At 33.9% G+C, this 87,048-nt stretch carries 95 protein-coding genes and 2 pseudogenes; 20 read left to right on the top strand and 77 right to left on the bottom strand.

Annotation, left to right across the window (positions count from 1 at the left end):
* Positions 1-123: 123 nt before the first annotated feature.
* The 24 genes from KA909_RS02145 to KA909_RS02260 form a co-directional block, all read right to left on the bottom strand.
* A complete protein-coding gene (locus KA909_RS02145; protein ID WP_210129913.1) occupies positions 124-1,491 on the bottom strand; it encodes an SNF2-related protein in 1,368 nt (455 codons plus the stop codon).
* Positions 1,484-1,762: a VRR-NUC domain-containing protein gene (locus tag KA909_RS02150; RefSeq protein WP_210129914.1), complete on the bottom strand. Its 279-nt coding sequence runs from the start codon at positions 1,760-1,762 to the stop codon at positions 1,484-1,486. Before KA909_RS02150 ends, KA909_RS02145 begins: the two co-directional genes overlap by 8 nt.
* A 357-nt stretch (positions 1,763-2,119) precedes the next feature.
* Positions 2,120-4,567: a virulence-associated E family protein gene (locus tag KA909_RS02155; RefSeq protein WP_210129915.1), complete on the bottom strand. Its 2,448-nt coding sequence runs from the start codon at positions 4,565-4,567 to the stop codon at positions 2,120-2,122.
* A gap of 14 nt (positions 4,568-4,581) precedes the next feature.
* Positions 4,582-4,719: a DUF1514 family protein gene (locus tag KA909_RS02160; RefSeq protein WP_011276060.1), complete on the bottom strand. Its 138-nt coding sequence runs from the start codon at positions 4,717-4,719 to the stop codon at positions 4,582-4,584.
* On the bottom strand, positions 4,719-4,970 hold the full coding sequence (locus tag KA909_RS02165) for a hypothetical protein (RefSeq protein ID WP_210129916.1): 252 nt from the start codon (positions 4,968-4,970) through the stop codon (positions 4,719-4,721). The genes KA909_RS02160 and KA909_RS02165 overlap by 1 nt, the downstream gene beginning before the upstream one ends.
* Before the next feature lie 16 nt (positions 4,971-4,986).
* Positions 4,987-5,403, bottom strand: a complete 417-nt coding sequence (locus tag KA909_RS02170) for a hypothetical protein (RefSeq protein WP_210129917.1) — start codon at positions 5,401-5,403, stop codon at positions 4,987-4,989.
* Positions 5,403-5,585: a transcriptional activator RinB gene (gene rinB, locus KA909_RS02175; protein ID WP_210129918.1), complete on the bottom strand. Its 183-nt coding sequence runs from the start codon at positions 5,583-5,585 to the stop codon at positions 5,403-5,405. Before rinB ends, KA909_RS02170 begins: the two co-directional genes overlap by 1 nt.
* Before the next feature lie 51 nt (positions 5,586-5,636).
* Complete coding sequence (locus tag KA909_RS02180) at positions 5,637-6,152, bottom strand: dUTP diphosphatase (protein WP_210129919.1); 516 nt, start codon at positions 6,150-6,152, stop codon at positions 5,637-5,639.
* The gene (locus KA909_RS02185) at positions 6,145-6,336 is read right to left on the bottom strand and encodes a hypothetical protein (protein WP_210129920.1); all 192 of its coding nucleotides are present in this window, start codon (positions 6,334-6,336) and stop codon (positions 6,145-6,147) included. The genes KA909_RS02180 and KA909_RS02185 overlap by 8 nt, the downstream gene beginning before the upstream one ends.
* Positions 6,337-6,543, bottom strand: coding sequence for a hypothetical protein (locus tag KA909_RS02190; protein ID WP_210129921.1), 207 nt, complete (start codon positions 6,541-6,543; stop codon positions 6,337-6,339).
* Positions 6,536-6,823, bottom strand: a complete 288-nt coding sequence (locus tag KA909_RS02195) for a hypothetical protein (protein ID WP_210129922.1) — start codon at positions 6,821-6,823, stop codon at positions 6,536-6,538. The genes KA909_RS02190 and KA909_RS02195 overlap by 8 nt, the downstream gene beginning before the upstream one ends.
* Positions 6,824-7,243: a YopX family protein gene (locus tag KA909_RS02200; RefSeq protein WP_210129923.1), complete on the bottom strand. Its 420-nt coding sequence runs from the start codon at positions 7,241-7,243 to the stop codon at positions 6,824-6,826.
* A 163-nt stretch (positions 7,244-7,406) separates the two neighbouring features.
* Entirely contained in the window at positions 7,407-8,051 is a 645-nt protein-coding gene (locus KA909_RS02205) for an N-6 DNA methylase (protein ID WP_210129924.1), read from the bottom strand.
* Complete coding sequence (locus KA909_RS02210) at positions 8,048-8,515, bottom strand: nucleoside 2-deoxyribosyltransferase (RefSeq protein WP_245339329.1); 468 nt, start codon at positions 8,513-8,515, stop codon at positions 8,048-8,050. The genes KA909_RS02205 and KA909_RS02210 overlap by 4 nt, the downstream gene beginning before the upstream one ends.
* 2 nt (positions 8,516-8,517) lie before the next feature.
* Positions 8,518-8,901: a DUF3310 domain-containing protein gene (locus KA909_RS02215; protein ID WP_245339332.1), complete on the bottom strand. Its 384-nt coding sequence runs from the start codon at positions 8,899-8,901 to the stop codon at positions 8,518-8,520.
* A gap of 82 nt (positions 8,902-8,983) precedes the next feature.
* A complete protein-coding gene (locus KA909_RS02220; protein ID WP_210129926.1) occupies positions 8,984-9,235 on the bottom strand; it encodes a hypothetical protein in 252 nt (83 codons plus the stop codon).
* Positions 9,210-9,539 (bottom strand): hypothetical protein, encoded by a 330-nt coding sequence (locus KA909_RS02225; protein WP_210129927.1) that lies wholly within the window; start codon positions 9,537-9,539, stop codon positions 9,210-9,212. Before KA909_RS02225 ends, KA909_RS02220 begins: the two co-directional genes overlap by 26 nt.
* A gap of 11 nt (positions 9,540-9,550) precedes the next feature.
* Positions 9,551-11,503: a DNA polymerase gene (locus tag KA909_RS02230; RefSeq protein WP_210129940.1), complete on the bottom strand. Its 1,953-nt coding sequence runs from the start codon at positions 11,501-11,503 to the stop codon at positions 9,551-9,553.
* Between the two features lie 63 nt (positions 11,504-11,566).
* The gene (locus KA909_RS02235; RefSeq protein WP_048668011.1) at positions 11,567-12,121 is read right to left on the bottom strand and encodes a DUF2815 family protein; all 555 of its coding nucleotides are present in this window, start codon (positions 12,119-12,121) and stop codon (positions 11,567-11,569) included.
* A 21-nt stretch (positions 12,122-12,142) separates the two neighbouring features.
* Positions 12,143-13,309 carry a DUF2800 domain-containing protein gene (locus tag KA909_RS02240; protein ID WP_048668010.1) on the bottom strand — a complete coding sequence of 389 codons (1,167 nt, stop codon included), beginning with the start codon at positions 13,307-13,309 and terminating at the stop codon, positions 12,143-12,145.
* Positions 13,306-13,668 (bottom strand): hypothetical protein, encoded by a 363-nt coding sequence (locus tag KA909_RS02245; RefSeq protein WP_210129928.1) that lies wholly within the window; start codon positions 13,666-13,668, stop codon positions 13,306-13,308. The genes KA909_RS02240 and KA909_RS02245 overlap by 4 nt, the downstream gene beginning before the upstream one ends.
* A gap of 85 nt (positions 13,669-13,753) precedes the next feature.
* Positions 13,754-13,927, bottom strand: coding sequence for a hypothetical protein (locus KA909_RS02250; RefSeq protein WP_154393570.1), 174 nt, complete (start codon positions 13,925-13,927; stop codon positions 13,754-13,756).
* A gap of 4 nt (positions 13,928-13,931) precedes the next feature.
* On the bottom strand, positions 13,932-14,246 hold the full coding sequence (locus KA909_RS02255) for a DUF771 domain-containing protein (RefSeq protein WP_053021418.1): 315 nt from the start codon (positions 14,244-14,246) through the stop codon (positions 13,932-13,934).
* Positions 14,247-14,262: 16 nt separating this feature from the next.
* Positions 14,263-14,505 (bottom strand): helix-turn-helix domain-containing protein, encoded by a 243-nt coding sequence (locus tag KA909_RS02260; protein WP_210129929.1) that lies wholly within the window; start codon positions 14,503-14,505, stop codon positions 14,263-14,265.
* A gap of 177 nt (positions 14,506-14,682) precedes the next feature.
* Between KA909_RS02260 and KA909_RS02265 the strand changes: the two genes are divergently transcribed.
* The 5 genes from KA909_RS02265 to KA909_RS02285 are packed head-to-tail and all read left to right on the top strand — an operon-like array spanning position 14,683 to position 17,500.
* Entirely contained in the window at positions 14,683-15,018 is a 336-nt protein-coding gene (locus tag KA909_RS02265) for a helix-turn-helix domain-containing protein (RefSeq protein ID WP_048668006.1), read from the top strand.
* A gap of 12 nt (positions 15,019-15,030) precedes the next feature.
* A complete protein-coding gene (locus KA909_RS02270) occupies positions 15,031-15,495 on the top strand; it encodes an ImmA/IrrE family metallo-endopeptidase (RefSeq protein ID WP_210129930.1) in 465 nt (154 codons plus the stop codon).
* Positions 15,496-15,509: 14 nt separating this feature from the next.
* On the top strand, positions 15,510-16,031 hold the full coding sequence (locus KA909_RS02275) for a hypothetical protein (RefSeq protein WP_136714887.1): 522 nt from the start codon (positions 15,510-15,512) through the stop codon (positions 16,029-16,031).
* A complete protein-coding gene (locus tag KA909_RS13445) occupies positions 16,024-16,416 on the top strand; it encodes a hypothetical protein (protein ID WP_245339330.1) in 393 nt (130 codons plus the stop codon). Before KA909_RS02275 ends, KA909_RS13445 begins: the two co-directional genes overlap by 8 nt.
* Before the next feature lie 58 nt (positions 16,417-16,474).
* A complete protein-coding gene (locus KA909_RS02285) occupies positions 16,475-17,500 on the top strand; it encodes a tyrosine-type recombinase/integrase (RefSeq protein WP_210129931.1) in 1,026 nt (341 codons plus the stop codon).
* Positions 17,501-17,913: 413 nt separating this feature from the next.
* On the opposite strand, the gene KA909_RS02290 is transcribed toward KA909_RS02285, so the two are convergent.
* The 12 genes from KA909_RS02290 to zapA form a co-directional block, all read right to left on the bottom strand.
* Complete coding sequence (locus tag KA909_RS02290) at positions 17,914-18,423, bottom strand: YfcE family phosphodiesterase (protein ID WP_193839508.1); 510 nt, start codon at positions 18,421-18,423, stop codon at positions 17,914-17,916.
* The gene (locus tag KA909_RS02295) at positions 18,420-19,004 is read right to left on the bottom strand and encodes an XTP/dITP diphosphatase (protein WP_075109224.1); all 585 of its coding nucleotides are present in this window, start codon (positions 19,002-19,004) and stop codon (positions 18,420-18,422) included. The genes KA909_RS02290 and KA909_RS02295 overlap by 4 nt, the downstream gene beginning before the upstream one ends.
* 15 nt (positions 19,005-19,019) lie before the next feature.
* A complete protein-coding gene (gene racE / locus KA909_RS02300; protein ID WP_193839509.1) occupies positions 19,020-19,820 on the bottom strand; it encodes a glutamate racemase in 801 nt (266 codons plus the stop codon).
* A 277-nt stretch (positions 19,821-20,097) separates the two neighbouring features.
* The gene (gene sdhB / locus KA909_RS02305) at positions 20,098-20,946 is read right to left on the bottom strand and encodes a succinate dehydrogenase iron-sulfur subunit (protein WP_210129932.1); all 849 of its coding nucleotides are present in this window, start codon (positions 20,944-20,946) and stop codon (positions 20,098-20,100) included.
* A complete protein-coding gene (gene sdhA, locus KA909_RS02310) occupies positions 20,946-22,712 on the bottom strand; it encodes a succinate dehydrogenase flavoprotein subunit (protein WP_075109223.1) in 1,767 nt (588 codons plus the stop codon). The genes sdhB and sdhA overlap by 1 nt, the downstream gene beginning before the upstream one ends.
* Positions 22,713-22,836: 124 nt before the next feature.
* Positions 22,837-23,451 (bottom strand): succinate dehydrogenase cytochrome b558 subunit, encoded by a 615-nt coding sequence (locus KA909_RS02315; protein ID WP_053029174.1) that lies wholly within the window; start codon positions 23,449-23,451, stop codon positions 22,837-22,839.
* A gap of 384 nt (positions 23,452-23,835) precedes the next feature.
* Positions 23,836-25,623, bottom strand: a complete 1,788-nt coding sequence (gene uvrC, locus KA909_RS02320; RefSeq protein ID WP_075109222.1) for an excinuclease ABC subunit UvrC — start codon at positions 25,621-25,623, stop codon at positions 23,836-23,838.
* A 96-nt stretch (positions 25,624-25,719) separates the two neighbouring features.
* Positions 25,720-26,034: a thioredoxin gene (gene trxA, locus KA909_RS02325; RefSeq protein WP_011276093.1), complete on the bottom strand. Its 315-nt coding sequence runs from the start codon at positions 26,032-26,034 to the stop codon at positions 25,720-25,722.
* A gap of 195 nt (positions 26,035-26,229) precedes the next feature.
* The gene (locus tag KA909_RS02330) at positions 26,230-28,581 is read right to left on the bottom strand and encodes an endonuclease MutS2 (RefSeq protein WP_210125258.1); all 2,352 of its coding nucleotides are present in this window, start codon (positions 28,579-28,581) and stop codon (positions 26,230-26,232) included.
* Between the two features lie 9 nt (positions 28,582-28,590).
* On the bottom strand, positions 28,591-30,303 hold the full coding sequence (gene polX / locus KA909_RS02335) for a DNA polymerase/3'-5' exonuclease PolX (RefSeq protein ID WP_075109220.1): 1,713 nt from the start codon (positions 30,301-30,303) through the stop codon (positions 28,591-28,593).
* Positions 30,304-30,377: 74 nt separating this feature from the next.
* The gene (locus KA909_RS02340) at positions 30,378-30,899 is read right to left on the bottom strand and encodes a CvpA family protein (protein ID WP_075109219.1); all 522 of its coding nucleotides are present in this window, start codon (positions 30,897-30,899) and stop codon (positions 30,378-30,380) included.
* Complete coding sequence (gene zapA, locus KA909_RS02345; RefSeq protein WP_016930711.1) at positions 30,900-31,166, bottom strand: cell division protein ZapA; 267 nt, start codon at positions 31,164-31,166, stop codon at positions 30,900-30,902.
* A 277-nt stretch (positions 31,167-31,443) separates the two neighbouring features.
* Here zapA and rnhC point away from each other — a divergent pair, with 277 nt between their 5' ends.
* A complete protein-coding gene (gene rnhC, locus KA909_RS02350; protein WP_210129933.1) occupies positions 31,444-32,376 on the top strand; it encodes a ribonuclease HIII in 933 nt (310 codons plus the stop codon).
* Between the two features lie 218 nt (positions 32,377-32,594).
* Here the strand turns inward: rnhC and pheT are convergent, their stop codons facing one another.
* The 5 genes from pheT to KA909_RS02375 all read right to left on the bottom strand — a co-directional run bounded on the left by pheT (position 32,595) and on the right by KA909_RS02375 (position 38,175).
* The gene (gene pheT, locus KA909_RS02355; protein WP_210129934.1) at positions 32,595-34,997 is read right to left on the bottom strand and encodes a phenylalanine--tRNA ligase subunit beta; all 2,403 of its coding nucleotides are present in this window, start codon (positions 34,995-34,997) and stop codon (positions 32,595-32,597) included.
* Positions 34,997-36,055 (bottom strand): phenylalanine--tRNA ligase subunit alpha, encoded by a 1,059-nt coding sequence (pheS, locus tag KA909_RS02360; protein ID WP_016930714.1) that lies wholly within the window; start codon positions 36,053-36,055, stop codon positions 34,997-34,999. Before pheS ends, pheT begins: the two co-directional genes overlap by 1 nt.
* 364 nt (positions 36,056-36,419) lie before the next feature.
* Positions 36,420-37,160 (bottom strand): TrmH family RNA methyltransferase, encoded by a 741-nt coding sequence (locus KA909_RS02365; protein ID WP_193839515.1) that lies wholly within the window; start codon positions 37,158-37,160, stop codon positions 36,420-36,422.
* A 204-nt stretch (positions 37,161-37,364) separates the two neighbouring features.
* On the bottom strand, positions 37,365-37,538 hold the full coding sequence (gene rpmF / locus KA909_RS02370) for a 50S ribosomal protein L32 (protein WP_001830121.1): 174 nt from the start codon (positions 37,536-37,538) through the stop codon (positions 37,365-37,367).
* Between the two features lie 82 nt (positions 37,539-37,620).
* Positions 37,621-38,175: a YceD family protein gene (locus KA909_RS02375; RefSeq protein WP_053029167.1), complete on the bottom strand. Its 555-nt coding sequence runs from the start codon at positions 38,173-38,175 to the stop codon at positions 37,621-37,623.
* A gap of 126 nt (positions 38,176-38,301) precedes the next feature.
* Between KA909_RS02375 and KA909_RS02380 the strand changes: the two genes are divergently transcribed.
* Entirely contained in the window at positions 38,302-39,447 is a 1,146-nt protein-coding gene (locus tag KA909_RS02380) for a nucleotidyltransferase (RefSeq protein WP_193839516.1), read from the top strand.
* 371 nt (positions 39,448-39,818) lie between these two features.
* On the opposite strand, the gene coaD is transcribed toward KA909_RS02380, so the two are convergent.
* Positions 39,819-40,304 carry a pantetheine-phosphate adenylyltransferase gene (gene coaD / locus KA909_RS02385; RefSeq protein ID WP_016930718.1) on the bottom strand — a complete coding sequence of 162 codons (486 nt, stop codon included), beginning with the start codon at positions 40,302-40,304 and terminating at the stop codon, positions 39,819-39,821.
* The gene (gene rsmD, locus KA909_RS02390; protein ID WP_193839517.1) at positions 40,297-40,848 is read right to left on the bottom strand and encodes a 16S rRNA (guanine(966)-N(2))-methyltransferase RsmD; all 552 of its coding nucleotides are present in this window, start codon (positions 40,846-40,848) and stop codon (positions 40,297-40,299) included. Before rsmD ends, coaD begins: the two co-directional genes overlap by 8 nt.
* 70 nt (positions 40,849-40,918) lie before the next feature.
* Between rsmD and KA909_RS02395 the strand changes: the two genes are divergently transcribed.
* Entirely contained in the window at positions 40,919-41,308 is a 390-nt protein-coding gene (locus tag KA909_RS02395; protein WP_193839518.1) for a DUF7147 family protein, read from the top strand.
* A 98-nt stretch (positions 41,309-41,406) separates the two neighbouring features.
* On the opposite strand, the gene KA909_RS02400 is transcribed toward KA909_RS02395, so the two are convergent.
* The gene (locus tag KA909_RS02400) at positions 41,407-41,658 is read right to left on the bottom strand and encodes a DUF2129 domain-containing protein (protein WP_193839519.1); all 252 of its coding nucleotides are present in this window, start codon (positions 41,656-41,658) and stop codon (positions 41,407-41,409) included.
* A gap of 166 nt (positions 41,659-41,824) precedes the next feature.
* Between KA909_RS02400 and KA909_RS02405 the strand changes: the two genes are divergently transcribed.
* Positions 41,825-42,754 carry a glycerophosphodiester phosphodiesterase family protein gene (locus KA909_RS02405; RefSeq protein WP_075108498.1) on the top strand — a complete coding sequence of 310 codons (930 nt, stop codon included), beginning with the start codon at positions 41,825-41,827 and terminating at the stop codon, positions 42,752-42,754.
* Positions 42,755-43,048: 294 nt separating this feature from the next.
* On the opposite strand, the gene KA909_RS02410 is transcribed toward KA909_RS02405, so the two are convergent.
* From KA909_RS02410 to cyoE, 4 genes are all read right to left on the bottom strand, one after another.
* The gene (locus tag KA909_RS02410; RefSeq protein ID WP_075108499.1) at positions 43,049-43,483 is read right to left on the bottom strand and encodes a YlbF/YmcA family competence regulator; all 435 of its coding nucleotides are present in this window, start codon (positions 43,481-43,483) and stop codon (positions 43,049-43,051) included.
* Between the two features lie 25 nt (positions 43,484-43,508).
* A complete protein-coding gene (locus tag KA909_RS02415; RefSeq protein WP_193839520.1) occupies positions 43,509-44,567 on the bottom strand; it encodes a CAP-associated domain-containing protein in 1,059 nt (352 codons plus the stop codon).
* Positions 44,568-44,861: 294 nt separating this feature from the next.
* Positions 44,862-45,323, bottom strand: a complete 462-nt coding sequence (locus KA909_RS02420) for a DUF420 domain-containing protein (RefSeq protein ID WP_075108501.1) — start codon at positions 45,321-45,323, stop codon at positions 44,862-44,864.
* A gap of 29 nt (positions 45,324-45,352) precedes the next feature.
* Positions 45,353-46,264: a heme o synthase gene (gene cyoE / locus KA909_RS02425; RefSeq protein ID WP_075108502.1), complete on the bottom strand. Its 912-nt coding sequence runs from the start codon at positions 46,262-46,264 to the stop codon at positions 45,353-45,355.
* 235 nt (positions 46,265-46,499) lie between these two features.
* Here cyoE and KA909_RS02430 point away from each other — a divergent pair, with 235 nt between their 5' ends.
* Entirely contained in the window at positions 46,500-47,414 is a 915-nt protein-coding gene (locus tag KA909_RS02430) for a COX15/CtaA family protein (RefSeq protein ID WP_053029156.1), read from the top strand.
* Positions 47,415-47,523: 109 nt separating this feature from the next.
* On the opposite strand, the gene KA909_RS02435 is transcribed toward KA909_RS02430, so the two are convergent.
* The 3 genes from KA909_RS02435 to KA909_RS02445 all read right to left on the bottom strand — a co-directional run bounded on the left by KA909_RS02435 (position 47,524) and on the right by KA909_RS02445 (position 53,063).
* Positions 47,524-50,973 (bottom strand): pyruvate carboxylase, encoded by a 3,450-nt coding sequence (locus KA909_RS02435; protein WP_210129935.1) that lies wholly within the window; start codon positions 50,971-50,973, stop codon positions 47,524-47,526.
* 346 nt (positions 50,974-51,319) lie between these two features.
* Positions 51,320-52,546, bottom strand: coding sequence for a cell division peptidoglycan polymerase FtsW (gene ftsW, locus KA909_RS02440; RefSeq protein WP_075108504.1), 1,227 nt, complete (start codon positions 52,544-52,546; stop codon positions 51,320-51,322).
* Between the two features lie 238 nt (positions 52,547-52,784).
* Positions 52,785-53,063: an Fpa/YlaN family protein gene (locus tag KA909_RS02445; protein ID WP_016930721.1), complete on the bottom strand. Its 279-nt coding sequence runs from the start codon at positions 53,061-53,063 to the stop codon at positions 52,785-52,787.
* A gap of 140 nt (positions 53,064-53,203) precedes the next feature.
* Between KA909_RS02445 and KA909_RS02450 the strand changes: the two genes are divergently transcribed.
* Together KA909_RS02450 and KA909_RS02455 are read left to right on the top strand one after the other, a co-directional pair.
* A complete protein-coding gene (locus KA909_RS02450) occupies positions 53,204-53,689 on the top strand; it encodes a hypothetical protein (protein WP_016930722.1) in 486 nt (161 codons plus the stop codon).
* Position 53,690: 1 nt separating this feature from the next.
* The gene (locus KA909_RS02455) at positions 53,691-53,882 is read left to right on the top strand and encodes a YlaI family protein (RefSeq protein WP_016930723.1); all 192 of its coding nucleotides are present in this window, start codon (positions 53,691-53,693) and stop codon (positions 53,880-53,882) included.
* 211 nt (positions 53,883-54,093) lie between these two features.
* Here KA909_RS02455 and typA read toward each other — a convergent pair whose 3' ends face one another.
* Positions 54,094-55,938, bottom strand: a complete 1,845-nt coding sequence (typA, locus tag KA909_RS02460) for a translational GTPase TypA (protein ID WP_016930724.1) — start codon at positions 55,936-55,938, stop codon at positions 54,094-54,096.
* A gap of 97 nt (positions 55,939-56,035) precedes the next feature.
* Here typA and KA909_RS02465 point away from each other — a divergent pair, with 97 nt between their 5' ends.
* On the top strand, positions 56,036-56,227 hold the full coding sequence (locus tag KA909_RS02465; RefSeq protein WP_053029152.1) for a DUF5325 family protein: 192 nt from the start codon (positions 56,036-56,038) through the stop codon (positions 56,225-56,227).
* Positions 56,228-56,299: 72 nt separating this feature from the next.
* Here the strand turns inward: KA909_RS02465 and KA909_RS02470 are convergent, their stop codons facing one another.
* Positions 56,300-57,115, bottom strand: a complete 816-nt coding sequence (locus tag KA909_RS02470) for an inositol monophosphatase family protein (RefSeq protein ID WP_193839521.1) — start codon at positions 57,113-57,115, stop codon at positions 56,300-56,302.
* A 177-nt stretch (positions 57,116-57,292) separates the two neighbouring features.
* Between KA909_RS02470 and KA909_RS02475 the strand changes: the two genes are divergently transcribed.
* Positions 57,293-57,904, top strand: coding sequence for a YktB family protein (locus KA909_RS02475; protein ID WP_210129936.1), 612 nt, complete (start codon positions 57,293-57,295; stop codon positions 57,902-57,904).
* A gap of 322 nt (positions 57,905-58,226) precedes the next feature.
* Complete coding sequence (locus KA909_RS02480) at positions 58,227-59,567, top strand: Nramp family divalent metal transporter (protein ID WP_193839522.1); 1,341 nt, start codon at positions 58,227-58,229, stop codon at positions 59,565-59,567.
* Positions 59,568-59,908: 341 nt separating this feature from the next.
* Here the strand turns inward: KA909_RS02480 and KA909_RS02485 are convergent, their stop codons facing one another.
* From KA909_RS02485 to KA909_RS02545, 13 genes are all read right to left on the bottom strand, one after another.
* Complete coding sequence (locus tag KA909_RS02485; RefSeq protein ID WP_075108507.1) at positions 59,909-60,394, bottom strand: DUF4064 domain-containing protein; 486 nt, start codon at positions 60,392-60,394, stop codon at positions 59,909-59,911.
* A gap of 139 nt (positions 60,395-60,533) precedes the next feature.
* The gene (gene auxB / locus KA909_RS02490) at positions 60,534-61,742 is read right to left on the bottom strand and encodes a lipoteichoic acid stability factor AuxB (RefSeq protein ID WP_193839523.1); all 1,209 of its coding nucleotides are present in this window, start codon (positions 61,740-61,742) and stop codon (positions 60,534-60,536) included.
* A gap of 72 nt (positions 61,743-61,814) precedes the next feature.
* Positions 61,815-62,888 (bottom strand): ABC transporter substrate-binding protein, encoded by a 1,074-nt coding sequence (locus KA909_RS02495; protein ID WP_210129937.1) that lies wholly within the window; start codon positions 62,886-62,888, stop codon positions 61,815-61,817.
* A complete protein-coding gene (locus tag KA909_RS02500; protein WP_210129938.1) occupies positions 62,885-63,697 on the bottom strand; it encodes an ABC transporter permease in 813 nt (270 codons plus the stop codon). Before KA909_RS02500 ends, KA909_RS02495 begins: the two co-directional genes overlap by 4 nt.
* A gap of 5 nt (positions 63,698-63,702) precedes the next feature.
* Positions 63,703-64,506 carry an ABC transporter permease gene (locus KA909_RS02505; protein ID WP_016930732.1) on the bottom strand — a complete coding sequence of 268 codons (804 nt, stop codon included), beginning with the start codon at positions 64,504-64,506 and terminating at the stop codon, positions 63,703-63,705.
* Positions 64,499-65,593, bottom strand: coding sequence for an ABC transporter ATP-binding protein (locus KA909_RS02510; protein ID WP_193839525.1), 1,095 nt, complete (start codon positions 65,591-65,593; stop codon positions 64,499-64,501). The genes KA909_RS02505 and KA909_RS02510 overlap by 8 nt, the downstream gene beginning before the upstream one ends.
* Before the next feature lie 15 nt (positions 65,594-65,608).
* A complete protein-coding gene (locus KA909_RS02515; protein ID WP_016930734.1) occupies positions 65,609-66,148 on the bottom strand; it encodes a helix-turn-helix domain-containing protein in 540 nt (179 codons plus the stop codon).
* Positions 66,149-66,320: 172 nt separating this feature from the next.
* Complete coding sequence (locus KA909_RS02520; RefSeq protein WP_075108510.1) at positions 66,321-66,593, bottom strand: UPF0223 family protein; 273 nt, start codon at positions 66,591-66,593, stop codon at positions 66,321-66,323.
* 185 nt (positions 66,594-66,778) lie between these two features.
* The gene (lpdA, locus tag KA909_RS02525; protein WP_016930736.1) at positions 66,779-68,185 is read right to left on the bottom strand and encodes a dihydrolipoyl dehydrogenase; all 1,407 of its coding nucleotides are present in this window, start codon (positions 68,183-68,185) and stop codon (positions 66,779-66,781) included.
* Between the two features lie 3 nt (positions 68,186-68,188).
* Entirely contained in the window at positions 68,189-69,490 is a 1,302-nt protein-coding gene (locus KA909_RS02530) for a dihydrolipoamide acetyltransferase family protein (protein ID WP_016930737.1), read from the bottom strand.
* 206 nt (positions 69,491-69,696) lie between these two features.
* The gene (locus KA909_RS02535; RefSeq protein WP_053022629.1) at positions 69,697-70,674 is read right to left on the bottom strand and encodes an alpha-ketoacid dehydrogenase subunit beta; all 978 of its coding nucleotides are present in this window, start codon (positions 70,672-70,674) and stop codon (positions 69,697-69,699) included.
* Between the two features lie 3 nt (positions 70,675-70,677).
* Positions 70,678-71,790, bottom strand: coding sequence for a pyruvate dehydrogenase (acetyl-transferring) E1 component subunit alpha (gene pdhA, locus KA909_RS02540; protein WP_053022628.1), 1,113 nt, complete (start codon positions 71,788-71,790; stop codon positions 70,678-70,680).
* 171 nt (positions 71,791-71,961) lie between these two features.
* Positions 71,962-72,585, bottom strand: a complete 624-nt coding sequence (locus tag KA909_RS02545) for a YkyA family protein (protein WP_075108511.1) — start codon at positions 72,583-72,585, stop codon at positions 71,962-71,964.
* 130 nt (positions 72,586-72,715) lie between these two features.
* On the opposite strand from KA909_RS02545, the gene def reads away from it, so the two are divergent.
* The 3 genes from def to rnjA all read left to right on the top strand — a co-directional run bounded on the left by def (position 72,716) and on the right by rnjA (position 75,654).
* Positions 72,716-73,267 (top strand): peptide deformylase, encoded by a 552-nt coding sequence (gene def, locus KA909_RS02550; protein ID WP_075108512.1) that lies wholly within the window; start codon positions 72,716-72,718, stop codon positions 73,265-73,267.
* Positions 73,268-73,756: 489 nt separating this feature from the next.
* On the top strand, positions 73,757-73,975 hold the full coding sequence (locus KA909_RS02555) for a DNA-dependent RNA polymerase subunit epsilon (protein WP_053022625.1): 219 nt from the start codon (positions 73,757-73,759) through the stop codon (positions 73,973-73,975).
* Positions 73,975-75,654: a ribonuclease J1 gene (gene rnjA / locus KA909_RS02560; RefSeq protein WP_075108513.1), complete on the top strand. Its 1,680-nt coding sequence runs from the start codon at positions 73,975-73,977 to the stop codon at positions 75,652-75,654. The genes KA909_RS02555 and rnjA overlap by 1 nt, the downstream gene beginning before the upstream one ends.
* Here the strand turns inward: rnjA and KA909_RS02565 are convergent.
* From KA909_RS02565 to KA909_RS02585, 5 genes and pseudogenes are all read right to left on the bottom strand, one after another.
* Positions 75,651-76,045 (bottom strand): annotated as a pseudogene (locus tag KA909_RS02565) (IS5/IS1182 family transposase); the annotation flags it as partial. The gene rnjA and the pseudogene KA909_RS02565 overlap by 4 nt on opposite strands.
* Positions 76,046-76,468: 423 nt before the next feature.
* Positions 76,469-76,858, bottom strand: coding sequence for a YbaN family protein (locus tag KA909_RS02570; RefSeq protein WP_075108514.1), 390 nt, complete (start codon positions 76,856-76,858; stop codon positions 76,469-76,471).
* Positions 76,859-77,018: 160 nt separating this feature from the next.
* Positions 77,019-77,678 (bottom strand): potassium channel family protein, encoded by a 660-nt coding sequence (locus tag KA909_RS02575; RefSeq protein ID WP_011276142.1) that lies wholly within the window; start codon positions 77,676-77,678, stop codon positions 77,019-77,021.
* A 125-nt stretch (positions 77,679-77,803) separates the two neighbouring features.
* A complete protein-coding gene (locus KA909_RS02580) occupies positions 77,804-78,820 on the bottom strand; it encodes a cytochrome d ubiquinol oxidase subunit II (RefSeq protein WP_053017747.1) in 1,017 nt (338 codons plus the stop codon).
* On the bottom strand, positions 78,820-80,172 hold the full coding sequence (locus tag KA909_RS02585; protein ID WP_053029143.1) for a cytochrome ubiquinol oxidase subunit I: 1,353 nt from the start codon (positions 80,170-80,172) through the stop codon (positions 78,820-78,822). The genes KA909_RS02580 and KA909_RS02585 overlap by 1 nt, the downstream gene beginning before the upstream one ends.
* A 201-nt stretch (positions 80,173-80,373) precedes the next feature.
* On the opposite strand from KA909_RS02585, the gene KA909_RS02590 reads away from it, so the two are divergent.
* Positions 80,374-80,607 (top strand): glutaredoxin family protein, encoded by a 234-nt coding sequence (locus tag KA909_RS02590; RefSeq protein ID WP_053029142.1) that lies wholly within the window; start codon positions 80,374-80,376, stop codon positions 80,605-80,607.
* Between the two features lie 112 nt (positions 80,608-80,719).
* On the opposite strand, the gene ptsP is transcribed toward KA909_RS02590, so the two are convergent.
* The 5 genes from ptsP to auxA form a co-directional block, all read right to left on the bottom strand.
* Complete coding sequence (gene ptsP, locus KA909_RS02595; protein WP_053029141.1) at positions 80,720-82,435, bottom strand: phosphoenolpyruvate--protein phosphotransferase; 1,716 nt, start codon at positions 82,433-82,435, stop codon at positions 80,720-80,722.
* Between the two features lie 2 nt (positions 82,436-82,437).
* The gene (locus tag KA909_RS02600; protein WP_011276148.1) at positions 82,438-82,704 is read right to left on the bottom strand and encodes a phosphocarrier protein HPr; all 267 of its coding nucleotides are present in this window, start codon (positions 82,702-82,704) and stop codon (positions 82,438-82,440) included.
* Between the two features lie 334 nt (positions 82,705-83,038).
* Entirely contained in the window at positions 83,039-83,581 is a 543-nt protein-coding gene (locus KA909_RS02605) for a hypothetical protein (RefSeq protein ID WP_053022619.1), read from the bottom strand.
* 57 nt (positions 83,582-83,638) lie between these two features.
* Entirely contained in the window at positions 83,639-84,811 is a 1,173-nt protein-coding gene (locus KA909_RS02610; RefSeq protein ID WP_210129939.1) for a class I SAM-dependent rRNA methyltransferase, read from the bottom strand.
* A 187-nt stretch (positions 84,812-84,998) separates the two neighbouring features.
* Complete coding sequence (gene auxA, locus KA909_RS02615) at positions 84,999-86,294, bottom strand: lipoteichoic acid stability factor AuxA (protein WP_053019386.1); 1,296 nt, start codon at positions 86,292-86,294, stop codon at positions 84,999-85,001.
* Between the two features lie 149 nt (positions 86,295-86,443).
* Here auxA and graF point away from each other — a divergent pair, with 149 nt between their 5' ends.
* Positions 86,444-86,563, top strand: coding sequence for a glycopeptide resistance-associated protein GraF (gene graF, locus KA909_RS02620; RefSeq protein ID WP_011276152.1), 120 nt, complete (start codon positions 86,444-86,446; stop codon positions 86,561-86,563).
* A 419-nt stretch (positions 86,564-86,982) separates the two neighbouring features.
* On the opposite strand, the pseudogene KA909_RS02625 reads toward graF, so the two are convergent.
* Positions 86,983-87,048, bottom strand: a pseudogene (locus KA909_RS02625) (6,7-dimethyl-8-ribityllumazine synthase); the annotation flags it as partial.

Below are 87,048 nucleotides of genomic sequence, written 5' to 3' on the forward strand. Positions count from 1 at the left end.
CCATACTGTGCTGTTGATGTACTGTCTGCGTCATACACTTGCGCTTCTATAATATTATGCATCCACTTATAATTGTCTATCATGTTTCTCACTTCATCACGTGTGTACAAATGATTACCTCCATTACTTATATTGTTCTATTCTTGCTTTAATAGCTTTCATTAATTCTTCTTGTGTTAGCTCTTTATTCTGTAAGGCTTCATAGACTCTCTGGTCTATTGTATTCTCTGTCATAATATGATGTATGATTGTTGTATGTTTTTGGCCTTGTCTATAAAGTCTAGCATTTGCTTGTTGGTATAATTCTAACGACCAAGTTAAACCAAACCATACAATGATATGACCACCTTGTTGTAAGTTCAATCCATGCCCTGCACTTGCAGGATGTGCAAGTAATATCTTCACTTTCCCACTATTCCATTTATCCTTATAGCCTTCAGTATCTAAAGTGATGGCTTCTTTAAACCGTTCTAGTATTCTATCCTTATCATGCTTAAAGTTATAGAAGACTAATATAGGTTGGCCTTGTGCTTCTTCAATAATCTCTTCTAACTTATCTAGCTTTCTATCATGGATATGTCTCACGTCTTCATCATCTGTGTATACTGCACCATTAGATAATTGAAGTAATTTCTGACTAAGTGAAGCTCCACTTTGTGCTACGATAGTTCCATCTGTTTCATCTTCTAAGATGTAGTACTTCTCAAGCTCGTCATATAGCTTACGTTCTTTATTAGATAAAGTAACAACTTGTTTCGTATCAATCCGTTCAGGCATATCTAAGTAATCACTCGCTTTCATACTTAAGGCGATATCTTCTATCTGTTTATAAATTAAATCTTCTGATCCTTCTCTGAGTTCCCAGTTGTAAACATGATCGCTTACTTGATGTGTCGCTTTAAAATACTTTTCTCGATATCGACTGAATGCCGTTTCTAGTCTTTCGCCTCTATCGATCAAATAAACTTGTGCCCATAAATCAAGTAAGCTATTTGGACTTGGTGTTCCTGTTAATCCAACAAACCTTTTAACTAACGGTAGTTTCTTCTTTATTGCTTTAAATCTTTGACTAGATGGATTCTTAAATGTTGATAGCTCATCAATCACAACCATATCAAATGGCCATTCCTTTTTATATTGATCACATAACCATTTCGTATTTTCTTTATTAGTTATATAGATGTCTGCATCTTTATTAAGTGCTGCTAATCTTTGCTTAGGTGTTCCCAGTATTTTAGATACACGCAAATGCTTTAAATGGTCCCACTTGCTAATCTCATCTGCCCAAGTATCTTTAGCAACATTCAAAGGTGCAATGACTAACATCTTTTCAGTATCTAACAATTGTAATTCACTAAACGCTGTTAAGGTTGATACCGTCTTGCCTAAACCCATATCAAGAAAAAGTCCATACTTTTCATTTTCGATTACTTTGTCAATTGCGTGCTTTTGATAGCTATGAGGTTGGAAGGTAATTGCCAATTTAACCACCTATCCTTTTTATAAATTCATTCACTTGTTCTTTAGTCCATAACGTAAAAACTTGATGATCTCTATTAGTTAATTGCTTATGCATGTATTGCTGCAAGGGATCAACTCGTCCATTCGGTTGTTTCATTTCAACGTAATACGTTTTGCCTTTAGGCATAATGACTATCCTATCAGGCACACCTCTTGTTCCAGGCGACACCCACTTAAGACATAAGCCATTTAACTTTTTAACTTCTCTGACTAAATAACTTTCGATTTTCGATTCTCTCATTTTCTCACCTGCATAATGAATACATAATTTATATAGGTGTTGCATTTGTTGCATTTAAAAAGTGTTTTCTATACTTATAAGCTGTTAGGGAGATACTATACTGCTACTTACTCCCTAACATTAATTATTAATCTATTTAGTAGATTTAATGCAACAGTTGCAACAATTAAGGCTCGTCCTTACTGCCTCAATAGTTTGAGGTGTTGCATCTAAGTGTTGCATCTTGTTGCATCTAGGTTCGTTGCTGCAACACTTTAGGTGGAGTTTTACTCGTAAGGTGTTGCAGCAGTTTTATAAATGCAACACCTTAAATACTTAGATGCAACACCATTAAACCTTATATTTATACACATATTCTTATATTAAATCATCAACATCTTCATCCCTAACATATGCTGTTTGTATACCATACTCTTTACCAAATCTAATCTTTCCTGTTTTATTACCTTCATATACTTGCCAATTACCTAACTGTCTTAAGGTGTTTGAAATCTTCTTAACTTCTAACATTTGTCGGCTATCACCTTTATCTTTTCCAAAGCATTCAACAAATATTTCTAAAGCACACACTTTGTCTCTTTGAACTAATTCGCTGCTCTGCTCACTAATCGACTCATCACCAAACTTATAAAAGTCTCTACGCTCACTAATACTCATGCTATTCCAGTTTTTAGGAATAGGTGTATTAAGAAACTCTTCTATAATACCTACATAAGGTGATTCTTCGGTATGCTTACTTTGAATTGAACGCATCTCTTCTTCAAGTTCAGGATCAAGATATAGTTCTTCGCCTTTATCATAATAATGTTTAGCTTCTGCCCAGATTTGGTCGATTTCATCTTTAGTGAGTTTCGACCATTTCACTTCTACTTTTTCAGGATTAACAGTCATAGGCCAAAAACGTCGACCACCAGTTTCATCTCTTAAGAAATCAACTTTATTCGTTGTACCAATGAAAATACATTGACGTGGAAAGTCTTCTATATAATGGCCATATGCTACACGGAATCGGTCTATTTGTTTTGAGATGAAGTGTTTAATTGCTTCAACTTCTGCTTTACGAGTTGCTGCAAGTTCGGCTATTTCCATTACCCACACGCCTTGCAGTGCTTCATAAGCTTCCTTGCCTGTCACAGAAACTAAACTGTCTGAGAACCAAGCACCGCCAAGCTTTTTAAGTATTGCCGATTTACCAACACCTTGTGGTCCGTAAAGCGTAAGCATATAGTCGAATTTACATCCAGGTTCCATGACTCTTGCGACACCTGCAGTTAAAGCTTTACGTGTTGTCGTGCGATTCACTTCTGTGTCTTCAACGCCTAAATACTTAATAAATAGACGTTCAAGTCTAGGCTCACCGTCCCATGTTAGTCCATTAAGGTAATTTCTAACTGGATGATAAGCGTTTTGTATTGCAACACTGATGATTGCATCTTTTGTCTTACCTGAATGATGTATTTCATACACTTTTTCAATGTAACTACGTAATGCACTATCATCTCCGTCTTGCCATTGTCTATGTCGACTTTCTTTGTTCCACGGTGTTTTGCCTAAGCATTCAATCTGTTTCGTAAATTCATTAAATGCGATTTTACCTTTTAAGTTAGGATCATTACGTAAGATAATCTCGATATTAGGAATACTTGCTTTGAAGTTACCTTTTGATGTGATTTCTAATGTTTCATCCCATTCATCATTAGCAGTTTCAATAACGTCAAAGTCATCCATAGCATTAGACATTTTGTCCGTGATAAGCTGCTTTTTAACCTGTTCATCATTTTGTGCTTTCGTCTGCATAGCTTTATAACTAGGTAAGCGGTTGATTGGCGTATCGGCTTTCATGTCTTCATCTTGAGCACCGTACAAGTGAATACGTATTAAGTCGAAACTGTTAACAAGTTGACCACTGATTGGGTCTGTGTTGTGATGAGAATAAGCGAATTTGCCGTCCTCATATAAAACTAAACCGCCTGCAGTTGACCCTTCATGATACGTGTATCGGTCTGTGCTATGTTGGTCGTAAAGTTCAGGTATAAAGGTTTCAATCGCTTCTTCAATAGTATAGGCTCTACAAAATGCACCAACGATACCTGGTTTCTCTTCTGGGTTACCTTGCTTGTCTGCTAAATGTTTGGTCTTGCTTTGCTCTCGATTAGATGTTGGCCATTCTAATGTGTCAGTCCAATCAACATAATCATTTAAAATCTCATCAGGATCTAATAGTGGTAAATCTTCATAAGTGAAAAAGAACTCAGCATCATTACTTGTTGATGGCCAATACATTAAACGGTGTGGTTGATAGGTTGTATCATCAAAGTATTCCATTCCAACCATATCTGCGACTTTACGACCAACCGCTTCATACTCATCTGCGTTGACGTTACGTTTAAGTGGAATGACTAAGCGTAATCTTGGGCTAATTTCTCTGTGCTTATGTGTTGAATAGACACAATAAGCAAAATCATAGAACATAGAAAGTATGTCGGTCATATCTTGTGCTGCAAAGTCCAAGTCAAGCGTTAACATTGAGCGGTTCATCACTTGACCGGCTTTACGTTTGCCTTCTTTTAGGTAACCACCAACAAAGCCACCAACGTCTTTAACATCTGCTTGTTCAGATTTAGACATTTTGTTGTAGTCGGCTAAGTCTTCTTTTGTTCTAACCGTTTGAGCAAGCTTTTGCATGAAGTCGGACCAAGCCATGTTGTGATTGTTCCAATGCTTTGATAAACGACTTGCTGCATAAGCATAAGACACATCACGGTCATATTTGAGTTGTTTGATTTGTGTGACTTTGTCCTGCATAATAAGCTCCTTTCTTATAGCTTTTCACGTAGTGCATTTCTAAGCATGTCGTTAATAGTTTCTAGCGTTTCGATTTCTTTCTTTTGTTCGTGTTGTACCATGATTGATATTAGGTATAGTAGCGCTAATAGAATTGTTAATATTGGCCACATTAGTTATCCTCCTTTTCACTTGAGTTGAATGCATCTTCAAATGCTTTAGCAATGTCATTCCTTTCCTCGTTAAATCCTATAGCTAAATTTTCAATTGCGAACACTAAGATAGTACGCCACTGTTCAGAGGTTAAGTTGGTATGTCTATTATTAATTCGAGTTAAATAATTTATTAAGTCGTTAGGATTATCATACGTTACACCATCAATGGTAATTCCTAAACCAGATATACAATTAGAATCTATTCTCATTATCTTCTCACCCCATTTAAATATATTTATCTTTAAGTTTTAATAATTCATTATAATTAGCTTTAAGTTTTGCTTCTGATACTTCAGCGTCAGTTGAATACTCATCTATGATTACTTCGGAACTGTGATAGTATTCTTTTAGTAAATAATCAACCAAACTTTCTTTACTGTTTATACGTTTAATATCTTCATTTATATTTGGATTTTTAATTTCTTTTTCCCTTGCTGCTTGTACTTCTTGTTCAGCTTTCTCCATTTCTATTTCTAAGCTTTTATAAAAATCGTCATAAGGTTTATAGTAAATTTCCCAATCACCATTATTGTTCGAATACTTTTCTTCAAATAACTTTCTGTTTTCAGGTTCATCTAAAACTACGACCCATTTTTCTTTTTGTTTAGCAAACACTGTAGGTTCTTTTATTCTTTCGAACACTACTCGCTCACCTCAGCTTTAATTCTGTTAATATCGTATTGATCACTCTCACTAGCAAAGTCTTTAGGTGCAGTATCAATATCGTCTTCGGATTGTAAATAGATAATAAGTTCGTTAGTTAGGTATTTACTAAGTTCATACATTCCGATGATGAACCATATTTTTAGTATGCGTTTAAGCATTCCGTTCACTCCTTGCCAAGTATTCTTTTAATCTCTGCTACTATATCCTTCTTAGTATCCTGTACTTCCAAACCCGTCTGTCCCTCTCTCTGACACATAACTAAACTCCTCTACTTCTTTTAACTCTGGCGTCCAAATAGGTACGATAACGAGTTGTGCGAGTTTGTCGCCTTTGTTGATTTTGTAAGTACCAAGTCTATATGTCTCTTTTCCGTTTGTTTCAATATAGTTATTCTCTAAGTCTTTATACTTAGCCTGACGTAAATTAGGTATTCTCGGTAAATCATCATTCTTAATATTAATCCCCATATTACCCTGAAACCCTGCGTCTATCTTGCCAGTTTCAATCACTAAATGCGTTTTACTACTTACACCACTTCTTGATGTTAATAAACCGACATAACCTTCTGGAATGTTTACGGCTATATCTGTTTTGATCACTGCTTTTTCTTGTGGCTCGAGTATCATTGTTTCTGCTGCAAAGATGTCGAAACCAGCATCTAATCGGTCACGTGTTGGCATTGTTGCGTTTTCTGATAATAACTTGATTTCTAATTGATTAGTCATTTTTCATTCTCCCTTTTTCAACATCTAACATAGTTTGTCTTAACATTAATCCAGTACGTCTTATTCTTTCGTTTGGTATTTTCGGGTTGTAGGCATGCCAGTTTGGTTCCAAATCTCTACGTTTTTCAAGCAGTCTTGTGTATTCTTTGCTTAACGCTATTAAAGTGTCTAATTGGTTAGTCATTTATTGTTCCTCCTGTTTATCAAGTAATATAATTTCAGCGTTAGTGCAAAATCTAATGTACATATCATCTTGTTCATGTACATAGCCTTCAACTTCTAAATGTTTAATAGCTTTGTTTTTGTCAGTAAAATAGAATTCTGCTACCCAAGAACTATCTCCATCAATGTAATTTCGATGTGTATATAAAATGATATAAATATTACTCATCACTACCACGCTCCAAATTATTTATGCAATATCCCATTTTCATGAAAATTTCATCACTTGGTAAATCGTTCTTTTGATTGTAAATCTTAACCATCTCATCAAACGCCTCTGCCTTCCTTTTAACTTCTGCCATATCATTGATGAGTTCATCACGTTGCTTTCGTAAACTGTCACGTTCATCTCTGAATTTCCACCAGTCACTACGTGGATAGCTTTCATCCGAATCTAAATTATTGTTTCTAATGAATTCCAACACTTGTTCTTTAGTTACTTCTGCCATTTACTCGTCCTCCAATAACTCTGGGTGCTGGTATTTATTACCTAATATTTCAAACATACAATTAACATCCGTCATATACATTTGAGGTATGATTCCTAGATATGTGTCTTTAGGTATTTTTATATCGAACATTCCTAGGTTATAAACTACAACACCAATATATGTTTTATCTTTCATGATTTTAGGTTCCTCATCTTTTATTAATACTTTGACAATATCTCCCTCATAAATCTCCACACCATTTTTATCTTTAAGTCCAGTTGACAATACAATATTTTCTTTATTAGTTATCAATACAACCATATGGTCGTGAACTTTAACTTCATTATTATAATCATTAAAAATAAAAACCCATCTATCATTGTCAATTTTTAAATAGCGGTCTCCATTTTTAACATAGGCTCTAAATTTAGGTATCATCTCAAACACTCCCTGTTCCTTTTTATGTCACACTCACTAACTTTTCCTGCTACCTTAACCACAAAGCCGTTGACACCTAGCTTGCGTAATTCATGTTGTATCTGTGTAGGTGTCTTGCCTTATGTAGTATAGCGATAGCGTTGGTTGATTGTGTTGGATAATATCATTCCACTAGCCACGCTGGGACACCTTCCGTCTGTTTAATATCTGGATATTTATGTTCTACAAATTTCACATTCAACTCTTTCTCAATATCTTCTGTATAAGGTAATCGATTTAAACTACTGAAACCTAAATGATCGTTTCTATCATTCTGTATAAACCATGCGCCATATGCTTCTCTAGTTAATACATCACATTGAACGACAAGCCCGTTCATGCCACGAATAAGCATGTTGAATAATAAGAATGGAATAGTTCGGTCACTTAACTCCTCTGCTGTGTAGAAGTACATTCTAGGCTCATAATCAAACGGTGAGTATTTCATCCTATCCTTATTCCATTTCTCAATCACAATGCCACCTGTTCCTGCTGCTGGCTCGTAGTAGTCTCCTTTACTGTCTGCTACCATTTCCACAAGTAGCTTACTAATAGATTGTGGTGTGAAATCTTGTTTATGTTTCTTACGATTAGCATGTTCATCTTGAAAGTATTCATGGAACCAGTCGTAGTTGACATCTTTATTAAACGCTTCGAGAAACTTCATAAATATCTTGTTACGTTCTTCTATATCTCCATACAGAATATCCATAATGCGTTGCGGTGCTTTGTAGCTATCGTTTATTTTTAATATGTTATTAATAATCATGCATTCACCAAATCCTTACATATCTCATCAAACGTTTGAATACCTCTACCATCAGTGATATCCATAATTACGCCATACACATATTGATTAATACTGAACTCTGCTCGGTCCTGTTCTTCTGAAATATGTCCTGTACCTTGTCTGATGTCAGTACATTGGACGTAAATCTTAATATCTTTCTCGCTTGCTCTTTTAAGGTGCTGTGCGTACCCCATTTCGCAAATTGTCCCTTGTGCATGTGGTAAGTAGTCAAATATCATTACATCGCTTGTTTCCATACCTAATGTGTCATTAAACACAATACGTTCTGCTAACTTATCTTGCTTAGCATTTGCTTTATCATTGATGTCCTTATCGTCATGTGGTGCGTACACTTTAAAACCTAATCGTTGTAACTCTTGTTTTTCCCACTCACGACGCATCTGTTGCCCAATACTTAGCATGTCGCCACCTAAATAGATCATTGTTAGCCCTCCCACTTTTCAAATGCACGATTTAAATACCAACGCGCTTTATCTAAATCTTCTTTACCGTTCTTATGATTAGCACGACTGATATATTTGATTGCATTACCAATCGCAAATGCTAATTCTGGTTTGTAGTCTTTCGTTACTTGCTCAATATAATCAATGACTTCGATATCTCCGTAAGTATAATGTTTCGGTTTATTTACTACATCTTGTTCTTCCTGCATATCCACCTTACGTGTGAATGGCACATTCACTCTCATAAAGTCGTCATTGTCGGTAAGTGTGAATTTATAGCCACCTTGATTTTCCACTTCTGCTTTCCATACCGTTTTTAACAGTATTTCTTTTGCATACACACGATTGACTATGGCCGTTTGCATAGCAGTAATACCTTTAAATGGTGCTTGGAACTGAACAATATTATCTACTTTCAAATCAATTATCCTTACATTTTCCATTCCGCTACCCCCTCTGCGCGTTGCCGTATTGATCCGTTTTGACTTTAACCATAAGATTATTCTGTACTAGATTTTTAAAGTATTTAGTGTTTACTCTGTGCTTAGCAACTTCACGCTCTGCACGTTTAGCCCTAGCAATACGTTCTTCTCTACGTTTACGTTTCAATGCTCTTTCATGTCTAATTTCAGCCTGCTGTATCTCATACAACTGCTTAGCTGTTAGTTGCTTTTCATTTCTTTCGTACGTCTGCACCATATTGATATACTCCTTTGCCATGTATTAACTCTGGTCCACGTAGGCCTTCTGCATAACGTTTCCTAACTGTGCTATCTGATACATCAAAATATTTGTATACATCACATAATCTGTAACGTTTACCGTTTAAATTCACTTTCGGCATTTCTTTTTTAACTTCTATAACGGCAGTAGCTCCAGGTTGGTATTTAAAAATATGTTTTAACTCGACATCTTGCCCGTCTTCAGTTTTAATATCGAAATTGCCATAATCTTCCATCGCTTCAACTAAATCAGTAATTAATTCAACTGCTGTTGTTGCCATATCAATCACTCCTAATCTTTCATATAGAACGGGCTTGTAAATCCATCACTATTAAGGTTTAAACCTTTAGCCCATTCCACTGGTTTGCTCATTAATTTTTCTATTTTTTCAAGTCCATTAGATCCTACTGGTACTTCAACGATAATCTCATCATGTACATGACCTACGATTTGAAAGCCTGCATGTTCTATTCGATACATTGAGATAGCTAATAAATCTCTTGCCGTTGCTTGTACAATGTTCTCCACAAGTTTCCCACCGTATGTTGATAACTTTGTCCATTTGCGATTTAGGTCTAATCCCATGAAGTTAACAACTGGTGCGCCCCAATCGTTCTCACCTAGTCGCGCTTTCGGATAAGCTAATGCTCTGCCACTTGGTAGCTCTATCATTAAAAAGCCTTTATTCATATAGAACGTTAAGCCGTGCGTCTTATGGCGTTGGCGGGTTTCTACCGTTTTAATTGCAGCATCTTGGCACGCTTTCCAAAAGTTAACAATGTTAGGGTTAGCTTTACGCCAACTATCAACCAAGCCTTGTAACTCACTCTCATCAATGCCCATATCCAGTGCGCCCATAGCTTTTAAAGCACCAGGCCCACCTTGATAACCTAATGCAAGTTCTGACACTTTACCTTTTTGTCTGAGCGGGTCGCTTTTTTTAATTGATTCAACAGGGACGCCAAACATTTGAGATGCAGACGCTTCATAAATCTTGCCGTGTGTGTTAAACACATCTAAGCGCCATTGTTCTTTGGCATACCAAGCAATAACTCGAGCCTCGATGGCTGAGAAGTCACTAACTGCTAACTCATGACCGTTTTCTGCGGTAAACGTTGTTCTAACTAACTGACTTAATAAGTCTTGTGGGTGTACATCTAATAGCAGTTCTAAGTCATCAAACTTTTGTTCTTTGATAAGTTCTCTAGCTATATCAAGTTCTGTATCAGAGATGTAGTGCTTGGTTAAGTTTTGCAGTTGTACGCCCCGGCCTGCCCATCTGCCAGTGCCTGCACCATAGAACTGGAATAAGCCACGTACTCTTTCATCACGACACATCATGTCATGCATTTTGTTGTATTTTTTAACGCTTGTTTTAGCCATTTGTAGCCTAATCTCTAGCATTTGTTTTGCTTTGCCTGTGGCTTTCTTTAGATACTCTTGAACGGTTTTCTTTTGTAAGTTTGGAATGTCTAAGCCTTGTTCATTATTGAGCCATTCAAGTAATTGACTTGGACTGTTTGGATTGTCTAATCCAGTTATCTGCGTTGCTTGTTTAAGTAATTCATCTTTACTTAACTTATCTAGCTCATTAGCACCTTCCATTAAAGTCTTTGATAACTTAATGCCTCTATCATTAATACGTTGATCTAAAGACCAGTATTTTTGTTCTGTCTCAGTTACTTCAAAATCACTTATCTTTTTAGCAATATTCATTTCTACTTCAACATCTCGAATACAGTAATCAATAAATTGTTGCCACTTTTCAGGATCATGTTCAGGTAAGTTACGAGTACGACCGCCATTCACTTTTGTTGGTTTACATGGAATTGAGAAATATCGAATTAAATTCTTGCCTGTTTTATCTTTTTGTTCCTGTAAATGGAGAACGGATCCAACCTTATCAAGTGATGCAGGTAAACCAATGCGTGTTGCGTTAACCATAGTGCATATCCATTCTTCAGGTGGCATAGGTTCATTAAAATGTTTTGCTAAACACGTTCTTTCGAAATTTGCGTTAAAGGCATATTTTTTTACGTTAGAGTCAAACAAAGCAATTTTGAATGTTTCAAAGTCTGCATGATAGGGTTCGTTATCAACTTTCTTCATATCAATAGCACTAACAGGTCCACCATCAATTGAGTAAGCAATGATTAAAATTTCAAAGTCTTCCGCTTCTGTATATTTATAGGCACCACACTTTGAGATGTCGTTACTACTATAGGACTCGATATCAATGTTCATGTACTCCATGTGCGTTCACCTCTTAAGTTTTAAAATTAAAGCGGGGAAAACCCCGCTAGTGTGCTAAATTAAATCGTCTTCATCTGTGTCTAATTCGTCGAAGTCATCTTCTGCAGCACTTGCACCGCCTAAAGGTTCTCCTTTTTCAACCAATTGAATGTTATTAAGCCCTACTGCAATTCCTTTATTACCATTGGTATTAAAAGGATATAAGTTTAGTGATGCTCTAATGTAATCTCCACTTACAACCGTACTAGCGTCTGTAAGTCGGATTTTATTTTGGTCAACAATACCAGGTGCGCTTTTGCTTGATGCGTTTAAAAAGTATGCATCTTGATAGTTAGGATCATCTTCACGTTCAATGTCTCCATCTCTTAAAGGGGTTTTTAAGTTTCCGGGTACCTTACCGCCAAACTTAGACGCTTTACCATTTTCAATTGCTTCATCAACTGCTTTTTCAATTGCATTGATTGTGCTTGTTTCTGACTTTGGAATGATTAAACTTACTGAGTATTTAGCGTCTTGCCCTTCTTGCATACTATGAGGTTCAAAGATATGTGCGTATGATGCTCTCACTTTACCTGTAATCACTTTTGTTCCATTTTGTTTTGCTTTCATAATTAAGATTCTCCTTTTGTTTTATATTTGGTCAAAATCATCTTCGGCACTTTGCTTAATTGCTGGTCGTCTATCAGACGCTTTGGCAAGTGTGAGCTTACCTTGTGGCTTAACAATGTAGTCACTGGCTAAAGTGTTAAATGATTTTTTACCGACTAATTTTTCTAATTTCGTTAGGCTAAGTAACTTTGTTTCTGTAACGTTTTCAGGCTTATAGCCCTCTTTAATTAATAAATCTTTAATTGCTTTTTCATCTGTCATCTTACGTTGTGAACGGCCTTCAACGAGTTTCCAACCGTCATATGATTTATCGTGCTCAGACATCTGCTCAAGCGCATAGCTTTCAACTTCATCTGCCCATTTCTTAATATCAGGTAGCTTATAAAGCAGCTCGGCTATTTCATCATCACTTAATAAGTGAGCCGGTTTATTTGGTACATCTTGCATGTATCGAGCACGTTCTCTACATGAATGTTTAATCTTACAGAACCTGCAATGCTCACCTGCTTTAAATTCACCCTCACCATTAAAAGCAAGTTCTGCTCTAGGCCTTACATACTCTAAGCCCCAATCAACGAGTGTATTGATTTGAAGTTCTTCAGTTGAAAAGTTGTCGAGTCTAGGTTGAATAATCGTCATTTTTACTGTGTGGATGTCATATAGCATGCTTAAAAGTTCATAAGCACCTAAGCCGTAAAGTCTAAGTTGTGGGTTATCGATTGCTGATACTTCAACACCTTTACCATATTTCAAGTCAATGATTTCTAGCACACCGCCTGAATAGATGATGACGTCACCTGTGCCGAACGATTCAGGAACGTATCGACCTAAATCCAATCTTGTTTCGAACATGGTAATGACATCACTATCTCTTGCTAAAGCTTCGTTGTATTTTTCTTCAACTTGATCAACATATTCTTCAACATATTCTCGTAATTCTTCTGAATAATATTGATTGTGTTGATAGTTGTTGAAAGCTTTATTAAACTCAAAGTCTGTTAAATCTTCATATTGATGTTTGAAATACAACTCACTTAATTCATGTGCAAAGGTTCCTTCTTCTGCAAAGACTGAAGTCTTATCACCTATACCTTCACTTGCTTTAATACTAGGTGGGCAGTTAAGCCATTGTTTAGCACCGCTTGCACTCAATTTGGCATGAGCACGATTTGTGTGGTCTAACTTCATGCGCTTAATCTCGCTTTCATGAAATCAACTATCTCAGGGAAATCTTTTTCGGCAACAGTTGATAGCTTGTTAGCGCCTAATTCTGATAGCTTTTCTTTAAATGCAGCTTTATCTGATTGGTCGCCTGATTTCAGGAATTCTTTTCCGAGATTTAGAACGTAATCTTTTGAGAATGATGCGTCATTTTCTTGTTCAGGTTCTTCTTTAGGTGTTTCTTCCTTTTGTGGTTTTTCTGATGGTGCTTCTTTAACTACGTTTTGCACTGTACTTGTATCTACAGTTGACATTTCTACTCGAATTGCACTTAAGTTTTTATTTAGTAGTTTTATTTCTTTTAGTAATTCTTCTAATACGCCCATTGCGCATACCTCCTAAAAAATGTAATATTAGGGTATATATGAATTTGAAACCCTTTAATTTGACTAATGCGTTCTGCCAAACGTGTTAGTCTTTTTTTACGTAGTAACAAGTGTCAAAAAACAAATATGTTAGCATTGATGTTAATAGCGCATATGCAGCTGCATTAGTGATAAACACATTTAATGCGATTAATAATAGAAAGAACACTGCAATAAACATAAAGCCTGTTAGTACAAACGTTTTATCGTCATTCGTCATTTCTTCACCCCTTTCCATGTATTTCTTCGAAATGTTCGTCGATGAATTTACTCATCTTTCTAGCGTTAAACCTCCAACGGTTCAAACTTTCATCTGGATAATGTGCGATGCCTTGCTTTTTAAGTAATTTTTCAAACTTCGGATTGAACAACAATCTATCTTTGATAGTGTCGTCAGATGACATTTTCAATTTGCGTTTCAATTCTTTTAAGTCCCAAACTGGATCTAGTGAGTAACTTAATAACTCATCGTATTCATCTTTAGAGACCAGTACGTGTGTATCTGGTATTGGGACGGTTACGTTTAAAGTTTGCGTCATGTCTTACACCTCCTTATTAAGTTGTTTGCACTTCTCGTTTCATTTTTGAGACGTTTTGATTAAAAAAATAATCATCCATACTAATATCTAAAACGTCACAAATAGCACTAGCTTCATCAATCGTGAAATTACTTTTATTTTTATTGATCTTCTGGCTAAATCTTGTAGGCGTCATTCCAATCATATACGCTACTTCCTTGTGCGTATATTTACTTTCATCAATAAAGTTTCTGAGTTTTTGATAGCGCTTAGTATTCATTTTTTTCTCACCTCTTTCGTCTCATTTATGAGATTACACTAAGAACTATACACGCTTATAATTTCAGTGTCAACAAATAAATTTCATTTTTGAGAAATAAATTTGTAAAATGCGTTGCATTTTTGAGAACAAACTTATATAATAAGTTTGTAAATTACAAATCAAGGAGAAAAAACAATGACAAAATTTTCGGATAACCTTTCTAACCTTAGAAAAGCTAATAATTACTCTCTAAAAGAATTAAGTGACAGATTAAATTCAAAGTACAACGTTAAGTTCTCTAAAGCATCAATTGATAGATGGGAAAAGGGAACAACAAGTCCTTCTATGGAACACGCTAGTGCCTTATCTGATTTCTTTGGAGTGTCTTTAGACGAATTAAGTGGCCGTGAGGAATTAGTGGTTGAAGAAAAACCCAATCATTTAGCAGCACATCTTGATGGTGATTTAACTGACGGAGAATGGCAAGAAATTCTAGATTACGCTGAATACATAAGAAGTAAAAGAAAATAAAGGGTGTTTTATGTGGGGAAATATGAGGATATGTTAATTGAACACGACTATATTGAAGTCATTGAATGTGATAACTTACCTAAAAGGTTATCTGGCTTGTGGCTTGGAGATATGATTTTAATTAATCGTAACTTGCCTATTACTTCCAAACTTGAAACACTTGCAGAGGAACTTGCTCATAACGAACTTACATACGGAAATATAGTTGATCAAAGTAATTTTAATCATAAAAAATTTGAAGGTTATGCACGTAGGTTAGCCTATGAAAAGTTAGTTCCTCTCAAAGATATTGTAAAAGCATTTTTGCAAGGTATTCATAACTTATATGAACTTGCTAATTTTTTTGAAGTTACAGAAAGTTTTGTCCTACAAAGTATTGAACATTATAAACAGAAATATGGTTATTCCACTCGGTATGGTAAATACGTTATTCAGTTTGAACCGTTACGAGTGTTTGAATATAAAAATATTAGATAAAAGAGGAATTTAGAATGGGTGTTAGGAATAGTAATTTAGAAATAAGACCTACATTAAGTAATTTGCAATTTTATATTGGTCAAACTGGTAAACCTGAGCATGATCCATTATTGGATTTCTCGCTACTTTACGAACATGCAGAATTGGGTGTTAAATTTACACTGAGCGGGTTGGATAGAATTAACAACCCTTATTCTAATAACAATGAAATCTATCTAGTAATTTTGCTTTATGATAAAACTGGAGACATTGGTTTTGAGTTAAGAAACTTTTGGTCACTTTATCTTGATGAAAAAATTATGCAAAAGAAGCATGAAACTATCCAATTCACACTTTATAAGTTTGAACCTAATAGTAAAGCATATGATTTCACTAATATTTATCAAGAATTAAAGGTAATAGCACTACCAGAAGAAATCAAAGAAAATGATATTGACAAAAATATTATGCTAAATTGGATGTCTAACAAACATTTAAACGAAGTATTCGCCACTAAAATTCCTATTTACCATAGCAAGGAGTTTAATGATGACTAAAACAGAAAATAATGATACTTTGAAGCCAACACTTCACGAAGATTTTCTTAAGTTAAGATTTCCAGACGGTAAATTTCCTGTACATCTTAACCATAACAAAGACACCTCTGTGCATGGTACAATGAAAGCAAATACCAACAGTCTCGGAGGTGTACAGATGGATAATAAATATATTACTAAAGAAGTATTCGAACAGTTTGAGAAACGTATTGATGATAAATTAGATGCTTTACCGGATAGAATGGCCGATAAAATTGATGCTAAAATTAGTGGTTTAGAAGCTAAACAAACTAAGTGGTTTGTAGGTATAGCTATTAGTACTGCTATTGGTGGTTTAAGTTTAATGATTGGTGCTATTAGTTTAATTATTAATATATTTATTTAAATAAAGGGTACGTGGGAGTACCCTTATTATTTTTTTACCTTTTTTGAGGAGGGATAGCATGCAAACACGATGTTATGACGGTAAAAAATGGCAATATGAGTTTAAATACGAGGGTAAGAGATATCGAAAGAAAGGTTTTAGAACAAAGAGAGAGGCTAATTCTGCAGGGTTAGATAAGTTAAATGAATTAAAGCAAGGTATTGAATACGAACCTAATTTAACGTTATATGACTATTTCAAAACATGGTGCGAAACGTTTAAAAAATCAACAGTGACACCTAAAACATATAAGTCCTATACCTCTGCAATTGAACATATCAATAACCACCCTATTGGCAAGAAAAAGCTGAAAGATTTATCTAGGTACCACTATCAAGATTTTATTAATGAATTTTCAAAAAATCATTCTAAAGAATCTATTAGAAAGCTAAACGGCTATATTAGAACATCTTTAGACGATGCAGTATACGAGGGACTTATATCTAAGAACCCTACTTTTAAAGTGAATTATAGAGCTAGTAACCCTAATAAAAGTGAAGATAGTAAATATATCAATCTAAAAGACTATGAATTATTAAAACAGCATTTGATGACTAAAGACAATGCGTCATCACTTGTATTATTCATCATGATATGTACTGGTTGTCGCATAAGTGGTGCTTTAAATCTAAAACGAGATTATATCAATCAAGTTAAAAGCGAAATTTATATTGATGAGCATAAAACAGATTCGTCACCACGTTACGTGTCTATTAGTCAAAAAGATATGAACCATATCATTAAGTCTATTGATCAATTACCTAGAACTATCGACGGTACTGTATTTGGAGAATTAACAAACAATGCAGTTAATAAACGTTTAAAAGTATATTGTAAAAATCTAGGTATCAAAGAAATCACTTCACATGCTTTACGTCACACTCACTGTTCATATTTATTAGCCAAAGGCATTTCTATATATTACATTTCGAAAAGACTAGGACACAAAAATATATCAGTAACCACAGAAGTTTATTCACATTTACTTGAAGAAACTTACAAAGAAGAAGATGAAAAAGCAACGCAAATAATAAGCGCAATGTGATTTTTAGGGACCCATTAGGGACCCAAAACCCCATGAAACCCGTCGTTATAAGGTTTATAGTATCTCTCCCAGGACGTTATATAACTTTTGAACAAAGTCGAAAAGCCCGTTATTATAGGCTTTCGGCTTTTTTGTTTTCGAACAAAACAGAAGAAAACTGAACTATTTTGACACGTGCTTAACACTTTTATATCTGCTTTTTCTAATTTATCAAGCCTCAATATGATTTAAACCGTAAGTACTAAATTAATAATTGAAAGCAACCATGCGCTTATTGCTAAGTAAAGTGCCGAAGTGGTTCGTTTTTACTTCTCAATTTAATACCTTCATCCTACATGACTTATTTAATTTGAATTCTGTCCTATCTAAAATCAAAACACTTAGGCAACGACTTTTGCCTAAGTGTTTCTTTGCTAAATTTCGAATTCTATTGTTTCTATAATACGGTTGTCACGATTTCTAAAGTTTAAAATTGCATTCATATTTTGTTCATCAATGCGGAGTTCTGCAAACGTTTCTTCAATACTACTGCGGGATTGTGATATACTGCCTGGGTTAATAACGTGTACACCACTAAAGTGTTCATATTTTGCGACGTGAGTATGACCATAGAAAGCAAATTGACATCTAAGTGATTTAGCCTTCTCAGCTAGGTGCATGCGCGTTTGATTAACTGAATATAAATGGCCATGTGTATAAAAGGCTCTAATACCTTTAGCTTCTACAACTTCCTCATTTGGGAATTCAGGATAAAAGTCACAATTTCCTTTTACTCTTTTAAATAGACTTAACTCTGTGTCATTGTATTCGAATTCAGAGTCACCTAAATGTAGTAACATTTCAGCGTCTTTATGTGATTCATAAATATGGTATAAAATACCAGGTTCTGTATGATTGTCACTGACGATAAGCCACTTTGTCATATTGATTCACTCTCCAAATAAGCATTTAATTTCTTAATTGCATTACCTCTATGACTAATTTCACTTTTTTCTGTTGTTGTGAGTTGTGCCATGGTTTTACCTTTTTCAGGAACATAAAATACAGGATCATATCCGAAACCATGCTCACCTTGTCTCTCAGTCGTAATTACACCAGATACTGTTCCTTTGAAAGTTTGCGTCGGCTCATTAGGTGCACTCATACTAATGACACAAACAAATTGTGCCTCACGCTCTTCAATACCATTTAAATTCTTTAATAATTTATCAATATTAGCATCATCGCTCTTGTCTAGACCGGCATATCGAGCTGAATAGACACCCGGTTCCCCATTTAACGCAAATACTTCTAAACCACTGTCGTCTGCGATAACACGTTTATTTAACACTTTTGCAGCTTCTTCTGACTTTAACCGTGCATTTTCTTCAAAAGTTGTTCCAGTTTCCTCTACATCGAAATCTGCGATAAGCTCTGATATACCTATCACATTATCGTGGGGAAAGATAGATTTAAAGTCATTAATTTTACCTTTATTGTTTGTAGCGATTACGATATCTGCCATTATAATTCCTCCTCACTAAGCATCTACACTGATGCGCTCAACTTCAACATCTAATTTTAACCATTGCAAAATTATATTTTTAATATGTACGGTATCTCCAGTAGCGAAAAATCGATGCTCTGGATGGCGCGTATAACTCGCGTGTTCATTACTAAACGTTAATAAAGCACTTACTTCACGCGCTGTCTCTAGTCCAGAGGAAATAACTTTCTTCTCTCCTCCAAAGTAATCATTGATTGGTTTATATAACAATGGATAGTGTGTGCAACCTAAAATTATTGTATCTGCCTCTGTATTTCTCCACTGTTTTAACGTTTGATGAATGACAATACTTGTAATGGTAGGATCATTGTAGCGCATTTGTTCAACTAACGGGACGAAACCAGGACAAGCTACGCCATATACATGCACATTAGGGTTAATGCGTTTAATATGATGTCTGTACGCTTCAGATTTTATTGTCCCTTCTGTCCCAAGAATTAAAACTTTTTGGTTCTTAGTTGTCATAATAGCCGTTCTGGAGCCTGGCTCAATAACCCCAATAACAGGAATAGGCAACACTTGTTGCAAATATTCTAATGCAACAGCAGTCGCAGTATTACACGCTATAACTAGCATTTTGATATCAAACTGCATTAGTTTGTTAGCGAGTTGTGTAGTAAATGCTTTTACTTCATCTCCAGGTCTTGGACCATATGGACATCTTGCAATGTCTCCTAAATAATATATTGTCTCATTAGGTAATTGACGCATAATTTCTTTTGCTACAGTCAAACCACCTACGCCTGAATCTATAACACCAATTGGTTTATTCATTTTCATTCATCCTTATAACACATAGTATAGTTATTTTACCATATACATGTTGAGAGTTTGACTAATCCGATTGAGTAAACGTTTTTACACATTTAAATGACAACAAAAAAGTAAGGGGTAGGACATAATTCTTTTTGAATTCATTGCCCTACCCCTTACATATGACTCGAACTGAGAAAAGTTTGATTTACACATTTTCTCAGTTCTATCAACTACTGTAAATTCGTTAAGTTGTCACTAATTATGATTTTTGCTATCTTTAACTTTTTAAAAAGTATTAATCAACTTTATGGTCTGAACCGAAGAATGATTTAAACATATGGAATGTTGTTTCTCTATTCATAGCAGCGATTGACGTTGTCAAAGGAATACCTTTAGGACAGGCATTCACACAGTTTTGAGAATTACCACATTCTTGTAAACCACCGGCGCTCATTAACGCATCTAAACGTTCGTCTTTGGTCATTGCACCTGTTGGATGTAAGTCGAATAAACGAACTTGAGAAATTGCTTGGGCACCAACGAATTTATTTTTAGGTGTAACATTCGGACACACTTCTAAACAAACACCACAAGTCATACATTTAGACAATTCGTAAGCGGTTTGACGTTTTTTCTCAGGCATACGTGGTCCTGGTCCTAAATCATACGTACCATCAATTGGAATCCATGCTCTCATACGTTTCAAGTTATCGAACATTCTTGTACGATCTACTTGTAAATCACGTATTACAGGGAACGTACTCATTGGTTCTAAACGAATTGGTTGTTCTAAGTGATCAACGATTGCTGAACATGATTGTCTTGCACGACCATTGATAACCATAGAACAAGCACCACAAACTTCCTCTAAACAGTTCATATCCCAAGTAACAGGTGTTGTTTTTTCACCCTTATTATTTACTGGGTTACGTCTAATTTCCATGAGACATGCAATCACATTCATGTTTTCTTTATAAGGAACGTCGAATGTTTCTTCATATGGTTTAGAGTCTTGATTATCTTGTCGTTTAATAATCAATTTAATTGATTTTTGTTTTGGCTTTTGTTGTTCTGTCTCATTTGTTTTACTATCGTTTTGGCGAAGTTCTTCGGGAGTTTCTTTTACTGATTGATTGTCAGCCATTATTTTTTACCTCCTTTAGACTTACTTGTATAGTCACGTTTACGTGGTGGAATTAAACTTACATCGACTGGTTCATAAGTAAATTTAGGTGCTTCTTCTCTACCTTGATATTCAGCTAATGTTGTTTTTAACCACTCATCATCATTACGATCAGGGAATTCTGGTTTGTAATGCGCACCACGAGATTCATTACGATTGTATGCACCAATTGTAATAACACGTGCTAAAACTAACATGTTCCATAATTGACGAGTGAAGAATACAGCTTGGTTACTCCACGTTTGCGTATCTTCCATATCAATATTTTCATAACGTTTCATTAATTCAACGATTTTTTTGTCTGTTTCTAATAATTTATCATTTTCACGTACAACTGTTACGTTCGCTGTCATAACTTCACCAAGTTCACGGTGAAGTTTGTATGCATTTTCAGTACCACGCATATTTAATAATTTGTCAAAACGTTCTTGTTCTTCATCTACACGTTTTTGGTAAATGCTATCATCTAATTCAGTATATGTTGTTTCAACATTTTCTACATATTTAATCGCATTAGGTCCTGCGACAGTACCACCATAGATTGCTGATAGTAATGAGTTCGCTCCTAAGCGGTTACCACCATGTTGTGAGAAATCACATTCACCAGCAGCAAATAGACCTTTAATATTTGTCATTTGATCATAGTCTACATATAAACCACCCATTGAATAGTGAACCGCTGGGAAAATCTTCATCGGTACTTTACGTGGGTCATCACCTGTGAATTTCTCATAAATTTCAATGATACCACCAAGTTTAACGTCTAATTCATGTGGATCTTTATGAGATAAGTCAAGGTAAACCATGTTTTCGCCGTTAATACCTAATTTCTGATTAATACATACATCAAAGATTTCACGCGTTGCAATATCACGAGGAACTAAGTTACCGTAATCAGGATATTTCTCTTCTAAGAAGTACCAAGGTTTACCGTCTTTGTACGTCCAAATACGACCACCTTCACCACGTGCTGACTCACTCATTAAACGTAATTTATCGTCACCAGGAATGGCAGTTGGATGAATTTGAATAAATTCCCCGTTTGCATATTTAGCACCTTGTTGGTAGGCAATTGATGCTGCTGATCCTGTATTAATCATTGAGTTTGTTGTCTTACCAAAGATGATACCCGGACCACCTGTTGCCATGATAACTGCATCTGATCCAAATGATTTAATTTCTGAAGTGGTCATGTTTTGAGCAACAATACCTCTTGCAGCATTTTCATCATCTTTGACTATACCTAAGAATTCCCATCCTTCATATTTCGTAACGAGTCCATCTACTTCGAATGAACGTACTTGTTCATCAAGTGCATACAATAGTTGTTGACCTGTAGTAGCACCTGCAAAAGCGGTTCTGTGGTAAAGTGTACCACCGAAACGTCTAAAGTCTAAAAGACCTTCTTTCGTTCTACTAAACATTACACCCATACGGTCTAATAAATGGATAATTGATGGTGCAGCTTCAGCCATAGCTTTTACTGGTGGTTGGTTCGCTAAGAAGTCCCCACCATAGACTGTATCATCAAAGTGAATCCAAGGAGAATCCCCTTCACCTTTGGTATTTACCGCACCGTTAATACCACCTTGGGCACATACAGAGTGCGAACGTTTAACAGGTACGATTGAGAATAAATCTACATGCGCACCTTGTTCTGCAGCTTTAATTGTTGACATCAGACCGGCAAGTCCTCCACCGACAACAATAATTTTTTTCTCTGCCATAGAAAAGTCACTCCCCTAAAATATATCGATCGCTTAACGTGTTTACGTAAGCTCATATGATAAGCACCTAAATCAATTACTTATCAAAAATTTCAACGTACTATATGTGATTACTATTTATGTTTTATACAAATGCGAAAATTGCTGATACACCAATGTATCCAAGAACTAAGAATACAACTAAAGAAATCCAAGTGAAAACACGTTGAGATTGTTTAGATTGTAAGAATCCCCATGTTACAAAGAATGACCATAAACCATTAGAGAAATGGAAAATAACACATAATACACAAACGATATATACAATGACCCAAAGTGGGTTTTCAAGTGTTTTGTGCATCAATTCAAAATCAACTGCTTTACCAAAGAAGTATTTTTGAATTGTCGTTTGCCATAAATGCATGAAGATAAATATAAATGTCACAATACCTGAGAATCTTTGTAATGCGAACATCCAGTTTCTAAATAATGAGTAATGGCCGATATTTTCTTTAGCTGTAAATGCAATGTGGATACCATATAGACCATGGTATAAAATCGGAATGTAAATTAATAAAAATTCAACTGCGAGTAAAAACGGAATTGATTCCATAAAGCCAGCTGCCTTATTAAAAGCCTCTGCCCCTTGTGTTGCTTGATGGTTCACAATTAAATGAACGATTAAGAATGCACCAATTGGAATAATACCTAGTAACGAGTGTACACGTCTAAGGTAGAATTCATTTTTAGACTTTGCCAAAAGGAGTCCCCCCTGTAAAACTATTAATTTAAATCGCTTATTTCTAAGAAAGTTAATTTAATCAAGTCCATATATCACATAACGATTTACTATTTTATTTAGTACTTGTCTTATTTAAGGATCCTGACATTTCTTCATCAATAGACGTTCCAATCAGAACTATGTAAACAAGTAGGACTTAAAAAAGTAAATTGAGTTCGTTATTTTTTAATGATAAATGCAAGTATTACATTTATCATTTCTAAAAACACTTTAATGATAATGTTTCTCAATTAGAAAACGCTTCCATACTTTCTTAAAAAAATAAACTTTTTGTTAACTGTATTGTAACATTTTTTATATGTTTTTGGGCTATGAGAATAATTCTCATAGCCCTTTTTTTAATTAATTATCTGACAAAGCTTGTTGTAAGTTATGTGCAACCTTCTCAGGTAAACCTGCTTGTTTTAAGTCAGCAACACTTGCTTCCTTCATTTTCTTAATCGATCCAAACGTTCTTAATAAACGCGTCTTACGTTTACTTCCGATGCCGTCAACAGTGTCCAATACAGATTGTAAACCTGTTTTTTGGCGTGTTTGACGATGGAACGTAATTGCAAAACGGTGAACTTCATCTTGAATTCGATGTAATAAATAAAATGCTTGACTATTCTTTTTCAATGGTACAACGTCTGCTTGTGGTCCATAAAGTAATTCTGACGTTTGGTGTTTATCATTTTTTCTTAATCCAGCAACGGGAATGTCTAAGCCTAGTTCATTCTCAAGGACATCTAATACACCTGACATATGCCCTTTCCCACCATCGACGATAATTAAATCAGGCAAAGGCAATCCTTCATTCAAAACACGCGTATAACGACGACGAACGACTTCTCGCATTGACTTGTAATCATCTGGTCCATCGACCGTTTTAATTTTATACTTACGATATCCTTTTTTATCTGCTTTACCGTCAACAAAAGTAACCATGGCTGATACGGGATCTACACCTTGAATATTTGAGTTATCAAATGCTTCAATACGGATTGGTGTTTGAATGCCCATTCGTTCTCCGAGCTCTTCAATTGCTTTTATTGTACGAGATTCATCTTTTGCAATTAGCTCGAATTTATTTTCAAGTGCAACTTCGGCATTATGATTAGCCAAATCCACCATTTCTTTTTTAGCACCACGCGCCGGTTGAACAATTTTAGTATCAACTACGGATTGAATCATAGTCTTATCTAGATGTTTAGGAACATGCACTTCTTTGGGCAGAATATGTTGGTTTAAACTATAGAATTGACCTATAAATGTATAGAATTCTTCTTCTTCAGTTTGTTGTTGTAAAGGAATCATTGTCGCATCTCTTTGTATCAAATTCCCTTGTCGAATGAAGAATACTTGAATACACATCCATCCTTTAGAAACACTATAACCAAACACATCTCTGATGGTGTTATCTGACGACATAATTTTTTGTTTTTTAGTTAAATTATGAATATGTTGTATTAAATCGCGATACTCTTTCGCACGTTCAAAGTCTAATTTTTCACTCGCATCCATCATACGATCCTCTAAATTTTTGAGAATGGTTTTATCTTCTCCATTTAAAAAGTCACTTATTTCACGAGTCATTTGTGCATAGGCTTGTTGATCTACATCATAAACACATGGTCCCATACATTGTCCGATATGGTAATAAAGGCATAATTTGTCTGGCATTTTGTCACATTTTCTAAATGGATAAATGCGGTCTAATAATTTTTTCGTCTCTTGTGCTGAATAGGCATTAGGATATGGTCCAAAATATTTTCCAGTTCCTTTTTTTACGGTACGTGTAACAATTAACTTAGGGTGTTTCTCTTTAGTGATTTTTATAAAAGGATAGCTCTTATCATCTTTTAATAAAATATTATAGCGAGGTTGATACTGTTTAATTAAGTTTAGTTCCAAAAGTAGGGATTCTGTTTCACTTGAAGTGACTATAAATTCAAAATTTCGGATTTCTCCTACTAATCTTGTTGTTTTCGCATCATGTGCACCGGTAAAATAGGAACGCAATCTATTTCTTAAACGTTTCGCTTTACCAACATAAATCACTTGGTCATTCCGATCTTTCATTAAGTAACAACCCGGTTCAAAAGGAACTACACTTAATTTATCTTTTATTTTAGTTTTGTAGTCTGACAATGTATCCCCTCCTTCCTAAGAGATTAACTACATATAAAAAAGACGGAGCGATTACATTTATGTAATGCCCCAGTCTCATTAATGTTTAGATTATTCTTATAGATGTTTATCTAATACTTCAGCTAAGTTTTCTTTAGGTTGGAAACCTACTACTTTATCAACTGGTTCACCATCTTTAAATACGATTAAAGTTGGAATACTCATTACTTCAAATTTAGCTGCTGTTGATGGGTTTTCATCAACATCTAATTTTAAAATATCAGCTTTACCATCATAGTCTCCAGCTAATTCTTCTAATACAGGTGCGATCATTTTACAAGGTCCACACCAAGTTGCCCAGAAATCTACTAATTTAACGCCTGATTGAATATTTTCATCAAAGTTTGAATCCGTTACTTTTACGATTGCCATAAATGCCAATCCTCCTTAAATTTTGAATGATGAGCAAATTATAACAGACTTTAGTGGCACGTGCATCGCAGTTGCTCATTTACTAATAATCTGTCAATAATCATCAAATCTCATTCATCTTATTTTATTTTCACTGGCTTAATTGTACGTTATTTTCTAAAAAAATCAACAACACTGCTTAGACGTCAATGTAACTTATTTAAGTTCAGCAACTGTTACGCCAAAGCCGCCCTCACTTGGCATACCGCCACGATACGATTTCACACTTTTATGTTTCTTTAAGTGGTTTTGAACGGCTTTTTGAAGTGCCCCAGTGCCCTTACCATGAATAATATAAACTTGTTCATAATTGCTGAGAACGGCTTGATCAATATATTGATCTAATTCGCCTACTGCTTCTTCATAACGATAACCACGTAAATCTAATTCCGTTTTAATCGTTTGACGATTTTGTCTAGTGACCATTTTAGATGGTTTTTCTTTTTTCTTTTTAGTCTTTTCAAGATCTTCAATAGGTAATTTCATTTTAATGATACCCATTTGAACCACTGCTTCTTCTTCATTTACGAGTTCTAAGACTTCACCTTTTTGACCATACGATAACACTTTAACCTCGTCACCTGCATGGATTTCATCATATTTTTGTTTTTGAACATTTTGTTTTAACGATTTTGCTTCATATTGATCATCTAATTGTTTCTTCTTATCGATAAGCTCATGTTCTTTAACGTCGGCACCTTTTTGATCGCGTAATGTTCTTAATTCTTTTAAGATTGAATCCGCTTCTTTAGTCGCAGATTTGACACGTTGATTTGCTTTTTCTTTCGCTTCATCCATCAATTTCTTCTCGTAATTTTTATATTGTTCATATTGGTGTTCTAAATCATCATGCGTTGTTCTCGCTTCTTTTAACAGTCTATCTAATTCAATTCGTTGTTCATCGACACGTTTTGAATTCTTTTCAAGAGATTCAATCATTGAATTTATTTCTTGTTCGTCCGTTCCAATCATCGTCTTAGCTTTATTAATAATACCTAAGCTAAGTCCTAATTTACGAGAAATATCAAATGCATTTGAACGACCAGGTACACCCATTAATAATTTATAAGTTGGGCTTAACGTATTAACATCGAATTCAACGCTAGCGTTCATCACACCTTCACGATTATAACTATATGCTTTCAATTCTGGATAATGTGTCGTAGCCATGACTAATGAGCCAATATCGCGAACGTGGTCTAAGATACTCATCGCTAACGCCGCACCTTCACTTGGGTCAGTACCTGCACCTAATTCATCAAATAATACTAAACTATTTTTATCAGTCTCTCGCAAAATTTCAACAATATTTTTCATGTGTGAAGAGAACGTTGATAATGATTGCTCAATGGATTGTTCATCACCGATATCACAATAAACATTTTCAAAGACACTTAATTGGCTACCATCTAAAGTAGGAATGAGCAACCCTGATTGCGCCATTACGATAATTAAACCAAGTGTCTTCAATGTAACTGTTTTACCACCTGTGTTAGGCCCTGTAATAATCACTGTTTCAATATCATCAATAAATTCAATCGTATTGGCTACAACCGAATCTTTATTTAAGAGCGGATGGTAAGCATTCGGTAGGTAAACCGTTCTTTCTTTATAAAATGTAGGTTTCGTTCCCTTTATTGAACGTGCATAACGCGCTTTAGCAGTTAAAAAATCAATTTGACCCATAACAGATTCAGCAATTAGGCAACCATCTGCTTCAGCAGCAACCATACCTGTTAATTCTGTCAGGATACGCTCACGTTCAACTGCTTCGTCATTTCGTAAACGGCTAATTTGATTATTCATTTCAACAATAGATGATGGTTCAATATAAAGGGTTTGACCAGAGGCAGATTGATCATGCACAATACCTTTAAAATCTTGTCGATATTCCGCTTTGACTGGAATAACATTACGATCATTCCTTACAGTAATAATCGCATCAGATAATTTCTTCTGATTAGCCTGACTCTTAACGATACGATCTAAATTTTGACGAATGCGTTGATTCGTACTTGAAATCTTGCTACGTATCCCTTGTAATTCATAACTCGCGCTATCATACAAATCATGTGTATCGCATTTTTCATTTATTTCTTGAAATAGATCTGACAAAATTGGTAATTGGTTCATTTTGTCATTCAAAATTGGATACTTAACAACGTTCTCATCTTCTTCTAACAATTGATTATAAAATGTTTTAAACTGGTTCTGAACTTGTATCAAACGTTTAACCAAATTAAGTTCTGTTACATTAAGTACACCGCCAATCGTTGCTCGATGAATTAATGGTGAAATTTTGGCTAAACCACTTAAACTTGGTAAACGATGTTTATTATAAATTTGTGATATTTCATCTGTCTCATTCATTTGAAATTCCACTGTTTCAAAGTCTGTGGCTGGAGACATCTTAGACACTTTTTCACGTCCTAAGTCACTGATTGTCTCAGAAGCAACAAATGACTTAATTTTATCAAATTCTAAGACGTCTAATGTTTTTTGTCTCATACAATCCCTCTATTTCTTCAACTTTTTATTATTCTCAACAAAATCTTTAAATGCTTGACGAGACATCGTGTTTATTACTCGTTCTTTGTTTACAAATCCCTTTTGAGCAGTTGCTACACCATATTTCATAAAGTCTAAATGGTCTACATGATGTGCGTCTGTATTGATTGTTAATGTGACGTTAGGATATTTCCTTACTGTTTCAGCATTTAAATCCAAGCGTTTAGGATTTGCGTTAATTTCCATTATCGTATTTGTTTCTTCTGCTAATTGCATTAATTTTTCGATATTCGGTTTGTAACCGTCTCGTCGACCAATAATACGTCCTGTTGGATGTGCAATGTGTCGAACATATGGATTTCGACATGCATTTTCCAAACGTTTCATAATTTCTTCTTCTGATTGGTTAAAACTTTGATGAATGGCTGCAATGACGTAATCAAGTTGCGCTAACACTTCATCATCATAATCTAACGAACCATCAGGCAAAATATCCATTTCTGTGCCTGAATATATATCTATTTCTGAATACGCTTGATTGAGTTTTTTGATTTCTTCATTTTGTCGTAATAAACGTTCTACTTGTAAGCCATTAGCGACTTTTAAGCTTTGTGAATGGTCAGTAATCACCATAAATTGATAGCCTTTTTTGATATTTGCCTCAATCATGTCTCGGATAGAATACGCACCATCACTATATGTGGTATGCATATGAATATCTCCATTGATATCATCTAAAGTAATCATTTGACTTAAATCTTTATCAAATTCGCTGCCATCTTCTCTTAGCGCAGGTGCTATCCATTCACTACCGAAATGTTGATAAATCGCTTCTTCGCTCTCTAGCTGTAGTAATGACCCATCTTGCTGTTCAATGCCATATTCACTTACTTTTTCATTTTGCGCTTTGGCCATCTGTCTAATGCGAATATTATGATCTTTAGAACCTGTAAAATGTTGTAATGTATGGTAAAACGCAACTGGTTCGATAAGTCGGAAATCTACACCAATCGTTTCATCATCGTACGTCAACTCTAATGATACTTTGGTCTGTCCAACAGCAACATCTTTAACTTTATTAGGTATATTTAAAAGTTGTTGTTGTACTTTGTCTGGATGCTCCGTACTGATAATATAATCTAAATCCTTACTCATTTCTTTATATCGACGGAAACTACCCGCTTCGGAATATTTCTCAATATCATCTATGGTTTCCAAATAATCGATAATGATACGATTTAAACCACGCATTGTATCAATTGGGTAACGGTCTTTTTTAGCACCTAAAGCTTTAACTGCTTCAAGTATATTTTGTTCGGTTTTTTTAGCGAAACCACTCAGTTCGCTCACTTTCCCATTTTCACAAGCTGATTGTAGACTTTCTTTATCAGTAATATTCAGTTCTTTGTATAACTTAGCTATTTTTTTGCTACCTAATCCCTGAATCTTCATTAATGGTATTAAACCTTCTGGAACAAGTTGTTGCAATTCTTTCAAATAACTTGATTCACCAGTATTACGATATTCATTAATCACATCGCCTACACCTTTACCAATTCCTTTTAACTCAGTGACATCTTCTATTTCATCAAGTGGACGCTCATCAATTTCTAAACTTTGCGCCGCTTTTCTATATGCTGAAACTTTAAACGTATTGTCTCCATTTAATTCCATATAGATAGCAATTTTTTCTAATAATTGAATTACATCTTTTTTTGTCATTCCAATCACTCCATAAAAAGAAGACCAGGACATTTAACAAAGTAGCCTTGTCCTGACCTTATATCAGTTTTGTATTATAAATTTAAAATGTAAGACGAGAAAAATGGTGTATGAAATAAGATAAGTTTCCCTATGTACGCATGTTGTAAACTATGTTGTATCCACTCAATCGGATACAATGCTAGCACATATATGAATAACTGAAGAATAACGACAGCCATGACTACACTAATTAAACTACCAAAGCGTCTACTTATTTGATTTATCATTCGATACGTCACTATATTATCAAAAGTAATTATAATAAGATATAAAATCAACTTACATATTGAGGCAATGAGTAAAAATGCCATCACTTTATCAAAACGTTGCTGCAAATCATTAAAATGAAATGCATATGCCATATCATACGCAATCGTCTTTGGAAACGGTAAAAAGACAATTAATTGTTGACTTATACGTTGGTAAAATTGATGTGCTATGATAAATGACACTATCGTCGAAAATAAATGTAAACTATTTAACCATATTCCTCTTCTATACCCCATGATAAGACTATATACAATAATGATAATGATCGTTAAATCAATAATCATCTATTCTTCTCTTTGCTTTAATTGTTGTATTTCTTGTAATAATTTACGATTTTCTTCTTCTAGTTTAACCTTTTCATGCATAATGTTTACTGCAGTTAGAATTGATTTTCTAGTGGTATCCAATCCGGTTGATTTACGTCCCATTTCTCTTAATTTTTCATCTACTAAATGTGCTACATAACGAATATGCTCCGGGCTGTCCTCACCAATGATGGTATAATTCTGATCGTTAATCGTGACATTGATTCGATTTTTAAATTCTCCCATAGCAATAACTCCTGACATTATTTATTCTTAAAGCTATCAATGGTTACACGTAGATAACCACATCGTCTCGTACTTCAATTGAATGCAATTCTTACATAATTTATAAAGTAGAATATCACAACTAATTATACATTAGGATATGTTGTTTGGTAAGTAGCGATTACGGAATCGTTATAAATAATACATCTAACACACGTTATCTATTCTGAAGTGTAATCATAATATGTTATGCTTATCTATGTTTTATTATATTTTGAAAAGTGAGGTCAACTAGCGTATGGCAAACGTCGTTCATAAATTATCAGAATCTGAAATCCAAGACTTATTACAACACATTACATTTGAAACATCACAATTACCTCCAGGCATGAAGGCACGGACGAAATATAATCAAGCTGTAATTAATATATACAATTCAGGTAAAGTCATGTTTCAAGGTAAAAATGCAGAAGCTGTCGCACAACAGTTGCTTCCAGGACATTCAACCTCTTCTACCAAACCAACAACGTCTCAACAATCATCTGACCAAACATTGGCCTATAATCATTTTAATTGTATTGGTAGTGACGAAGCAGGTAGTGGCGATTATTTTGGACCTTTAACTGTATGTGCCGCTTATGTTTCAAAAGAGCATATTCAAATTTTAAAAACGCTAGGTGTGGATGATTCCAAAAAATTAAGTGATCAAAAAACAATTGAGCTGGCCGAACAATTAATCACATTTATTCCGCATTCTTTATTAACATTGGATAATCCCAAATATAACGATAGACAAGCGATAGGTTGGTCACAAGTTAAAATGAAAGCTGTACTTCACAACGAAGCTATTAAAAATGTAACGCAAAAAATAGACTGCAATGACTTAGACTACATCGTGATTGATCAATTTGCTGTACGTGGTGTTTACCAACGTTACGCATTAAGCGCACTCCCCTATCCAGATAAAACAAAATTCGAAACTAAGGGGGAATCTAAATCATTAGCAATTGCAGCTGCGAGTATTATTTCTCGATATGCTTTCGTTAAACATATGGATCATATATCACATAAAATGAAACAAGTAATTCCTAAAGGGGCCAGCAATAAAGTAGATTTGATAGCCGCGCAAATCGTTGATAAACATGGGATTGAAACACTAGATGCGATTTCTAAGAAACATTTTAAAAATCGTGATAAAGCGCAACATTTAGTGACTAAAAAGTATCAATAAACATTAAAAAGCTAGGATAAACTAATAAGATAAAGCTAATTTGAAAATGCACAGTAGCTGACTGATTTGAAAACGCGCTTAAATCATTTTTTCAAACCTAGTCAACATTCTAGCGAGGCCCCAGCAAAGAGCATTTCACTAAAAATCATACACGCAAAGTAAGATGGGAGCGGGACAATGAATTGATTTAAATTTCTGTCCCGCTCCCTTTCCTACGATTATCTAATTGTAGCGCCTTGTGCTTGTAATGCTTCTAAAATCTTATCGTGAACTTTAGATACTCGTTCATCAGTTAATGTATCTTCAGTATCTAGATAATTCAAACGAATTGCTATTGATTTTTTACCTTCTTCTAAATGTTCACCTTCATAAACATCAAATACTAATGTACTTTGTAAGATATCCTCACCATTATCATGAATGGTTTGTTTTAATTCTGAAGATGGCACTTCATGATTGACTTCTAACGCAATATCACGTGTTACGCCAGGGAATCTAGGAATTGGCGCGTAATTAATGTATCCTACTGCTACGTCCATCATTGCATCATAATTTAATTCGAACACATACGTACGTTTTAAATCATTATCTGCAGCAACTTGTGGATGCAATTCACCAATAAAGCCAATTTCTTTGCCTTCTAACGACACAATTGCTGTGCGCCCTGGGTGTAAACCTTTAATTTCTCCTGCTTTATAGCTCAATTCTAAGTTTAATTTTTCAGCTACTCGGTCTACAACACCTTTGGCGATAAAGAAATCAATTTCTTCTTTTTTACCTTGCCAAGCATTAACAACATATTCTCCCGTTAAAATACCACTTAGATATTCAATCTCATCTGGAAGTTCTCCTTCACCATTGCCAAAGAAAACACGACCAATTTCATATAATCTCACATCTTTATTTTTACGTGCGACATTATATGCAGTTGCTTCAATTAAATGCGGTAATAAACTTTGACGTAACGTTGCGTGTGCTTCACTCATCGGCATTAATAAACTGATAGTTGGACGTTCTTGTAATGCAAAGTCTTTCGCATGTTCTTTAGACACTAATGAATATGTGATGGCTTGGTTTAATCCAGCACCTTCAAGCGTTTCTTTAACTGTACGAGTTTTATGTTGACGATCTGTTAATTCTCCACTTGTAACTTCTCCGAAAATCGGTAATGATGAAGGGATTTCATCGTAACCGTAAATACGTGCAACTTCTTCAATTAAGTCTTCTTTAATTGAAATATCTTTACGACGTGACGGCACATTAACCGTTAATGTATCATCATTTTGTTGCGTATCAAATCCTAATTGTTCAAAGATTGCTTTAATTTCATCACTTGATAAATCAAAACCAATCGTTTGATTCACTTTATCAGCTGTAATATCAATTGGTGTCACAAATGAACCTAAGTCACCTGCTGATACTCTATCTTGTAGTACTTCACCAGAAGCATATTCTTGCAATAAGTAACATGCTCTGTCGACCGCTTCATCGACAAATTCCGTTGCAATACCTTTCTCGAAGCGACTAGAAGCTTCACTACGTAAATTTAAACGGCGTGAAGTATGACGAATTGAAACTGGATCGAATATTGCGCCTTCAATCACTACATTGGTCGTTTGGTCTGTTACCTCTGAGAAGTCTCCACCCATTACACCAGCTAATGCGATAGGTTCTTGCCCATTCGAAATAACGATATCAGTGTCCACTAATGTGCGTTCAGTATTATCTAATGTTGTCATTACTTCATTATCTTTAGCTTGGCGTACGATAATGTCTTGAGAACCGATATGGTCTTGGTCGAACATGTGTAATGGTTGGCCATATTCTAATAATACATAGTTTGAAATATCAACAACGTTATTAATTGGACGAATACCTGCTTTAATTAAACGTGCTTGCATCCATATTGGAGATGGTGCGATGGTTACATTCTTAACAACACGCGCACTATAATATGGCACCTTTTCAGGGTTATCAATTGTAACTGATAATTCATCTAAAGCAGAAGTTGCAATTTCATTACTTTCAGTTGACGGTTTCGTCATTTCAGTTTGATATAACGCTGCCACTTCGTAAGCTGTACCAACCATACTTAATGCATCAGCACGGTTTGGTGTTAAATCAAATTCCATTACTTGGTCATTTAAATATAACGCAGTTAAAGCATCTGTACCTGGTTCAACTTCATTAGGAAAAACAAAAATTCCATTCTCATATGCTTTAGGTACTACATTGCTTGAAATACCAATCTCTTGTAATGAACAAATCATACCTTCAGAACGTTCACCACGTAATTTAGCGCGCTTAATTTTAATGCCTCCTGGTAAGCGACCACCCACTTTCGCTACAATAACATGTTGACCGGCATCTACATTCGGTGCACCACATACGATTTGAACCGCTTCTTCTTCACCAATGTCTACTTGGCAAATGTTTAATTTATCTGCATCGGGATGTTTTTCTTTTGATTGAACATAACCAACCACTAAATTTTTAATATCTTTTGTATAATCAATAATGTCATCCACTTCAATCCCTGTACGGGTAATACGCTCAGCTAAATCTTCAACCGAAACATTTGCGTTAACGTAATCTTTTAACCATTCATTTGAAATCAACATTATGCTTCACCTCTATCTTCAACAGCTTTAAATTGCTCAAGGAATCGAACATCATTTGTATAGAAATGACGAATATCTTCAATGCCGTATTTCAACATAGCGATTCGATCAGGCCCCATACCAAATGCGAAACCAGAATATTCATTTGAATCGAAACCGGCCATTTCAAGTACATTTGGATGTACCATACCCGCACCTAAAATTTCAATCCATCCTGTATGTTTACATACGTTACAGCCTTTACCTTTACATTTGAAACATGATACATCCACTTCAACAGAAGGTTCAGTGAATGGGAAGTAGCTAGGACGTAATCGAATTTCACGGTCTGCACCAAATAATTTTTTCGCTACTAATTCTAATGTTCCTTTCAAGTCACTCATTTTGATATTTTTATCAACTACTAATCCTTCAATTTGAGTAAATTGATGACTGTGTGTCGCATCATCTGAATCACGACGGTAAACTTTACCAGGACAAATAATTTTAACTGGTCCTTGTCCATTACGTTTTTCCATTGTACGTGCTTGTACAGGAGATGTATGTGTGCGCATCAAGATTTCATCAGTGATGTAGAAACTATCTTGCATATCACGTGCTGGATGCGATTTAGGTAAATTTAATGCTTCAAAGTTATAATAATCTTGTTCTACTTCATAACCATCAACAATTTCATAACCTAATCCTAAGAATAAATCTTCAATTTCTTCTACTGTTCGTGTTAAAGGATGTTTAGAGCCAATACTGATTTGACGACTTGGCAAGGTCACATCAATGGTCTCTTCTGCTAATTGTTGATTTAGTTTTTCATTTTTTAGAAGTGTTTGTTTTTCGTCTAATTCAGTTTGAATGGTTTGACGTAATTCATTCACTTTTTGCCCATATGCTGGCTTTTCTTCATTCGGTAAATCTTTCATATTTTTCATCAAGCCACTTACTGAGCCTTTTTTACCTAAATATTTAACTTTTACATCTTGTAATTCGCGTTCATTTTGAGCTTCATTAATATCAACAAGTGCTTGTTGTTTTAAATCAGCCATAGAATCGTTTTGTGTCATTGACTTACACCTCTTATTTTATGTTCACTTTGTGTTTTACTATTTTATTCATAAAAAAAGACTTCCATCCCAATAACTGGGACGAAAGTCTTTCCGTGGTACCACCCAAATTTATGCTTACGCATACACTTGCAAACGTTGTTAACGAAGACATACTCCGACTTAAATTTCTTTAAGTAACCAAAAAGATGAAAGAAACTAATTCGTGTTGGAGTGAATTACAGTCACGTTCACTCTCCCTGTACAACACGTTCTATTAGTTAAAGTCTTTTTATCGGTTATATTTTAAATTTTTATGCATTGATTTACCAATTTACATTATTCGTTGTGTATCTCTAAGTATAGCCGATTTTAATTCTCAGGGTCAACCTTTCAAATGATAAAGTAATATACTACCTGCGATGGCTACATTCAAACTTTCCGCTTTACCATAAATCGGGATTGTTAAATTTTGTGTAGTTTCATTTAACAATGCTTTGTTAACGCCTTCGCCTTCATTACCTAGTAATAAAGCAAACGTTTCTTGAGAAGCTACTTCTTTATAAGGTTGCGCATTTTCAAGTGCCGTACCATACACAGGACCATTAAAGTCAGTTATAAACGTCTTCAAATCTGTAGTAATTACTGGGATATGGAAGACACTGCCTTGACTTGCGCGTAAAACTTTATCTTGATAAGGGTCAGCCGTACCCTTTTCCATAACAATTAAATCAATGCCTGCTGCATCAGATGTTCGAATCAAAGTCCCTAGATTCCCTGGATCTTGAATTCTATCAATTAACAATACTTGTTTGGCTTGGTTAATGTCATATTCTGGCTTTTCAATTACAGCGAAAAATCCTTGCGGTGTAATCGTACCGGATAGTGATTCAGCCACTTTCATATTAATTTCATACGTTTCTTCCGCGTAATCTATAAGTGCCTCATCTGTTCTATTTGGTTCAATCACAAATAATTGTTTAATCACGATGCCACTTTGGTATGCTTCGTCAATAAGATGAATGCCTTCAATGAGTGCATGTCCTGTTTTATCACGATCTCTTTTTTTCTTTAATTTATTCGCATTTTTTATTTTATTATTTTGAACTGACGTAATTTGTTCCATAATTATCTCCATTATTGTAGCTAGATTGTTTTGTTTACACATTTATATTAACATAATCAAATTGATTATAATGAAGCCTTTATTATAATGCGTAAATTCATTACATTTTAAAGCACATTGCATTTAACGCTTTAATTATCGATAAAAAAAGGAAGCAATGAACAAATTAAAATTGTTCATGCTTCCTTCAAATTCATACGTCGATTATTTAGAAACGACTTCTTCACCATTGTAAGAACCACAGTTTTTACATACGCGGTGAGATAATTTGTATTCGCCACAGTTTGGGCATTCAGTCATACCAGGTACTGAAATTTTGAAGTGAGTACGACGTTTGTTTTTTCTAGTTTTAGACGTTCTTCTTTTTGGTACTGCCATGATATATCCTCCTTAATATTAAACACATATCTTAAGTGTTAGGTCATTAAATCATTATACAATAATTTAAAACAACCTGCTATTACTCTTTATCGTATAATTGTTGTAATTTTTGAAGCCTAGGATCAACTTGTTGCGTTTGGGAATCATTATTGTCTTTTTCTTTTTCAAGTTCGATCATTTGATCTTCGTCAATAACTTCCCAACCATTACCTTCTGTAAGCATTTGATCGCTATTCTCAGAATATGCTCTCATCGGTTTCTCAATGATAACCAACTCTTCAGCAATGTTTCGAATGTTAATCATACCATCAGTCGCTAGATGATAATGTTCATCTTCTTCAACTTCTTCATCGGTATAACTATCATAACCTTCTAAATCAAATATTTCAGATGTACGCACGTCTAAAGGAACTTCTACAGGTACAAGCGTACGTGCACAAGGCATTGTATACGTTCCAGTTAAATGCATATCTGCAATAACTTCATTTGATTTAACAGTTAATTCACCTTCAACATTGATTTCTGATAAATCAATCAAGCCTAAGGGTTCTATTAAATGTTCAAAATTCGCCGTTTGATTAAATTCAAATGGTTTATCTTGATATTTTCTTAATTGCGTTATTGACCATTTCATATGGCTTCACCTCTAACAAACACAAAATTTATTTTAACTTTACAAGTATAAGTTGTCAAGATTTTTTCTTAACATACTTTCTTCTGTTACAATACTAATAATGAATACTGAGAGGATGAATTGCAAATGAAAAGTGTTGGACTGATTTCTGAATATAATCCATTCCATAACGGTCACTTATATCATGCCCAACAATCTAAGTTACAGTCTAATGCTGAAATCGCTATTGCAATCATGAGCGGCAATTTCGTTATGCGTGGCGAACCTGCAATCTACAACAAATTTTTACGTACTAAGATGGCTTTATCAGGTGTAGATTTAGTCGTTGAACTCCCAACCATTGCCAGCCTATCATCTAGTGATTATTTTGCAACATTTGCAATTAAAGTCGCTCACTATTTAGATATTGATACGATAGCATTTGGCAGTGAAATTGATGATCTTGCACGCCTTGAAAAGGTAGCAGCAAACATCAATGCACTTGAACAGTCATCACTTTTTCAAGATTTAATTAAGCAAGGCAATCATTATGCCAAAATTATTGATGACTTGGTTGAGGACCCCGATGTCTTACGCTCACCGAATAATATACTAGGTGTCGCATACATAAAGGCAATCAATACCATTGATCCGACGATTACTAAAATTGCTATTCAACGCCAATCTGCAACGCATCATGATCAAGACATTAAACATGACACATTTGCAAGTGGCTCAGCTATAAGACGAGCCTTAATAAATAACGATAATATTTGGAAGGATGTTGTACCATCCAATATAACTTGCCTATATGAGAAACCACACCTATTAAAGCAACAGACATTTAATTTTATTAAATATAATATTTTGAGTCGTTCTTCTACAGAATTGTCACAAATTTATACAATGTCCGAAGGCTTTGAACACCGACTTAAAGCAAATATTCAAAGTGCACCGGATTTTGACACATTGATGTCATTAGTTAAGACCAAGCGTTTCACATATACGCATATTCAACGTGTATTGATGCAATTATTGTTGAACATAAAGAAAGATGCGTTCAAAGAGGATATTGAGGGCGTACGTATTTTAGGAATGACACCTCAAGGGCAACAATATTTAAAGTATTTAAAAAAGAAATTCCCAAATCGTTCTTATGTGACAAATATAAATAAGAAGACAGCCACTTTATTTGAAAATGAAATTAAAGCGACACAAATTTATAATTTACTATCCGGTCAAATAGCTAATGATTTTAATACCCCAGTGATTATTAACAAAAGTAGTATGTAAGAGAATGTTTTAAGAAGGGATTGGGACAGAATACTTGTAAAATTCGACGTCCCACCCCAACTTTGCTTTGCTTGTAGAATTTCTTCATGAAATTCTCTTTGTTGAGGCTCCGACCCCCAACTTGCTTTGCTTGTAAAATCACTTTCGTGATTTTTTGTGTTGGGGCCCCGACCGCAAGGTTGACTAGAACTAAAAAAGCTTGATTCAAGCGCCTTATCAGTTCAGTCAGCTACTGCAAATTTGCAAAATAGCATCATTATATTATTTATGTCCTAATCTATTCTCAAGGAATTATTTCCTAGACTCTTGCAACTTATCCAAGCACTAAGTTTAAGTTTCTAATGTGATTAAGATTGCTTTAATCTTTAATATTATTTTTTAAACTTTTCTTTCAAAGCTTTCTCTACATTAGGTGGTACAAAATCTGAAATATCAGCTTTATATTGCGCCACTTCTTTTACAACGCTTGAACTTATAAAAGAGTAGTTCGTACTTGTCATCATATACATCGTCTCTACATTACTATTTAATTTCTTATTCATTGATGTTAAACGTAATTCGTACTCAAAATCACTAACTGCTCTTAATCCTCTAATGATTGTTTGAGCACCGATTTTATCACAAAAATCTACTAACAAGCCGTTATAATTATGTACTTGAACATTAGATAAGTGTTTAACAGATTCTTCTATTAATGCCATTCGCTCATCAATATTAAACGTTCCAGTTTTATTACTATTCTTTAGCACACAAATATGCAATTCATCAAAGCGCCCTGCACTACGCTCGATAATATCAATGTGTCCATATGTAATAGGATCAAAACTACCTGGAATGACTGCTTTCGTTTTAGCCATTTTGCTCTCCTTTTTCTAATAACAAAGTATCAGTAAGACCATAGTGATATTGTTTAATCACTTTGAATCCATTTGTGTTGATTTGTTCATGGTTGCTAAACTCACAAATGATGATACCATTTTCTTTTAATAAATTAAACTCTGCAATCTGCTCCAAAGCTTTATCAATTAATCCTTTATTGTATGGTGGGTCAAGGAAGATATAGTCAAATTGAATGTCTCGTTTATTTAAAGCTTTTAATGCTCGATCCGTATTGTTTTTATAAACTTCCGATTGTTCACGTAAATCTAATTGCTTTAAATTTGCTTGGATTACTTTAACAGCTTTAAAATTTTGGTCGACAAAAATGACCTTCTCCATACCACGAGATAATGCTTCGATACCTAATGCGCCACTTCCGGCGAACAGGTCTAATCCCAAACCGTGTACGTCTTGTAAACTATTAAAAATCCCTTCTTTTACTTTATCCATAGTTGGACGTGTATTACGACCTTCTAAACTTTCTAGCGCTTTACTTTTATGTTTACCAGCAATAACTCTCATCTTGACTTACACTTCCATTTCTCAAGGTTATTTATTATAATTTGTTGTAAAAAAGGAGAAAGATTATATTATGAAACAGTCATTTATTGTTTTAGGTGAAGGATTAACAGACCTATTTGAATTTAATACATTAATCGAATACAATCATCTTCGAATCAGTAAAATAGTATATTTTCATACACCACAATCTTCAAAACAACTTTCGTCAGTAGCGTTGATTATGAACCCTACTTCAGGCAATCATTTTCAAGCAATGTACATCATGCTTAATGCACTTAAATATCCATATCCTAACAGTAATAAAAAATTTGAACTCATAAATAATCAAGCAAATCAATATAATATCCCTATATTGGGCGTAGATGTACAACCACCAGAAGCGTTCCACACTTTGGACCAATATTTTAAATATTTAATTAGTGTCTTACGACTACAAAATTGGATTCCACCTATGCAGTAAAGGCGTTAGCTATGTCATTATGTAGTCAGAGAACCACTAAAATGAGACATCCGATGATTGTAATCGTCGCGATTTAGAATAATAATTTAAATAACAATTTATAACATTTCATGCTTTTCTTTCTCGTATGTTTTTTTCAAATATTTATAAGGTGATCCATCTATATTAACAACATACTTAAGTTTCATTAATTTATGAACAATTGCGTCTGCGTCGTTCTCATTAACATACAACACTACATATTTACGTTGTTTATTTGTATAAATGATATGACCATACTTTCTAATTTGACGTTCATGCTTAATATGTTTTAAATAGATAATCAAACTCACTCTAGGAATCAATTCCATACTATACACACTCCATTTATTATGCATAATAACTATACCATGTCTATTTATTTTATAAAATCCTTAAAACGATATCTTGCATACCTGTTGATTAAATATCTATTTACTTTTGCGTTAGTGCAAAGTTTGGTACGCTTAATTCAATAATTACGAGGAGGCGTTATAAATGACGAATAAAAAAAGATGGGCGCTCAATTTAAGTTTAGCGAGTGTTAGTTTTTTAGGTAGCTTATTTTTTATAAATAAAAGCAATAAAACAGAACATACGAAGGAAATACCTAAGTTCTTTAGTGGTCAAGCACCATATATCTTTGCTCATAGAGGTGGCATGGCGGTCAGACCTGAACAAACTCAATTAGCATTTGATAACGCCGTTGCATACAACTTAGATGGTTTTGAAACGGATGTTCGACTGACTAAAGATGAAAAATTAATCGTCTTCCATGATGCAACTGTAGATCGTACTACAAATGGCTCTGGCAAAGTGAGCGACCATAGTGTTGCAGAATTGAAACGCTTAGATGCTGGTTATCATTTTAAAGATATAAATGGTCTATTCCCATATCGTGGTCACAATGAAGCTAAAATTTTAACTTTTGATGAGCTGTTAAAAATGTATCCCAACATGTATATCAATGTTGATTTAAAAGACGCACCTGATAGCTATGAAGGCACCGTTGCACCTACAAAAATGTATGAAGATATCATTAATAACAACGCACAAGATCGCGTACTTGTAACTAGTTTTTATAAAGAACAAAATGATCGTTTTAGAAAGATAAGCAATGGCCAAGTAGCGATTGGTGCGAGTCAAAAAGAAGTAGCAGAAGGCTTTATTAAGTTTAACACTGGATTGGGTAACACATATCAACCTGTTGCTGATACATTTCAAATGCCTATTCAATTTAAAGGCATTCCCTTAACTTCTAAACGTTTCATTCAATGGTTAAACGTTTTAAATATTGTGCCTGGTTTTTACGGCATCAATAGTACTGACTTAATGGTTGATTTATATCGTAAAGGAGTTCACACATTAGTGACTGACCGTCCTGATTTAGGACAACAATTTAAAGCAAGCCTTCAAAGCAATAAATAAAATACTTTAAGATAATGTAAAACTGGGAGTGGGACAGAATTCTTTTTAGATTCGTCGTCCACTCCCAACTTGCTTTGCTTGTAGAATTTCTTAGTGAAATTCTCTTTGTTGGGGCCCCACCCCAACTTGCTTAGCTTGTAAAATCACTTTCGTGATTTTTTGTGTTGGGGCCCCGCCCGCAAGGATGACTAGAACTGAGAAAAGCTTGATTTAAGCGTCTTCTCGGTTCAGTCAGCTACTGCGAAATTGCAAAATAGCATATTTATATTATTTATGTCCCAGCCTCATCTTTTATTACAAACTACAATTGCATGTGCCACCCGTTGCACAACCATCATGACCAGTCTTAAAGAATGGATTTCCCGCTTCTATTTTTACATTTTGCGAAACTGACAGCGCAATCTTGCTTACTACTTCATCTATTAAATTCTGTAGTGATACTTCTTTAGATTTATAATCCATAACCACAGGCAACATTTCATAAGCTCTTTTACGTCGTCTTGTTTCTAACATGACTTTTTGATAATCGGGGTGATATTTTCCAAACCGCATTACCTCATCATAAGCAACCTTAGATTTCAAGAAGGCTTGGTACATAAGATGGGCTTCATCATCTTGATTTAATCTCTCTTGAGCTTCCCGAAAATCATGATACAGTTCTGATTGAACAATCATATCCGAAAGGCCTTCGATGTCATCAAGGATTGACATTGTTTCTTCTGTATACAATGCATAGTCTCCTTTCTAAATTAGATTATTTTTCTAAGAAAATAAGTGAATAGTAATCTTTCATGACTTCTCCACCCATTTCTTCATATTTAGTATTTAGCATTCTAGAACGGTGCATATCAGAATTCATCCAACTATGAATTAATGTTGGTACATCATCAAAATCATACCCAACATTTTGACTTGTCGTAGTAAATGAAATATTCTCATTACTTAGTTGGCTTTTTAACGCATCCTCTGTAAACTCAACATCATTAGAACCCGTTGCTTCGTATAAATTTACTGATGCAATATGAGCAATATCTGAGTTAACTTTTAACGGTTTAATGTTTTTTAACTCTCTCATCTCATTAGTAATTTCGTATAACGTCATTAATTGGTTCGGGTTTTGTTCATAAGGCAGTTTATCTTTCTGAGCATTATTAAAATTATCTCCTTTATCATCTTCTTCAGTCTCATTAGCTAAAGGATATGGTTTAAGAAATGCTAGTGTCTCTTTATCTAGAAAGCGAATGCCCATAATTTGATTAGATTGTTGATCGACATACACTTGTGCATACACATTCCCATATTTTATTAATGTTTGTGTCTTGATATCTTCATCAGACAGTTCAAAATTATAACGTTGGCCATCCACTTTAATGGAAGGGTCGGGATTAATACTTGTATTTTCAAAGATACGTGACGCACTCTCGTTAATCTTTAAAGGTGCAACATTTGCTTTATTACCTGTAGCATAAACTGACTTTATTTTATGTTCTTTAGTTGAAACGATATAATATTGCTTATCTTTTTTAAAGACATAATTCATATAATGGCCTCTAAACGGATATGTACGACTTGCTTGGCCAAATTTATCAGTTAGCGTATCTATATCTTTACCAATCCATGTACCTACCCCTTCCTTAGGTGCAGGATTTTCAGTGGTATTATGCGTCTTAGGTGTTTGATCTGAATGATTGGTTGACACGGTTTTATTTGGGTTCTCTAATACATCAAATTTAAGTCTTGGTGAGTAAAATAAATAAATAAGAAATAAAACTAAAAATATTACACCTAAAACTTTAATAACTAATTTTGCCATCTTTCACCCACCTATTTTGAATTATATCTATTGTACAAAATAACTAATTTACTAATCAAGATATCCTACTTAAGATGACTTGTGGCATACCCCGTTTTCTTTTTGTTATTAACATTCTCATATTAAAAAAAGGGAGTAGGGTAGAATTCTTTTTGAATTCATTGCCCCACTCCCGCAAGTATGTCCAGTATAAAGAAGCGCTACTTTATAGTGCTTTCTCTTACAGTATACTGCTACGATATTGCTAGGTAGTTACCATAAATTATGTTGTCTGCTTATAATGATATAAATTGATTATAGGCCTAATGTAGCTTTAATCAATGACGTTGTTTCTCCACCTGGGTAAAATACATACAGTAGTAAGTAAACCGCTACACCAGTAATCGCTGTAAAGAACCAAATAATTGATGCAATTGGTCCTGCTTTTCTATGCCAATTAAACTTATCTTTGAATGCTGTAATGATTTGAACTAACCCAAGAACGCCACCAATTGTAGCTAAATTAATGTGGAATATTAAAAATATTTTATAATACGTTCTAACTGAATCTGGTCCCCCAAAATCTGTATTACCTATAAATACCGTTCTTGATGCATAGATAATAAAGAAAGTTAATGCAAAAATTGCTGCCCATAACATTGTTTTCTTGTGCTTATCTATATCTCTATGCCAAATTTGCCACCAACCAATGGCAACAAAAATAGCACTTATCACAATACAACTTGTACTAATCGTTGGTAGAATTGGTAAATTCATATGTTTCATCCTTATTTAATTTGTATATTTTAAATCATTTTTATAAGTGAGATAACAACAACTAAAACGAAAAATACTACTAAATAATTTAGAGAGTATATAAACATTTTTGTTGCCCATTTAGTTTGATCTGTATTTCTCTTAAATGACGTTAAACCTATATAAAGCCAACCTAAATTGAGCAATGTTCCTAATACTACAAATGTTGTTCCAAGACTTGATAATAGGAATGGTAATGGAAGTAAAAATATTAACCATATAAACATACTTATTCTAGTACGTTTGAATCCTTTAACAGATGGTAACATAGGAATATTAGCTAATGCATATTCATCACTTCGTTTAATTGCTAAAGCATAAAAGTGAATTGGTTGCCAACAAAAAACAACTAAAAATAATGCAATTGCAACGAGACTTATATTTCCATCAATTGCAACCCATCCAATTAATGGTGGTACTGCACCTGGAAAACTTCCTACTACTGTATTCCAAGTTGTATGTCTTTTAGACCAAATTGAATAATAAGACACATAACCTACGATGCCGATAAGTCCTAGTACGCCTGATGGTACATTTAATAAGAATAAACAAGCTTCTCCTACTAACATCATACCAAAACTTAAAAATAATAAATTTTTATCTGAAATTCTATCATTAACTGTTGGTCTATTTTGTTTACTTGGCATTATACGATCAATGTCCTGATCATAATAATTGTTTAATGCACAAGCACCACCCATAATTAATGTTGAACCAATCAACATTAATAGAATTTGAGGTATTGACGATAGGAAGGAATGATTGGTCATCACAACTGCTAACCAAGCGCCTGCAAATGCAGGAATTAAGTTACCTTGGACCAATCCCATCTTAATAATCTGTTGTAACTCTTTAAACGATACACGGCTCGATGGTTGTGACAAAGTTTGCTCTTTGCTCATGATCCCCCTCCTTAAATTTTCCATATAATACTATGATATAGTAATTACTAAAAATTGACTAGTTTATATCAAATTTAATTGTGACACTTTAGCGACATTCTACTACACTAATTTTTTGTTAGTTCTTATTGTTGTATAATTATTTTAATAATATAATTTCAATAAAATAGACATTAATTAAGCGTAATCAATTGTATTTAGAAGATGCACTTAATTAATGATGGGGTGTATAACATTGTTTAATAAACGAAACCTTAAATGGTTATCTGTATTAGCAACTATCATAATGGCATTTGTACAACTTGGTGGTGCATTAGTTACTAAGACTGGCTCAGAAGATGGATGTGGATCATCTTGGCCTTTATGTCACGGTGCATTACTCCCTGACAATTTACCAATAGACACTATTATTGAATTAAGTCATCGCGCTGTCTCAGGTATCTCATTAATTGTTGTACTGTGGTTAGCTATTACTGCATGGAAACATATCGGCTATATTAAAGAAGTAAAACCATTAGCTATTATTAGTATCGCATTTTTACTTGTTCAAGCATTAATTGGTGCAGCAGCTGTTATTTGGCAACAAAATTCATATGTATTAGCGCTGCATTTCGGCATATCTTTGATTAGTTTCTCTTCAGTATTCGTTCTAATGCTGATCATATTTGAAGTTGATAAGAAATATGAAGCCGATGAATTATATATCAGAAAGCCTTTAAGAAGATTAACATGGATCATGACAGGCATTGTGTATGTAACCATTTATACTGGTGCGTTAGTTAGACATGCAAAGGCAAGTTTAGCTTATGGTGGTTGGCCGTTACCTTTCCATGATATTATTCCACATACTGAACAAGATTGGGTTCAATTTGCGCATCGTGGTATGGCATTTATTACATTTATATGGATTATGATTACATTTATTCACGCAGTTAAGAATTATTCTGAGAATAGAACGATACGATATGGATATACGACTGCGTTTATTCTCATCATATTGCAAGTCATTACTGGTGCATTATCTGTAATGACGAACGTAAATTTATTCATTGCCCTTTTACATGCATTATTTATCACACTATTGTTTGGTATGATTGCCTACTTCATTATGTTAATGCTACGTACCATTAGAAGTGAAAATAACAAATAACCTATCATATTAAAAAAGGAGATGTGAACCGTGTTATCACATCTCCTTTTTTTATTTATTGAATTGTTCTCTAACGTCAAAATGTCTTATTTTCAAGCAACTATTTAATTTAATCTGCTTTTTCAATCTCGATCAGTAGATCCCCTGTGGCAATTGCATCACCACTAACAACGGTTACTTGTTTGATTGTACCATTGAACGGTGCTTGAATTGTCGTTTCCATCTTCATCGCTTCTGTAATTAGTAGTGGTTGATTAACTTTTACTTCATCGCCAACCGCAACTTTTACCTCAGTAACCGAACCTGGCATTTGAGCACCGATATGACTTGGGTTTGATTTATCTGCTTTAGGTTTTAAGTTCGTATTTGTTTTAATATTTTCATCTTTAATCGAAATACGTCGCGCTTGTCCATTCATCACATAATAAATCGTTCTATAACCATTTTCATCTGGCTCACTAATCGTTTCAAGTTTAATGATCAATCGTTTACCCGTATCTATTTCGATTTCAACTGTTTCACCATTACGCATACCGAAGAAGAACGTTGGTGTATCTAATAACGATAAGTCACCATATTGTTGTTTCGTTTGAATATATTGATCAAATACTTTTGGATACAATACATAACTGATAACATCTTGTTCAGTCACTTCACCATAAGCTTTTGCTTCAAGTTCTTGTCTTATATCATCAAAATTTACAGGGGCTAAATATTCACCTGGACGTTCTGTTAATGGTTGTTGGCCCTTAAGGATGACCGCTTGGAGGTCTTTATTAAAACCATTGACCGGTTGACCGATGTCACCTTTGAAATAAGATACAACAGATTCAGGGAAATCTAACTTATGTCCTTCATTGATTACTGTTTCTTCATCCAAATCATTTTGAACCATATAAAGTGCCATATCACCTACAACTTTAGATGATGGTGTTACTTTCACAATATCTCCAAATAAGAAATTCACACGACGATACATATCTTTGACCTCGTGGAAACGTTCACCTAAGCCTAAACTTTTAGCTTGTTGACTTAAATTTGAATATTGTCCCCCAGGCATTTCATGTTGATAAATTTCAGTATTAGGAGATTTAATGTCACTTTCAAAGTCACTATAGTAAGGGCGCACAGTACTCCAATAATGACTGAGTTCTTCTAAGCCTTCAATATCTGCGCTTAAATGACGATTAAAGCCATTCAGTCCATAATAAAGTGAATTCGCACTAGGTTGACTTGTCAAACCACTCATAGATGCAACAGCTGTATCTATGATATCAACACCTGCATCTATCGCTTCTTTATAGATAAGCAGGCCATTTCCACTCGTATCATGAGTGTGTAAATGTATTGGTAAGTTTATCGCTGATTTTAATTCGCCGATAAGTTCATATGCTGCTTTAGGTTTTAATAATCCAGCCATATCTTTAATTGCTAAGATATGGAAGCCTTCACGTTCTAATTCTTTAGCTAAATTAACATAATATTCAAGTGTGAATACATTTGAACGTTCAGGATTTAAGATATCTCCTGTATAGCAAATTGCGCCTTCAGAAATTTTACCTGCCTTTTGAACCGCTTCATTTGCTACTTTCATTTGGTCGACCCAGTTTAATGAATCGAAAATTCGAAAGACATCTACGCCTGCATTTGCACTTTCTTTTACAAACTTTTCAATTACATTATCGGCATAGTTTTTATAACCGACTGCATTTGAAGCGCGTAATAACATTTGGAACAAAATATTTGGAATGGCTTTACGTAATCTTTCAAGTCGTTCCCATGGATTTTCCTTTAAAAAGTTATATGCGACATCAAATGTTGCGCCTCCCCACATTTCTAAAGAGAAACTATCTTTAAATACTTCAGCTGTTTTAGAGGCAATATTCATCATATCTTTAGTACGTACTCTTGTTGCTAAAAGCGATTGATGTGCATCACGAAATGTAGTATCAGTTACCAATACATCTTTTTGTTCACGAACCCAATTCGCAACTGCTCTCGGTCCTTCGTTATCAAGTAACTGCTTTGTACCATTCAATGAATTAATTTTTCTGTGAGACACTTGAGGTATCGTTGTTGATTCATAATCAGGTTTAGGTCTCTTTTCAACATTTGGGAAACCATTAATTGTGACATTACCGATATATTCAAGCGTTTTAGTACCACGGTCAAGTGTAGGTGCAATATTAAATAATTCAGGCGTTTGTTCGATAAATTTAGTTGTATAATCTCCACTTCGGAATTGATCATTTCGCATCACATTAATTAGAAACGGAATATTCGTTTTCACACCACGGATACGCATCTCGCGAAGAGAACGTTCCATCTTTTCTTCAGCTTGTTTAAACGTAACCGCGTGTGTCGATAATTTAACTAGCAATGAGTCGTAATACGGAGATATCTCTGCACCTTGGAAGCCATCTCCAGCATCTAATCGTACACCAAAGCCGCCACTTGAACGGTACGCGATAATTGTACCTGAATCTGGCATAAAATCATTGGTTGGATCCTCAGTCGTAATACGACATTGAATGGCATAACCTAATGATTGAATGTCTTCTTGTTGAGGCATAGAAATACGTTCATCAAACAAATTAGCACCATCAGCAACTAGAATTTGAGTTTTAACAATATCTATACCTGTAATCATCTCAGTTATTGTATGCTCTACTTGTACACGAGGATTAACTTCGATAAAGAAGAACTCGTCCCCTGATACTAAGAATTCTACAGTACCCGCATTCACATATTTGATATTATTCATCAATTGTAGTGCCGCATCACAAATTCGTTCTTTTAAATCATGAGATAATCCTACTGAAGGAGCTACTTCTACAACTTTCTGATGACGACGTTGTACCGAACAATCACGTTCATACAAATGCACAATATTACCATATTCATCACCAATAATTTGTACTTCTATATGTTTCGGATTGTCTATGTATCTTTCAATATAAACGTCACTGTTCCCAAAAGATTTTTCCGCTTCAGATTTGGCACGGTGAAACGCATCTTCCAATTCTCTTTCTTCACGAACAATACGCATCCCTTTACCACCGCCACCACTAGTGGCTTTAATCATTAAAGGAAAACCAGCATCTTTAGCAAATGCTTTGGCCGCTTCGAAACTTTCAATTGGTCCATCAGTACCAGGAATGACTGGTAAGTTAGCTTTAATCGCAGTCGTTCTCGCTTTAACTTTATCCCCAAACATATCCAAATGTTCTAAGTGCGGACCAATAAATTTAATACCTTCTTCTTCACAACGATGTGCAAATTGTTCATTCTCACTTAAGAAGCCATAACCAGGATGAATTGCATCCACACCAGCTCGTTTCGCCACATCGATGATACGTTCAATGTTCAAATAACTCTCAGCTGGACCCAAATCTTTGCCCACTAAATAAGATTCGTCAGCTTTATATCTATGTAAAGCATTTTTATCTTCGTTCGAATAAATTGCCACGGTTTTAATATTTAATTCTGTTGCTGCCCTAAATATTCTGATTGCAATTTCGCCACGGTTTGCTACTAATAATTTTTTTATATGTTTCAAAAAAGGCACTCCCCTTTTAAAGTTTGAATATTCTAACTAATTAGATAATAAAATTTTATACTAACTCAAATAATAAAGCTATCTTTATTTATGAAATGTGAGTTATAAAAATAGTAAAGTACTTATAACGCTTGAAAATAGGTATTGCATATATACCCTTTTCTAAAACGTATGTTCAGAGTATCATCAGGAAAAATTATCATTAGTCATAACTTTATATTATCACTTTAATAGATAATACTCCACCGACATCGACGTTTTATAATATTTTTCATAAAAATGTAAAAAACCTTTACATGAACTCTAATTCTATGTTCATGTAAAGGTAACGTTTATATTATTCACTTTATCTAGTTAAACCAATTTTTTGTTTTTTAGCTTTTTGTGATCGTTTTTCGTCCATTTTGATTTGTTTGGCAACTAGCAATAATAGACCCATTGCAATACTTAAACTTAACATTGATGAACCCCCAAAACTTATGAATGGTAATGGAACACCCGTTAATGGGATAGTTGCTGAAATACCACCTAAATTGACAAACGTCTGACTTCCGATATAACTTGCAACACCTACACAAATTAATTTATAAAAATAAGATGGCGTTTTAGTAGCTAATACGAAAGCGCGATAAACGATAAAGAATAATAAGCAAATTACAAATAATCCACCTACTAAACCAAGTTCTTCACAAATGACTGCGAAAATAAAGTCAGTATGTGCCTCTGGCAAATAGCCAAGTTTCATAATGCCATTACCTAATCCGCGTCCAAATAAACCACCATTACCTATTGCCATTAATGAATTGGTCAAATGGTAACCTGTACCAGCTTCAGAACTGAATGGGTTCATTAGTGTACTAAAACGGGCTTTCAAATAGTGTGGCATCATACCACTTGCTACAAAGAGTATAGCAATACCAACGAAACTACCAGCGATAAGTAAGACGGGTCCTTTGACTATTTTCTGAACACCAATGCCAGCAAAAATAAACATAGATACAATGATTATCATGATGAGCAATGTCTGTCCAATATCACCCTGTAATAATACTAAAAATAGACATACAACTATCAACACAAGTGGCGCAGTTATAACTTTAATTTTCTCTCTTACTTGTGGTAATTTTCGACTGATCACATATGAAATATATAATATGAATGCAATTTTCAACAATTCTGATGCTTGTAAGTTCATAAATCCAAGATTTATCCAACTCTTAGAACCGTTAATATTTTTACCTACAATAAGTGTTAAAAATAGTAACACGAAGATGATTATCATGATCCACTTCTGTGTTTTCGCTTGTTGTAATATTTTAATATTCAACATAAAAGCGATAAAGAATACGACAATAAAACTCATAATAACGTATATAAGCTGTCTATTGTAGAAATACGTACCAGATACTTCAAGTCCACCTGTTAACGTCCCTTTAGTTGCCGCAACCATACTTGCACTATATACCATAATCAAACCAAAGAGACACAAAATAACGTATGTAATTAATAATGGATAATCGATGAACTTAGCAGTTCTACCTATGTACCGAAATATATTTTTTAAATTACTCATAAAAATGATCATCCAATTCTAGATTTTTAAAACTATGGTCAATACTATTACATTTAAACATAATTTCTGTCTAAACTATTATATACTTTGTGCACATTATTTAACAAATATAAACTGATTAGAGATGCATCTAATTAACCTACTATTTCAACCTTCAATTTGATAAAGCGCTTAAAACATAAAATGGGAGTGGGACCGAATTCTTTTTAAATTCGTCGTCCCACCCCCGCATCGATAGTTATTTTACATTAGTAAATGCTTCATGAAGTTTAGATAATTCTTTTTCTAAACGTAGCATTAAATTTTTGCCGTCTTCTTTATTGACTAAACCAAGTTTAACCGCAAAGTCAACTTCTTTTTGTAAACCAAACATTTGTGTGTCGAGAACTTCTTCATATAACGGGCACGAAGGTAAAGTTAAATTATCCATTTGAACTTTAATTAAATGTAAGATTCTATCAGCATCTTGATTTAATTGCTCATAAGCCACGTTACTCATTTTCGTTTGCTTCGGCATCACATACTCCCCCTATCATTAAATATCTTCATATCAAAAGTTTATCTTACTACTTTTTAAAAAGCAAGTTTATTCAGTGAATACATGAATTTAATTGTGATAAAATAATGACTAGAACGAAATTAGGGAGTGGGCAAAAAATGATTCAAATCAAAGGCTTAGTCAAGTTCCCTATCACTTTAGATAGTACAACTTGGATATTCGATGATAGAAAAGTAAAGATCGAAGATATTGAAAGCGGTGTGTTTGAAGGAACAAAACCTATTAAATTTGAAGATAATCGTGAATGGAACAGAGCCATTCTTGAAGGACAAACGAATCCTCCAACTTTAAATTCAGAAATAAAATATCGTAAACGTTCTGTATTAGAAGATTCTTTCGCTATCAATATGACACCTTTCTTCAAGAATGCAGAACCGCAAGATAATGCGACTGCAATTAAATTATTTAATGAAAATGATGCTATTGAAGTTCCAATTGACTTGTTACCTTATCTGTTCTTCCAATTTGCGAAAGACGGTAAACGAATGTATGATGATAACGCTGTAGATAGCTTTGTTTATAACCCAGATGAAAAAGATTACACGTATGAATTTAAATATGTTACGCATATAGAGGTGATCTAATTTGCGTGAAGTACAATGTATAATTTGTGATACGAAGGTTTTAATTGATGAACATACGGTTGAAGCCAAACGACTTCGCAATAACCCAATCAGAACATTTATGTGTGATGATTGTAAAAGTCGCCTAGATAGACCAAAGCAACGTCTGAATACACACCACACAGTAAATTTTAATCCAAATGATGGATTGTAATTATTTATAATTGATTAAAACTTTTATATTTCACATAATTAGCCAGCAAACGGTAGTGTTTACCTTCGTTTACTGGCTTATTTCATATCACATTATTCCACTTAATTACATTTAAAATACACAAACTAAAAAACCAGTAAATGATGCTTAGCACACATTTACTGGTTTTTGCATAAAATATTCTAAATTACAATTTAGATTTCAACGATGCTTATTCTTCTTGCATCATTTGTTTCACACGTTTAGCTTCTTTTTCACGTAATGATTTATTTAAAATTTTCTTTCTTAGACGAATACTTTGAGGCGTTACTTCAACTAATTCATCATCATTAATATATTCTAACGCTTCTTCAAGTGTAAGTATTCTTGGACGATTCATTGTTTGTGTTTGGTCTTTAGTAGCTGAACGTACGTTTGTTTGATGTTTTGCTTTAGTAATGTTTACTGTTAAATCATTTTCACGGTTATGTTCACCAACAATCATACCTTCATACACTTCCGTACCTGGTTCCATGAAGTTTACACCACGATCTTCTAAGTTGATGATCGCATATGCTGTTGCTTGACCTTGGTCCATAGAAATTAATGCACCATTACGACGACCACCAATTTGTGCTTTAACACGAGGTCTAAATTCTTCGAAAGTATGGTTAATAATACCATATCCACGTGTCATAGACATAAATTCAGTTGTATAACCAATCATACCACGTGCTGGTACCATAAAGATAAGTCGTGTTAACCCATTATCAGTTGTTGACATATCTAACATTTCACCTTTACGTGCACCTAGAGATTCAATGACTGATCCCGCATTTTCAGAAGGTACTTCACATTGAACGCGTTCAAATGGTTCACTTAGAACACCATCAATTTCACGTAAAATAACTTGAGGTTTAGATACTTGAAGTTCAAATCCTTCACGTCTCATATTCTCAATCAAGATAGATAAATGTAATTCACCACGTCCTGCAACGACCCATGTGTCTGGAGAGTCAGTTGGTGTTACTTTTAATGAAACGTCTGTTTCAAGTTGTTGATCTAAACGTTCTTGGATTTGACGTGCAGTAACATAGTCACCTTCGCGTCCAGCAAATGGTGAATTATTTACTTTGAATGTCATTTCAAGTGTTGGTTCATCAATACGTAACACAGGTAATGCTTCTTGATGATCAGTTGGTGTCACTGTTTCTCCGACGTTAATATCTTCCATTCCTGAAACCGCAATTAAATCACCCGCTTGTGCTTCTTCGATTTCTTCACGTTTCAAGCCAAAGTAACCAAAGATTTTAGTGACACGGAAATTCTTAACAGTACCATCTAATTTAATAAGCGATACGTTGTCACCTACGCGCATTTTACCTCTGAATACACGTCCGATACCAATACGTCCTACGTAGTCATTATAATCCAATAATGCGACTTGGAATTGTAACGGTTCATCATGATTGTCGATTGGTGCAGGTACATAATCAATAATTGTTTCATATAAAGACTGCATGTTTTCATCTTGTTTTTCTGAATCAAGACTAGCAGTACCATTTACAGCAGATGCATATACTACTGGGAAATCTAATTGTTCATCATTTGCTTCTAACTCGATGAATAAATCTAATACTTCATCCACTACGCCTTCAGGTCTTGCTGATGGTTTATCAATTTTATTTACAACCACAACAGGTTTTAAGTCTTGTTCTAGTGCTTTTTTAAGCACAAAACGTGTTTGAGGCATTGTACCTTCATAAGCATCGACAACAAGTACAACACCGTCTACCATTTTCATAATACGTTCTACTTCGCCACCAAAGTCAGCATGTCCAGGTGTATCTAAGATGTTTATTCTTGTACCTTTATAGTCAATCGCAGTATTTTTAGCAAGAATTGTAATACCACGTTCTCTTTCTAAATCATTAGAGTCCATTGCTCTTTCGTCAACATGTTCGTTCTCTCTGAAAATACCAGATTGTTTAAGTAATTCATCTACTAATGTAGTTTTACCATGGTCAACGTGCGCAATGATTGCAATATTACGTACATCTTCTCTTCTATTAGTCATTTTATTATTCCTTTCTCGAGTAAACTCCCACTTTTAATTACAACTTTTTTATTATATCATATTATTAGTAAAAGATAACAAAAAGGTGGGGTATGGGATGGAAAAACCTAAGTCTAAAGGTATATTTTGGTTGCTATCCATTATAGCAGTAATATTTTTAGTGCTTTTTAGTTTCAGCGTTGGTGCTGGTAGTATTCCAATGATGATTTTAACATTTATACTTTTCATTGCAACTTTTGGCGCTGGTTTCACGCTTAAAAAGAAGTACCGTGAAAATGACTGGCTTTAATATAATAAAAATGTCTCGGTAATACTATTTGGAAGATGCACATCTTTCAAAGTTGACTGACCGAGACATTTTTTATTTTTTGAAACGTTGATGCAATTCTGTTAAAACGGCGTTATTCGGATTTAAATAATCAACCAAAATTTCATTATGCGTCGTCTTATTTCCAACTAGAACAGAATTAGCACTTTCTATTGTCAGTGGTTCACCTAATAAATTACTTCCAACGCCACCAACTTCATTTAAAACAATTAAGCCACCTGCAAAATCCCAAGGTTGCAACCTTGGCGTAATATATGCAGCCAATTGTCCCTTAGCAACACTTATAATTTCTAAAGCTGCACTTCCAAATGCTCTACAACTTCTTGCTTGATTTACAATTTCTGAAAAAATTGGTCCCATTTTAGGTTTGGTAATCCAATTGGGATTAATACCTATTAAGCTTTGCTTTAAATGCGTATCATTTAATGGTTTTAATTCATGCTTATTCTCAAATGCACCCTCGCCCACTTTCGCATGATAGAGGACATCTTTCATCACGTCATAGACTAATCCAGCATATGGCTTACCATCACGATAAATACCTATTGATATCGCAAAGCCTTCTTGCTGGTGAACAAAATTGAGCGTTCCGTCAATTGGATCGACAACCCATACTACACCTTTGACGTCTTCCATATTATGACCATGTCCTTCTTCACCAATTACACGATGATCAGGATAATTTCTTAGTATGGCATCATAAATATAATTCTCAGTTGCTTTATCCACATTCGTAACTAGATCATTCGGGTTTGACTTCGTTTCAATACTCAGTTCTTCTTTCATCATAAATCTTACTTTATTACCCGCTTCTAATATCAAACCTTGAGCAAATTCGTATAGTGACATATCATCATCTCCTGTTGTTTCCTATTATACAGAATTTTAGTCAATATAATCTACACATCTTTGTATACCTTATTATAATGAGTTTAAACGCAAATAATCTCAATTCAGCATTTGGATAGATTCAGTCAATCTGTGCTACAATAACGGTAAATTATTTTCTGAAAAGGAGCAACGCTAATGACACAATATACATTTAAACCTAAAGATTTCAAAGCGTTTGAAGTTGAAGGCTTAGATGCTCGAATGGAAGCATTAAATGAGTACGTACGTCCACAACTTCATCAATTAGGGGATTATTTTAGTGAATATTTCACCTCTCAAACTGGAGAAACCTTTTATGCTCATGTTGCAAAACATGCACGTAGAATTGTAAACCCACCTGTAGATACGTGGGTTGCTTTTGCTCCTAATAAACGTGGATATAAGATGCTACCTCATTTCCAAATTGGTTTATTTAAAGACCATTTATTTTTAATGTTTGGCGTTATGCATGAAGGTAAAGATAAAGCTGAACGTGTGAAAGTATTTGATAAACACTTTGATACGCTTAAACATTTACCTGAAGATTATCAAGTAAGTTTAGATCATATGAAACCTGAAAAATCTTACATTAAAGATTTAAGTGATGATGAATTACACCAAGCGATTGATCGTGTGAAACATGTTAAAAAGGGAGAATTTTTTGTTGCACGTACACTCTCCCCTAATGATGCTGAATTAAAATCGGATAAGGCATTTTTAGCTTTCGTTAAAGAAACATTTGATGAATTTTTAAAATTCTACGAATAACCTCAAAGTTTAACGCTATTTTAATTGTTGTCATTATGATATAAGCGTATGTAATAAGTGAGCTACGTAGCACAGACGCAGTAGCTGACTGAATTGAGAAGACGCTTAAATAATTGCTCTTCTCAACATTCGTCATCCGTACTGGCAGAAACTAAAAAAACATTTTATGAAGCAATTTAATAATCCAAATAACTTTGGAGTGGGAATACGAATGTGATAAGCGTTCTAACCCACTCCCTTAATTTTTTACTTCGAATTTATTAGGTTGACCTAAAAATAAAGTTGGATTATTATAAAACATATAGTTTGAAGGAGTTTTATCATGGGTATAAAAGACAACAATGAACAACGTAGTTTAGATGAAATTAATAGCACAATCGAATTTAATGGTACACAACGTACGAGTCAAAAGTTTTTAGCATTTCTTGGTCCAGGCTTACTTGTAGCAGTAGGCTATATGGATCCAGGAAATTGGATTACATCAATGCAAGGTGGCGCACAATTTGGTTATACCTTATTATTTATCATTTTGATTTCAAGTTTATCAGCAATGTTATTACAAAGTATGACTGTTCGCTTAGGTATTGCAACTGATAAAGATTTGGCACAAATGACACGTCATTATTTAAATAAACCGACTGCAATTATATTTTGGATTATCGCTGAGCTTGCAATCATTGCGACTGATATTGCCGAAGTAATTGGAAGTGCTATCGCTTTAGATTTACTTTTCGATATACCTTTAATCATCGGCGCATTGATTACAGTTTTGGATGTATTTTTGTTACTTTTTATAATGAAGTTTGGCTTTCGTAAGATTGAAGCAATCGTCGGTACATTAATTTTTACTGTACTTATGATTTTTGTATTTGAAGTCTTCATCTCATCACCGAATACAATTGAAATACTTAATGGCTTTATTCCTCATCATCAAATTATTACTAATCATAATATTCTGTATATTGCATTAGGTATTATTGGCGCTACGATTATGCCTCATAATTTATATTTGCATTCATCAATCGTGCAATCCCGAAAGTATAATCGTCACAGCCTTACTGATAAAGCCCAAGCGATTAAATATGCAACGATTGATTCTAATATACAATTAAGTATCGCATTTATTGTGAACTGTTTATTACTCGTTCTTGGCGCTGCCCTATTTTATGGTGTCAATTCGAATAATTTAGGTGGCTTTTATGATTTATATCACGCATTAAGAACGCAACCTGTCTTAGGTGTTGTGATGGGGAGTATTATGAGCACTTTATTCGCAGTAGCATTGTTAGCTTCTGGTCAAAATTCAACTATTACAGGTACACTTGCAGGTCAAATAGTGATGGAAGGTTTCTTAAAATTATCCATTCCAAATTGGATGAGACGACTAATCACAAGAAGTTTAGCCGTCATACCTGTTTTAGTATGTCTTATTATTTTTCGGGGTAACGAATCTAAAATGGAGCAATTGCTCGTATTTTCTCAAGTCTTCTTAAGTATTGCATTACCCTTCTCATTAATACCGTTACAATTAGCCACTAGTAATCAAACATTAATGGGACCATTTCAAAATAAAAAATGGGTAAATATATGTGCTTGGAGTTTAATCATTATACTAAGCTTCCTAAATATTTATCTGATTATAGAAACATTTAAAGAATTATAAAATTAAACGGCAAAATGAAGAAGGGAGTGGAACAGAATTCTTTTTAAATTCGTTGTCCACTCCCAGATTGCTTTGCTTGTAGAATTTCTTTATGAAATTCTCTTTGCTGGGGCCCCGAACCCCAACTTGCTTAGCTTGTAAAATCACTTTCGTGATTTTTTGTGTTGGGGTCCCGCCCACCTCCGCAAGGGTGACTAGAACTGAGAAAAGCTTGAATTAAGCGTCTTCTCAGTTCAGTCAGCTACTGCGAATTTGCCAAATAGCTTCATTATATTATTTTTGTCCCAACCTCAATTTAGCTAGGCATTATTTCCTTTGCACATCTATTTTCACTCTATATTTTAATAAATATAGGGATCATCTTTCTTACGATCATTATAAGCCCTTTCAGATTGCCAATCATCCATTGATGGCTTGACTGATTTTGGCTTTTTGTTAGGTTGATTTGGATCTTTTTTAACAAATAGCATTATTGCTACAACAATCCATAGCACGCCTGCAATTAAACTCATATTGAATATACCTACTAACGCTGCAACAATAAGTAGCGAACCAGCTAATATAGGTCGTCCTTTAATGATAGACATTCCAATAATGCCTAAAAGTGTTGAGAAAATAAGTGTTCCCATAGAAAAAGTCATTGCAAAGTTTATCATTTCAGGCGTAACCTTCACATCCTGATTACCAAATTGTTTTAACATTTGCTGGTATTGTTCCGTATTACTATTTTGTCTTACCGTAAAATATGATATTAATGACATAATCAAATACATCATACTTAAACCACAAGCAATCCAGCCAAGAATTAATTCTACCTTTCGATTCACACACTACACCTCCAATATTGAAGTATTTAATTAAATCATACTAAAATTATAATTTATTTGCGACTAACTTAATAATTTATACATAGATATATATATAAAACGGTTAAGCCATAAATGACTTAACCGTTTTAAGGAGATATTAATCTTTATTATCTTCGTTGTTATTTGATTCTTTATCTGATTCAATATCATCTTTATTCAATATTTGTTTACGTTCTTCATAATTCATACGTCGTTGACTAACTGCACTTGGTTGATTTTTGCGACGCTCTTTCATACGTTGATTATAAGCTTTACGTTTTTCTTTTTTCTTGGCTTTAAGTTCAGCCTTTTCTCTTTTACGTTGCGCTTTTTCTTCTTTTTTATCAATTTTCGGCTCTGAATCAACCACATTTTCAGCAAAATCATTTGAATCTTGATCAATGTTGTTATCGTACTGAGATTGTTTATTCGATTTCTGATTGTATTTAGCCTGTCTTGAAAGTACGCCAGTTGCTTCATTCTCATTAGCATCTGTGTGGTACTCATCAGTGAGTGCACGTTTTGGATATTGATTATATTTATCTTCCTCAGTGTCAGTTGCTAAATCTTGCTCAGCATCATTACGATGTGTTGTGTCATCAAAGTTGTTATCTCGATAATTATTATCGATATCATCATTGTAATATGGTTTTTTACGACGTGTACGACGGTCTGATTTTTTAGTTTTATGTGGTGGTTCCACATCGTCTTGTTCATAATCGTCATACTGGTTATGATTATCGTAACCATAGTCGTCATTAATATTTCTATTTGATCCATAATAACGATCATCATAATCATTATATTCATCTCTAGGATAGTAATGCGGTTCATAGCCTTGTGATGGACCGTACATAGGTACTGTTTCAACCTTACTCTTCCGTGCAAACATCATGATTGCAATGATAAAGAAGAAAATAGGAATAATTAATGTTACGAATAATAATACCAATGGCAATGTAATAATTGAGGCAATTAAGAATAAGAATCCAGAAAGTATTCTCATATTCATAGATATTAACGCTAAAAATGAAATAAGCAAACATACTATGAAATAAACAATAATTGCCCATACACCATTTTGTAACCAAATCACAAATTGTGTGGTATTTAAACTATTATTTGTTAAAATCTGCTGAATTAGTTCATTATTATTCATTGAGTTTTCAAGATTTTGAATTGATGTATCATTACTAAATGACACGAGTGCAATAAACATTGTAATAACCGTCAATATAAGTAAGAAAATCCAACTAAACCAACCTAAAAGTTTTTCAGTCAGACGACTCACAGGCCGTTTGATTTGCGTGTAACGTTCTCCTGACATGTATTACAACTCCTTATATAACTTATCAAATAATTATATCTAATTCATTATAAAATAACTACTATTTATAGTCTATTTTAAAGACATTTTAAAGTTTAAGAAACTTTCGTTATATTCTCCTAATGTTTTAGGTCCTAAATCTTTATAAACTTCTAATCGCGCTTGCTCTTTTTGCGTTGGATAGAAACGATGATCATCTCTTACTTCTTTAGGTAATAACTGACGTGCAGCTTTATTTGGTGTAGCGTATCCTACCCACTCTGTATTCTGTTTGTTATTTTTAGCTTCAAGAAGGAAATTCATAAATTTATAAGCACCTTCTTTGTTTTGCGCTGTCTTAGGAATAACCATGTTATCAAACCATAGATTAGATCCCTCTTTCGGAATCACATAATTATATTTGTCACTATTTTGCACTAGTGGAGCTGCAACACCACTCCAAACGACTGCGATATTTCCTTCATTTTGTTCAAGCATCATTGTAACCTCGTCTCCAACAACACCACGAACTTGAGGTGCCAGATGGTGTAAATCCTTCTCCGCTTCTTTTAAATGATTGGGATTAGTATCATTTAAACTATAGCCTAATTTATTTAAAGCTAATCCCATAATTTCACGTGCACCATCCACTAATAGAACATCATTTTTATATTTGGGTTGGTATAAAGTACGCCAGCTACTAAAGTCTTCATTTGGATAGGCTTGCTTATTATATAAAATACCCACTGTTCCAAAGAAATAAGGTAGTGAATATTTATTATTTCTATCGTATGACATATTCATATAATTAGGATCTAAATTTTTAATATTGGGAACCTTACTATGGTCAAGTGGTTCTAGTAAATTTTCACGTTTCAATTTTTGAACCGTATATTCACTTGGAAAAGCCACATCATAATGCGTTCCACCATTTCGAATTTTAGCTTCCATCGCTTCATTCGAATCAAACGTTTCATATACAACTTGAATGCCCGTTTCTTTCTCAAATTGTTTAATTAAATCTGGGTCAATATATTCGCCCCAATTATATACATAAATCTTTTCACCAGTACTCGTATTATCCTGCGATTTAAACCAGTGACTAATACCTAAGCAAATTAAACCGACAACAATGGCACCCAATATAAGTTGTAAAAATTGCTTCACTGTTGTACACCTCGCTTAGCTAAATGTCGTTTTTTCACTGAACGTTGTATTGCATAATAGCCAACAATTCCTAATACGATAGCAGCGAATAAAATCGTTGAAATGGCATTAATTTCCATACTAATTCCTTTACGTGACATAGCATAGACTTCGACAGACAGTACACTAAATCCGTTACCCGTCACGAAGAAACTTACTGTAAAATCATCTAATGAATACGTTAAAGCCATAAAAAAACCACCAATAATGGAAGGCATTAAGTTTGGAATCAATACACGTCCAAGTATTTGTGATTCTGATGCGCCTAAATCGCGTGCAGCATTCAATATATTGTTATTCATTTCATAAAGTTGTGGTAACACTACGATAACAACAATTGGAATACAGAATGCAATATGAGATGCAAGCACCGTTCCAAAGCCTAAACCTAACCCAGTTATATGTCCAACTGCTGTAAACATAATTAAAAATGAAGCACCTATCACTACATCTGAGGAAACCATTAGTACATTATTAAGTGTTAACAAAGTTACTTTGAATTTTTTATTTCTTAAGTAATATAACGAAATAGCACCAAAGGTTCCTATAATAGTTGAAATCGCTGCCGCTAATAGTGCAACTGCTATTGTATTAAAAATAACAGACATTAAACGGTCATTTTGAAACAGACTTTGATAATGCTCTAGAGTGAAATGTTCAAAATGAATCATATTTCCCGCTGAATTAAATGAATAAAACATAAGGAAAAATATCGGAACATATAATATCACTAATAGGATGCCAATATATAATTTTCCATACCACTTCATTTAATTCACCTTCTTTCGTCCGTTGATTTTGATTTAGTAATAATTAAAATAAACGCCATAAATACAATTAAGAAAATAGCAATTGTAGAACCCATACCATAATTTTGAATCACTAGAAATTGTTCTTCAATTGATGTACCAATATTAATTACTTTATTACCCGCAATCAATCGTGTAATCATGAATAATGATAATGCTGGGATAAAGGTTACTTGAATGCCTGTCATGACACCTTCTTTAGTCAAAGGTACGATTACTTTTCTAAAAGTTGTAAAAGGACTAGCTCCCAAATCACTTGAAGCTTGTAACAAATTATTAGGAATTGCTTTCATACTATTAAATATCGGTAGAATCATAAATGGTATATAAATATAACTTGCTACTAATAAAAATGCGCCTGGCGTAAATAAAAGATTAGCTGCCGGTAAATGAATAAAATTAAGAAATTTATTAATCAAACCTTCATGACTTAATATGCCAATAAACGCATATGTTTTTAGTAAAAGATTTATCCACGTAGGAATAATTAAAATGAGCAACCACATATTTTGATTTTTTGATGCACGGATAAAGTAAGCAGCGGGATAACTAATTAACAAAGTAATTATTGTAATAAGCGCTGCATAAAAAATTGAATCCCACATCATCTTTAAATATTTCAATGATAATATTTGTTCATAATTGGTAAAACTAAAATGACCATTTAGATCGGTAAATGAGAAATATACGAGTAGAATAACTGGTATGATAATGAATAATAGCATCCATAATAAATATGGAATGATGAGCACTTTATTAATATTACGCATTGTCTAACGCCTCGTAACTTTCAATACGTTTATCAAACTCTTCTTCTGTTTCACCAGGAACCATAATATGAATTGCTTCCGGGTCAAAATAAAGGCCAACTTCGCTTCCGACTTCAGCTTTTTTAGTTGTTTGTATTACCCACTCATACCCTTTTCGATCAATGCAACAAATTTCATAATGTACGCCTCTGAATAACATTGAGTCTACAGTGGCTTTAAATAACCCTTTGTCCGATGCTATTAATGAAATATCCTCAGGTCTGATGACAACTTCTACCTTCTTCCCAGAGGGTATTCCCGCGTCTACACATTCAAAGTCTTGACCATAGATATTCACTACAAAATCCTCTACCATTTTACCTTCAACGATATTAGATTCACCTATAAAATCGGCAACAAAACGGTTGACCGGCTCATCATAAATATCTGTTGGTGTACCAAATTGTTGGATTTTACCATCTTTCATAACAAAGATATAATCACTTAAAGCCAACGCCTCTTCTTGATCGTGCGTTACAAATATGAATGTTATTCCTAGGCGCTTTTGTAGTTCACGTAATTCATATTGCATCTCTGTTCTTAATTTTAAATCTAAAGCGGATAATGATTCATCCAATAATAATATTTCAGGTTCATTGACAATGGCTCTTGCAATTGCCACACGTTGCTTCTGACCGCCACTCATTTCATTGATGTTACGTTGTTCATATCCTGATAACTTCACAAGTCTTAATGCATCTTTTACTTTTTTATCGATATCTTTTTTAGAATATTTTTTTAACTTTAATCCAAAAGCTATATTATCGTAAACATTTAAATGTGGAAATAAAGCATAATCTTGGAAAACAGTATTTACCTTTCTCTTATTCGCAGGCAAATCACCTATCGATTTATTTAAATAGATAATATCTCCATCATCTGGTTGTTCAAATCCAGCTATAAGCTTCAATATCGTTGTTTTCCCGCAACCTGAAGGACCTAGTAATGTGTAGAAATGACCTGATTCTATCTCTAAATCCATTTTGTTCAATATTGTTACATCGTCAAAACCTTTTGTCACACCTTTAAATGATAACAATGGCTCCATTACTATTCTCCTCCCTTATAAATATGATGCTGTCGCAACAATCAAAATTTCTATTTCTTCTGATGTTTCATTATGTAATTGATGAATTTCATCAGCCCTAAAGTATAAAACATCCTCTTCATTAGCCTGGTATCGTGACTTTCCTAAAGTCAGCGTTACACATCCTTTTAAACAATATATAAATGTGTCTGATTCAGATGGATCAAAATGTTTATAGGATGCACCTGGTTTCAATGATAATATGAGCGGTTCCATTTCAAATTCATTTGATTTCATTACTAACCAATTAAGAACATATCCTCTATCATATTCATCATAAACTGTGCGCTCATCTCTCGTGTAAAGCACTTTTTCTTTTGATTTTTCTTTAAAAAAATCACTTGGAGATGTACCTAACACCTCTAAAATATTTAAAAAGGTTTCCATGCTAGGAGAAGCATGCTGACTTTCAATTTGAGAGATATATCCCTTGGACAAATCTGTACGTTCTGCTAACTCTTCTTGTGTTAAATTCTTTATACGTCTTAAATTACGTAATTTATTGCCAATTTGCATTGTTAATCACCTTAAAAAAAGCTATACCTTGTTTACTAATATTAAACATTTTGTTTAATGCTTAATAAAAGTATCAAAATATAGCTTTGACTTCAATAGTTTTTTGAAATTAAATATAAATTAATCTAATAGACTTTATAAGTTTTGATAGTTCACATAGAACATCGCTAAGTTAATTAGCGCTAAACGACGTTTGATCAGGATTATTTTTCACTTCTTGTATGACTTTGTAGCTGTTATAACTACTCTTTTCTTCAAATTCTTTAAATAATTGCTTTTCCTCTGCTTTACCAGGAACGATTTCTTTAAAACGTTTATAATGCTGCATTAAGTCTTGACCATTGACCGTTTTTTCATAATAGCTTTCAATTTTATTGAAAAAGGCAATCACATCGACCATTTCTTCGTTAGTCCAATCTAAATCTAGCGGATATTGATACTCCATCTAAACCCTCCTTTTTATTATTTTAGCCGTTATTAATCTTATACCCATTACAGCTAGAAAATATTAAAAAAAGGGATGAAACCAAGTTCAAATATGAACTTGAGTTGCACCCCTGTTGACTGTTAAATAACTATAATACAGTTATTCAATTTATGAAATTAATCTATTCGACTAATCATTAATTATTACATAGTGTGGATTGGTAATCCAATTGCTTTTTCAGCAGCTTCCATAGACATTTCACCTAATGTTGGGTGAGCGTGTACAGTTAATGCGATATCTTCAGCATTCATACCAGCTTCAATAGCTAAACCTAATTCAGAGATAATGTCTGAAGCGCCATTACCAGCAATTTGTGCACCGATAACAGTACCGTCTTCTTTTAATGTGATAAGTTTAACGAAACCAGTAGTATCATCTAATGATAATGCACGGCCATTACCAGCATAAGGGAATTTAGAAGCTTTATAGTCTAAACCTTCTTCTTTAGCTTGTGCTTCAGTGTAACCAACTTGAGCTAATTCTGGCTCAGTGAAACATACAGCTGGCATACCGATGTAGTCTACTTCTGATGCTTGGCCAGAAATAGCTTCAGCAGCTACTTTAGCTTCATAACTTGCTTTATGAGCAAGTGGTAAACCAGGAACGATATCACCAATTGCATAAATATTGTCGATAGAAGTACGGCTTTGTTTGTCTACTTCTAATAATCCACGATCAGCGAATTTAAGGCCTAATTCTTCTAAACCTAATTCGTCTGTATTTGGACGACGACCAACAGTTACTAATACATAATCAGCTTCGATAGTTTTTTCTTCACCTTTAGCTTCATAAGTAACTTTAACGCCATTTTCAGTTTCTTCAGCATTTTTAGCCATTGCTTCAGTAATGATTTCAACGCCTTTAGCTTTCATGCCTTTTTTAACTGGTTGAACCATTTGTTTTTCGAATCCGCCAAGAATTTCTTTAGCGCCTTCTAAAATCGTAACGTCTGAACCGAAGTTAGCAAATGCAGTACCAAGTTCTGAACCAATGTAACCACCGCCGACAACGACTAATTTACCTGGAACTTCTTGTAAGTTTAAAGCACCTGTTGAATCGATAACACGTTTACCGAATTCAAAGTTAGGAATTTCGATTGGTCTAGAACCTGTTGCGATAATAGCGTGTTTGAAGTTATAAGTTTGAGCACTTTTTTCGTCCATAACACGTAAGCTATTATTATCAACGAAATATGCTTCACCTTTAACGATTTCAACTTTATTACCTTTTAATAAGCCTTCAACACCACCAGTTAATTTGTTAACAACTGATTTTTTGAATTCTTGAACTTTGTCAAATTTAAGTGATACGCTTTCAGCGATAACACCTAAGTTTTCAGAGTGTTGTGCTTCTACAAAGCGGTGTGAAGCGTGTAATAATGCTTTAGAAGGAATACAACCAACGTTTAAGCATACACCACCTAAGTTACCTTTCTCAACGATAGTAACTTTTTGTCCTAATTGTGCTGCACGAATTGCTGCAACGTATCCACCAGGACCTGCTCCGATTACAATAGTATCTGTTTCAATTGGGAAATCTCCAACTACCATGTTTTACCCCTCCATTAATAATAATTCTGGATTATTTAATAAGCGTTTAATGTGATTCATAGCGTTTTGTCCAGTTGCACCATCAATTTGTCTGTGGTCAAAGCTTAATGATAAAGCTAATACTGGAGCTGCTACGATTTCACCGTCTTTAACGATAGGTTTTTGAGCAATACGGCCAATACCTAAGATAGCTACTTCTGGGTGGTTGATAACTGGAGTGAACCATTGTCCACCAGCTGAACCGATATTACTGATTGTGCATGTAGCACCTTTCATTTCGTCAGATGTTAATTTACCATCACGCGCTTTAACAGCTAATTCGTTGATTTCATCTGAAATTTGGAAGATTGATTTACGGTCTGCATTTTTAACTACAGGTACTAATAAACCTCTTTCAGTGTCAGCAGCAATACCAATGTTCCAATAGTGTTTGTGTACGATTTCGCCAGCTTCTTCGTTGAATGAAGTGTTAAGTGCTGGGTATTTTTTAAGTGCAGAAACTAATGCTTTAACAACATATGGTAAGAAAGTTAATTTAATACCTTGTTCAGCTGCAACTTCTTTGAATTTTTTACGGTGATCCCATAAATCTTGAACATCAATTTCATCCATTAATGTTACGTGAGGAGCAGTGTGTTTAGAGTTAACCATTGCTTTCGCAATGGCTCTACGCATTGCTGGGATTTTTTCTGTAGTTTCAGGGAAGTCACCTTCAGGTACAGATTGTGTTTGAACTGCAGAAGTATCTTCTGATGTTGAAGCAGCTGCACTTTCGTTTGAAGCTGTTGCTGCTTGCGCACCGCCACCATTTAAGTGGTTGTCAATATCTTCTTTAGTAATACGACCATTTTTACCTGAACCAGCTACTGCTTTGATGTTAACGCCTTTTTCACGAGCATATTTACGAACAGATGGCATAGCTTTGATTTGTCTATTTTCATCTACTTCTTCATCTTGTGAAGCTGATGCTGCTGGTGCTTCTTCTGTTTTAGCTTCTTCTTGAGCTGGTGCTTCTTCTGTTGAAGCATCGTCATCATGACCACCTTTAAATTGCATATCTTCTGCATCAGGTGCGTCGATTTTAACAATAACATCACCTACTACTGCTACAGTACCTTCGTCAACTACAACTTCTTCAACAGTACCGCTAACAGGAGATGGGATTTCAACTACAGATTTGTCATTTTGAACCTCTGCTAATACATCATCTTCTTCAATTGTATCTCCGGCTTTAACAAACCATTTTACAATTTCACCTTCGTGGATACCTTCACCAATGTCGGGTAATCTAAATTCAAATGCCACGTTCTTGTCCTCCTAGATTTCTTATTCATCATTTAATAAATTTATAACATAGAGCAAGGACAGAATAATTTGAACACCTACATCAAATTACTTTGCCCTACGTCTCTAGTTTACACTTACTTATTCACACATAGAGTAAAAAGTAAACATGTTACTTACTTACTTCCTATAAGTCTGATTGCTAGCTAATTGTTAAGCTAAAAATATTAGAATTCTAATGTAGCTTTAGCTTGTTCAACGATGTCGTTTTTGTTTGGTAACCAAACATTTTCAGCTTGAGTAAATGGATATACTGTATCAGCAGCAGCTACACGAGCGATTGGTGCTTCTAATGAAAGAATAGCACGTTCAGCTAATTCAGCAGCTACTGTAGCACCAACACCAGCTTGACGTTGTGCTTCTTGAACTACTACAGCACGACCAGTTTTTTCAACTGAAGCAACTAAAGTATCGATGTCGATAGGTTGTACAGTACGTAAGTCAATAACTTCTACTGAGTAACCTTCTTTTTCTAATTCTTCAGCAGCTTTTTCAGATTCTTGAACCATTGCACCGTAAGCGATTAATGTGATGTCGTTACCTTCTTTTCTCACATTAGCTTTACCGATGTCAATTGTATATTCTTCTTCTGGAACTTCTTCACGGAATGAACGGTATAATTTCATGTGCTCTAAATATACAACTGGATCATTTGATCTGATTGATGATAGTAATAAACCTTTAGCATCATATGGGCCTGAAGGAATAACTACTTTAATACCTGGTGATTGAGCTAAAATACCTTCTAAGTTATCAGCGTGTAATTCAGGTGTATGAACACCACCACCGAATGGTGCACGGATTGTAACAGGTGCTACTTTAGAACCACCTGAACGGAAACGTGTACGAGCAATTTGACCAGCAACTTCGTCAAATACTTCAAATACGAAACCAAGGAATTGGATTTCCATTACTGGACGGAAACCTTCTACAGTTAAACCAAGAGCTAAACCACCGATACCAGATTCAGCTAATGGCGTATCGAATACACGATCTTCACCGAATTCTTTTTGTAAACCTTCAGTTACACGGAATACACCACCGTTAACACCAACGTCTTCACCGAAAACTACTACGTTTTCGTCATTTTGCAATTCAGTTTTAAGCGCATTGTTAATCGCTTGAACCATTGTCATTTGTGCCATGGCTTATTTCGACTCCTTCTCTTTGTAAATTTCATATTGTTCAGCTAAGTTTTGAGGCATATCTTCGTACATGATATCCATTAAGTCAATAACTGTTTGTTTTGGAGTATTGTCAGCCTCTTTGATAGCTTTCTTGATGTCGTCTTTAGCACGTTCAATAACTTCATTTTCTTTATCTTCGTTCCATAATCCTTTGTTTTCTAAGAATTTTCTGAAACGAACTAATGGGTCTTTTTTCTTCCAATCTTCATCTTCATCTGAAGTTCTGTAACGAGTTGGGTCATCTCCAGCCATTGTATGAGGACCATAACGATAAGTCATAGTTTCAATTAATGTTGGACCTTCACCATTAATAGCACGATCACGAGCTTCTTTAGTAGCTTGGTATACAGCTAATGCATCCATACCATCAACTTGGATACCAGGGATACCTACTGCAATAGCTTTTTGAGCTAATGAAGTTGCTGCTGTTTGTTTACTACGTGGAGTAGAAATAGCATAGTTGTTATTTTGGATAACAAAAATTGCTGGTGCTTTGTAAGCTGAAGCAAAGTTGATACCTTCATAGAAGTCACCTTGTGATGAACCACCGTCACCAGTGTAAGTGATCGCTACTGCTTTTTTACCACGTTTTTTAATACCGAATGCTACACCAGCAGTTTGAATGTATTGTGCACCGATAATGATTTGTGGACTGAATGCATTAACGCCTTCAGGGAATTGATTTCCTTTGAAGTGTCCTCTTGAGAATAAGAAAGCTTCAGTTAATGGTAAACCATGCCAAATGATTTGTGGCACGTCACGGTAACCTGGTAAGATGAAGTCTTCTTTTTCTAAAGCGTATTGTGAAGCTAATTGTGAAGCTTCTTGTCCAGCTGTTGGCGCATAGAAACCTAAACGACCTTGTCTATTTAATGAAATAGAACGTTGGTCAAGAATACGTGTCCACACCATTCTTTCCATTAATTCTACTAGTTGTTCATCAGTTAAATCAGGTACTAAGTCTTCATTTACGACATTACCATCAACATCCAAAATTTGAACCATTTCAAATTTCGACTGAGTATCATTTAATACTTTTACTGCATCGAATTGGGCTTGTAACTTAGGAGCCATTCAATTCACCATACCTTTCCCATATAATAGAAATTCATTTTATCCTCTCATAGTGTACCACAATTTATTTGTACTGTTAAATATTTTAATAAAGTTCTGTATTACTAAAAAAGATACAGTTTTTCCAACTGTATCATTATCGATATTCAATCTGTATCAATACGAAAAGTACTACAGATTATCAACATCTTGTTTTTCTTTATTTACTGTGTTCATAGCTTTTGAATATTCTTTAAATTTGTCTTGGAAATTCTTCTGTGCTTTATTTAATGCATCATTCTTTTCATCTACTTGAGATTGCGTTATACCATCCTGTTTGATAAGTTCGAATAAATCTTTTTCTTTATCTAAAACATTCTTATAGGCATCCGCATATTTGTCATGGACTTTATATTTGTTTTTAACTGCATCATCTAATTGTTTAAGTTCTTTTTTCTTGTCATCACTTTTAATTTCTTTGATGTGTGACTCGCCTTTATTAAATTGTTTCTTAGAATCATCTAATGCTGCTATTTCTTTATCAAATGTATCTTCTCTTTGTTTAATATTATCAAGAATATCATCAGCAGCTTTCTTACGTGTTTCCTCGTTATCACTATTCGCTTTTTTATATAAATCTTGTTTCTTTTCTTCAAGAGAATTTAATTTCTTGCTAATACTATTAATCGGTTGTTCTTTATCAAACGCTTTTTGAACATTTTCATTGTATGCTTTCACTTCTTTTTTATCTGTTGTACAGCCTGCTAATAAAACTGTCGACGCTGCTACTACTGCAACTGTTTTACGTAGTTTCATTGAGTGTAAACCTCCTCGTAGTCATTCGACTGTTATCATATAGAATTATGCTTTATAAATCAAATGAAATAAGATAATGTACTTATGATTCGTTTTTCTGTTATATTTTATTATAAGGAAGGTGTATGACATGTTAACTATGAAAGATATTATCAGAGATGGTCATCCTACGTTACGTGCTAAAGCGGAAGACGTAAATTTACCGTTATCTGATGAAGATAGAAATACATTAAAAGAAATGCGTCAATTTTTAATTAACAGTCAAGATGATGACATTGCTAAAAAATATGGTTTACGTTCAGGCGTTGGTCTAGCTGCTCCTCAAATCAATGTTTCTAAAAGAATGATTGCTGTTTACTTACCTGATGATGGAAACGGTAAATCATATGACTATATGCTGGTTAATCCTAAAATCATGAGCCACAGTGTTCAACACGCCTATCTACCTACTGGTGAAGGTTGTTTGAGTGTGGATGAAAATATTCCCGGATTAGTTCATAGACATTATAGAGTAACTATTAAAGCATTAGACATTGACGGTAATGAAGTTAAATTGAGATTAAAAGGTTATCCTGCAATTATTTTCCAACATGAAATCGATCATTTAAACGGTATTATGTTCTATGATTATATTGATCAAGACAATCCATTAACACCATTACCAGACTCAGTTGAGGTTTAACTTTAATCAAATTTATTTTACTCAAGCTACTTTCAAATATGGAAGTAGTTTGAGTTTTTTATTTATCGACGGCGTGAACAATAATTTAATTCTTACTTATTTAATAATATTTAGACTTTATATCTAGTAATTGAAGTGTTTAACAGATATAAACTGCTTTATTTATTTATATACATAATGTAAAATAAACAGTAACTGAAATCATAGTGTAATGCTAATTTTCAAATAATGAACGACATTTATATTTGCCTTAATACACGCTTGAAAGTCAGAAACATATCATATTGTGCTTAATCACATAACTATTAGGTCGATATTTATAACATGACGCTAATATCAACACGTAGACAAATCAATATCTGCAAATAATTGTAAATTGATAAAGTACTACTATTAACCTACGCAATATGACTGGACGTATCAAGTTGATTGAGGTTTCAGATTAATAAAATCAATTAAGATGTTTAAATTTAGGAGGAACTATCCAATATGACAGTATTTAAAGTATTTTTCCAACATAACAAAGACGAAGTAATCGTTCGTGAAAACACAAATACAATTTATGTTGAAGGTGAAACAGAGGAACAAGTAAGACGTTATTTAAAAGACCGCAATTATAATATCGAATTCATTACTAAATTAGAGGGCGCACATTTAGAATATGAAAAAGAACATTCTGATCATTTCAACGTGGAGAATGCTCAATAATGAAGCAATTACATTCTAACGAAGTAGGTGTATATGCTTTAGGTGGCTTAGGTGAAGTCGGTAAAAACACTTACGCCATCGAATATAAAAACGAAATCGTCATCATAGATGCTGGAATTAAATTCCCTGATGATAATTTACTAGGAATTGACTACGTCATTCCTGATTACACTTACCTCGAACAAAATCAAGATAAAATTGTCGGTCTATTCATAACGCACGGACATGAAGACCATATAGGTGGTGTGCCCTACCTATTAAAGCAAATTAATGTACCTATTTATGGCGGTCCATTAGCTTTAGGACTAATACGTAATAAGCTAGATGAACACAACTTGTTACGTAATGCGTCATTAAATGAGATTACAGAAGATAGTGTCATTAAATCGAAACACTTTGAAATATCATTTTATCTAACAACACATAGTATTCCTGAAGCTTACGGTGTAATTATCGACACACCTGAAGGCAAAATTGTTCACACTGGTGACTTTAAATTTGATTTCACGCCTGTAGGTGAACCAGCGAATATTGCTAAAATGGCAGAATTAGGTAAAGAAGGTGTACTATGTCTTCTATCTGACTCAACTAATGCCTTAGTTCCTGATTTCACACTAAGTGAGCGAGAAGTCGGACAGAACGTTGATAAGATTTTCCGTAATTGTAAGGGACGTATTATATTTGCTACCTTTGCATCTAATATTTACCGTGTACAACAAGCGGTTGAAGCTGCAATTAAATACAATCGTAAAATTGTAACATTTGGTCGTTCTATGGAAAATAATATCAAAATTGGTATGGAGCTTGGTTACATTAAAGCACCGCCAGAAACTTTTGTGGAGCCAAATAAAATTAACAATATTCCTAAACATGAATTACTTATTTTATGTACAGGTTCTCAAGGTGAACCGATGGCTGCTTTATCTCGTATCGCAAATGGAACGCATAAACAAATTAAAATTATTCCAGATGATACTGTAGTCTTCAGTTCTTCACCTATTCCAGGTAATACTAAGAGTATCAACCGCACTATTAATGCTTTATATAAAGCTGGTGCTGATGTAATTCATAGCAAAATATCTAATATCCATACATCAGGTCACGGTTCACAAGGCGATCAGCAATTAATGCTTCGCTTAATTCAACCGAAATACTTCTTACCTATTCACGGTGAATATCGCATGCTTAAAGCACATGGTCAGACTGGTGTTGACTGTGGTGTTAAAGAAGAAAATGTCTTTATCTTTGATATCGGTGACGTGCTTGCATTAACACATGACTCAGCACGTAAAGCGGGTCGTATACCTTCTGGAAATGTGTTAGTTGATGGTAGTGGTATTGGTGATATTGGTAATGTCGTTATCCGCGATCGTAAATTATTATCTGAAGAAGGCTTAGTCATAGTCGTCGTTAGTATCGATTTCAGTACTAATAAATTGCTTTCTGGTCCAGACATCATTTCTCGTGGTTTCGTATATATGCGAGAATCTGGACAATTAATTTACGATGCGCAACGTAAAATTAAAACTGATGTTATTTCAAAACTAAATGCTAATCCAAATATTCAATGGCATCAAATTAAATCGTCAATCATTGAGACACTACAACCTTATTTATATGATAAAACAGCACGTCGTCCAATGATTTTACCTGTAATTATGAAAGTGAACGAAGATTAATAAATGGTTTCCGTATGACGTAATAGCGTCCGGGACATAAAGTTCCAGGATAAGTAAATTAAGACAATTTCTATTGAAATAATATAGAAATTGTCTTTTTTTATAATTTTTTGATTATTTTTAGCTCATTGAGTTGTTACTTTCTTTATATTATGTGCATTAGCACAATTCCTTGTTCTCTTTTGGATTTATTTATCTCTTGTACAGACATTCGAGTGAAACTCAAAATCGCCTTCATAAATCTAAAAGTAAGCGCCACATCAATTTTCCTTTGACTGTAGGTGGTTTTCGTTTTAGATTCTAAAAGTATTCAATTAATTTGGGCTTTAAAACATTCACAATTATAATTCTTCATTCATTTTTTATTTGTTTTTGAATTGAAGTTCATACAGTTGTCCATTTTTCATACAATCTTCTTTCATTTTCATCAATGTGACATCATGGTCTATTTTAGAATAACTATTATTATCCTTTGGTAGAGTTACTTGAGTCATATTATATTTTTTAGTATTTCAATATAAAATTACATATAAATATAAAGTATTGTGTCAAGACGCTTGTGTTGATTATTAATGAACATAAGTGCTAACGCACTTATGTAAGACATTCTAAAGATGAATGACGAATAACGCTGTGTGCGGGGCCCTAGCAAAGGGATTTTCAACATGAAAATCTACAAGCAAAGCACGTTGGGCAAGCGAGCCAAAAATACGAAGTATTGTAAATAAAGAAGCCAGTAAATGAATTTATAAAAAACTCATTTACTGGCATTTTTGCTAGGTATGATGTCCCAACCTCTTCCTGATTACGATGACTATGATGATCCTTTGTCTTGATTAAAATTCGCTGGTAATGTCTTAACAAATGTAAATAACACAATCGTTTGAATGATTACCATAATGACTAATCCAATTCGAATATATAAGTTTGAAATCATAAAAATAGAAAAACCAACTACTATATATAAACTTATAAGTATTCTTATTTTTTCTTTCATCGTATAACCTTTATACTTTTTAAGATTCTCAACATAATCTTTATAAATTTGAGTGCTTTCAAGCCATACTTTGAACTTTTTGGAACTATTCGTAAAACATATAACCGCTAAAATTAAAAAAGGTGTTGTCGGTAATAATGGTAACACTGCACCTATAAAAGCTATTACAGTAAAAAATATACCTAATGCTATTAATACATATCTCATTTACTTGTATCATCACTCCATATCCCATTATTAAAACTAGATATTTTTTACTTACGTTCCCTCTAGTTATTATAAAAACATCACAAGTATTAAAGTTACGAAATCGTCAATCCATCTCATGTCTATGATTCGAAGTCCTTTAATAATTGTGATGCAAACTTTATCTTACAATTTTCTTTTCAAAACGATTTAAATCATTATCATGACCTATCATAATCAATATATCTCCAAATTCGATGTTCATCGAAGGGTCTGGGGATACAACAATTTCTTTACCACGTTTAATCGCAATAATATTGATCCCAAATTGCGCACGAATATCTAAATCAATAATTGATTGTCCTGTCATTTTTTCACTTGCTTTTAATTCAACTAGTGAGTGTTCATCTGCTAATTCAAGGTAGTCTAAAACACTAGCGCTTGCTACATTATGCGCAATTCGACGTCCCATATCTCTCTCAGGATGGACAACTGTATCTGCACCAATTTTATTTAATATTTTAGCATGATAATCATTTTGAGCTTTTGCTGTAACTTTTTTAACACCTAATTCTTTAAGTATAAGCGTCGTTAATGTACTAGATTGTATATTTTCACCAATTGCTACGATAACATGATCAAAGTTACGAATACCTAAACTTTTCATCACAGCTTCATCTGTCGTATCTGCTACGACTGCGTGCGTTGCAATGTCACTATATTCATTAACACGCGCCTCGTCTCTATCAATTGCCATAACATCCATATCTAACGCATTTAACTCTCTTACTATACTTCCACCAAAACGACCTAACCCAATAACAACATATTCTTTCTCCATTGAACGGCTACCCCTATCTCTTAAAAATAAGGCAAAGGCTGAGATGAATGACATCATGTAAATTATACTTCATAAAGTTAATATACATTGATGTTCATTATCTCAGCCCCCTTCTATTATTATAGTTATTTTTTACCTTCTACATATTCTTTATCGAATACAAATAATCTCAATAATAATATTAACGATGGAACTAATAAAAGTAAACCTAAAATAAATACAATCACAAGTGCTAATCCCATTGAATCATTAACACCTGAATCACTTACCTTAATAAATGGATATAATAAATAAGGTAATTTACTTATGCCATATCCATAAAATGCAAATGCCATTTGGAGTATCACCATTATAAATGCTAGACCATGATATTTCTTAATGAAGTTCAAAATACCCGCTACAATGAAACAAATGAAGCTTAGTGCAAACATCCACCAGTAATGTTGTACTGCATTATTGAAATGATCTGCATTTTGAATTCTCAACGATAAGAAAACAAATAGTGAAATAATAATCATAGGAGGTCCCCAGAAAATAAACCATTGTCTCATATATTTATATGCCACTTCATCTTTAGCTTTCGATGCATAGTATGTTAAAAATCCTGAAGATATATACAATACACTAATGATTGCTAAAAAGACGACTGACCAAGCAAATGGACTAAGTAGTAATTGGAACCAATCTAAATCAAAATGTGAACCACGTTCATTGATATAGCCACCTTCAGATATTGTTAATACCGTTGCTAATGATGCTGGAATTAACAAACCTGTTAAACCATACATAACTATCCATGGCAATTTAGTGTCTTGACCATAATGTTCAAATGCGTAGAAACTTCCTCGAATAGAAATCAGAATAAGCGCAATAGAACCAGGTACTAGCAACACAGTACCAAAATATAATGCTGAATCAGGGAAAAATCCTACAAATCCAACAAAGAAGAACACGAAGAATACATTTGTAACTTCCCATACTGGATTTAAGTATCGTTCAACTAAGTGGTTAATCTTTTTCTCTTCTCCAGTTAATTTAGTGTGTAAAGTAAAGAAACCCGCACCAAAGTCAATTGAAGCAACAATGATATATAAAAATAAGAACGTCCAAAGTACGGTAATACCTATTGTAGTGTAATCCATTAAGCATGACCTCCTTTTTCGATGACTTTATCTACATCATCTTGGGCAGGTTTATCTTTGAACATACGAATGAGTACATATGCTGATGTAAAGAGTAATACTAAGTAGAGTAATCCAAATAGTATAGTAACTAATGTTATTCCTCCTGCTTGCGTAGCAGCTTCACTCACACGCATATATCCTCTAACTATCCATGGTTGACGCCCAACCTCAGTTAAAAACCATCCAAATTCGATAGCTAACATAGAAGCTGGCCCAGTAAGAAGAATCGCGTATAACATACCTTTATGCGTAACGAATTTACGTAGTTTCTTAATGATTAAAGTTAAAATAAAAGCACCTGAAATAACAAAGCATAATACACCCATAGTTACCATTAAATCAAAGAAGTAATGGACAATTAATGGAGGTAATTCATCTTTCGGAAAATCATTGAGTCCTTCTACTTTAGTGTTTACATTATTATCCGCTAAGAAACTCAGCATGCCTGGTATTTTGATAGCACCTTCAACTTCTTGAGTCTTCTCGTTTAATACACCGAAGAATACTAAATCCGCTTTCGATTGCGTATCAAAGTGCCACTCGTAAGCCGCTAATTTCTCAGGTTGCGCTTGGTGTAAGAATTTAGCTGATAAGTCTCCCGCTAACATTGACAATAATGTTGATAAGAATCCAACAATCATAGTCATTTTTAAAGCTTTTTTATGATATTCTGCATCTTTATTATATTTATTTTTCAATAGTTTAAATGCTGCAATAGATGCTAGAACAAATGCCATTGTCATACCTGCAGTAGCTACTACATGGAACGCTCTTACTAGGAATGAAGGATTGAACATTGCTTCAAGTGGTTGTACATTAACCATTTTGCCGTCCTTCATTTCAAATCCTGCTGGTGTATTCATGAATGAGTTCACTGATGTAATAAAGAACGCAGAGAATGAACCTCCGATAATAACTGGGATGCTAATAATGAAGTGTGTCCATTTATTTTTGAAACGATCCCATGTATATAAATAAATACTTAAGAATATCGCTTCAAAGAAGAAAGCAAATGTCTCCATAAATAGTGGTAAAGCAATGACATGCCCACCCATTTTCATAAATGTTGGCCAAATTAATGATAATTGTAAACCGATAATTGTACCTGTTACAACACCGACAGCAACAGTAATGGTATAACCTTTCGACCAACGCTTGGCTAATGCTATATATTTAGGATCCTTGTTTTTGATTCCTAAAAATTCTGCAATTGCGAACATAAGTGGCATACCAACACCTATCGTCGCAAAGATGATATGTACTGCTAACGTCATACCAGTTAGGAAACGACTAATTTCAACGGAATCCATAATTTCATCACCTTTTCTATATCTATTTTTAAAAAGCAATTAATATAAATTATATAATGTTCTATTTTCTAACTAAATCCTTTTGCTTAAATTTAAGGAAGATTTTTTTGATGAAATTCACATAATTTTCACAGTTTGCATTTCTTTCGAAAATTATATATAGTAATTTTCATGATAATAACTCGATAGGAGTGAGCTCGATTGCCAAACATCGTTATTTTTACTCAAAATGATTGTCCCCCTTGTACATTTGTAAAAAATTATCTTACTGAACACAAGGTCGGTTATATTGAAAAGAACATTGCGAATCAACAATATCGCGCTGAAATGATGGATTATGATGCATTCGCTACACCATTTATTCTCTTAGATGGCGAACCAATGTATCAAGTGGATTTAGATAAGATTAATGCTGCATGTCATATTGGTTCATAACATAATCATATTAACGATACAAGCCTAGCACTAAATGAAATGATTTAGTTGCTAGGTTCTTTATTGCAAAAAAACACCTTAACGTCAGTTAAGGTGTTTAATCTATATAATATTATTTAGAAATATGATTAACTAAATCTTTTACTTCTTCTTGAGTAGCACAATTAATTGCACGGTTAGCTAATTCAGACATTTCATTTTTACTTAAACCATTGATTTGTCTTCTAGCTTTTAAAATAGATGTCGCACTCATTGAGAACTCATCTAATCCTAAACCTAGTAATAATGGAATCGCTGTTTCATCTCCAGCCATTTCACCACACATACCAGTCCATTTACCTTCTTTATGAGAAGCTTCAATAACTTGCTTAACTAAGCGTAAAATAGCTGGGTTGTATGGTTGATATAAGTAAGAAACGCGTTCTGACATACGGTCAGCTGCCATAGTATATTGAATTAAATCATTTGTACCAATACTGAAGAAATCAACTTCTTTAGCAAAGATATCAGCTAATGCAGCTGTAGATGGAATCTCAACCATGATGCCTAATTCAATGTCATCAGAGATATCATGACCATCATTTTTAAGATTTTCTTTTTCTTCTAAAAGAATCGCTTTCGCATCACGGAATTCATTGATTGTAGCGACCATTGGGAACATAATGTTTAATTTACCATATACTGAAGCACGTAATAATGCACGTAATTGCGTTCTAAAAATATCTTGTTGGTCTAAGCATAAACGGATTGCTCTGTAACCTAAGAATGGATTCATTTCTTTAGGTAAGTTTAAATATGGTAGTTCTTTATCGCCACCAATATCTAACGTACGAACTACAACACGTTTATCTTTCATTGTTTCAAGCACTTTTTTATAGGCTTCAAATTGCTCATCTTCTGTTGGCATTTGATCTCTACCCATATAAAGGAATTCAGTTCTGTATAATCCGATTCCTTCAGCACCATTTTCCATTACACCATATAAGTCATCAGGTGTACCGATATTTGCAGCTAATTCTGCATGTTCTCCGTCGATGGTTACTGTTTCAGCATCACGTAATTTTTGTAATTCTTTTTTATCTTCAAAGAAACGTTCACGTTTGTTTTGATAAGCAATTAACTCATCTTCTGTTGGATCAACAATAACGTCACCAGTGATACCATCAACGATAACCATATCGCCTTGCTTCACTTCTTTAGTAATTGATTTCGTACCTACAACTGCAGCAATTTCTAATGAGCGACTCATAATTGCTGAATGGCTTGTACGACCACCAATATTTGTAACGAAACCTTGAACAAATTCTTTATTTAATTGTGCTGTATCTGAAGGTGTTAAGTCATTTCCAACGATAACAACACTTTCATCAATCATACTTGGGTTTGGTAATTCAACACCTAAAAGATGTGCTAACACACGTTTTGACACGTCTCTAATATCTGCAGCACGCTCTCTCATGTATTCATTATCCATAGATTCGAAGATTGTAATAAATTGTGAAGTAACTTCATCAAGGGCTTCTGGAGCACTTACTTTTTCATTCGCAATTTTATCTTCGATTGGTTGAATTAACTCAGGATCATCAAGTACTAATAAATGCGCATCAAAAATTGCAGCTTTATCAGGACCTAATTGCTTTTCAGCATTATTTCTGATTTTAGTTAATTCAATTTTAGAAGCTTCTAACGCATTTCTGAATTTTCGAATTTCAGCATCAGTATCTGTAACTTTTTCATTAGTGAATGATAAATCAGGTTCTACTAATAAATAAGCTTTAGCAATTGCGACACCATCTGATGCCGCAATACCATTAATTAATTTTGACATAATTATTCAGTTAAACCTTCTTTAGATAAGACATCACTGATTGCTTGAATTGCGTCTGCTTCATCGCTTCCATCAGCGTAGATAGTGATTTCAGCATCTTTACCTACACCTAAACTCATAACACCCATGATTGATTTTAAGTTAACTTTTTTACCGTTATATTCTAATTGAATATCTGAATCAAATTTTGATGCAGTTTGAACTAACATAGTTGCAGGGCGTGCATGAATACCTGTTTCATCGATAATTACATAAGATTTTTGTTCCATAATCTATTTCTCCTTCGCAAAGTTAGAATATTCAAATTTGTCATAATCTAACATAATTTTATACCATAACACTACCAAAATATATTACTAAATTCAATTCTAATAGGATTGAAAAACTATTATAATTGGTTTTTATAGAAATAAACAAGTGTTTCAAATTGTAAAAAGTCGATTTTAACCTTCAATATTTTTACTTACTTATCATATGCATAACAACACAAATTAAAATCACTGTCACAACTTTGGTTTAAATTATAATTTATGACAAATTCGTATGATAACTATTTAGCCTTTATCATTAAGCTTACTCCAATTATACTACAACATTTTCATTTTAAATAATATCATGAAGCACTTTTTCACATTTTTCGATATGTTCGCGCCCAAGTTTATTCATGAAGTAGTAACTGATTGATGCTGAAACAGCTTGTCCAACAACAGGGAACCATTTCGTTTGTTTCGCTGCAGCTCGTTTTGCCATGTCTCTAATAACCACTTTTAACACAGCACTTGATACTTTTTTACCAATAAATGAACTACCTTGAATTGCAGCTGCTGCTAAAATTCGTTCTTTCACATCATCCCCAAGCGTATTCACTTGTTTGTGATCTAGACCATAAATTTTATTAACATCTTCAATAATGTCTCGCATTAATTTAATATCTACGCCAAAGTCTAGTCCAGGAATTGGCACAATACTCATGCTTGATGATAATAATGATTTTTTCTTCACAATTGTTTCCGCTTTTGCTCTGCGTTCAGCTAATTCTTCTTTAGTAGTCGGTAAGTTACTTTTTTCTTTAATTTCTTCAATATTTAAAACTTTGTTTCCAACTTTATTTGTAACGCCACTTGTAAATTTATTCATAATGCCCATTTAAAGACACACCTTTCTTAAATCATTCATTAAACATGTATACCCATTTTTAATGATTTAATGCTTGATATTAATAAATACAGCTTTTAAGTATTTTGACGGCTTATAGTGTGGGTGCGTTTTAAAATCCTTAGGCAACCCCATAACTTCCTCAATATCATATGCTACATCTGCTTCATTAAGTGTAGTTTTAATAACATTTTTAAAGGCTTTCAATGAAAAAGCACTTGAATTTGTACATAATAATAGAGACCCATTTGGAGCAAGTATATTTAATGCACCATTAATTAAATCATCGTAATTCTTTTGTACTGAAAATGTCTTCTTCTTATTACGAGCAAAACTCGGTGGATCAATCACAATCGTATCGTATACTTTGCCGTGTCGCGCAGCATAATTGTAAAAATCAAATGTATCCATTACATAAATATACTGGCTCTTAGGATCAATACCATTTAAACCAAAGTTTTCTTCCGTTAAACTACGTGAACGATTGGCTAAATCCACACTTGTTGTTGTAGTCGCATTTTTAGCAGCTACAACCGAAAATGCACCAGTATAACTAAATAAATTAAGTATATGCTTATCTTTTGCAAAGTGGTCTCGTAATTTCTTTCTGACTTCTTTTTGATCTAGGAAAATGCCTGTCATCAAGCCATCATCTAAATCTACATTATAAAATGTGAAATTTTCCTCTATAACTATTGGAAATTCAGGCGTTTCTCCTAATACATGTCCACCTGTATATTCAGAATCTTTAAAACGCATTTTTTCAAAAATTGACTTAAATGGAAATACTTTCTGAATCGCTTCAATGACATTATAGCGGAATTTATATATTCCTTTTGAGTACCATTGAATCAATAAATGGCCATCGTAGTTGTCAATCGTTAATCCACCAACGCCATCGCCTTCTGCATTGAATAATCTAAACGCATTAGTACCTTCGATATGATAATAATAGTCACGTTCTTGTAATGCAATTTCAAATCTTTTTTCGAAAAAAGATGTATTAATTGTTTCATTTTGATCGTAGCTTAATATCCAACCTAGCCCCTTATGTTGGCGTCCAACATATGCGGTTGCAATGTACTGTTCTTGACCATTCATAATGTAAAATAAGTCGCCTTCTTTTAAATGATCATTGTTATAAATATCCGCTTCATCTACTAGCGGATAGTAATTCAAATACTTTGTTTCTTTACCTTTATTTAATGTGGCTATTTTCATTTTCAAACGCTCCTATTTAGATTGTTTTAAGTTTGAATTTTATACAATACTCTCGTTATCATTCAACACTAGTTTAACAAATATAAAATTATCATTACACAAAACAACATTAAACAAAAAAGGCGGAACGTGAAGTCTATTTCGTCACCATAGATTTCACGTTACCACCTTATCAAAATTAAACGCATTAAGGTCTTTCTCTCAATTGTAACGTAAATGCGATAATAACCGCTATCAACATTAAGATTAACGTTGGAGTTATAAAGATTGATAATAATAATCCATGAATCATAATGTTTACAAATTCAGTTAACAATTTAAAGAATAGAATACTAACCATAAAGAGTTGTAAATAATAATATTTACCTCTTAAGAAATGTGTAAATGTCGTTGCAATATAAGTGATAATAACTAGCATTAATAATAATAAAGTTACCCATTCAACAACATATTGTGTTTGAGATAGTTCCCATTCACCTGATACAAATAAAGCATTTCTGTTATTAAATTCAATAAATGTAAATAGGAATAAAATGAAACCACAGAATATTTCTACATACGCTGGTTTAATCCATTTCGGCCGTCTCATCCAATTAGGAATATCATCTTCTTCAATATTAAATACATTTTTGAATTTATTCTTAAATTTATCACGTTTTGATCTGATTTTTTCTAAATCGACACTTCTTCTCGTCTTACGTGCATATTCTGATGTTTTATCTTGAAGCTGTTTAAAATGAACTTTAGACTGATTCGAAACATTTCCTTTACTTGTTCTTGATAATTCTGGTTCTTCTTCTCCCAATTCTTCTTTAGTCAATGGTAAGGATCTTCTTAAGAATAAGAAATTCCAAATTGAAGCTTGCGCTAATAACCACATTACTAAGAAAAATGTATTTACACTTAAAATATCTATTGGTGCAATTTCATTGGCATCAATTTTGCCGTATAAAGAAATTTGAGTAATTAAATAACTTATTCCATAAGAAAAGATAATCCATAAGTAATGATTTTTTCTATTAGCAACATTAAGTTCATCTTTATATACAATGTAGCCTGTGTGAATAATAAAAGGAATAATAAAAATAATTGCCCAAAAACTATATACTTGAGTCATTAAAGTAATTGAAATGAGGAAGTATAAAATCCCAATAATTAAAAAGAAAATTGAGATGTCGTAATCATATTTCGTAGTTCTATATAATGCATAACCAATAAGCATTACAAGAATACCAAACAGAATAATTATGACTGCACTAATAATAGGAAAGTTGCCTATGAACCTACTCATCACTCTAATAATTTCACTGAAGAATGCATTAAGGAAATCCCATAAATTATGAATTTTTAATTCAACTTTATCTTTATCCTTTAATTGATTAATTAAAGGTAAATTTATAAGTATTATGAGACCCGTGAAGAGTGAAACGATACCGACAATATAACTAAAAATAATCTCGGTGTGTTTCTTAAGAAAAGACATACTGTTCACCTCAAAATTCATTATATAGTAAGATGTTAATCTTGTCTTTATTAAACAATAAAATACATCTTGAGACCTATATAAGTTTATCCTAGTTTTATATGGGTAAACTTAAATTGTAAACATTAATCTAACAAGGAGTGTTCATTATGACAAACGAAGATGCTAAAAAAGCAAAAGAAGTAGAAGAAAAATTAAAAGAACAAAAAGAAGAAAAAACTGATGACATCGAACAAACTAAAAAAGATGTTCAAGACACTTTAGATTAATTACTAAAGCAATTATTTATAAAGGCTACAGTTTCACTCATTCATTTGCGTAGCTAACCGAACTGAGATGGCGCTCTATTTCATGCGTTTCTCAGTTCTTTTCATTTTTAAAAGTATTTAAGGCCATCAACTCATAATGTTTCGAGTCCGGGACATAAATAATATAATGAAGCTATTTTTGCAAATTCGCAGTAGCTGACTGAACTGAGAAGGCGTTTAATTCAAGCTTTTATCAGTTCTAGTCACCCTTGCGGGCGGGGCCCCAACAAAGAGAATTTCATAAAGAAATTCTACAAGCAAAGCAAGTTGGGGTCGGGGCCCCAACAAAGAGAATTTCATAAAGAAATTCTACAAGCAAAGCAAGTTGGGAGTGGACGACGAATTTAAAAGAATTCTGTCCCACTCCCTATCATTTCAAATTAAAACTGTTTTAATAAATTAGCCATTTCAATCGCACTCACTGCCGCTTCGGCACCTTTATTTCC

Origin of the sequence: Staphylococcus sp. GDX8P54P (genome assembly GCF_017893165.1) — a bacterium.
GTDB lineage: Bacteria > Bacillota > Bacilli > Staphylococcales > Staphylococcaceae > Staphylococcus > Staphylococcus borealis.

Coding starts and splice junctions, on each gene's coding strand:
- KA909_RS02150 (WP_210129914.1), bottom strand. CDS start 1,762: ATGAGAGAATCGAAAATCGAAAGTTATTTAGTCAGAGAAGTTAAAAAG.
- KA909_RS02155 (WP_210129915.1), bottom strand. CDS start 4,567: ATGCAGGACAAAGTCACACAAATCAAACAACTCAAATATGACCGTGAT.
- KA909_RS02160 (WP_011276060.1), bottom strand. CDS start 4,719: ATGTGGCCAATATTAACAATTCTATTAGCGCTACTATACCTAATATCA.
- KA909_RS02165 (WP_210129916.1), bottom strand. CDS start 4,970: ATGAGAATAGATTCTAATTGTATATCTGGTTTAGGAATTACCATTGAT.
- rinB (WP_210129918.1), bottom strand. CDS start 5,585: ATGCTTAAACGCATACTAAAAATATGGTTCATCATCGGAATGTATGAA.
- KA909_RS02180 (WP_210129919.1), bottom strand. CDS start 6,152: ATGACTAATCAATTAGAAATCAAGTTATTATCAGAAAACGCAACAATG.
- KA909_RS02185 (WP_210129920.1), bottom strand. CDS start 6,336: ATGACTAACCAATTAGACACTTTAATAGCGTTAAGCAAAGAATACACA.
- KA909_RS02190 (WP_210129921.1), bottom strand. CDS start 6,543: ATGAGTAATATTTATATCATTTTATATACACATCGAAATTACATTGAT.
- KA909_RS02195 (WP_210129922.1), bottom strand. CDS start 6,823: ATGGCAGAAGTAACTAAAGAACAAGTGTTGGAATTCATTAGAAACAAT.
- KA909_RS02200 (WP_210129923.1), bottom strand. CDS start 7,243: ATGATACCTAAATTTAGAGCCTATGTTAAAAATGGAGACCGCTATTTA.
- KA909_RS02205 (WP_210129924.1), bottom strand. CDS start 8,051: ATGATTATTAATAACATATTAAAAATAAACGATAGCTACAAAGCACCG.
- KA909_RS02210 (WP_245339329.1), bottom strand. CDS start 8,515: ATGATCTATTTAGGTGGCGACATGCTAAGTATTGGGCAACAGATGCGT.
- KA909_RS02215 (WP_245339332.1), bottom strand. CDS start 8,901: ATGCAAACGGCCATAGTCAATCGTGTGTATGCAAAAGAAATACTGTTA.
- KA909_RS02220 (WP_210129926.1), bottom strand. CDS start 9,235: ATGGTGCAGACGTACGAAAGAAATGAAAAGCAACTAACAGCTAAGCAG.
- KA909_RS02225 (WP_210129927.1), bottom strand. CDS start 9,539: ATGGCAACAACAGCAGTTGAATTAATTACTGATTTAGTTGAAGCGATG.
- KA909_RS02230 (WP_210129940.1), bottom strand. CDS start 11,503: ATGAACATTGATATCGAGTCCTATAGTAGTAACGACATCTCAAAGTGT.
- KA909_RS02235 (WP_048668011.1), bottom strand. CDS start 12,121: ATGAAAGCAAAACAAAATGGAACAAAAGTGATTACAGGTAAAGTGAGA.
- KA909_RS02240 (WP_048668010.1), bottom strand. CDS start 13,309: ATGAAGTTAGACCACACAAATCGTGCTCATGCCAAATTGAGTGCAAGC.
- KA909_RS02245 (WP_210129928.1), bottom strand. CDS start 13,668: ATGGGCGTATTAGAAGAATTACTAAAAGAAATAAAACTACTAAATAAA.
- KA909_RS02250 (WP_154393570.1), bottom strand. CDS start 13,927: ATGACGAATGACGATAAAACGTTTGTACTAACAGGCTTTATGTTTATT.
- KA909_RS02255 (WP_053021418.1), bottom strand. CDS start 14,246: ATGACGCAAACTTTAAACGTAACCGTCCCAATACCAGATACACACGTA.
- KA909_RS02260 (WP_210129929.1), bottom strand. CDS start 14,505: ATGAATACTAAGCGCTATCAAAAACTCAGAAACTTTATTGATGAAAGT.
- KA909_RS02265 (WP_048668006.1), top strand. CDS start 14,683: ATGACAAAATTTTCGGATAACCTTTCTAACCTTAGAAAAGCTAATAAT.
- KA909_RS02275 (WP_136714887.1), top strand. CDS start 15,510: ATGGGTGTTAGGAATAGTAATTTAGAAATAAGACCTACATTAAGTAAT.
- KA909_RS13445 (WP_245339330.1), top strand. CDS start 16,024: ATGACTAAAACAGAAAATAATGATACTTTGAAGCCAACACTTCACGAA.
- KA909_RS02285 (WP_210129931.1), top strand. CDS start 16,475: ATGCAAACACGATGTTATGACGGTAAAAAATGGCAATATGAGTTTAAA.
- KA909_RS02290 (WP_193839508.1), bottom strand. CDS start 18,423: ATGACAAAGTGGCTTATCGTCAGTGACAATCATACAGAACCTGGTATT.
- KA909_RS02295 (WP_075109224.1), bottom strand. CDS start 19,004: ATGGCAGATATCGTAATCGCTACAAACAATAAAGGTAAAATTAATGAC.
- racE (WP_193839509.1), bottom strand. CDS start 19,820: ATGAATAAACCAATTGGTGTTATAGATTCAGGCGTAGGTGGTTTGACT.
- sdhB (WP_210129932.1), bottom strand. CDS start 20,946: ATGGCTGACAATCAATCAGTAAAAGAAACTCCCGAAGAACTTCGCCAA.
- sdhA (WP_075109223.1), bottom strand. CDS start 22,712: ATGGCAGAGAAAAAAATTATTGTTGTCGGTGGAGGACTTGCCGGTCTG.
- trxA (WP_011276093.1), bottom strand. CDS start 26,034: ATGGCAATCGTAAAAGTAACGGATTCAAACTTTGATGAAAATATTCAA.
- KA909_RS02330 (WP_210125258.1), bottom strand. CDS start 28,581: ATGAGACAAAAAACATTAGACGTCTTAGAATTTGATAAAATTAAGTCA.
- polX (WP_075109220.1), bottom strand. CDS start 30,303: ATGACAAAAAAAGATGTAATTCAATTATTAGAAAAAATTGCTATCTAT.
- KA909_RS02340 (WP_075109219.1), bottom strand. CDS start 30,899: ATGATTATTGATTTAACGATCATTATCATTATTGTATATAGTCTTATC.
- zapA (WP_016930711.1), bottom strand. CDS start 31,166: ATGGGAGAATTTAAAAATCGAATCAATGTCACGATTAACGATCAGAAT.
- rnhC (WP_210129933.1), top strand. CDS start 31,444: ATGGCAAACGTCGTTCATAAATTATCAGAATCTGAAATCCAAGACTTA.
- pheT (WP_210129934.1), bottom strand. CDS start 34,997: ATGTTGATTTCAAATGAATGGTTAAAAGATTACGTTAACGCAAATGTT.
- pheS (WP_016930714.1), bottom strand. CDS start 36,055: ATGACACAAAACGATTCTATGGCTGATTTAAAACAACAAGCACTTGTT.
- KA909_RS02365 (WP_193839515.1), bottom strand. CDS start 37,160: ATGGAACAAATTACGTCAGTTCAAAATAATAAAATAAAAAATGCGAAT.
- rpmF (WP_001830121.1), bottom strand. CDS start 37,538: ATGGCAGTACCAAAAAGAAGAACGTCTAAAACTAGAAAAAACAAACGT.
- KA909_RS02375 (WP_053029167.1), bottom strand. CDS start 38,175: ATGAAATGGTCAATAACGCAATTAAGAAAATATCAAGATAAACCATTT.
- KA909_RS02380 (WP_193839516.1), top strand. CDS start 38,302: ATGAAAAGTGTTGGACTGATTTCTGAATATAATCCATTCCATAACGGT.
- coaD (WP_016930718.1), bottom strand. CDS start 40,304: ATGGCTAAAACGAAAGCAGTCATTCCAGGTAGTTTTGATCCTATTACA.
- rsmD (WP_193839517.1), bottom strand. CDS start 40,848: ATGAGAGTTATTGCTGGTAAACATAAAAGTAAAGCGCTAGAAAGTTTA.
- KA909_RS02395 (WP_193839518.1), top strand. CDS start 40,919: ATGAAACAGTCATTTATTGTTTTAGGTGAAGGATTAACAGACCTATTT.
- KA909_RS02400 (WP_193839519.1), bottom strand. CDS start 41,658: ATGGAATTGATTCCTAGAGTGAGTTTGATTATCTATTTAAAACATATT.
- KA909_RS02405 (WP_075108498.1), top strand. CDS start 41,825: ATGACGAATAAAAAAAGATGGGCGCTCAATTTAAGTTTAGCGAGTGTT.
- KA909_RS02415 (WP_193839520.1), bottom strand. CDS start 44,567: ATGGCAAAATTAGTTATTAAAGTTTTAGGTGTAATATTTTTAGTTTTA.
- KA909_RS02420 (WP_075108501.1), bottom strand. CDS start 45,323: ATGAATTTACCAATTCTACCAACGATTAGTACAAGTTGTATTGTGATA.
- cyoE (WP_075108502.1), bottom strand. CDS start 46,264: ATGAGCAAAGAGCAAACTTTGTCACAACCATCGAGCCGTGTATCGTTT.
- ftsW (WP_075108504.1), bottom strand. CDS start 52,546: ATGAGTAATTTAAAAAATATATTTCGGTACATAGGTAGAACTGCTAAG.
- KA909_RS02445 (WP_016930721.1), bottom strand. CDS start 53,063: ATGCCGAAGCAAACGAAAATGAGTAACGTGGCTTATGAGCAATTAAAT.
- KA909_RS02450 (WP_016930722.1), top strand. CDS start 53,204: ATGATTCAAATCAAAGGCTTAGTCAAGTTCCCTATCACTTTAGATAGT.
- typA (WP_016930724.1), bottom strand. CDS start 55,938: ATGACTAATAGAAGAGAAGATGTACGTAATATTGCAATCATTGCGCAC.
- KA909_RS02465 (WP_053029152.1), top strand. CDS start 56,036: ATGGAAAAACCTAAGTCTAAAGGTATATTTTGGTTGCTATCCATTATA.
- KA909_RS02470 (WP_193839521.1), bottom strand. CDS start 57,115: ATGTCACTATACGAATTTGCTCAAGGTTTGATATTAGAAGCGGGTAAT.
- KA909_RS02475 (WP_210129936.1), top strand. CDS start 57,293: ATGACACAATATACATTTAAACCTAAAGATTTCAAAGCGTTTGAAGTT.
- KA909_RS02480 (WP_193839522.1), top strand. CDS start 58,227: ATGGGTATAAAAGACAACAATGAACAACGTAGTTTAGATGAAATTAAT.
- auxB (WP_193839523.1), bottom strand. CDS start 61,742: ATGTCAGGAGAACGTTACACGCAAATCAAACGGCCTGTGAGTCGTCTG.
- KA909_RS02500 (WP_210129938.1), bottom strand. CDS start 63,697: ATGAAGTGGTATGGAAAATTATATATTGGCATCCTATTAGTGATATTA.
- KA909_RS02505 (WP_016930732.1), bottom strand. CDS start 64,506: ATGCGTAATATTAATAAAGTGCTCATCATTCCATATTTATTATGGATG.
- KA909_RS02510 (WP_193839525.1), bottom strand. CDS start 65,593: ATGGAGCCATTGTTATCATTTAAAGGTGTGACAAAAGGTTTTGACGAT.
- KA909_RS02515 (WP_016930734.1), bottom strand. CDS start 66,148: ATGCAAATTGGCAATAAATTACGTAATTTAAGACGTATAAAGAATTTA.
- KA909_RS02520 (WP_075108510.1), bottom strand. CDS start 66,593: ATGGAGTATCAATATCCGCTAGATTTAGATTGGACTAACGAAGAAATG.
- lpdA (WP_016930736.1), bottom strand. CDS start 68,185: ATGGTAGTTGGAGATTTCCCAATTGAAACAGATACTATTGTAATCGGA.
- KA909_RS02535 (WP_053022629.1), bottom strand. CDS start 70,674: ATGGCACAAATGACAATGGTTCAAGCGATTAACAATGCGCTTAAAACT.
- pdhA (WP_053022628.1), bottom strand. CDS start 71,790: ATGGCTCCTAAGTTACAAGCCCAATTCGATGCAGTAAAAGTATTAAAT.
- KA909_RS02545 (WP_075108511.1), bottom strand. CDS start 72,585: ATGAAACTACGTAAAACAGTTGCAGTAGTAGCAGCGTCGACAGTTTTA.
- def (WP_075108512.1), top strand. CDS start 72,716: ATGTTAACTATGAAAGATATTATCAGAGATGGTCATCCTACGTTACGT.
- KA909_RS02555 (WP_053022625.1), top strand. CDS start 73,757: ATGACAGTATTTAAAGTATTTTTCCAACATAACAAAGACGAAGTAATC.
- rnjA (WP_075108513.1), top strand. CDS start 73,975: ATGAAGCAATTACATTCTAACGAAGTAGGTGTATATGCTTTAGGTGGC.
- KA909_RS02570 (WP_075108514.1), bottom strand. CDS start 76,858: ATGAGATATGTATTAATAGCATTAGGTATATTTTTTACTGTAATAGCT.
- KA909_RS02575 (WP_011276142.1), bottom strand. CDS start 77,678: ATGGAGAAAGAATATGTTGTTATTGGGTTAGGTCGTTTTGGTGGAAGT.
- KA909_RS02580 (WP_053017747.1), bottom strand. CDS start 78,820: ATGGATTACACTACAATAGGTATTACCGTACTTTGGACGTTCTTATTT.
- KA909_RS02585 (WP_053029143.1), bottom strand. CDS start 80,172: ATGGATTCCGTTGAAATTAGTCGTTTCCTAACTGGTATGACGTTAGCA.
- ptsP (WP_053029141.1), bottom strand. CDS start 82,435: ATGTCAAAATTAATTAATGGTATTGCGGCATCAGATGGTGTCGCAATT.
- KA909_RS02600 (WP_011276148.1), bottom strand. CDS start 82,704: ATGGAACAAAAATCTTATGTAATTATCGATGAAACAGGTATTCATGCA.
- KA909_RS02605 (WP_053022619.1), bottom strand. CDS start 83,581: ATGGGCATTATGAATAAATTTACAAGTGGCGTTACAAATAAAGTTGGA.
- KA909_RS02610 (WP_210129939.1), bottom strand. CDS start 84,811: ATGAAAATAGCCACATTAAATAAAGGTAAAGAAACAAAGTATTTGAAT.
- auxA (WP_053019386.1), bottom strand. CDS start 86,294: ATGTCTTTTCTTAAGAAACACACCGAGATTATTTTTAGTTATATTGTC.
- graF (WP_011276152.1), top strand. CDS start 86,444: ATGACAAACGAAGATGCTAAAAAAGCAAAAGAAGTAGAAGAAAAATTA.